109 protein-coding genes (1 of these 109 only partly in view) are annotated in these 113,529 nt (G+C 62.3%); 73 read left to right on the forward strand and 36 right to left on the reverse strand.

Annotated features, from left to right (window positions below; translation table 11 throughout):
- The coding region (locus HKX24_RS08575; RefSeq protein WP_276153916.1) for a transposase at window positions 1–209 on the forward strand (209 nt) is incomplete at its 5' end.
- A gap of 116 nt (window positions 210–325) precedes the next feature.
- Entirely contained in the window at window positions 326–520 is a 195-nt protein-coding gene (locus HKX24_RS08580) for a hypothetical protein (protein WP_271692151.1), read from the forward strand.
- Window positions 521–822: 302 nt separating this feature from the next.
- Here the strand turns inward: HKX24_RS08580 and HKX24_RS08585 are convergent, their stop codons facing one another.
- Window positions 823–2,865, reverse strand: coding sequence for a TonB-dependent receptor (locus tag HKX24_RS08585; RefSeq protein WP_271692150.1), 2,043 nt, complete (start codon window positions 2,863–2,865; stop codon window positions 823–825).
- A gap of 201 nt (window positions 2,866–3,066) precedes the next feature.
- Between HKX24_RS08585 and HKX24_RS08590 the strand changes: the two genes are divergently transcribed.
- The 6 genes from HKX24_RS08590 to HKX24_RS08615 are packed head-to-tail and all read left to right on the forward strand — an operon-like array spanning window position 3,067 to window position 7,952.
- Window positions 3,067–4,119: a ChuX/HutX family heme-like substrate-binding protein gene (locus HKX24_RS08590; RefSeq protein WP_271692149.1), complete on the forward strand. Its 1,053-nt coding sequence runs from the start codon at window positions 3,067–3,069 to the stop codon at window positions 4,117–4,119.
- Window positions 4,116–5,003, forward strand: coding sequence for an ABC transporter substrate-binding protein (locus HKX24_RS08595; protein ID WP_271692148.1), 888 nt, complete (start codon window positions 4,116–4,118; stop codon window positions 5,001–5,003). Before HKX24_RS08590 ends, HKX24_RS08595 begins: the two co-directional genes overlap by 4 nt.
- Before the next feature lie 4 nt (window positions 5,004–5,007).
- Window positions 5,008–6,075 carry an iron ABC transporter permease gene (locus HKX24_RS08600; RefSeq protein WP_271692147.1) on the forward strand — a complete coding sequence of 356 codons (1,068 nt, stop codon included), beginning with the start codon at window positions 5,008–5,010 and terminating at the stop codon, window positions 6,073–6,075.
- Window positions 6,072–6,854 carry a heme ABC transporter ATP-binding protein gene (locus HKX24_RS08605; RefSeq protein WP_271692146.1) on the forward strand — a complete coding sequence of 261 codons (783 nt, stop codon included), beginning with the start codon at window positions 6,072–6,074 and terminating at the stop codon, window positions 6,852–6,854. The genes HKX24_RS08600 and HKX24_RS08605 overlap by 4 nt, the downstream gene beginning before the upstream one ends.
- A gap of 11 nt (window positions 6,855–6,865) precedes the next feature.
- Window positions 6,866–7,615: a ChaN family lipoprotein gene (locus HKX24_RS08610; protein WP_276153917.1), complete on the forward strand. Its 750-nt coding sequence runs from the start codon at window positions 6,866–6,868 to the stop codon at window positions 7,613–7,615.
- Between the two features lie 10 nt (window positions 7,616–7,625).
- Entirely contained in the window at window positions 7,626–7,952 is a 327-nt protein-coding gene (locus HKX24_RS08615; RefSeq protein WP_271692144.1) for an antibiotic biosynthesis monooxygenase, read from the forward strand.
- Window positions 7,953–8,161: 209 nt separating this feature from the next.
- On the opposite strand, the gene HKX24_RS08620 is transcribed toward HKX24_RS08615, so the two are convergent.
- From HKX24_RS08620 to HKX24_RS08640, 5 genes are all read right to left on the reverse strand, one after another.
- Window positions 8,162–8,668 (reverse strand): MFS transporter, encoded by a 507-nt coding sequence (locus HKX24_RS08620; protein WP_271693848.1) that lies wholly within the window; start codon window positions 8,666–8,668, stop codon window positions 8,162–8,164.
- 2 nt (window positions 8,669–8,670) lie between these two features.
- The gene (locus tag HKX24_RS08625) at window positions 8,671–9,051 is read right to left on the reverse strand and encodes an MFS transporter (protein ID WP_271692143.1); all 381 of its coding nucleotides are present in this window, start codon (window positions 9,049–9,051) and stop codon (window positions 8,671–8,673) included.
- A 14-nt stretch (window positions 9,052–9,065) separates the two neighbouring features.
- Window positions 9,066–9,371, reverse strand: a complete 306-nt coding sequence (locus HKX24_RS08630; RefSeq protein WP_276153918.1) for a hypothetical protein — start codon at window positions 9,369–9,371, stop codon at window positions 9,066–9,068.
- Between the two features lie 770 nt (window positions 9,372–10,141).
- Window positions 10,142–11,113 (reverse strand): hypothetical protein, encoded by a 972-nt coding sequence (locus HKX24_RS08635; protein ID WP_271692140.1) that lies wholly within the window; start codon window positions 11,111–11,113, stop codon window positions 10,142–10,144.
- Window positions 11,114–11,869: 756 nt separating this feature from the next.
- Window positions 11,870–12,121, reverse strand: coding sequence for a metal-sensitive transcriptional regulator (locus HKX24_RS08640; protein WP_271693847.1), 252 nt, complete (start codon window positions 12,119–12,121; stop codon window positions 11,870–11,872).
- Between the two features lie 221 nt (window positions 12,122–12,342).
- Here HKX24_RS08640 and HKX24_RS08645 point away from each other — a divergent pair, with 221 nt between their 5' ends.
- Together HKX24_RS08645 and HKX24_RS08650 are read left to right on the forward strand one after the other, a co-directional pair.
- Window positions 12,343–13,245 (forward strand): DUF305 domain-containing protein, encoded by a 903-nt coding sequence (locus HKX24_RS08645; protein WP_276153919.1) that lies wholly within the window; start codon window positions 12,343–12,345, stop codon window positions 13,243–13,245.
- Between the two features lie 580 nt (window positions 13,246–13,825).
- A complete protein-coding gene (locus HKX24_RS08650; RefSeq protein ID WP_271692138.1) occupies window positions 13,826–14,239 on the forward strand; it encodes a hypothetical protein in 414 nt (137 codons plus the stop codon).
- A gap of 21 nt (window positions 14,240–14,260) precedes the next feature.
- Here HKX24_RS08650 and HKX24_RS08655 read toward each other — a convergent pair whose 3' ends face one another.
- The gene (locus HKX24_RS08655; protein WP_276153920.1) at window positions 14,261–14,485 is read right to left on the reverse strand and encodes a hypothetical protein; all 225 of its coding nucleotides are present in this window, start codon (window positions 14,483–14,485) and stop codon (window positions 14,261–14,263) included.
- 269 nt (window positions 14,486–14,754) lie between these two features.
- Between HKX24_RS08655 and HKX24_RS08660 the strand changes: the two genes are divergently transcribed.
- A complete protein-coding gene (locus HKX24_RS08660) occupies window positions 14,755–15,609 on the forward strand; it encodes an SDR family oxidoreductase (RefSeq protein WP_271692136.1) in 855 nt (284 codons plus the stop codon).
- A gap of 98 nt (window positions 15,610–15,707) precedes the next feature.
- On the opposite strand, the gene HKX24_RS08665 is transcribed toward HKX24_RS08660, so the two are convergent.
- The 3 genes from HKX24_RS08665 to HKX24_RS08675 are packed head-to-tail and all read right to left on the reverse strand — an operon-like array spanning window position 15,708 to window position 17,307.
- On the reverse strand, window positions 15,708–16,316 hold the full coding sequence (locus HKX24_RS08665) for a hypothetical protein (protein WP_276153921.1): 609 nt from the start codon (window positions 16,314–16,316) through the stop codon (window positions 15,708–15,710).
- Window positions 16,316–16,723: a cation transporter gene (locus HKX24_RS08670; protein ID WP_276153922.1), complete on the reverse strand. Its 408-nt coding sequence runs from the start codon at window positions 16,721–16,723 to the stop codon at window positions 16,316–16,318. Before HKX24_RS08670 ends, HKX24_RS08665 begins: the two co-directional genes overlap by 1 nt.
- Window positions 16,720–17,307, reverse strand: coding sequence for a transporter substrate-binding domain-containing protein (locus HKX24_RS08675; RefSeq protein WP_271692133.1), 588 nt, complete (start codon window positions 17,305–17,307; stop codon window positions 16,720–16,722). The genes HKX24_RS08670 and HKX24_RS08675 overlap by 4 nt, the downstream gene beginning before the upstream one ends.
- A 374-nt stretch (window positions 17,308–17,681) precedes the next feature.
- Here HKX24_RS08675 and HKX24_RS08680 point away from each other — a divergent pair, with 374 nt between their 5' ends.
- The 10 genes from HKX24_RS08680 (at window position 17,682) to HKX24_RS08725 (ending at window position 26,558) form a co-directional block, all read left to right on the forward strand.
- On the forward strand, window positions 17,682–18,377 hold the full coding sequence (locus HKX24_RS08680; protein ID WP_271692132.1) for an SRPBCC family protein: 696 nt from the start codon (window positions 17,682–17,684) through the stop codon (window positions 18,375–18,377).
- A gap of 10 nt (window positions 18,378–18,387) precedes the next feature.
- A complete protein-coding gene (locus HKX24_RS08685) occupies window positions 18,388–19,575 on the forward strand; it encodes a zinc-dependent alcohol dehydrogenase (protein ID WP_271692131.1) in 1,188 nt (395 codons plus the stop codon).
- 17 nt (window positions 19,576–19,592) lie between these two features.
- Window positions 19,593–19,739 (forward strand): hypothetical protein, encoded by a 147-nt coding sequence (locus HKX24_RS08690; protein WP_156505615.1) that lies wholly within the window; start codon window positions 19,593–19,595, stop codon window positions 19,737–19,739.
- A gap of 200 nt (window positions 19,740–19,939) precedes the next feature.
- A complete protein-coding gene (locus tag HKX24_RS08695) occupies window positions 19,940–20,584 on the forward strand; it encodes a hypothetical protein (RefSeq protein WP_271692130.1) in 645 nt (214 codons plus the stop codon).
- A gap of 17 nt (window positions 20,585–20,601) precedes the next feature.
- A complete protein-coding gene (locus HKX24_RS08700; protein WP_271692129.1) occupies window positions 20,602–21,570 on the forward strand; it encodes a Gfo/Idh/MocA family oxidoreductase in 969 nt (322 codons plus the stop codon).
- Between the two features lie 88 nt (window positions 21,571–21,658).
- Window positions 21,659–23,263, forward strand: coding sequence for a flavin monoamine oxidase family protein (locus HKX24_RS08705; protein ID WP_271692128.1), 1,605 nt, complete (start codon window positions 21,659–21,661; stop codon window positions 23,261–23,263).
- A 3-nt stretch (window positions 23,264–23,266) separates the two neighbouring features.
- Window positions 23,267–23,701: a cytochrome c gene (locus tag HKX24_RS08710; protein ID WP_271692127.1), complete on the forward strand. Its 435-nt coding sequence runs from the start codon at window positions 23,267–23,269 to the stop codon at window positions 23,699–23,701.
- Between the two features lie 3 nt (window positions 23,702–23,704).
- Window positions 23,705–24,400 carry a c-type cytochrome gene (locus tag HKX24_RS08715; protein ID WP_271692125.1) on the forward strand — a complete coding sequence of 232 codons (696 nt, stop codon included), beginning with the start codon at window positions 23,705–23,707 and terminating at the stop codon, window positions 24,398–24,400.
- A gap of 84 nt (window positions 24,401–24,484) precedes the next feature.
- Window positions 24,485–25,906, forward strand: a complete 1,422-nt coding sequence (locus HKX24_RS08720; protein ID WP_276153923.1) for a potassium transporter TrkG — start codon at window positions 24,485–24,487, stop codon at window positions 25,904–25,906.
- Window positions 25,907–25,916: 10 nt separating this feature from the next.
- Window positions 25,917–26,558, forward strand: coding sequence for a TrkA family potassium uptake protein (locus HKX24_RS08725; protein ID WP_271692123.1), 642 nt, complete (start codon window positions 25,917–25,919; stop codon window positions 26,556–26,558).
- Between the two features lie 5 nt (window positions 26,559–26,563).
- On the opposite strand, the gene HKX24_RS08730 is transcribed toward HKX24_RS08725, so the two are convergent.
- Genes HKX24_RS08730 through HKX24_RS08765 form a run of 8 tightly spaced genes read right to left on the reverse strand, consistent with a single transcriptional unit; the run spans window position 26,564 to window position 34,843 of the window.
- Window positions 26,564–27,280, reverse strand: coding sequence for a cytochrome c oxidase assembly protein (locus HKX24_RS08730; protein ID WP_271692122.1), 717 nt, complete (start codon window positions 27,278–27,280; stop codon window positions 26,564–26,566).
- Between the two features lie 18 nt (window positions 27,281–27,298).
- Window positions 27,299–27,628, reverse strand: a complete 330-nt coding sequence (locus HKX24_RS08735) for a hypothetical protein (protein ID WP_271692121.1) — start codon at window positions 27,626–27,628, stop codon at window positions 27,299–27,301.
- Window positions 27,625–30,162, reverse strand: a complete 2,538-nt coding sequence (gene ctaD / locus HKX24_RS08740; protein WP_271692120.1) for a cytochrome c oxidase subunit I — start codon at window positions 30,160–30,162, stop codon at window positions 27,625–27,627. The genes HKX24_RS08735 and ctaD overlap by 4 nt, the downstream gene beginning before the upstream one ends.
- On the reverse strand, window positions 30,159–31,100 hold the full coding sequence (coxB, locus tag HKX24_RS08745) for a cytochrome c oxidase subunit II (protein ID WP_271692119.1): 942 nt from the start codon (window positions 31,098–31,100) through the stop codon (window positions 30,159–30,161). The genes ctaD and coxB overlap by 4 nt, the downstream gene beginning before the upstream one ends.
- On the reverse strand, window positions 31,097–31,597 hold the full coding sequence (locus HKX24_RS08750; protein WP_271692118.1) for a c-type cytochrome: 501 nt from the start codon (window positions 31,595–31,597) through the stop codon (window positions 31,097–31,099). The genes coxB and HKX24_RS08750 overlap by 4 nt, the downstream gene beginning before the upstream one ends.
- Window positions 31,598–31,605: 8 nt before the next feature.
- Window positions 31,606–32,424 carry a c-type cytochrome gene (locus HKX24_RS08755; RefSeq protein WP_271692117.1) on the reverse strand — a complete coding sequence of 273 codons (819 nt, stop codon included), beginning with the start codon at window positions 32,422–32,424 and terminating at the stop codon, window positions 31,606–31,608.
- A gap of 23 nt (window positions 32,425–32,447) precedes the next feature.
- Window positions 32,448–34,232 carry a GMC family oxidoreductase gene (locus tag HKX24_RS08760; RefSeq protein WP_276153924.1) on the reverse strand — a complete coding sequence of 595 codons (1,785 nt, stop codon included), beginning with the start codon at window positions 34,230–34,232 and terminating at the stop codon, window positions 32,448–32,450.
- Window positions 34,232–34,843 carry a gluconate 2-dehydrogenase subunit 3 family protein gene (locus HKX24_RS08765; protein ID WP_271692115.1) on the reverse strand — a complete coding sequence of 204 codons (612 nt, stop codon included), beginning with the start codon at window positions 34,841–34,843 and terminating at the stop codon, window positions 34,232–34,234. Before HKX24_RS08765 ends, HKX24_RS08760 begins: the two co-directional genes overlap by 1 nt.
- Before the next feature lie 207 nt (window positions 34,844–35,050).
- On the opposite strand from HKX24_RS08765, the gene HKX24_RS08770 reads away from it, so the two are divergent.
- From HKX24_RS08770 to HKX24_RS08810, 9 genes are all read left to right on the forward strand, one after another.
- Entirely contained in the window at window positions 35,051–36,067 is a 1,017-nt protein-coding gene (locus HKX24_RS08770) for a sodium:calcium antiporter (RefSeq protein ID WP_271692114.1), read from the forward strand.
- Window positions 36,068–36,159: 92 nt separating this feature from the next.
- The gene (locus HKX24_RS08775; protein WP_271692112.1) at window positions 36,160–36,927 is read left to right on the forward strand and encodes a PRC-barrel domain-containing protein; all 768 of its coding nucleotides are present in this window, start codon (window positions 36,160–36,162) and stop codon (window positions 36,925–36,927) included.
- Between the two features lie 60 nt (window positions 36,928–36,987).
- A complete protein-coding gene (locus HKX24_RS08780; RefSeq protein ID WP_271689221.1) occupies window positions 36,988–38,589 on the forward strand; it encodes a sodium:solute symporter in 1,602 nt (533 codons plus the stop codon).
- 3 nt (window positions 38,590–38,592) lie between these two features.
- A complete protein-coding gene (locus tag HKX24_RS08785) occupies window positions 38,593–39,720 on the forward strand; it encodes a mechanosensitive ion channel family protein (RefSeq protein WP_271692110.1) in 1,128 nt (375 codons plus the stop codon).
- A gap of 48 nt (window positions 39,721–39,768) precedes the next feature.
- On the forward strand, window positions 39,769–41,379 hold the full coding sequence (locus tag HKX24_RS08790; protein WP_271689223.1) for a BCCT family transporter: 1,611 nt from the start codon (window positions 39,769–39,771) through the stop codon (window positions 41,377–41,379).
- 395 nt (window positions 41,380–41,774) lie between these two features.
- The gene (locus HKX24_RS08795; RefSeq protein WP_271692109.1) at window positions 41,775–43,346 is read left to right on the forward strand and encodes an ABC transporter substrate-binding protein; all 1,572 of its coding nucleotides are present in this window, start codon (window positions 41,775–41,777) and stop codon (window positions 43,344–43,346) included.
- A gap of 82 nt (window positions 43,347–43,428) precedes the next feature.
- The gene (locus HKX24_RS08800) at window positions 43,429–44,385 is read left to right on the forward strand and encodes an ABC transporter permease (protein WP_067268104.1); all 957 of its coding nucleotides are present in this window, start codon (window positions 43,429–43,431) and stop codon (window positions 44,383–44,385) included.
- A gap of 2 nt (window positions 44,386–44,387) precedes the next feature.
- Complete coding sequence (locus HKX24_RS08805; protein WP_082852164.1) at window positions 44,388–45,206, forward strand: ABC transporter permease; 819 nt, start codon at window positions 44,388–44,390, stop codon at window positions 45,204–45,206.
- Between the two features lie 19 nt (window positions 45,207–45,225).
- Window positions 45,226–46,842, forward strand: coding sequence for an ABC transporter ATP-binding protein (locus tag HKX24_RS08810; protein WP_271692108.1), 1,617 nt, complete (start codon window positions 45,226–45,228; stop codon window positions 46,840–46,842).
- Between the two features lie 10 nt (window positions 46,843–46,852).
- Here the strand turns inward: HKX24_RS08810 and HKX24_RS08815 are convergent, their stop codons facing one another.
- From HKX24_RS08815 to HKX24_RS08835, 5 genes are read right to left on the reverse strand one after another with little or no spacing between them, the layout of a single operon-like run.
- A complete protein-coding gene (locus HKX24_RS08815; protein WP_276153925.1) occupies window positions 46,853–48,184 on the reverse strand; it encodes an aspartate aminotransferase family protein in 1,332 nt (443 codons plus the stop codon).
- Between the two features lie 3 nt (window positions 48,185–48,187).
- On the reverse strand, window positions 48,188–49,300 hold the full coding sequence (locus HKX24_RS08820) for a phosphotransferase (protein WP_271692106.1): 1,113 nt from the start codon (window positions 49,298–49,300) through the stop codon (window positions 48,188–48,190).
- Entirely contained in the window at window positions 49,297–50,586 is a 1,290-nt protein-coding gene (locus tag HKX24_RS08825) for an ArgE/DapE family deacylase (RefSeq protein ID WP_271692105.1), read from the reverse strand. The genes HKX24_RS08820 and HKX24_RS08825 overlap by 4 nt, the downstream gene beginning before the upstream one ends.
- A gap of 20 nt (window positions 50,587–50,606) precedes the next feature.
- Window positions 50,607–52,169, reverse strand: a complete 1,563-nt coding sequence (locus HKX24_RS08830) for an acetolactate synthase large subunit (protein ID WP_271692103.1) — start codon at window positions 52,167–52,169, stop codon at window positions 50,607–50,609.
- A complete protein-coding gene (locus HKX24_RS08835; protein ID WP_271692102.1) occupies window positions 52,166–53,194 on the reverse strand; it encodes a histone deacetylase family protein in 1,029 nt (342 codons plus the stop codon). Before HKX24_RS08835 ends, HKX24_RS08830 begins: the two co-directional genes overlap by 4 nt.
- On the opposite strand from HKX24_RS08835, the gene HKX24_RS08840 reads away from it, so the two are divergent.
- From HKX24_RS08840 to HKX24_RS08915, 16 genes are all read left to right on the forward strand, one after another.
- A complete protein-coding gene (locus HKX24_RS08840) occupies window positions 53,159–53,977 on the forward strand; it encodes a GntR family transcriptional regulator (RefSeq protein WP_271692101.1) in 819 nt (272 codons plus the stop codon). The genes HKX24_RS08835 and HKX24_RS08840 overlap by 36 nt on opposite strands.
- 99 nt (window positions 53,978–54,076) lie before the next feature.
- Window positions 54,077–55,651: an ABC transporter substrate-binding protein gene (locus HKX24_RS08845; RefSeq protein WP_271692100.1), complete on the forward strand. Its 1,575-nt coding sequence runs from the start codon at window positions 54,077–54,079 to the stop codon at window positions 55,649–55,651.
- A gap of 75 nt (window positions 55,652–55,726) precedes the next feature.
- A complete protein-coding gene (locus tag HKX24_RS08850) occupies window positions 55,727–56,698 on the forward strand; it encodes an ABC transporter permease (RefSeq protein WP_271689234.1) in 972 nt (323 codons plus the stop codon).
- Window positions 56,695–57,534 carry an ABC transporter permease gene (locus tag HKX24_RS08855; RefSeq protein WP_271689235.1) on the forward strand — a complete coding sequence of 280 codons (840 nt, stop codon included), beginning with the start codon at window positions 56,695–56,697 and terminating at the stop codon, window positions 57,532–57,534. The genes HKX24_RS08850 and HKX24_RS08855 overlap by 4 nt, the downstream gene beginning before the upstream one ends.
- The gene (locus tag HKX24_RS08860; RefSeq protein ID WP_271692099.1) at window positions 57,531–59,153 is read left to right on the forward strand and encodes an ABC transporter ATP-binding protein; all 1,623 of its coding nucleotides are present in this window, start codon (window positions 57,531–57,533) and stop codon (window positions 59,151–59,153) included. Before HKX24_RS08855 ends, HKX24_RS08860 begins: the two co-directional genes overlap by 4 nt.
- Before the next feature lie 39 nt (window positions 59,154–59,192).
- Window positions 59,193–59,939 (forward strand): SDR family oxidoreductase, encoded by a 747-nt coding sequence (locus HKX24_RS08865; RefSeq protein ID WP_271692098.1) that lies wholly within the window; start codon window positions 59,193–59,195, stop codon window positions 59,937–59,939.
- Between the two features lie 150 nt (window positions 59,940–60,089).
- Window positions 60,090–60,560, forward strand: a complete 471-nt coding sequence (locus HKX24_RS08870) for a (2Fe-2S)-binding protein (protein ID WP_271692097.1) — start codon at window positions 60,090–60,092, stop codon at window positions 60,558–60,560.
- Window positions 60,561–60,564: 4 nt separating this feature from the next.
- Window positions 60,565–62,865 carry a molybdopterin cofactor-binding domain-containing protein gene (locus tag HKX24_RS08875; RefSeq protein WP_271692096.1) on the forward strand — a complete coding sequence of 767 codons (2,301 nt, stop codon included), beginning with the start codon at window positions 60,565–60,567 and terminating at the stop codon, window positions 62,863–62,865.
- Window positions 62,866–63,109: 244 nt separating this feature from the next.
- On the forward strand, window positions 63,110–63,445 hold the full coding sequence (locus HKX24_RS08880) for an Hpt domain-containing protein (protein ID WP_276153926.1): 336 nt from the start codon (window positions 63,110–63,112) through the stop codon (window positions 63,443–63,445).
- Window positions 63,446–63,457: 12 nt separating this feature from the next.
- Complete coding sequence (locus tag HKX24_RS08885; protein ID WP_276153927.1) at window positions 63,458–65,401, forward strand: cellulose biosynthesis cyclic di-GMP-binding regulatory protein BcsB; 1,944 nt, start codon at window positions 63,458–63,460, stop codon at window positions 65,399–65,401.
- Window positions 65,402–65,407: 6 nt separating this feature from the next.
- On the forward strand, window positions 65,408–67,300 hold the full coding sequence (locus HKX24_RS08890) for a glycosyltransferase family 2 protein (RefSeq protein ID WP_271692092.1): 1,893 nt from the start codon (window positions 65,408–65,410) through the stop codon (window positions 67,298–67,300).
- Window positions 67,297–68,712: a hypothetical protein gene (locus tag HKX24_RS08895; RefSeq protein ID WP_271692090.1), complete on the forward strand. Its 1,416-nt coding sequence runs from the start codon at window positions 67,297–67,299 to the stop codon at window positions 68,710–68,712. Before HKX24_RS08890 ends, HKX24_RS08895 begins: the two co-directional genes overlap by 4 nt.
- A gap of 4 nt (window positions 68,713–68,716) precedes the next feature.
- Window positions 68,717–69,682, forward strand: coding sequence for a response regulator (locus HKX24_RS08900; protein ID WP_271692089.1), 966 nt, complete (start codon window positions 68,717–68,719; stop codon window positions 69,680–69,682).
- Entirely contained in the window at window positions 69,669–71,672 is a 2,004-nt protein-coding gene (locus HKX24_RS08905; protein ID WP_271692088.1) for an ATP-binding protein, read from the forward strand. Before HKX24_RS08900 ends, HKX24_RS08905 begins: the two co-directional genes overlap by 14 nt.
- Window positions 71,669–72,028 carry a response regulator gene (locus HKX24_RS08910; protein ID WP_271692087.1) on the forward strand — a complete coding sequence of 120 codons (360 nt, stop codon included), beginning with the start codon at window positions 71,669–71,671 and terminating at the stop codon, window positions 72,026–72,028. Before HKX24_RS08905 ends, HKX24_RS08910 begins: the two co-directional genes overlap by 4 nt.
- A 65-nt stretch (window positions 72,029–72,093) precedes the next feature.
- The gene (locus HKX24_RS08915) at window positions 72,094–72,789 is read left to right on the forward strand and encodes a hypothetical protein (protein ID WP_271692086.1); all 696 of its coding nucleotides are present in this window, start codon (window positions 72,094–72,096) and stop codon (window positions 72,787–72,789) included.
- A 16-nt stretch (window positions 72,790–72,805) separates the two neighbouring features.
- On the opposite strand, the gene HKX24_RS08920 is transcribed toward HKX24_RS08915, so the two are convergent.
- Window positions 72,806–73,711, reverse strand: a complete 906-nt coding sequence (locus HKX24_RS08920; protein ID WP_271692085.1) for a LysR family transcriptional regulator — start codon at window positions 73,709–73,711, stop codon at window positions 72,806–72,808.
- 156 nt (window positions 73,712–73,867) lie between these two features.
- Here HKX24_RS08920 and HKX24_RS08925 point away from each other — a divergent pair, with 156 nt between their 5' ends.
- The 11 genes from HKX24_RS08925 (at window position 73,868) to HKX24_RS08975 (ending at window position 88,306) form a co-directional block, all read left to right on the forward strand.
- Window positions 73,868–74,854 (forward strand): zinc-dependent alcohol dehydrogenase family protein, encoded by a 987-nt coding sequence (locus tag HKX24_RS08925; RefSeq protein ID WP_271692084.1) that lies wholly within the window; start codon window positions 73,868–73,870, stop codon window positions 74,852–74,854.
- Between the two features lie 288 nt (window positions 74,855–75,142).
- Entirely contained in the window at window positions 75,143–76,123 is a 981-nt protein-coding gene (locus HKX24_RS08930) for a TAXI family TRAP transporter solute-binding subunit (protein ID WP_271692083.1), read from the forward strand.
- Between the two features lie 111 nt (window positions 76,124–76,234).
- A complete protein-coding gene (locus HKX24_RS08935) occupies window positions 76,235–78,478 on the forward strand; it encodes a TRAP transporter permease (protein ID WP_067268059.1) in 2,244 nt (747 codons plus the stop codon).
- Between the two features lie 120 nt (window positions 78,479–78,598).
- Window positions 78,599–79,510, forward strand: coding sequence for an AEC family transporter (locus HKX24_RS08940; RefSeq protein WP_271692082.1), 912 nt, complete (start codon window positions 78,599–78,601; stop codon window positions 79,508–79,510).
- Window positions 79,511–79,630: 120 nt separating this feature from the next.
- Entirely contained in the window at window positions 79,631–80,221 is a 591-nt protein-coding gene (locus HKX24_RS08945) for a TetR/AcrR family transcriptional regulator (protein WP_271692081.1), read from the forward strand.
- A gap of 2 nt (window positions 80,222–80,223) precedes the next feature.
- Complete coding sequence (locus HKX24_RS08950) at window positions 80,224–81,303, forward strand: efflux RND transporter periplasmic adaptor subunit (protein WP_271692080.1); 1,080 nt, start codon at window positions 80,224–80,226, stop codon at window positions 81,301–81,303.
- A gap of 4 nt (window positions 81,304–81,307) precedes the next feature.
- Window positions 81,308–84,358: an efflux RND transporter permease subunit gene (locus HKX24_RS08955; protein WP_271692079.1), complete on the forward strand. Its 3,051-nt coding sequence runs from the start codon at window positions 81,308–81,310 to the stop codon at window positions 84,356–84,358.
- Window positions 84,359–84,544: 186 nt separating this feature from the next.
- Window positions 84,545–85,459, forward strand: a complete 915-nt coding sequence (locus HKX24_RS08960; protein ID WP_271692077.1) for an ABC transporter substrate-binding protein — start codon at window positions 84,545–84,547, stop codon at window positions 85,457–85,459.
- A 98-nt stretch (window positions 85,460–85,557) separates the two neighbouring features.
- Window positions 85,558–86,643, forward strand: coding sequence for an ABC transporter permease (locus tag HKX24_RS08965; protein WP_276154005.1), 1,086 nt, complete (start codon window positions 85,558–85,560; stop codon window positions 86,641–86,643).
- The gene (locus HKX24_RS08970) at window positions 86,640–87,575 is read left to right on the forward strand and encodes an ABC transporter ATP-binding protein (RefSeq protein ID WP_271692076.1); all 936 of its coding nucleotides are present in this window, start codon (window positions 86,640–86,642) and stop codon (window positions 87,573–87,575) included. Before HKX24_RS08965 ends, HKX24_RS08970 begins: the two co-directional genes overlap by 4 nt.
- Window positions 87,572–88,306, forward strand: coding sequence for an ABC transporter permease (locus HKX24_RS08975; RefSeq protein WP_271692074.1), 735 nt, complete (start codon window positions 87,572–87,574; stop codon window positions 88,304–88,306). Before HKX24_RS08970 ends, HKX24_RS08975 begins: the two co-directional genes overlap by 4 nt.
- A 3-nt stretch (window positions 88,307–88,309) precedes the next feature.
- Here the strand turns inward: HKX24_RS08975 and HKX24_RS08980 are convergent, their stop codons facing one another.
- The 3 genes from HKX24_RS08980 to HKX24_RS08990 all read right to left on the reverse strand — a co-directional run bounded on the left by HKX24_RS08980 (window position 88,310) and on the right by HKX24_RS08990 (window position 91,729).
- Entirely contained in the window at window positions 88,310–89,005 is a 696-nt protein-coding gene (locus tag HKX24_RS08980) for a haloacid dehalogenase type II (protein WP_271692073.1), read from the reverse strand.
- A 70-nt stretch (window positions 89,006–89,075) separates the two neighbouring features.
- A complete protein-coding gene (locus HKX24_RS08985; RefSeq protein ID WP_271692072.1) occupies window positions 89,076–90,380 on the reverse strand; it encodes an FAD-binding oxidoreductase in 1,305 nt (434 codons plus the stop codon).
- Entirely contained in the window at window positions 90,380–91,729 is a 1,350-nt protein-coding gene (locus HKX24_RS08990) for a glutamine synthetase family protein (RefSeq protein WP_067262431.1), read from the reverse strand. The genes HKX24_RS08985 and HKX24_RS08990 overlap by 1 nt, the downstream gene beginning before the upstream one ends.
- Before the next feature lie 124 nt (window positions 91,730–91,853).
- Between HKX24_RS08990 and HKX24_RS08995 the strand changes: the two genes are divergently transcribed.
- The 3 genes from HKX24_RS08995 (at window position 91,854) to HKX24_RS09005 (ending at window position 94,765) form a co-directional block, all read left to right on the forward strand.
- On the forward strand, window positions 91,854–92,570 hold the full coding sequence (locus tag HKX24_RS08995) for a GntR family transcriptional regulator (protein ID WP_271692070.1): 717 nt from the start codon (window positions 91,854–91,856) through the stop codon (window positions 92,568–92,570).
- A 104-nt stretch (window positions 92,571–92,674) separates the two neighbouring features.
- Window positions 92,675–93,757, forward strand: coding sequence for an alpha/beta fold hydrolase (locus HKX24_RS09000; RefSeq protein ID WP_271692069.1), 1,083 nt, complete (start codon window positions 92,675–92,677; stop codon window positions 93,755–93,757).
- Between the two features lie 90 nt (window positions 93,758–93,847).
- Window positions 93,848–94,765 carry an MYG1 family protein gene (locus HKX24_RS09005; protein ID WP_271692068.1) on the forward strand — a complete coding sequence of 306 codons (918 nt, stop codon included), beginning with the start codon at window positions 93,848–93,850 and terminating at the stop codon, window positions 94,763–94,765.
- Window positions 94,766–94,795: 30 nt separating this feature from the next.
- Here the strand turns inward: HKX24_RS09005 and HKX24_RS09010 are convergent, their stop codons facing one another.
- The 4 genes from HKX24_RS09010 to motA form a co-directional block, all read right to left on the reverse strand.
- The gene (locus HKX24_RS09010; RefSeq protein WP_067262423.1) at window positions 94,796–95,134 is read right to left on the reverse strand and encodes a peptidoglycan-binding domain-containing protein; all 339 of its coding nucleotides are present in this window, start codon (window positions 95,132–95,134) and stop codon (window positions 94,796–94,798) included.
- A gap of 184 nt (window positions 95,135–95,318) precedes the next feature.
- A complete protein-coding gene (locus tag HKX24_RS09015; protein ID WP_276153928.1) occupies window positions 95,319–95,744 on the reverse strand; it encodes a hypothetical protein in 426 nt (141 codons plus the stop codon).
- A complete protein-coding gene (locus tag HKX24_RS09020; protein WP_271692067.1) occupies window positions 95,741–95,998 on the reverse strand; it encodes a hypothetical protein in 258 nt (85 codons plus the stop codon). The genes HKX24_RS09015 and HKX24_RS09020 overlap by 4 nt, the downstream gene beginning before the upstream one ends.
- A complete protein-coding gene (motA, locus tag HKX24_RS09025) occupies window positions 95,995–96,861 on the reverse strand; it encodes a flagellar motor stator protein MotA (protein ID WP_271692066.1) in 867 nt (288 codons plus the stop codon). The genes HKX24_RS09020 and motA overlap by 4 nt, the downstream gene beginning before the upstream one ends.
- A gap of 93 nt (window positions 96,862–96,954) precedes the next feature.
- On the opposite strand from motA, the gene HKX24_RS09030 reads away from it, so the two are divergent.
- The 6 genes from HKX24_RS09030 to HKX24_RS09055 all read left to right on the forward strand — a co-directional run bounded on the left by HKX24_RS09030 (window position 96,955) and on the right by HKX24_RS09055 (window position 102,665).
- Window positions 96,955–98,055, forward strand: a complete 1,101-nt coding sequence (locus tag HKX24_RS09030; protein ID WP_271692065.1) for a hypothetical protein — start codon at window positions 96,955–96,957, stop codon at window positions 98,053–98,055.
- 186 nt (window positions 98,056–98,241) lie between these two features.
- Window positions 98,242–98,712 (forward strand): MucR family transcriptional regulator, encoded by a 471-nt coding sequence (locus tag HKX24_RS09035; RefSeq protein ID WP_271692064.1) that lies wholly within the window; start codon window positions 98,242–98,244, stop codon window positions 98,710–98,712.
- Window positions 98,713–98,755: 43 nt separating this feature from the next.
- Entirely contained in the window at window positions 98,756–99,685 is a 930-nt protein-coding gene (locus tag HKX24_RS09040) for a flagellar motor protein MotB (RefSeq protein ID WP_271692063.1), read from the forward strand.
- 276 nt (window positions 99,686–99,961) lie between these two features.
- Entirely contained in the window at window positions 99,962–100,591 is a 630-nt protein-coding gene (locus tag HKX24_RS09045; RefSeq protein WP_209217519.1) for a hypothetical protein, read from the forward strand.
- 53 nt (window positions 100,592–100,644) lie between these two features.
- The gene (locus HKX24_RS09050) at window positions 100,645–101,985 is read left to right on the forward strand and encodes a flagellar hook-length control protein FliK (RefSeq protein ID WP_271692062.1); all 1,341 of its coding nucleotides are present in this window, start codon (window positions 100,645–100,647) and stop codon (window positions 101,983–101,985) included.
- Window positions 101,986–101,996: 11 nt separating this feature from the next.
- Window positions 101,997–102,665 (forward strand): flagellar hook capping FlgD N-terminal domain-containing protein, encoded by a 669-nt coding sequence (locus HKX24_RS09055; RefSeq protein ID WP_271692060.1) that lies wholly within the window; start codon window positions 101,997–101,999, stop codon window positions 102,663–102,665.
- Window positions 102,666–102,684: 19 nt separating this feature from the next.
- On the opposite strand, the gene HKX24_RS09060 is transcribed toward HKX24_RS09055, so the two are convergent.
- The 5 genes from HKX24_RS09060 to flgF all read right to left on the reverse strand — a co-directional run bounded on the left by HKX24_RS09060 (window position 102,685) and on the right by flgF (window position 106,331).
- A complete protein-coding gene (locus HKX24_RS09060) occupies window positions 102,685–103,263 on the reverse strand; it encodes a hypothetical protein (RefSeq protein WP_276153929.1) in 579 nt (192 codons plus the stop codon).
- Window positions 103,264–103,343: 80 nt separating this feature from the next.
- Window positions 103,344–104,114, reverse strand: coding sequence for a flagellar basal body L-ring protein FlgH (locus HKX24_RS09065; RefSeq protein ID WP_120350413.1), 771 nt, complete (start codon window positions 104,112–104,114; stop codon window positions 103,344–103,346).
- On the reverse strand, window positions 104,111–104,770 hold the full coding sequence (flgA, locus tag HKX24_RS09070; RefSeq protein WP_271692058.1) for a flagellar basal body P-ring formation chaperone FlgA: 660 nt from the start codon (window positions 104,768–104,770) through the stop codon (window positions 104,111–104,113). The genes HKX24_RS09065 and flgA overlap by 4 nt, the downstream gene beginning before the upstream one ends.
- Window positions 104,770–105,555: a flagellar basal-body rod protein FlgG gene (gene flgG, locus HKX24_RS09075; RefSeq protein ID WP_067938908.1), complete on the reverse strand. Its 786-nt coding sequence runs from the start codon at window positions 105,553–105,555 to the stop codon at window positions 104,770–104,772. The genes flgA and flgG overlap by 1 nt, the downstream gene beginning before the upstream one ends.
- Before the next feature lie 32 nt (window positions 105,556–105,587).
- Window positions 105,588–106,331, reverse strand: coding sequence for a flagellar basal-body rod protein FlgF (flgF, locus tag HKX24_RS09080; protein WP_271692056.1), 744 nt, complete (start codon window positions 106,329–106,331; stop codon window positions 105,588–105,590).
- A 98-nt stretch (window positions 106,332–106,429) separates the two neighbouring features.
- On the opposite strand from flgF, the gene HKX24_RS09085 reads away from it, so the two are divergent.
- The 7 genes from HKX24_RS09085 to HKX24_RS09115 form a co-directional block, all read left to right on the forward strand.
- Window positions 106,430–108,190, forward strand: a complete 1,761-nt coding sequence (locus tag HKX24_RS09085) for a hypothetical protein (protein ID WP_271692054.1) — start codon at window positions 106,430–106,432, stop codon at window positions 108,188–108,190.
- A 98-nt stretch (window positions 108,191–108,288) separates the two neighbouring features.
- A complete protein-coding gene (locus tag HKX24_RS09090; RefSeq protein WP_271692052.1) occupies window positions 108,289–109,557 on the forward strand; it encodes a flagellar hook protein FlgE in 1,269 nt (422 codons plus the stop codon).
- Between the two features lie 12 nt (window positions 109,558–109,569).
- Complete coding sequence (gene flgK / locus HKX24_RS09095) at window positions 109,570–110,985, forward strand: flagellar hook-associated protein FlgK (RefSeq protein ID WP_271692050.1); 1,416 nt, start codon at window positions 109,570–109,572, stop codon at window positions 110,983–110,985.
- Window positions 110,986–110,992: 7 nt separating this feature from the next.
- Entirely contained in the window at window positions 110,993–112,054 is a 1,062-nt protein-coding gene (locus tag HKX24_RS09100) for a flagellin (RefSeq protein ID WP_271692048.1), read from the forward strand.
- 13 nt (window positions 112,055–112,067) lie between these two features.
- The gene (locus HKX24_RS09105; RefSeq protein ID WP_168612836.1) at window positions 112,068–113,168 is read left to right on the forward strand and encodes a flagellar basal body P-ring protein FlgI; all 1,101 of its coding nucleotides are present in this window, start codon (window positions 112,068–112,070) and stop codon (window positions 113,166–113,168) included.
- Between the two features lie 9 nt (window positions 113,169–113,177).
- Window positions 113,178–113,480 (forward strand): rod-binding protein, encoded by a 303-nt coding sequence (locus HKX24_RS09110; protein ID WP_067262376.1) that lies wholly within the window; start codon window positions 113,178–113,180, stop codon window positions 113,478–113,480.
- Window positions 113,477–113,529, forward strand: partial view of a hypothetical protein gene (locus tag HKX24_RS09115; RefSeq protein ID WP_209217508.1) — the 5' end (the start) only. It continues 325 nt past the right edge of the window; the window shows 53 of its 378 coding nt (coding positions 1–53); it begins with the start codon at window positions 113,477–113,479; its stop codon lies off the right edge, out of view. Before HKX24_RS09110 ends, HKX24_RS09115 begins: the two co-directional genes overlap by 4 nt.

Raw genomic sequence — 113,529 nt, forward strand, 5'->3', positions numbered from 1 at the left:
ATATCCAACCCGGCAAGCCGCAGCAGAACGCTTATGTCGAGCGCTACAACCGGACAGTCCGCCACGAGTGGCTGGACTTATACATTTTCGAAAGCATTGAAGAGGTCCAGAAGATTGCCACCGAGTGGCTCTGGTCCTACAACAACGAACGCCCCAACATGGGCAACGGCGGGATGACCCCCGCCCAGAAATTGAGAATGGCTGCGTAAGTTCTACGATCGAGCCCCCATAAAAATGGGGGGATTACCCCCCTAACGAGATGCGCACCGCCAGGCCGCATACCTTTAACTATACAGATCCACGTTGTGTGAACTGCAGTGCTTTCATGACCAGCGAAGAAAAATATATGATGGATATGCTATGTCATTTGCGCAAAAATGCCGGTGCGAAGGCCCATCTGAGCGCCATGCTTTTGTGTGAAGGCAATGATCCGACCGCGCTTCTTGCTGCCGGGAGCAATCTTGTGGCCGTCATAAATGAACACTGTCTAGCGGACGTGCTTAAAGCCCAGCTACATTAACCCGAAATCAACCGGTTCATTGACAAAAACGGCGGTCCCAAGGGCATACTGACCATATTCCGACCTTGCGTTCGCAAAGGCGATCCCTTGAGCAACGGTCGAAACCGATAAGTGCGAACGTTGCGATAGAAGCGCCAGCATCGCGTGGACGAAGTCCGTGGGCGCAATTGACTTGTCTAAGTTGCACAGAAAGTACTGACACAACCCGTGGTCTGTCGGAAACTGAATGACCCGTCGTTTTACAATCTGCACGGTTCTTTTTGGGGTCCACTGCCGCCGTCGGCGACAGTGAACCTGATCATTTAAAAAGTTTTTGAAAGCGACACTTTGAACGTGCGACCCGGCGCCTTCCGGCTGGGCGACGACAGATGCCCAACGTAGTCTTCGTCAAGAACATTCTCTATTCCGAACCGGGCTTCGGTGCCAGCCAGCCAACCCTGCGCTTGGGGTTTCCATGTGGCGCGCAGGTTGTGGACCGTGCTGTCGGATAGGCTGCTGCCCGTCGAGTCGCGTCGATCCGAGCTATGAACAATTTCCCAACTCACATCGACGAAGTCGTTCAATTTCTTGCCCAGGGTCAATTGGGCCCGGTTCGCCGGTGAGTTGCGCCATGTGTTCGAGGTGCCATCCGGGTTATATTCGGTGCCCTCTCCCAGATGACCCGCAAAATCCAGATAGAACCCGTTATTCATACCATAGGAGGCTTCCACCTCGAAGCCGCGCGATTTGACGTGATCTAGGTCAGTTGAGGTCGAACCGGCCACAGTATAGCTGGTGATGTCCGACAGTTCCGTATGGTAAAAGTTGCCTCGAATAGTAAAGCTGTCGCCTCCGTCAAAGATGCCATTGCCAGTAAATTCTGCGCCCAGCTCGACGGTATGCGACTTCTCGGACATGCCGATGCGACGCTGTGCCGTTGCGCTGGTGCCAAGATCGTCAATGATCGGCAGGCCTTCGGTATAGGCCGCACTGCCGAAGACCGACAGGCCGTTGGCAAAGTCATATGCCAACGCCAAGCCCCCCATTACGGCGGCTTTGTCATAGCTGTTGGGCGCAGGTGATAGATTGACCGCACTGTCGATTTTCGAATGCTCGTAACGCAGCGCCGGAGTGACGGTAAATTGGCCCATGGTCATTTCATCCACGACAAAAAGCGCGACCCGATCATTGGTTCCACCGGGGGCGCCGGCGCCACTGTTATCCGCCCGAACGCGCCTTTGTGCTTCGACCCCGGCAAGCATGTCGTGCGACACCGACCCGGTATTGAACAGGGCTCGGTTTGTCACGGTTAGCTTGGTCGTTTCATAGCGCTGATCGGCGTTCACGGTTCCTACAAGGAAGGGAAAGCTTGGCGTTCCTTCAAGCGGTGATGAGCCGGGAATGTAGTCATATTCGATCTTCTGGTCCGCATGGGACAGGTTGGCGCGCAGATCAATCAGGTCGGACGCCGGGTCAAAGCGGTATTCGATTACTGTCTGCTCGGTCTCTGTCAGCCGGTCTACGTTGCCGAACATGCCGCCAGTCGTGTCGAACTGATCATAGGGTACATCTTTGTCATCTGCGACAGTGCTGGAATGGCTGAAAGTGACCGATTGATCGTCATTCTCGCCGAATGTGAACTTACCCTTGGCCAGATAGGAGGGGGTGCGGAATGCGCTATTGCCAATGGTACTCCCGTCACCGGCGGTCAGATCATTTTGATCGCGCAGAGAGTAGTTAAGCAGAAATTCTGCCCCTTCAGCAGGCATCCATGCGAGGTTTGTGGAGGTGACCCAGCTGTCCCCGTTGGTCCCGAACTCGAAAGTTTGGGAGCCGCCGAAGCCGGGCATGCCGCCCAGAAAATCGCTGGCGTCCTTGGTTTCCAGCTTCACGACCCCGCCAATGATACCAGACCCGTAGGCGAAACTGCCGATCGTGCCGCGCAGAACCTCGACCTCGCGATAGAGAAAGGGGTCGGTGAACAATTGTGTGCCAATCCGGTAGAGCTCTTCCGAACCGACCGAGGCGCCGTCAATCTGCACGGCAATCTTCTGATCGGTTCCGTAGGTCGTATTTGCGCCGAAACCGCGAATGTTGATCCCCGACCCTTGTGGCGTCGTACCGTTAACGAGCGTGACGCTCGGTACTGAATCGATGAGTTGGGCCACCGTACTGGCTTGCCGGTCTTTGATCTCCTCTTCCCCCACTACCGTACGTGACAAGGCGGTTCCAAAAGTGAGGTCCCGCTTACCCGGCGTTAAAACCAGCGTGCCGAGGAAGCCGGGATCGGAGTCTTGCGCTGCCAATGGAGCGGCAAGAGATAAGCAGACAAGCGCAGTTGTTCCGCGCAGAAGTGTTCTTGGCATTTGTGCCATCCTTTAACGGTGTCAGACCACGGCTGGCAAAGGCTGGCGGGGCGTATGTTGGGGAATTTTTGCCGCGATGTATCGCGGCGCCTTGCTCAATTAATATTAACCGACTAAATTAGTCAAGATTAATGATCTAGCTACGCACCGTATCCTTCCGGACGCAGCCAACCCATCACTTGAGAGCATCCGAGGATACTAATGACCCATCAAGACGCGATTAGTCCGGCCAGGATTCGACGTTTCCAGTCTGACAACCCAAAGCTGCGCGCCCGCGACGCGGCAGAGGCTCTGGGAATTCCAGAAGCGCGCCTCGTGGCCGCCGCCGCGGGGCAGGGCGCTACGCGCATTGCGGCACATCCCGATCGCCTAATTCCCGCCGCGGAAAAACTAGGTGAGGTTATGGCATTGACCCGGGTGGCGGCCTGCGTCCACGAAAAGATCGGGGAGTACGGCGACTATCACCCCGGTGCTCATGCCGCGATGACGCTGACCGAAAATATTGATCTGCGCATCTTCCCCTCTCATTGGTGTCATGCCTTCGCCGTCGAGATCGAGACCGACGAGGGGCCGCGCCGGTCCTTCCAAATCTTTGACGCAGCGGGCGACGCGGTTCACAAGATCCATCTGCGTCCGGGCTCGCGGCACTGTGCCTGGGCCGAACTGGTCGCCGAACTGGCCTTGGAGGATCAATCGGCCCGTCAGCATTTGCTGCCCCGCGCACCCGTGGAGGGGCCGAAATCACGGCCCGACAAGCGTGACGTTCTCTGCGCGGAATGGGCCAAGCTGACGGATACCCACCAGTTTCTGACCCTGTGTTCGAAGCTCAAAATGAACCGGCTTGGCGCCTATCGGATCGCCGGTGCGCCTTGGGTGCGTCGCTTGGACCCGAAGGCCGCTGACACGATGTTGAGGGCCGTGCGCGAGGCGGGTATCGAGGTAATGATCTTTGTCGGCAACCGCGGCTGCATCCAGATTCACACAGGGCCGATTCACGAATTGCGCCCCATGGGGCCTTGGCAGAACGTGATGGACCCGGGTTTCAACCTGCACCTCAGGCTCGACAAGGTCGCCGAGGTCTGGGCCGTCGAAAAGCCGACGCGGCGCGGGGCTGCGATTTCGGTCGAGGCTTTCGACGCCGAGGGCGGGATCATCTTTCAGGTCTTCGGGGTCGGCAAGGAGGGACGCGACTCGCGCCCTGTTTGGGCTAACATCGTTTCCGGTTTGCCGTCCTGCGCGGAGGTGCCCGCATGATCCGTCGTATATTCAAGGGGGCAGGCGGGTTGGTTGCCATCGGTGCCGCTGCCTTTGCGCTTTCCGCCAGCGCAGAGCAAAATGCGGCTTCAGGAAACGTCGATGCCGACGTGCTGTCGATCGGTGGCTCAGTGACTGAGATCGTCGTTGCACTCGGAGAGCAGCACCGGTTGAAGGCACGCGACACGACCTCTACCTATCCGCCCGCAGTTGCCCAATTGCCGGACGTAGGCTACATGCGCGCGTTGTCGCCCGAAGGCGTCCTCTCGGTCGATCCGGCGCTGATCCTATCGGAAGAGGGCGCTGGCCCGCCCGAGGCGCTTGACGTGATCCGCGCCGCCGATGTCGCCTTCGTCGAGGTGCCAGATGCGCTGAGCCCCGATGGGATTCTGCAAAAAATCGAGGTGATCGGCGCAGCGCTTGATGTGCCGGACAAGGCGGCCAGACTTTCGGCCGAGGTCAGCGCCGCGCTATCAACCGCGATGGCCGATGCCGCGCGCCCGGAGGGCGAAAAGAAGCGCGTCCTTTTCGTACTGTCGACGCAGGGGGGCCGGATCAACGCTTCTGGCACCGGCACGGCCGCCGATGCACTCATCCGGATGGCTGGTGGGGTGAACGCGATAGGTGATTTCGAGGGCTACAAACAGGTTTCCGACGAGGCGGTGGGACAGGCTGCGCCCGATGTAATTCTGATGATGGACGGCGGCGGCGACCATGGCGTGGCAGATGATGAGTTGTTCAACATGCCCGCAATCCGGATAACCCCGGCGGCACAAAGCCGGTCGGTCGTGCGGATGAACGGCTTGCTTATGCTGGGGTTCGGCCCGCGTACAGCCGAGGCTGTCAACAGCTTGAACGCAGCGCTGTACGGCGGCGGGAACTGAAGCCGTGGTATCGACATCGGAAACCTTTACTGTTCCGGCAGACCGGCTGCACCGCGCCCGCAAACTGCAACTCGCGCTCGTGCTGGCTCTCGCGTTGGTTAGCGTTCTAAGTCTTCAGGTGGGGCCAACCGACGTCAGCCTTACGGCCGTGCTGGGCCATCTCGTCCGTAACGAGGGGCTCTCGCAGTTGGAGGCGGTGGTTCTGTTCGACATCCGCCTTCCGCGCTTGGCGATGGGGCTTATGGTCGGGGCTGCGTTGGCAGTCTCGGGAGCGGCGATGCAGGGGCTGTTCCGCAATCCGCTGGCCGATCCGGGGATCGTCGGCGTAGGCGCCGGCGCCGGGCTGGGCGCGATCCTTGCGATCGTTCTTGGCGCGTTGCTGCCGGGCTGGGTCATTGACCAGACCGGCAACCAGCTTGTGCCTTTCGCCGCCTTTCTGGGCGGTTGGGGCTCAACGCTGCTGCTGTACCGGGTGGCAACGCAGCATGGTCAAACTTCGGTGGCGACCATGCTCTTGGCAGGCATCGCCCTTGGCGCGCTGGCCGGTGCATTGTCGGGTATTCTTGTCTACATGGCAGATGACCAGCAATTGCGCGACCTGTCCTTCTGGGGATTGGGCTCGCTTGCCGGGGCCAGCTGGGCCAAGGTGCTCTCTGCTGGGCCACTCATCTTGCTGTCACTCGGTGCGGCGCTGACGTTGGGGCGGGGTCTCAACGGCTTGGCATTAGGAGAGGCAACGGCGGCCCACATCGGCATTGATGTGCAGCGGTTGAAATCAATCGCAATTCTGGCCGTCGCTGGTGCCACCGGCGCGGCGGTGGCTGTCTCAGGGGGGATTGGCTTTATCGGCATTGTGGTGCCGCATCTGCTGCGTCTGGCCTCGGGGCCCGATCACCGAACCTTGCTGGTCAACGCGGCGCTCTTGGGGGCAATCCTGCTCATCTGTGCCGATGTCATCGCCCGGGTGGTTATCGCGCCAGCCGAATTGCCTATTGGCATCGTGACCGCGGTGCTGGGGGCGCCTGCTTTTCTGTGGATACTGCTGAAGCGACGGGGGTTGGTAACGCAATGAGCCTGATTGCCGAAAACATAGAGGTCTCCTACGGTTCGCGGATTGCCCTGCGAGGTGTAAGTCTCGACGCACAGCCCGGAGAGATCACCGCGATCGTGGGCCCAAACGGTTCGGGCAAGTCCACCCTGCTAGGCGCGATCACGTCCACACTGCCCTATTCGGGCAACGTGCGCCTGAACGGACGCGATATTGCCACGCTGAAACCATGGGAACTGGCCGCGCAACGCGCTGTCCTACCACAAGCCTCAACGTTGGCCTTTACCTTCACCGTGCTCGAAGTCGTTCGGCTGGGGCTGCAATCGGGGATCGCAGGCGCGCGCGATGACGTTCCGATGCGTGCCTTGGCGCGCGTGGGTCTGTCGCATTACGCAGACCGCAGTTTTCATGAACTGTCTGGCGGTGAAGCGCAGCGGGTCATGCTGGCGCGGGTTCTTGCGCAGGTTTGGCTACCCGTTGCCGAAGGGCAGCCACGTTGGCTCCTGCTGGATGAGCCGGTGTCGAGCCTCGACATCGCGCATCAATTGCAGGTGATGGAAATTGCCCAAGATTTCGCACGCGCCGGGGGCGGCGTGATCGCTGTCATGCACGATCTGAACCTCACTGCGCTTTTTGCCGATCAGGTGGTGATGCTGTCGAACGGTTCTCGCCTCGCCTGCGGCGCACCGGGCGCGGTTCTCACGGATCAGACCCTGTCAGCCGCCTACGGGTGCAGCCTGAGAGTCTCCACCCCACCGGCAACCGGCTTACCCTATATTTTGCCCCACGCGGCATCGGCTTGAAAGGCCCCCTTATGCGACTAGTCGTTCTGCTTTTTGCTCTCGTTTTGCCAAGCATGTCCCGTGCCACGCCCGATATCGTGATATTGGGGGAGGTTCACGACAATGCGCAGGCTCATTTAGGGCAGGCTGAGGCACTCAGAGACTTGCGACCGAGCGCCGTGGTCTTCGAGATGTTGACCGAAGCCCAGGCCGCCCGCGCTGACGCTGACCGCAGCCAGATTTCCAGTGCCTGGGAGGAAAGTGGCTGGCGCGACTTTCCAATCTATGCGCCGATTTTCGAGGCGCTCGGCAAGGCGCGTATCATCGGTGCCGCAGTGCCCCGCGCGACGTTGCGCGCGGTTTATACCAACGGCGCAGAGGCGCATTTCGGCCCAGAGGCGACCCGATATGGTCTGCACGAGGCGTTGCCTGAGCCGGAAAAGAAGCACCGCATGAAGCTGCAGTTTGAAGCGCATTGCGAGGCCATGCCGTTCGAGATGATGGAGGGTATGGTCACAGCGCAGCGCTTTCGCGATGCGGCTTTCGCGCGCGCGGCGCTTTCCGCGCTCGAAACCTACGGCCCTCCCGTTGCCGTGATCGCAGGCAACGGCCACGCTCGTATCGATTGGGGCGTTCCTGCAATGATCGCGCGAGCCGCGCCCGGGGTCACGACCCATGCTATCGGTTTCGTTGAGGGTGATACCGACGTTCCTTTCGACGAGATCCGTATCGTTCCGACCGTAGATCGCGACGATCCCTGTCAGTCACTTAGAACTGAATAAGGAGTCCCATTTGTATTTAGCTATGAACCGTTTCACTGTGCTTTTGAAGAATGCCGCCGAATTCGAGGACCTTTGGCTTTCCCGTGAGAGCAATCTGCAAGAAATAGACGGTTTCCTGTCGTTCCACATGCTAAAGGGACCTGAGGTTGACGACTCTATTCTATACGCCTCACATACCATGTGGGAAGGTTTGGAGCATTTTCGGGCATGGACCACCAGCGCGCAATTCCGGAACGCGCACGCCCGCGCCGGGCAGGGGCCCAAGCTGTTTGAAGGTCCACCCCAGTTTGAGGGTTTTACCGCGCTTCAAAAGATCGAAGCGTTGCAACCGCTGTAATGCTGACAGGTTGCAACAATGGTGCAGAACTCGGCTGGATGAATTGGCGTGTCTATTTAGTCACCAGCAGAATTCTTGAGGGTTAAGGGTAAGGCGATAGGTATTTTTGCAGCACGTATGGGGCTGGCGGGGCATTACTGGCTGATTTGGGGATAATGTCGCATTGCCGCAAGGCAGCTTCGAGCCCGAAGCGGACCCATACCAACGGGTCAGAGCCGGGTACGCCGCGGTTTTCGCATAGCGATAAATATCATCGCGACAGCTGAAATGCCCGCCCCGACAAGAAATGGTGTTGCCGATCCCGTGCTGTGCCAGAGCCACCCGGCAAGCGTATTCCCCAGAAGCACGACCAGGCCGGTCACAAGATTGAACGTTCCAAATGCGCTGCCCTTCAGTTGGTCCGGCGTCGCGGCAGCGATTATGGCGCCCAGCAATCCTTGCGAGAACCCCATGTGCAGACCCCAGAAGACGGTGCCGAGAACATAGACCCAGGGGGTCATGGCAAGAGCAAGCGTCAGATGCGCCGCGACCAGGAATCCAAGGCTCCAGATCAGCAGACCCGAAGTCCCCAGCCTGTCCGAGAGCCTGCCGACTGGAAATGCCGTCAGGCTGTAGGCCGCATGCATGACAACGAGGGACAGTGGAACCCAGGCCGGCAAGAAACCGGCCTCGAGGGCCTTCAGCAGCACGAAAGCCTCGCTGAACCGCGCCAGCATGATCACAGAGGCCAGTCCGATTGCACCCCAGACTGCACGATTGAGCCGGAGGCATCGGCAATCCGGAAGTCACCGCGCTTCATTGGATGGGTTTGTGCTGGCTCCTTCACAAGGAAGACCAGCACAATCATGCAGAGCGCCGCGGGGAGAACGGCAATCCAGAAAACTGACTGAATGTCGCCTGCGAATGCGATCATGCCCGCGACCGCGACGAGCGACCCCAGGAAGCCGCCGAGGGCATCGAGCGACTTCCGCAACCCGAAGCTCGCGCCGCGGATCTCCGGCGGGCTGGCGGCGGCAACTAATGCGTCGCGCGGCGTGCCCCGAATGCCCTTGCCGACCCGATCCATGGCCTTCGCCAGAACGATCTGGTCCAGGCTCATCGCCCAGGGAAAGATCAGGCGGGACAGCGCTCCAGTCCATAGCCCAGAACCGCCAACGGCTTCGCACGTCTGCTGACATCGGCCAGCACGCCGGAGAGGAACTTGGACAGTGTGGCGACCGCCACAGACAAGCCCTCTATGAAGCCGATCGCCAGAGCCGACGCGCCCAGACCACCGGCAAGATAGAGCGGGAGCAGCGCATTGATCATCTCCGAGGAGACGTCCATCAGCAGGCTCACGAAACCCAGCATCCAGACAGTGACGGGCACAGGTAGGCGTTTCGGGACAGCGTTGTTCCGTTCGGACGCAGAGAAAGTCATGGTAGCTCCAGGAAAGGTGCATGTCCTCAAAGCACGCGCGCGCCTAACAAATCAATGGCAGCTTCGTCCCTCTCAGCGGACCTTGCTGCACCACGCAGCGAAGGGCGAAAAAATTCGCATAGCTTGCCTCCGCAAAATGAAAGCCGCCGAGATAGATTCTACGCTACTATCAATAGTGTTAAACTCTCACTGCTGAAACTGTGGATCGCTAGTTCATCGGATCGAAAACCGCTTTTACGTTTAACGATTTTACGATAAACTTCTAAAATTAAGTGAAATGCGGCTTTATGACATCGCTGGGAACCGGCTCTACCTCAGCATTTTAGTGAACGTTTGTTCAATCAAGTTAAGAAAGGGTGGCAGTCAAGGCCGATAAGTTGGAGGCTCGATTTGCTAAAATATCTTTCTGCCATTGCTTTTTTCATATTGTCCGGGGCACTGGTTGTTGTCGTATCGAGCTCGATATCGCCTAGAGTGCCGGAAACCTTTCAATGGGTTCGGATGCTGTTCACCTTCGGATTGTTTGGGTTGATTGGTTTTGTCTCGGCTAGAATAATAAGGGGAAACTAAGGTTTTCCATCTCGTATGCTCAGTTCCAGCGAGCTTCAGTTTCCTTTTGGTTAACAGGCTCAGCTCTCGCCGGTAAGTCCGCATTGCAGTCATCAGCTCCGTCAAAATGCTGCGCTTCAATGCCAATGTCCGCTTCGGAGAACGCCGCAACGCCGCGCTTGGTCATACGGTCAACGGCCGGTTTGACGGTCAGCCTCAGCTTATACGGGGCCTCCATTCAGGAACGATATGATTGCGTCAGAAACATCCTTGTGGATCGCCCGGCGTGCGTCCAAAGAACCACCACAGATCGATGCATCACCTTCTTCCTCCATCAGGATCTTCGGTCCGGCGACCGTGCAAGCGGCGAAGCCATCGAATGCCGACGCTTGGGGCATGACAAGGGACGGAGCCGGCTGACCATCAGCCAATGTGCGCGCGAGCTCGCCAAGGGAAATCGATAGCGCCCGAACATCCGCCGGCGTTGAGCCCAAGTCTTCCGAGTATTCCGGGTTTATCGCTATGACCGAAGTCACACGGGGGTCCCGCGCCATCCCGGCAAGGCCGTCCGGATTGGTGGCCGACATGTCGACACCTTGGGCAGCAAACCACCCGCAATCCGGTCCGGGCTGCTCTCTTTCCGGCGCGCAAGAGTGAAGGTAGCCGGTGACATCCAGCTCCGCTCCGCCGACGGACAGGGCAGCGGTCGCGCCAAGTGCAAATCCTGCGACTGACACCGTGGTTTCATCAATTCGCGGCCCCCAGGTTGAATCGGCCAGCACCAAGTCAATCGCGCGGCTGATATTCTGTGGTCTTTGCCAGATTTCGTTCACAGCAGCTTCGGCGTTGTCCGGGCGCTGCGCATTGACTTCGGCCACAACAAAGCCTGCCCGTGCAATGGAGGAACTGAGCCAAGCACCCGAGTCGGTCGCGGACCGCAGGCCGCCATGTGATAGGATGACCAGCGGAAGCGAGCTTTGCGTGAACTCCGCATTTGGCGCTGCTGCAACCCCTTCGAAAACAGGATTTCCGCCGACAGTGCCTGATGATTTTTCCTCAGACGGATACCAGATCGACACGGACAGAGGGAGCCCGTTTTCGGATGTGTCCCGGAGATGGGCCAGCCCCGGAACGGTTTGGGCAAGAGAAGGCCCTGCGGCCAGGATCAGAGCCAACGACAGACTAAATTTCATTCCGGAACTCCCCGTGCGGGCCAAAAGACTATGCTACTTTATCATGGGCCTACTGAAAAAGGGCAATGACCGCTCTGGGCGGGGAGCTGACCTTTAGGTGCCCGATCTTTCTGCCAAATGCCACCGATGTCCGGTTTGGCGAGGCTGCGTCGCAACGCGGCCTGTCGGACGAATGACGGCATAGGGCCGGAAGCGTCGGTCTTCGTCGCGCCCGACGACCATGATAATTAACTGATGGCATCGCTAATCACCTATGGCTTCAGCGCTGAGCAAGGCGGTTGTAGATGCGGAAAGTTTTAGTGGCAAAAAATGACCCGCCGTGGTGGCAGGCCAGCTGGCGCCAACGATTTCCGACATCAACTAAATCAGTGCTTTAGGTATAGGTCGGTGGCAGATCGCGCCTGGCCGTTTCGGAAGCGCTCGGTTTTATAAACTGTCGAAAAATGAGTTTGCGGAATGCCGATCCCAAAGGGTCGGCATTTTGCGTTGTAATTCAGGGGGCTGAACGCACAGCCTGCCATCCGTTCCGAATTTCACGGGCAGCACATCGTCGTCTTTCGGCGCCAGAGGACCGCGGTTTCAATCGCCGTGGCCCCTTCCTGCAAACGCCAAACAACGCTAAAAGCTGAGGGGGTGATCCCAGATGGATTTCAGCCACAACACCACTTGACCGTCGCGGACCTTGGCCCGGAGCGCAAAGGCAAGTTGAAAATTCCGTTGATGTCGCCGCCTGCAAAGCCCTAAACCGCTGCCCCTTCAATCCCGCGCCTTCTCCAGCGACGCAACCAACTCACGGAACTTCTGCCGCTGCTCCTCACGGTCGCCGGAGAGGATCGCCTCTTCCATACAGTGGTTGGCGTGATCTTCGATCACCAAGCGCTCCACGGCGCGCAGGGCCGAGCGGACGGCGGCGGTTTGCACCAGTACGTCGACGCAATAGCGCCCCTCGTCGACCATCCGCGTGACGCCGCGCAATTGCCCTTCCAGCCGCGCCAGCCGCTCGAGGATCGCTGCCTTGTTCTGCTTCCACGTCTGATGCCTCCACCCATCGGAACTAAGACGACCGTCGCCGGTTCACATTCCACATGGGGGTATCTGGGGCCGCCTCACTCGCATTCTGCCGGCGCGTTCCAAAAGCCCCCATTGGCTCTGGCGATCATAGCCTCCCCGGCCCTTGATTGCCACGGAGCCAAACCGCTTCGCGCATAGAGTTGATAAAGGAGACACCCATGTCCTATTGGCGTTTCGCCGCAATGATCGCGACCTCCACCATCGTGATGTTTGGCCTGATGTACCTCAACACCTACGCGTTCGAACATGTCTTCTTCAGTGAAACGCGGACCTATATGGCGCTGTTGATGGGGGCCGTGATGGCGGTCATCATGCTTAGTTTCATGTTGTCGATGTATTCGAGCAAAGCCATCAACATCGCCATCTATATCGGCTCCATCGTGGTCTTCGCGCTCACCCTATGGCTGGTCCGCAGCCAAGTTACCGTCGGCGATACCAGCTATATGCGCGCTATGATTCCGCACCATTCGATCGCAATCATGACCTCTGAGCGGGCTGAGCTTTCCGACCCACGCGTGCGCAAACTGGCCGATGACATCATTGCGGCACAGCGCAAGGAAATCGCCGAGATGCGCAGTCTGATCGCCGATATCGAAGAGAAAGGCGATGCGGTCGACCCCGAGCTTGGCAAAGCAGAAGGTGCGGCGGAGGTCGGCACGGTGGAAGAGGCTCTGTTATCGGCGGACGTGGCCGCGGTCGACCCGGCGGCGTTGACCGCAGAGGATGTAGACAGCTTGCTGGGGGCTGAGGCCGCCTGTCAGTTCAGCCGCACCAACGAAGGCGATCCGAGCCTCGTGATGGCGGGCACCACCGGGGGCATTAAATTGTCGGGCACCTTGATTGAAATGCAATCCAATGAGAGCATTGACCAAGCCGCCCTTGCCGATGGTGCGGGCTTCACCACCGATGGCGTCGACGTGACCGTTTCCCCCCTCGCCGGGGCGGAATGGACCGATACGGACGGCGACCTGAGCCGCTCGGAAGCCGAGTTAAAATTTCACCTCGACCGGGGACTGACCGTTGGCTACCGCGGATTCTTGGACTGCAAGAGCGAGATGTAACGGGTCGGAAGGGGCAGGTCGGATGGGTGCCCTCCCTTCGGCCACGACTTGCGCAATCTCGCTCCCTCCCAATAGGGTGAGCCCAAACGCGGAGTGCCCAGAGTGACAGCCAGCCTCATAATCGGGATCATCGGCTTCCTGCTGCTGTCACTTTCGCAGCGCGGGGCCGCTTCTGGCGCAGGGTCAAACTTGCGGCTTTGCGCCGCTCTTTGCTGGTTGCCGTTGTGTTTCGGGCCCTTCGTGGCAATTTCGCATATCGTTTTCGAGGCTACGCCGGAATGGCTCTATTGGGTCGGATGGCTGGTGATCGCGCTTCTTGGCGTATCGGTCTGGCGGGCGTCCTCGGGCGCGGTGGAAAGCGCAGGACTACTGACGCGGGTTTCTCTTGCTCTCGGCCTATGCCGTCGCCCCGCAGCCAGGTAATTGGCGGGTCGGGGGAATGATCGCAATTCTGACCGCTGCGGTGCTTTTGTTTTTGGCGAGCGTCTGACCTTGTACCTCGCCTGCGAACTTGGAAAAGACCTTGCACACGGGCAAAGTATGTTAACCTTGCGCTATTGGAACCGGTGGGACGCCGCGAGTGGACGATATCGCCGAGGTGCTGAAAATCGGCCAGCAGGGGGATGACCATCTGCTGGGCAACCGGGGCGACGATCAGCTTTCCGGCAGGGAGGGGCAAGACCAGCTAAACGGCGGCATCGGGCATGACACGGTCGTCGGCGGGGCGGGGTCAGACACCGTCACGGGATGGACCGGCGATGACGTTTTCGGCTTTTCCGAGGGCGAAGTGGCCACGGGCGATATCATCACCGACTTCGCCCCCGGCGTCGACGTGATCCAGCTCTCACTGTCTGGCATCAGGGGGCTCGATGATCTTGAAATCACGGCGCGAGAGGGCGGTGTTGCGGTCGGCCTCGGCGCGCATGGGGTGATCTTTCTGCAAGGCGACCTGACGGAAAGCGCGGTGGCTCAGAATCGGAACTTCGTATTCTAACCGGCCACGCGCAGCCCGCTATCAATAGGTCGCGGGCGGATCGCTGGCGGGGAAGGATTCGTCGACCGCCTCATCCACGATATTCCATTTGCGGGGTGGGTCGATCATCTCGCGCGGGCCCGCGACGCGGACGTGGTCTCGCGCGTGGTCATATGCCACCGCCCTTTGGGCGCGGGACTGGCGGTTCATCAGATAGGCGAGGCTCGCGGCACCGGCGCCGAAGATCAGCAATGCGCTCATTCGCATGGGGTATACTCCTTCTCAAGGTTACCTGAAAAACCATGGGGCTGATGCTTGGTTCCTTGGCCCGCCTTTGATTGGCGGGGGCTTGCCACCGCTGGAAGGGGCGACGCGGAAAGGCGACCGGCCCCTGAGCGCAACACCCGTGATGCGCGAAATTTCTCTCATCCCGCTGCCGCGCTGAAACCAGACCGGCAAAGCGATCATTGCCCCTTTGTAACCCTAGTTTTTTGAACGCCCCGCCCGCGTGGGGCCACAACAGATAGGAATGCACCATGACAGATCAGAATTTTGATGCCCTCGACAGCCCGCAGAGCCAGCCCGGGCGGGAGCATAAGATGGACCCCGCGCCCGATTATACCCCGCGCTACCCCGGTTCCGACCGGCTCAAGGATAAGGTGGCGCTGATCACCGGGGGCGACAGCGGGATCGGCCGCGCCACGGCGCTGCTCTATGCGCGTGAGGGGGCGGATGTCGCCATCGTCTACCGCAACGAAAGCCGCGACGCGGAAGAGACCAAGCGTTTGGTCGAGGCCGAGGGCCGTCGGGCGCTGTTGCTGGAGGGCGATGTCGGTGAGAAAGCCTTTTGCAAAGATGCCGTAAGCCGCACGATGGAGAGCTTTGGCAAGATTGACATTCTCGTCAATGATGCGGGCGAACAGCACGCGCAGGAAAGCCTCGAAGACATTGAAGAAGCGCAGATCGAACGCACGTTCCGCACCAATATCATCGGCATGATCCTGATGACGCAGGCAACGCTGCCGCATCTGAAAAAGGGCGCGCGGATCATCTGTGTCACCTCGATCACCGCCTATAAGGGTCAGGACCTACTGCTTGACTATGCGTCGACTAAAGGGGCGATCCTGTCCTTCCTGCGGGCCATGGCGAGCAAGCTGGCGCCCAAGGGTATTTTGGTCAACGGCGTGGCCCCGGGGCCGATCTGGACGCCGCTGATCCCGGCCTCCTTCCCGGCGGATAAGGTCGAGGAATTCGGCGAAAACACCCCCCTTGGCCGCCCCGGTCAGCCGAATGAGGTGGCCCCGTCGCTGCTGTTCCTCGCCTGCGAGGATTCGTCTTATATGAGCGGGCAGGTGTTGCACCCGAACGGCGGCACGTTGGTCGGCGGATAAGCCAGATGAATGTTGCCCCGCGTGCGATGGCGCGGGGCAAAGTCGATGCGGGGGCGTGGCTGTAGGTCAGTTTTAAATTGGACGCGATGCGCCCCCGGTCACCCCACCGGACGCCGCCGGGCGCCGGACCGCAGCGGCAGAGTGCCGTCATCCGCCCCTTCAATCGTGACCGACTCCGCAATCTCGGTCCGTGGCATGATCGAGATGTCGTGAATGCGCCAATGCAGGTCGAGCAGTTCGGCCTCCGCCGCCTCGACCCTCTCGGGCGTGCCGCCGTTTTCATGCGCTACGACATAGATCGTGCCGGTCAGAAAGCGCCCTTCTTCGCGCAGGCGCAGGCGGCTTTCGCGGACCCATGGCAGCGCGTTGAAAGTATTCTGCACCTCTTCGATCAGCGGGTCGAACTCTTTATCCTCTATCGTGCGCGGCATCTCATCGCTGAGGTCCCGGATCGCCGCGCCGGTGTGTTTGAAACCGTCGTGCAGCACGTCCAAGGCGATCACGATGGCCGCGACCGCATCGGCCCACCACCAGCCCATCCCGATCCCAAGGATGCCCACGATCCCGGCAAGCCCTGTCATCCAATCCGCCTTGTTCATCATGGCATCGGCATAGAGCGTTTTGTCATGGAGGATCTTGGCGGGCTTCATTTTCAAGTGGCCGAAAATGACCGGCATCACGACGCTATAGGCCAGCGCCGCGATCATCACCCAGCCAACCAAATGGTGGTGCCGAAAAGCTCGACACTGCCGATGGTGGGGTGCTCCTGCTTGAACAGTGCGATGGAAGAGTCGACGATAAGAAAAATTCCGACCCCGCCGAGCGACACGGCGCTGATCAGATAAGCGATTGATGTGACGCGGATATAGCCCAGTGGGAAACGGCGGTTGGGCTTCCATCCTTCGATCCACGAGCCAACCAGAAAGGCAATGGGCGGCACGAAGCTGAGCAGGTCTTCGATCCAAGCGGTTTTCATCGCTTGGCTGCTGCCCACTGCAAAATAGATCGCTGCCACGATCGACCCCAAGACCGCGATCCAAATGACCTCAAGCCAACGCGCGCGGTGCAGCGCCTTTTTCTGCGCTTCGGGCATGGTGCGGATGGAGCGGGTCATGGGGCGGATGCGCGCAAACGCGCCCCGATGGTTCCGGCCTCATCTCGAAGAAAGCCTTCGATCTCCATCAGCCAAGCGTTCTCGCCCTGCTGCACGGCAACGACATGCTGCGCCCGCTGTAGCGTGGTTTCGGTGGCGGTAAGGTCTTTCTCATCAAGTTGCCAATGGGGGACGGCGGCGAGGTTGAGACCTTCCGCCCATTGATCCACCGGAATGCCGCCTTCCTTTTCAACCAGCGCGGCAAGGGGCAGGTGGGGCGGTACGAAAACGCGTTGGCCTTCGATGTCATGGGGCAGGGCGTCTGGCCCCCGGCTGCCGATGACGAAGGACTCCTCGAAATAGGCGTAACTCGGCGCGGCACCTTTTACCGGGGTCACGTCCTTGCGGGTGAAACCCCCGATGGCAAGGTCGATGTCGCCCTTTTCCAACCCCTCCAACGCTGCGAAGGCGCCGAGGTGCTTCCACTCGATGGCCACCCCCAAGGCTTCGGCAAAGGCGCGGGTCAGATCGGCTTCGACCCCCTGTGGCGGCTGGCCGTCTGCCAGCACGACCCATGGTGGGTTTTCCGATACCGCAACGGCCATTTTCTGGTCTGAGAGAACGGTTTTGAGGGTGTCTTCCACATCCCGAGGGAACCGCAGGTCGTCGCAAGCGGCGAGCAGGCTTAGGGCAGCGAGGGGGATCAAAACTTTCAAAACAATTGAATTGTCCACGCCTTTGGCACCATGCGGCGTAGTTTCGCGGGGCGTCATTACATTATTCCTTTGGGCCGGATCGCAGGGGATCAACGGGCGGTTTCCCGAAAAGTTCCTGTTAGGGGCAGCGCGACCGCTGCACACGATGGGTTGATTTCCGCCGGAGCCGCGCTTTGGAGCCACTTCTTCGGAACACCTGCCGCGATCCTCGCGTTCCAGTTGAAACACTCGGTCTGCCATACTTAGCAACAGGAGGTTTCTTGATGACATCTTATCCTTACGATCAGCGCAGCGCCGCCGAAGGCGCGCGGGACGCGCTGACAGAGCGGCAAAGCTCGCTGTTCTGGGGGCTCGGCGTCGGCGCGCTTGCTGGGGCCTCTGCCTATGCGCTCTACGCCGCGCGGCGGGATCGTGACGGGCTGAGCCATCGGCCAGCAGATTCCGCGCCCGGACGCAGCGCAAAACAGGCGCGTTTCGGCGATTATGCCGTCGTCGGACGCACGGTGACGATCGATCGCCCGCGTGACGAACTCTACCGCCACTGGCGCGACTTCACAAAGCTCTCAGAGTTCATGGAGAACGTGAAGGCGGTCGAGCCGATCGACGCCGCGAAGGGTCAGTTCCGTTGGATGATCGCAGGCCCGGCGGGGACAGACCTGCGGGTCGAGACCGAGGTGGTCAGTGACAAACCGGGAAAAGAGATCGCGTGGCGCGCCCTCGACGGTTCGCAGATCGATACCGAGGGCAAAGTCTCGTTCCGCGACGCGCCGGGCGACCGGGGCACCGAGGTGGAGGCGATCATCGCCTATAACCCGCCCGCCGGGGAGTTGGGGCGCTGGATCGCCAAGCTGTTTCAGACCGAACCCGCGCTTCAGGGGCGGCGGGATTTGAAGCGGTTCAAAATGCTGATGGAGACCGGCGAGATCGCCACCTCCGCCAATCGCAAATCGGACAAGTGAGGAGAGAGACATGCGCGCATTGAGATGGCAAGGCAAGCACGACGTGCGGGTCGATACGGTCCCGGACCCGGAAATCGTCAACCCCCGCGACGCCATTATCGAGGTCACCTCGACCGCGATCTGTGGCTCTGACCTGCACCTTTATGATGGCGTGATCCCCGGCGTCATGGCGGGCGATATTCTGGGCCATGAGTTCATGGGCCGGGTGGTCGAGACCGGACCCAAGAGCACCCTCAAGAAAGACCAGCGGGTGGTGGTGCCTTTCACCATTTCCTGTGGCTCCTGCTTTCACTGCAAAAAGACCCAGTATTCGGCCTGCGACAACTCCAACCCGGCGGACAAACAGGATTTGACCGAAAAGCAATTCGGCCACGCGGTCGGCGGGTTGTTTGGCTATTCTCATCTGACCGGCGGCTATCCCGGCGGACAGGCAGAATATGTGCGGGTGCCCTTCTCTGACGTGGGCCCGATAGTCATTCCCGAAGGGTTCGACGATGACGATGTGCTATTCCTGTCGGATATTCTCCCGACCGGCTGGATGGCCGCCGAAAACGCCGACATCGAAGAGGGCGACACCGTCGCCGTTTGGGGCTGCGGCCCGGTGGGGCTTTTCGCCGTGCAAAGCGCGCTCAAGATGGGTGCCGCACAGGTCATCGCGATCGACCACTACCCGAACCGGCTGAACCTCGCGCGGCAGATGGGGGCCAAGGTCATCGACTACACCCAGACCCATGTGCTGGAGGCGCTGATGGAGATGTCGGGCGGTCACGGCCCCGATGCGGTGATTGATGCGGTCGGCATGGAAAGCCACGGTTTCGCGCCCGATACGATGATGGACAACGTCAAACAGGTGGTCGGCGTCGGTGCTGACGGAGGCCATGTGCTGCGTGAAGCGATCATGGCTTGCCGCAAGGGCGGTCGCGTCTCGGTCCCCGGTGTCTATGGCGGCTTCCTCGACAAGTTCCCCTTGGGCGCGATGATGGAGAAAGGTCTGCAAATCCGCACCGGCCAGACCCATGTGCAGCGCTACACCAAGGAGCTGTTGCACCGCATCGCCGAGGGCGAGATCGACACCCGCTTTATGATCAGCCACCGCCTGCCGCTGGAGCAGGCCGCCAAGGGCTATCACAACTTCCGCTTCGATCAGAACGACTGGACCAAAGTGGTCCTCAAACCCGGCATGCAGGCCGCTGCATAGCAAAAAAGGAGAGTGACATGCCGAACGAGCCAGATCACGCCAAAGAGAAACGCCCGCCCCATCGTGAGCGCCACAATGCGCAGGACGACCACGAGGGCGCGGCGCACCGCCCCGAGGAGTTCGACCCAAAGAACCCGCAAAAGGTGGTGAAGCAAGAGAAGTGAACGGCAAAGCAGCGCGAGAAAATCGCGCTGCTTTTATCGCCCGGGCATTTTCCGGGCGCCATCTCACGCACGCAGAAGGGGCAGATTAGACCCCGCGAATATTAACCGATTTCATAGAAAGGCAGAAAAGGATGCCACAGTTTCACAAAACCCTATCGCTCATATGCCTTCTGGGCCCCGCTGGGGCCTTGGCGCAAACGGTGGATCAGACATCCACCACAGCCCCGGAGATGGAGCGGAACACCTCCGCCTCGGATTGGAGCCTAGAGGTGGGCGTCACGCCGAAATTCTTTTACCGTCTCAACGATGGCCCCGGTGCCGCCGAAAGCGCGGAGATCGAGGCTTTTGCGGAGGTCGCCTATGGCCCGGCCTATTTCCACGCCCTCGTTCTATCGCTGGACGACCCAAGGGATGACGCGCAATTCGAACTGACGCTGGGCCACCGTGGCGATCTCACGGAGAAACTGGCCTATGACGCCTATTACACCCGCTTTCTGCGCGATGAGACGGGCGATGTGCGCGGCGAGTTGCATGGCAAATTCGACTATAGCGTGAGCGAAGAGTGGCGAGCCACCGTCGATCTGGGGGGCGAGCCGGAGCGGGGCGATTGGGTCTATAAGCTCGAAGGCGGCTATACGTTCAACGACCGCGTTGATGCCTATGCCTTTGTCGAGCGGGACGATATTCTGGATTATACGGGCTATGAGGTCGGGGTGAACTACGATCTCGACGAGGGCAACGCGCCGCTCGATGCGTCATTGCTCAGCTATGTGAACCACACCGAGGGCGGCGACACAGTCTTCGCGGTTCAGATCACGCTGTCGCGTTTTCTACTGGGCGATTGATGCGGGGGGAAACAGCTATGGCAACTGAAAAGAATTTGGTTCTGCTCGGCGGGGCGCATGTGCATCTGTCCGACCATCTGGCGCATATCGCACAGCGCGGCTGGCGCGTCTCTCAGGTTTTCGACCGGGATGAGGCGCGCCAAGTGGCGCTTTGTAGCCAGCTCAAGGCCAGCCGGGTCGCGCTGACTGACCTTGCCCGATTGGATGTGCGCGGCGCGATTGTGTGCAGCGAAACGGTGTTTCATGAGGAGGAAATCACCGCCGCCCTGAACGCCGGTCTGCCGGTTTTTGTCGAAAAGCCGATGGCGGGCAGCGCCGAAGCGGCGCGCCGCTGCGCTGACTTGGCCTGCGAAAAGGGCTTGGTCTTGGCGACGGGGTATTTCCTACGCAGATCCGCGGCGCTTAACCACCTGCACGAGAGTATCGCGCGGGGCGCATTGGGCCAGGTGCTAGAGGCCCGCGGACGCTTTTCCCATGACGGCGGCTATGCCGATTGGCTCGACCTCGATTGCTGGATGACCGACCCGGCGCGTGCCTGCTATGGCGGGTTCGTGGATGAGGCGGTGCATGTCATCGACCTTTTTCAATGGCTTGTCGGCCCCATCGTCTCGGGCCATGCGGTCACCGGCAACGCGCTTGGCTGGCCGGTGGATGACCACGGCGCGGCCCTGATCGAATTCGCGGCCCCGCCCGGCACCGGCGTGGTTGAGGCAGGCTGGACGGATAGCGAAATGCGCCTTGAGTTGGACATCGTGGGCGAGGCCGGTTGGGCGCGTCTGCGGGCGGGTGTGCTGGACCTCGGCCTCAGAGGGCAGCAGAAACCGGTCGAAAGCATAGAGCTTCCCCCACTTGATGCAGGCGAGGGGGTAGAGCCGTTTTTGGACACTTTGGAAGGCAAGGATGCGACCGGCCTTGTGCCGCCGCAGGACGCCGCGCAGGTCAATGTCTTGCTCGATGCAATGAAACTCAATCGCGGCGGATCGTGATTTTTCCGACCTTCTTGGAACAATGACCTACGGCAGGCGTTCTTTCGTTAATTGGTCAAAAAATTTACCTGAAATAGGAGCGGTCTTTATGTCCCACCCCTCCAACGTCCGGCCCCCATCACGGCGCGATCTTTTGAAAATGATCGGTCTGGCCGCTGGTTCCTCCACTATGCTGCACGCCATGTCCTCCCTCGGGCATGCCCGGCAAAGCCCTTACAAAGGCCCCATCGAACTTTCCGGCGCGCCTCAGGGGCGCAAGGTTGTTGTGCTGGGGGCGGGTCTTGCGGGCATGTGCGCCGCGCTGGAGCTGCGCAACGCGGGCTACGAAGTCAGCATCCTAGAGTATCAAAAGCGCGCCGGGGGCCGCTGTTGGACCCTCAAAGGCGGCGATGAATTCGAAGAATTGGGCGGCTATAAGCAAAAGGTCGAATTCTCCAAAGGGCAATATATCAACATCGGCCCTTGGCGCATTCCGCATCACCATCTGGCGCTCTTAGACTATTGTCACCGGTTGAACGTGCCGCTTGAAGTATTCGTTCAGGAAAACCAAAACGCCTATCTCCATTCGCAAACGGCATTCGACGGCAAACCAATTCGCTATGGCCATGCTTGGGCGGATTACGTGGGCCAGATCACGGAATTGCTGGCCAAATCGGTCGATAAAGGGCGGCTTGATAGCGCGCTGACCAAAGAGGACACTGAGATCCTTTTGGAATCCCTGAAATCCTTTGGCATCCTCAACAATGATTACAGCTATGAGGCCAGTCTCGATACCGCTGAATACCGCGGCTATCCCGAGAATGGCGCGCCGGGCGGGGGGCTTTACAACGCCGCGCCCGAACCTTCTGAGCCGATTGCCTTGGAGGACCTGCTGAAATCCCGCTTTTGGGAAAAGATGCGCAACCACACGACCTACCGCCACCATGCGCCGATGTTCCAGCCCGTGGGCGGCATGGAGGAGATCGCCCATGCCTTTGCCCGGGAGGTGGAGGATACGATCACCTATAACGCCAAGGTTGACCGGATCCGGCAGACCGAAAGCGGGGTCGAGGTCGAGTATTCCGGCGCCGATGGCGAAGGCAGCGGCGGGGTTGAAACGGCGGATTACTGTATCTGCACCATCCCCTTTACCGTGCTCAGCCAGCTTGATGTCGATGTCTCTGCCGACATGCGCCGCGTCATGCGGGCGCTGCATTACCATGAGGCGGTGAAAGCCGGGCTTGAGATGAAACGCCGCTTTTGGGAACGGGATGAGCAGATTTACGGCGGCATCACCCTAACCGACCTGCCCATTGCCGAGATCAGCTATCCCTCGGCTGAGATGCATTCCGATGGTCCGGGCGTGCTACTGGGCTGCTATGCCTATGGGCCACATGCCTATGCCTTCAATTCGATGTCGCCCGAAGAGCGGCTTGAAACCGTGCTGGAGCAGGGCGCGCGGATCCACCCGCAGTACCGGGATGAATTCAGCAGCGGTGTGGTGCTGAGCTGGCACCGGGTGCCGTGGATGCTGGGCTGTTATTCCGATTGGGATGACCGGGGTCGCGATTATGAGATCGCCGCGACCATGGACAACCGTTTCGTCTGCGCGGGGGAGCATATCAGCTATCTGCCGGGCTGGCAGGAAGGCTCTCTGCTCTCCGCTCTGGATGCGGTGCGACAGGTCCATGACCGCGCGGTGAAGGAGGGTTGAACCATGCGTTATCTGATCTTTCCCTTGCTCATGACGCTCGCCACGCCGGGCCTTGCGCAGGAGGACAATTCTCAGGTCGATGTCGGCCGGCGTGATCTGGGCTCCACCACCGAGAAATTCACCGATAGCGAGGGGGCCGATCTTTACCGCCGCGCCTGTTCGGGCTGTCACGGGCCAGAGGGCGAGGGGGCATATGGGGCCGGGAAATACCCCGCTTTGGCCGCCAACCCGCGGCTGGGGCACAAGCGCTATCCGGTCAACCTGATCCTTGAAGGCAATGGCGCCATGCCGGCCTTTGCCGATTGGCTGGACGATGAACAGGTCGCCGCCGTCGTGTCCTACATCCAAACCAACTTGGGCAATGACTACGAAGGCGATGTCACCGCCGAAGACGTCAAGCGTATGCGGGCCGAGTTCGCCGATCTGGAGGAGGGGTAGACCATGCGACTTTCAATTCTTGTTCCCTTTGCCACCTTCATCGCCTGTGCCGCTGCGGCGCAGTCTCCGCCACCGCTCTTTGACGACGCCGATGATGGCGGCGTGGAACGTGCCCCGGATACCGCTTTGGGCCGCACCGTCGCCTCGGGTGGCGCGCAGCAGGGCGGTGTCGGCATGAAATGCATGGCCTGCCACGGTCTGGATGACGCAGGCGCAGGCTTGGGCGAGATGCCCGGTCTGGCCGGGTTGCCCGCCGATTATATCGAAGCGCAGCTTCAGGCTTTCATGGCGGGTGAACGGTTTTCGCCGATCATGGTGCCCATCGCCACCCAGTTGACCGAAGAAGAGCGTTTGGCCGTGGCGGATTACTACGCCTCCGTCGCGCCGAAACTGTCCAAGTTCGATCACGGTGCCCCGACCGATGTGGTGCAACAGGGCGGCGCGCTTGCGGCCTCTGGCAGTGACAGCGTGCCAGCCTGCAACCAATGCCACGGTGGCAGCGACACAAGCGGCGCGGCGATTCCGCGTTTGGCAGGGCAATCGGCGCAGTATATCGCCGATCAACTGGTGGCTTGGCAGAACGGCGACCGGGCGAATGGGCCGCTTAACGTCATGGAAGACATCGCCAAATCGCTTAGCGATGAGGAAATCCGCGCGGTTGCCCTATACTACCAGCAGACGCCGCCTGATGCGGAATAAAGCTACACCACCACGGATACAGATGGCCCCAAGCTGATGGCAATTCGCCCGGCCTCTTTCTTCCGGTCGGGATCCTCGACCGTGATGACCGTCGCGCGGCCGCGTGTAATTGCGCTGACCCTCGGCAAACACGCGCCGATCTTTGGCGCGTTGTGCCTGCCACCCGGCGCTTGGGCATTGGCCGAGGGGGATTTGCTGCTGGCGCTGGTCCTGCTCGCGCCTGTTGTCCTCTCGGGCGTGGTGCATGTCGCGGTGCGGTCGCGCCCGCTGCCCGATGATCTGCGCGGGATGGAAGCGATGATGACCGTGGCTTTGGTCTTTCTCATCGCCGCGCTGTTGACCACACCCGCTTTCGTCACCCTTGGCATGCCCCCCATAGATGCGTTTTTCGAGGCGGTGAGCGGCATCACCACCACCGGCCTTACGGTCGCGCAGGAGGCGGAAAGCTGGCCTTTCGCGGGCCATGTCTTGCGCGGCTGGATGCAGTGGTGCGGCGGCTTGGTGATCGCCACGGCGGTGCTGGCCCTGCTGCTACCGCGGGGGCGCCCGGCGCGGCGTTTGGGGCGGGTCGATATCCAACAGGGGGATCGCATTTCCTCGACCCGAGAGCAGGCGCGGCAGCTTCTGACCGTCTATAGCGCGCTGACCTTGGTCATGGTGCTGCTGACCATGCTGGTGATCCCCGATTGGCGTGAGGCATTGGTGCTGACCCTCGCCGCGATTTCGACCGCAGGGTTTTCCCCCCGGGCCGACAGTCTGGCCAGCTATTCGCCGCTCGGGCAGGGCATGGTTATCTTGTCCTGCGTGTTGGGCGCGATATCGCTGCTGGTCTTTGTCTTTGTCGGCCAGGGGCGGCACCGTGAGGCTTGGAAGCTCGGCTCGGTCCAGCGGGTGCTGGTGGCGATTGCACTGGCCTTGGTCATTTACCTTGCTGCGGTGCTGACCACCTCCCAAGATCGCGAACTTACGCTCTACGCCCATGCGCTGAACCTGATCTCGGGGCTAACGACGGCGGGGTTTTCCACGGGGCCGGTCTATGATGCCGGTCCCGCGTTGCTGATCCTGTTGCTGGCGATGCTTTGGGGCGGAGATGCCGGATCGACGGCGGGGGGGCTTAAGCTCAGCCGTCTGCATGTCTGTATCGGCGCAGTGGTCCATGCGGTGCAGCATGTGCGGCTCACTGAACATGCCATCGCCCCCCTGCGCCACAGTGGCCGGCCCGTCTCGACCGAAGCGGTTGTGTCGCTTTTGGCGCTGGTGCTCATCTATTTCAGCTTTGCGGGGCTCTTGTGGTTTCACTTCGTGGCCCATGGCTACCCCCCGTTGCCCGCTTTGTTCGACACGATTTCAGCGCTTTCGACCGTGGGCCTCTCGACCGGGGCGGTGGGGGCGGACATGCCCGGCGATCTGAAACTTTCGGTCGCCTTCGCCATGTGGCTGGGCCGGTTGGAATTCATCGCGGTGCTGGCGCTTTTGCTGCCACGCAGTTGGACCCGCCCAAGTTAGGAGATTACCCATGCGTATCGTCATCATCGGCGCGTCGAGCTTTGGCCTCGCCATCGCGGAGGAGTTGATCGAAACCGACCGCGAGGTCGTGTTGATCGACAAGTCGCGTGAGTTGTTAGAACAAGCGGCAGAGCGGATCGACTGCGGCATGATAGAGGGTGACGGCAGCAACCCAGACGTGCTGCGGGAAGCCTTTCGCGACGAAGACGATGTGTGCATCGCCGTGACCAACGCCTCCGAGATCAACATTCTGGCGGCGCTCATTGGCCGCTCTATCGGCTATGGCCGGGTGATCCCGCAGATCACCTCGAATGCGCTGCTGCGGGTCTGTTGCGAATTGGGTTTGGACGATGTGATCAACCCCCATGCCAAGGTCGCCGAAGACATCGTGGATATGCTGACCGGCGATGACGAGGCAATGAAAGAGCCTCTGCTACAGGATGATCTGCTGCTGACCCGCGTCACCGTGCCCGAGCGTTTGGCCGGGGAGCGGTTGGACCTGCCGGGGCAAGGCCGCCTTGTCGCGCTGATCCGTGACGGGGAAGAGCAGTTGCCGGGGCGGGATGTGACCCTGCAAGAGGGCGACGTTTTGATCGTGGTGCTGCCGCGCGACAGGCAGGAAGACCTGACCAAAGCCTTCGCGGCAGGTTGAGCCGCTCAGCCCGCGCTTTGGGCCAGCGTATCTTGCCGCAGAAGTTGCCGCACCTGAAGCGCCACCAGCACCATGAACAGGCCGCCACCTGCGACCCACATGAGCGCGCCCGCGAGTTGCTGGTCAGCCAAGGCGGAAAGCCCATAGGGCAGGGCGGTCAGCTCGTGCCAGCCATGCCACACCGTGGGGGCGAGGGTGAGGGTCACCGCGAAGGCGGTCAACTGTGCCGCGGTAAAGACCGCAGGCACCGCCGCCTGCGCCCCGGCCCCGCGGAACCCCATGAAGAGCGCAATCGCGCAGCCTGTCAGCGACAGATGCATCGCCCAATAGACAAGGTCAGACTGCAAGGTCGCCGCATAGGGCGTCGGGCTGTGCCACCCCCAAAACAGCAGGGCGAAGACCAAGGCGAGGGGCCAGAGCGGCAGCCGTACCTTCGGCAGCGCCGCCGCGATCATCGGTGCGGCAATCAGCGTGAGCAGAATATGCTGTCCCACCCGGGCCGAGAACAGCGCCATCGAGGCCGCGCAGAGCGGGGAGATGAACAAGAACGCCACCAGCGCCGCACCGCTCAGCGCTTGGCCCCGCCGCTCGGCCCGCGTCCAGAGCAGGGCCGCGAAAGCCAGCAGCCCGACCAGCAGAAAGGGGTCGAGGGTCCAACGGGTCAAAAGCTCTCCGGGGAGGGGCGGTGTGCCGCAGAATGGGGTATAGGCGTCCTGTTGCATGAGGGGTCTCCTCTTTCTCTATCCGTGGCAGCCGGGCAGGATCAGCACCGGGGTTAGATTGGCCAGCGTGGCGATGAGCGAGATCAGCCCGGTCCACCATCCCGCGCGCAGAAGGGCGGTCTCATCCCGGTTCAGGTCCGACCGCCGACCGCTATGTGCGCCCCGCCACATCCAAAAGATTTGCACCATTGCCATGGCAAGCGTCAGCACGACGGCGATCATCAGCAGGTGGTCCTGCCCCAGCAGTGCGCGCGGCGCGCAGGCGGCTGAGATCAGCGCGTAGATCAGCGTGAAATGCAGCGCCCAGAGCAGGGCTGGTTTGGCGATGCCTTCGGTCAGACCTCTCATATTGTGCCTCCTGCCAGCAGATAGGCCGCCGCCGTGACCCCGCCCATGATGGCCACCACCTTGGCGAATGTGGCGATGAGCAGGTTGGGCAGCATTTGCCCCGGCTGAACCGCGCCCACGGCTTTGCGCAGCGCATTGATGAGCGACCAGTAGAGCACCACGGCAAGGTATCCCGCTACGAAGGCGAAGAGCGCCCAGCCCACGGCGGCATAGGCCGACCCATAGGGATCGACCTCTTGGATCGACAGGAACAACAGCGCGCCCAAGGCGATGGCCCCCACGGCCAGTCCCAGATCGACGGCGATGACCAATTTGACCTTGGCCCCATAGGCCGCCCGGCGGCTGGCCCAGCTGAACAGCAGCAGGCCCAAAGCGGCGAGGGCTGCCAGACCCGCCATGAGCGGATCAGCGGCGGGTGTCGTCTCGGCCCAATGGGGCTGGGTGTTCCACAGGTAAAGCCCGGCAAAGAGCAGTGAGGCAAAGAGCGCGGCGGAGATTAGCATCGTGCCCACCACCGCCAAATGCAGGTGACTGCGCGGGTCGACGATATTGACCGGCAGGCGCAGTTTGCCCAAGCCGCTGTCGCGCAGCACGCCGCTGTCCGACGGCTCCCAAATCCACGCGGTGATCCCCGCCAGCGCGATGGCGAAACCGACCGCCACCAGCCAATAGGCCGAAGCCAGCGTCGCGCCAAAGCCAAGCGCCAGACCGAAGGCCGTGATCAGCGGCACCCATGTCGGATGGGGCAGGCGCACGATCTGCATCGGCGCGCCGGTCACGGGGTCATTGCCCATAGTCTCGCGCCGGTGGTCGGTGGTGGGGCGCAGCGCGCCTTCGACCTTATGCGCCGGGCGGTCCAGCAACTCGGGCTGGTCCCAGAGCGGCTCACGCGAGCGGACGGTGGGAATGGCGTGGAAGTTGAACCCCGGCGGGATTGGCGGAGAGAGCCATTCGAGCGTGCCCGCGCCCCAAGGATTGCGCCGCGCCCGCAGCCCGTGACGCTGGTGCCAAAAGAAGTCGAAGACAAAGAGCACCACGCCCGCGGCCAGAATGTAGGAGCCGATCGACGACAGCATGTTGAGCCGGTCCCAGCCCAGCCCCTCGGGGTAGCTGGCGATCCGACGCGGCATGCCGCGCATGCCCGTGAGATGCATCATGAAGAAGGTTACGTTGAACCCGATGAACATCAGCCAAAAGACCCAGCGGCCCAGCGTGTCCGACATCATCCGCCCGGTGAAATGCGGCATCCAGTAGTAGAGCGCGCCGAACATCGGGAAGACGAAGCCGCCGATCAGCACATAGTGCAGATGCGCCACCACGAAGTAGCTGTCATGGGCCTGAAGGTTGAAGGGTACCGCGGCCACCATCACGCCGGTGAGGCCCCCCAGCACGAAGATGAACAGGAACCCGAGGATGAAGAGCATTGGCACCTCCATCCGCGGCTTTCCCTGTGCCAGCGTGGCGAGGAAGCAGAAAATCTGTACCCCCGTCGGGATCGCCACCATCGTAGAGGCGGCGGAGAACAGCGTCAGCGACATCACCGGCAGGCCCGTGGCGAACATATGGTGCGCCCAGAGGCCGAAGCTGAGAAAACCCATCGTCACCACCGCCGCCACGGCAAACCCGTAGCCGAAGAGCGGCTTGCCCACGAAAGTCGGTAGCATCGTCGCCACCATGCCCGCGGCGGGCAGGAAGATGATGTAGACCTCCGGGTGGCCGAAGAGCCAGAACAGGTGCTGCCAGAGCAGCGGGTCGCCGCCAAGCGCGATGTCGAAGAAGGGCAGACCCAAAAGGCGCTCGGCCTCCAGAAGGATCGAGCCGATGATCAGCGGCGGAAAGCCCACGGCGATCATGAAGGCGGTGATCAGCAGATACCACATCAGGATCGGCATCTTGGTCAGGCTCATCCCCGGCGCGCGGGTGCAGAGGATCGCGGCGATGATCTCCACCGCCGCGGTCACGCTGGCGATCTCGGCGAAAGTGATGCCGATGAGCCAGAAATCCGCCGAGAGGTCCTGCGTATAGGCGCTGGTCGAGAGCGGCACATACATGAACCAGCCCCCCGCGGGCGCGGCGTCGAAGACGAAGGACGACAGCACGATGATGCCGCCGAAGAGGTAGCAGTAATAGCCAAAGGCCCCGAGCCGCGGAAACACAAGGTCGCGCGCGCCAACCATGAGCGGGATGAGATGCACCGCGAACCCCTCGAGCATGGGGATCGCGAAGAGGAACATCATGATCGTGCCATGCATCGTGAAGACCTGATTGTAGGTCTCGGAATCGAGGAAGGTATTGTCCGGCACGATAAGCTGGGTGCGCACCAGAAGGGCGAGGAAACCAGCGATCAGAAAAAAGACGAAGCCAGTGACGAGGAAACGCTTGCCCACAACCCGGTGGCTGACCGAGGACAGATAGCGGATGCCCGGCGGGGCGTCCCAGATCCGCTCGAACCCCTTGTCCGGCGCGCCCTTGGCACTGCCGGAATAGGTCTGATCCTCGGGCAGATCCACGACATATGCTTTACGGTCCGTCATTTAAGGCTCGCCAGATAGGCCGAGAGCGCGCGCAGGTCGGGCCCCGGCAGATGATTGTAAGAAGGCATCTTGGCCCCCGGTTTCATCGCGGTCGGATCCGCGATCCAACCCGCTAGCGTGCCTTGGTTCATGCGGTACATCCCCGCCCCAAGACTGCCGCGCGCGCCCACGCGGGTCAGGTCGGGCCCAAGCGTTCCGGTCTCAGCCACGCCGCGGATGGTATGGCAGGCGGGGCATCCCGCCTCGACAAAGACATCGCGCCCGCGGGTCAACTCCGCGGTGGCCGCGTCTCGCGCCTCGCCACTGCTGCGCTGCATCCAAGCGTCGAAGTCTTCGGGCTCCATCACGACGACCTCAAAGGCCATCTTGGGGTGCGACAACCCGCAGAACTCAGCACATTGCCCGCGAAAACGCCCCGTTTCGGTCGCCATGACCGGCAGGCTGTTCACCCGGCCCGGGATCATGTCCATCTTGCCGGTAAGCTTGGGCACCCAGAAGGAATGGATCACGTCGCTCGATTTCAGCCGAAAGGTTACCGGGCGGCCTTTGGGGATGATGATCTCATTGGCGCCGCGCATGGCCCAGCCTTCGGGGTCATAGACCACGTCCCACCAGAACTGTTTGCCGGTCACTTCGATGACCAGCGCCTCGGGGTCTTCCAAGGTGATGCGTTGCAGGATGACGGTGGAAAAGCCCATCAGGATCAGAACCGAGACGAGCGGCAGGGCAATGCCCCCCGCCCAGATCCACCATTTGCGCGGCGCGAGCTTACCGGCGAGGACGCCCCAGACGAAGAGCAGCAGCAGCACGAAGACCACGCCGAAAGCGACCGTCATGCCGATGGTCAGCCCGTTGATCGCCGTGGCGCCAACCCCTTCAGGCGCCAGGGCGGATTGCACGCCGTATTCGCCAAGCGTGGACTGTGCGGTCTCGCTCATTCGCGCACCTCCGATCCCAAAAGATAGGCAGCGATGTCGCGCGCTTCGTCACGTTTCAGGCCAAGGTTCGGCATGGCGGTCTCAGGGCTATGGGCGGGCGGGTTCATCAACCAACGGGTCAGATCGCCGGGGCGGTTCGGCAAGACGCCCGCCACATAGGATTGTCGGGCGAAATCATGCAGATCAGGGCCAACGGTACCTTGGGCATCGCGCAGCCCCGGCACACGGTGGCAAGCGCCGCAGCCATGAAGCCGGATCAGGGCAACCCCGCGCTGCGGGTCGGCATCCAGAAACCGGCGCGAGGCGGCTTCGTAATCCGGGGTCTTTTCCACCAGACCTTGGCGTATGTTGATCCGGGCCCAGTCCGAAACCTGCCGAGAGGCCTCTCGCATCGGATCGGCCACTGCGGCGGCAAGGCTGCTTTGCGGCGGCAGTGCGGACCAGACCATCGCGAGGGTGGTCAGCAACAGAACCGATATGACGGTGAAGACGCGCATGCCTCAGCTCACTGCGTCGGCGCCGTGGAAGGCTCCAACAGCGGTGACGTCTCGGGCGGCAGCGGCTGCGTCGGGCGGACACGGTTGTAATAGGCGCTGACGGCGTCGATGTCTTTCTGGGTCATCTTCTTGGCGATGGCGGACATGACGTTGTCCACATCGTTGTCGCGCTTGCCCTCTTTCCACATCTGCAATTGATGCGCCATGTAGCTGGCATATTGCCCGGCAAGGTAGGGCACCGAGGGCGGGTTGCCGAGGCCGCTTGGCCCGTGACAATTCACACAAGCGGGCACGCCGCGCTCAGCCGAGCCGACCGCGCCAAGCTGGCCGCCCCATTGCAATGTCATGCCGTCCACATCGCCCAAGGGCCGGGTGTAAGGAGCCGAGATCGTGGCGTAGTAGGCCGCGACTGCCTCCATCTCTTCTTCGGTCAGCTTCTTGGCGATGCCCGACATGACGCGGTTCTGCCGGTCGCCCGAGGCATAGTCCTTGAGCTGTTTGTAAGTGTACCACCCAGCCTGACCGGCCAGCCGTGGAAAGGCGCCCGAGCCGTCGCCTGCGCCATCGCCGCCGTGGCAGGTGATGCAGGCCATGCCGCTGTCGCCCGCCTCGGATCCGCCCATGGCGACCAGCCGCCCCAGCTCCAGCACATCGTCGTCGACCTCGGTGTTCACCGTCGCATTGAAGCGCAGAACGTCGTCTTGCAAACGTTGCTCCATCGCCGAAATGCCGGGGGCGGCCTCGTAATTCTGGGCGCGGATGAAACCGGCGGAAATGCCGAGAACGGCGATCGCGCTACAGGTCGTCAGAACGGTACGGAATGTCATGGGGCGGTCCTTTTCGATCTGTCTTAGGCATCCATCAAGGGGCCGGGGTTCGGCAGGTAGTCGCGTTTCATGTGTTCGAGTGTCCAATAGGCGAGGCCCATCAGCGGCCCTGTGGGGTTGTAGCCAAGGTTCTGCGGAAACAGGCAGGCGCCGAAGACGAAGACGTTGTGATGGTCCCACATCTGGCCATAGCGGTTGACCACGCTGGTCTCGGGGTCGGTGCCGATCACCGCGCCGCCGACGTTATGGGTGGTCTGATAGGGGACAATGTCATAGTGGCTGTCGATCGCCGCGTTGTTGCTGCCGCTGACGGAAGTCACATTGTCCATCTCGCGGGCGACCTCCATCGCGCGTTGCATCACATAGTCTGACATCTTGCGGTCATTCTCGGGGAAATCGAAGGTCATGCGCAGCAGCGGGCGGCCGTAGGCATCGGTCCATGTCGGATCGAGGTCGAGGTAATTCTCGGGCGTCGACACCGAGGAGCCATGCACCACCAAATCAGCGTGATGATTGTAGTTCTCGCGCACCGCGCGTTTCCACTCCGCACCCCATTTCGGCGTGGCCTCGGGCACCGGCTGATAGCCGATGGGGCGGCCGTGGTATTGCTTGCAGGCGATATAGCCGCCGCCGACGAAGCCCAGATCGCTATGGTCGAAATTGTCGCCGTTGTAATCGTCGATCACCACGCCGAGCGCGCCCGCGCCCATATAGGGGTCGGTTTTCACGCTGTCGTCGAAGAAGGCATCGACCCCGGCCACGGTTTGATAGCTGTAGTTGCGCCCAACGACGCCGGTGCGGGTTTCGGGGTCATAGGGTTTGCCAAGGCCGGAGACGAGCATCAGATGCACGTTCCACAGCGCATAGGCGTTCATGCAGATCGTATCGGCGGGCTGGAAAACCTCTTCGCCGTTCTCATCGAGGTAGATCGCGCCGGTCGCTGTCTTGCCGTCTTCGCTCTTCTCGATGCGCAACACCTGTGCGTTCAGGCGGATCTCGAAATTCTCGTGGTCCTTGATCCGGTCATAGACGCAGATGATCGGGTCGGCCTTGGCATAGTAGCCGCAGCCGAAACGCTCGCAAAAGCCGCAATAGGTGCAAGGGTGCAACTGCGCGCCATAGGGGTTCACATAGGCTTTGGTCACATTGGCCGAGGGCATGGGGAAGGGGTTCAACCCCATCCGCTCGGCGGCTTCGCCAAAGAGCGTGTTGGAGATCGGCTGGCGCATTGGCGGGTTGGGGTAATCCGCGCTGCGCGGCCCCTCAAAAACGTTCCCCCCGGCAAGCGCCTCGCCGTTTAGATTGCCAGCCTGCCCGGCGGCTCCGCAAATCCGTTCGAAGAAGTCGAGATGGGGTTCAAGCTCGTCATAGGTGACGCCCCAATCCTGAATGCTAAGCTCGGGGCCGATGAAATCCTTGCCGTAGCGGTCCTCGTAGTGGCTGCGCATTTCAAGGTCAGAGGGCAGGGGCCGCCACAGCTGGCCGTTCCAATGAATGCCCGCGCCGCCAAGCCCCGATCCGGGCAGGAAGGACCCCAGCCGCCGCATTGGCAGCGCCTGTTGGTCACGATTATTGCGAAAGGTCAGCGTCTCTTTCTTGACGTCGACCATATGTTCGTAGCGGTGGGCGTATTTGAGTTCGTCATGTTCCTCGGGCGCGCCGAAAGATGTGGCGGTATGGCGTTGTTTGCCGCGTTCCAGCACGACGCAGCGCTGCCCGGCATGGGCCAATTCGTAGGCGGCAGTCAGACCGGTCCAGCCGCCGCCAATGATCAAGACATCGGTTTTGGGAAGCGTTCTGGGTGCCATCAGTCAGACCCTCCGCCAATCGCGCGGGGCGGGTAGGGGGAGCCGCCACGATCATGGGCAATGCCGCGTGGCGGCGGCGTGACCGAGCGTTCGTGGGCGTCGACCCGCTCGGTGTAATAGGCATGAGCGCCCGGAAACCCGACCATGCGCCAGCCGGCGTAATCATGATTGCCCAGATAGATCGGATCGGCGAAATAGCCTTGTCGCGTCAGCTTCCACAGTTCCGCAATCAGCGTGCCGATAAAGTCATCCCGCTTCGATAGCTCTTCGACATGATCGGCGCGGGCTGCGGCGTCCATCGTGGCGAAGTCACCCAGCTGGCGCGCCTGTTCTATCCCCTGACGGAGGAGTTGTGCCGGTGTGAATTCAAGCTGATAGCCCTGCTCGGCCACGGCGCCCTCAGGGAAAGGCGGCTCAAGATAAAGACCTTTGCCCGCGCCATAAGCGGTGGCCATCTGGAAATCGATAAAGTCGACGACGCCCGCTTGCGAGGCTGAGGGGAACTCATCCTGCGGGATGAACACGTCGACCACGGCAGCCATCCACTGTGCTTCGTCATTCTTAAAAAACGCCCAAGGCCGGTCATCGCGGGCGGCAAAGGCGTGTTGCACCGGTAATCCGACAGTCGCGGCACCTGTACCAAGTGCGATTTGGGCTAAAATAGCTCGCCGTGAAAAGAGCTTTGCCATAAATTGCGGCTCCGCTTGAAATTTTGGTCTGCATCACATCAACGGTAAACTTCCCGTGGGGTTCCGGAACTTTGTGAACTTTTTCACTAATTGGCGCGAACGGATCGCCCCCTCGCGCGTTGACCGGGCATGTTTGCAAGCCTTTCCACCCCGATCCTCTTCGCTCTTGGCGGTCTCGCCGGGCTTGTCATTCTCGTGACCGGCTACCGTATGACGGGGCTCAGCGACCAGATCGCGGACCGGACCGGCTGGGGGGAGGCGCTGGTTGGCGCGGCCCTGCTCGGCGCGGCCACTTCCATGTCTGGCACCGTCGTCTCACTGACCTCAGCGCTGGACGGGCGGGCATCTTTGGCCTTTTCGAACGGCATCGGGGGCATCGCGGCGCAGACGGCCTTTCTGGCCTTGGCGGACATGATCTATCGGCGGGCCAACCTCGAACATGCGGCGGCTGATCTGGCCAATGTCTTTCAGGCGGGGCTGCTGCTGCTTCTGCTGACGGTGCCGCTGATGGCCTTCACCGCGCCAGAGGTGGCGTTCTGGGGCATCCATCCCGCCAGTGTCGCGCTGTTCGCGCTCTACGCCTATGGCATGCGCGCCACCGCCCGGCTGCGGGAAGAGCCGATGTGGCACCCAGTGTCCACCTCGGACACCCGCGCGGATGAGCCTGAGGACGATGAAGAGGCCGAGAAACCCGTGGGCGCATTGGTCGTGCCCTTTCTGATCTTGCTGGTGCTCATGGGTCTTTCCGGCTTCGCCGTGGCGCGGATCGCGGCGGAAATCTCGGACCGGTTTGACCTGTCGGATACCGTGGTGGGGGCCACGATGACGGCGGTGCTTACGTCTCTGCCTGAGCTTGTCACCACCTTGGTCGCGGTGCGGCGCGGGGCGCTGCAATTGGCCGTGGGCGGGATCATCGGCGGCAATACGTTCGACACGCTGTTCCTCACCCTGTCGGACATCGGCTATCGCGACGGATCGCTCTATCACGCGATCACTGCGGATGACCTGTTTTGGCTCACCGTGGCGATGATGATGACGGCGGTTCTGATCCTTGGCCTGATCTTCCGGCAGCGCAAAGGGATTGGTTGGGAGAGTATCGGCCTTCTGGTGATCTACGCAGGCGCGCTTGCGGTGCAGGTTCTCTAAATTCACGTAACAAGGGAACTATCTCATCAAAATCCCGTTATCCCCATGATGCTACCGGCCTTGCCCGACCGAATTTTCAGCAGGAGATAATCATGAGAAACGCGCCGCTTCTAGCAATTACGCTGATTGGCAGCCTTGCCGCCACGGCACTGCGATCCGAGACTGAGACACCGCAATTCATTCCCCAAGACACGATGATCGCCTTGTCGAGCCTGAATGGCCACAAGCTGTTCTTGCCCGCAAAGGATGAGCCGCTGGCCGAGATCGACCTCGAAGAATTGAAAGAGCCATTGGAAGGCTGGACCATGGCCGGGCAGGTGTCCGAAGTCGTCATCAGCCGCGATGGGACACTACGCGGCATCATCGTCGATGCAGGCGGGTTTCTCGGCAAGGGGGCCACGCGGGTGCTGTCCCTTGATGATCTGCGTTTCCTGCCGGATGCGGATGAAGAGAACGAGTTCTTCCTGCTCTATACCGGGCAGAAAGAAGACCTGAAATCCGCCCCGGAATACAACGAAGACGACGTGCGCCTGCGCGCCGCCGATATGCGCGAGGGCGGCGAAAAGATCGAGATCGTTAAATTGAGCGATCTGGATTCCGAAGAATTCCTCGGGCTCGCGGCCTTTGGCCAGAACGACAATTGGATTGGTGAGATTTCGCAGGTCACCTTTAGCGAAGATGGCCAGATCAAAATGGTGATCCTCGACATCGGCGGCTTCCTCGGATTGGGCGAAACGCAGGTCGCCGTGCCGCTGGATATGATCGAGTTGCGCCGTTTGGGCGGGGACGATCTGCGGGCCTATGTCTCGGCGACCGAGAAGGAATTGCAGGAAATGGAACCTTGGGAAGAGGACAACTGAGCCAGAGGCCGCGCGGGCCAACCTCGGAATTGAGCGCAAAGAATATTTTAGGAGAGCAAGATGGAGAGCGCGAAATTTGATCTACACCTGATCGACTATGCGATTGTGGTGGCCTATTTTATCGGTGTCGTTGCCCATGGTATTTACGTTTCGCGCAAACAATCAGGCGGGTCTGAGGATTACTTCCTCGCCGGTCGGTCGCTGCCTTGGTATCTGATTGGTTTCTCGCTTTTCGCCTCCAACATGTCCGGCTCCAGTTTTGTGGGGCTGATGGGCGGGGCCTATGCGAATGGCGTCGTCATTTTCAACTATGAATGGACCGCCGCGCTGGTCTTGATCCTATTCGCGATCTTCATTCTGCCGTCCTACCTGCGGGCGAAAATCTCGACCGTGCCGGGATTTCTGGAAGAGCGCTATGACGTCCGTTCGCGCCGGGCGTTTTCGCTTTTCACCATCCTCGCCATCATGTTCATCGATACGGCGGGCGCCCTCTATGCGGGTGGGTTGGTGATCTCGAATGTCACCGGCTACCTCAACCTTTGGGCCGCCGTCGCCGTGCTGGCTTTGGTCGCGGGCATCTACACCATTCTGGGCGGTCTTTCGGCGGTTGTCGTGACCGATACGGTGCAGGCGATCTTGCTGATCATCGGGGCCGCCGCCCTGTTCTGGATCGGCCTTGATGAGATCGGCGGCTGGGAGGAGCTGTTTACCGGCACGCCCGAGGATATGACCCATATGATCTTGCCCGCGGACGATGATTTCTTGCCGTGGACGGGGCTTTTGGGCGTTATCTTGCTCGGCTTTTACTATTGGACGATCAACCAGTTCGTCGTGCAGCGGACGCTGGGCGCGAAGGACCTGAAAGAAGGGCAGATCGGGGCGATCTTCGCCGGTTTCCTGAAACTGCCGAACATCTTTTTGATGGTGCTGCCGGGGGTGATCGCGCTCAAGCTCTACCCCGATCTTGAAACGCCTGACCTTGCTTTCCCCACGCTGGCGTTTGAGCTGATGCCGATTGGCGTGCGCGGCCTGATTATGGCGGCACTGATCGCGGCGATCATGTCTTCGCTCGACTCTGCCTTGAACTCTGCTTCGACCTTGGTGGTAAAGGACTTTGCCGAGCCGATGTTCAACGTGAGCGAAGAGCGTCAGGTCTGGATGGGCAAACTGGTCACCGCGGGTGTCATGGTCTTCGGCGCGATCTATGCCCCGATGATTGCCGGGTTTGAAAGCCTGTTCAGCTATTTCCAATCCTCGCTGTCCTATATCGTGCCGACCATCGTGGTGGTCTATATCCTCGGCCTGATGTTCAAACGGTTGAACGGCAACGGCGCGTTTTGGACGATCATGTTTGGCCTCATCATCGGCATTCCGCTTTTCGTGTTGAAAGAGGTGACGAATTACTGGGCCTATATGGGGCTGCCGGAAATCCACTATACGGTGATGTCCTCGATCATGATGACCATCGGGATCATCCTGCATTTCGGTATTTCCTACGCCACCTCGCCGAAGGAAAAAGAGAATATCGAAGACCTTGTCTGGCAGGGGGAAGAAGCCAAGGAGATCTTTACTCAATGGGAGAAACCGCTGTGGCAGGATCGCACCCTCTGGGCCGGGCTGCTTGTCGTGGCCACGCTGGCGATGGTGGTTTGGTGGGCCTAAGCGATGGAGACGCTGGACCGCATAGCGACGGGTATTTCAACGCAGCTTGAGGCCGCGCCCGATTTCGTCAGCCCCCTTCTTGCCGTGCTTCTGGCCTGTGCGGCGGGGCTGGCGGTGCATTGGATCGGATACCGTATCCTCGACCGCGTAATCTCGGAAAAGAACATCACCGGGCGGTCCTTGCTGCGCCGGGCGCGCAGGCCGCTGCGCCTTGCCGCCGTGGTCGCAGCACTCGCTTGGGTTCTGCCCAATGTGCGGCTTTACGGCTGGCAGGACGGGGCGGCGCATCTGTTTCTGGTATTGCTGATCATCCTCGTCGGCTGGACGCTGATCCTTCTGACCAATCATTTCGCGGAACGCGCCGTGCGGCGGCATCGGTTGGATGTCGAAGACAATCTTTCGGCCCGCAAGTTCGTGACCCAAGCGCGCGTGCTGCGCCGGACCGTGACCATCATCTTGGGGATTTTCACCGCCGCTGGGGTGCTGTTGACCTTTGAAAGCGTGCAGAAATACGGGGCGGGTCTGTTCGCCTCGGCCGGGGCGGCGGGTCTGGTCGTCGGGTTGGCGGCGCGCCCCGTACTGACCAACCTTATCGCGGGGCTACAGATCGCAATCACCCAGCCGATCAGGCTTGAAGATGTGGTGATCGTCGAAGACGAATGGGGCTGGGTGGAAGAGATCTTCGCGACCTATGTCGTCGTGCGTCTGTGGGATTGGCGGCGCATGGTGGTGCCGCTGTCCTATTTTATCGAAAAGCCCTTTCAGAATTGGACCCGTGAAAGCGCGTCGATCATCGGCACGGTGTTTTGGTATCTCGATTACACGGTGCCGATTGGCCAAATGCGCGCGAAGCTTGAGGAACTGGCCAAAGCCTCCCCCCTATGGGACGGGCAGGTGGTCAACCTGCAGGTTTCCGAGACCGAGAAAGACAGTATCGCCGTGCGTGGCCTTGTTAGCGCCCGGACTTCACCACAGGCATGGGATCTGCGCTGTGAAATCCGCGAGAAGATGATCGATTGGCTGCAAAAAGAGCATCCTCAAGCCCTGCCGCGTCTGCGCGGGAATATGGAGATCCGCAGCCGTGATGAGCCGGACATGTCATCGAAAGGCGAGGCCCCGGTGATGCCCTAGAGGGGTCGCAGGGCCGACCAAGGAAACGAACAATAAAGGAAAAAATACGTGGAAAATCTCGCACGGCGTCTTGGTCTGAAAACGGACCCGGTCATCTTTTTCATTTCAGCCGGGCTCGCCGCGCTTTTCGTTCTACTCTTGATCGCGGTGCCCGAACCCATCGGAGACATCTTTGCCGTGGGTCGGGCATGGGTCGTGACCAATCTTGGCTGGTTCTTCATTCTTGGCGTGAATGTCTGGCTGGGTTTTCTGATTTGGGCCGCCGCTTCGCGCCACGGCCATATTCGATTGGGGCCGAAAGGGTCTGAGCCGGAGTATTCGAACCTATCGTGGTTCACCATGCTTTTCGCCGGGGGCATTGGCACCGTGCTCATGTTCTGGGGCGTGGCCGAACCGATCAGCCATTTCCAGAAACCGCCCCTGCCGGGGGTAGAGCCCTATTCGGAACAGGCGGCGAAAGATGCGATTTCAATCGCGATCTATCACCTTGGGCTGCACACTTGGGCGATTTTCACGCTGCCCGGTCTGGCCTTCGCCTATTTCATCAACCGCTATGATCTGCCGGTGCGCGTCAGCTCGGTTTTTTATCCCCTGCTGCGTGAGGGTATTCACGGGCCGGTGGGCAAAGCCATTGATATCGTGGCCATCTTGGGCACGATCTTCGGCGTGGCGGTGTCTCTCGGTCTCGGCTCTTCGCAGATCGCGGCGGGGCTGTCCGAGCTTTTTGGCTGGGATGCTTCGACCTTTCTGAAGATCATGATCCTCGCCGTGCTGACCATGGTCGCTGTCGGCTCAATCGTGGCGGGGCTCGACAGCGGGGTGAAGCTTTTGTCGAATATCAACATCGGCATGGCGGTTCTGCTGATGATCTTCGTGCTGGTGACCGGATCGACCCTGTTTCTCTTGCGTGGCATTGTCGAAACTGCGGGCCTTTACCTGCAAAACCTACCACGGCTGGCTTTTTGGAACGATATGCTGGCCAATCGAAACCCGTCGAACGGGGATTGGGGCTGGCAAGGGGATTGGACGGTCTTTTACTGGGCTTGGACCGTCACTTGGTCGCCCTTCATCGGGCTGTTCGTGGCGCGGATTTCACGGGGCAGGACCATTCGGGAATTTGTCTTTGGTGTCCTGCTTGCGCCCACGGCCTTCACGCTGATCTGGTTCTCGATCTTCGGCTGGCAGGCCATCGGCTTTGACGGCATCGGCACGGCGGCGCGGGAAGCGATGGGCGATCAGGCGGGCGAGATCAGCCGGGCGGTGGCAGAGAGCATACCCCTCGCGCTTTTCGTCTTCCTTGAGCATTTCCCATTCACGCTCTTCGTTCAAGGCGTGGCGATCATCATCGTGGCGATCTTCTTTGCCACCTCGTCGGACTCCGCTTCACTGGTCGTCGATATGCTTTGCACCGGCCATGCCAAACCCGGCCCCGTGCGCCAGCGGGTCTTTTGGGGTCTTGCCGAAGGGCTGGTCGCGGCGATGCTGATCCTGCTGACCGGCGACACCGGGCTGACCGCCTTGCAGCAGGTGATCACCGTGGTGGGGCTGCCGATCTTTGTGCTGGTCTGCATGATGATACCGTCCTTGGTGCGTGGCTTTAAGCTTGAGGATATCGACAATGTTTCCGTGAACGGGCGGCCAAAGCTAAGGGATTTCTAAGGCGGCTTGTAGCCCCGACCGACCGCCGGTTTGCAGCGGTCGCAGGAGGGGGCGGCGGGGGAGGTCTTTCACCCGCCACCCCTTAACATCTTGATCTTCCCGTAAAACATCACTAGCCGTAACGTAACTTCGCGACAGGCGACCGGGGTATCTATACCCCGGCGTCGGAACCGGCTATGCCTATGGCCAAGATCGTTGCGGCGGGCGAAATGCCGCGACGGATCGCAGCGCAGAGGGGCGCGCGCCATCCTTTGGCCGCGTGTTTCGACAGCGCCTGCAGCTGGGCAGAGCGCCCATGCCAGTGCGAGGGCGGCGGCCAATGACGCGGCACCGCAGCAAGACGCCGAGCGCTTTGTCAGAGCGTTCGAGCAAGAAAACAAACAAAGGGGGATACAATGACCAATTTCACAAACCGTCAAAACGGCCCGAGCCGTCGCAGCTTTCTAGCCGGGACCGCCGCCGCCGTGGGGGCAGGGCTGATCCTGCCACGCGGAGCGCGGGCACAGGCGCAACCCAAGAAGGGCGGCACCCTGCGGGTGGGCTTTACCCAAGGCTCCACTTCCGACAGCCTTGATCCGGCGACCTTCAACAACGACTTCATGTTCGCCAGCGGCTACGCGGTCTTCAACACCCTGACCGAGATCGCCCCCGATGGCACCGCACAGCCCGACCTTGCGGAAAGCTTTGAAGCCAGCAGCGATGCCGCCACTTGGACCTTCCGCCTGCGCGACAACGCGCAATTCTCGGACGGCAAAACGGCGACAGCGAATGACGTGATCGCCTCGATCCGTCACCACATGGGGCCGGAGTCCAAATCCGGTATCAAACCGCTGCTTGAGCAGATCACCGACATCCGCGCCGATGGCGACAAGGTTGTGGTGTTTGAACTGGCCGCCGGGAACGCGGATTTCCCGTTCATCTTCAATGATTACCACCTCGGCATTCGTCAAGACACCGGCGATGGCACGATTGACCCCAACAGCCGCATCGGCACCGGCGGCTATGTGATCGATGTCTTTGAGCCGGGCGTGCGGGTCGAACTCTCGCGCCGCGATGACTACTGGAAAGAAGGCCGCGCGCATTTCGACAAGGTCGTGATCCTGAAAGTCGGCGATCCGGCGGCCCGGATGAACGCGCTGATGACCGGTGAGGTCGACCTGATCGACCGGCCCGACCTCAAAACCATCAACCTTCTGGGCCGCGCGCCCAATGTGAAGATCCACACCCAGGACGGCACGCTGCATTACATCATGCCGATGCAGACCAACACGGCGCCCTTCGATGATCTGAACGTGCGCATGGCGCTGAAATACGGCATCAACCGCGAAGACATGATCGAAAAGGTGCTGCGCGGCTATGGCACCGTGGGCAATGACCAACCAATCTCGCGCTCCATGCCCTATTACAACGACGATCTGGAACAGATCACCTATGATCCGGAGCGGGCGATGTACCATCTGAAACAGGCGGGGCTGGAAAGCCTCGACGTGACGCTCTCGACTTCGGATGCGGCGTTCAACGGGGCCGTGGATGCCTCCGTGCTCTTCGCCGAAAGCGCGCGGCCTGCGGGGCTGAACATCGACGTGAAGCGCGAGCCGGATGACGGCTATTGGTCGAACGTCTGGTTGCAAAAGCCCTTCTGCTGCTCCTATTGGGGTGGTCGCCCGACGCCTGACCTCATGTTCTCGACCGGCTATGCCGCCGATGCGGAGTGGAACGAGACCAAATGGGACAACGAGCGCTTCAATGAGCTGCTGTTGCAGGCCCGGCCCGAGCTGGACCAGACCCGCCGCGCCGAGATGTACGGCGAGATGCAGAAGATCGTGAAAGAGCAGGGCGGCGCGCTGATCCCGGCCTTTGGTCAATATGTCTCGGCCATGAGCGAGAGCGTTCAGATGCCCGAGGAAGTGTCCGAGATGTGGGATCTCGACAGCCAGCGCTTCATTGAACGCTGGTGGATGTCCTAAGCCACAGCTTCACGCGGGCGGCCCCCAAGGGCCGTCCGTTTCCCGCACCAATGGCCCGCCCCGGGCCGGAGAAAACCTTAAAATGTCCCGGCTTCAGAAGCTTGTTATCGGCCGAGTGTCCCTCGGCATTCTGACCCTCTTTGTCGTATCCGCCCTCATGTTCGTTGGCATCGAACTCTTGCCAGGTGATCTGGCGCAGCAGATCCTTGGCCAATCGGCGACTGAATCGACCCTCGCGGCCTTTCGCGCCGAGCTTGGCCTCGATCAGCCTGCGCATCTTCGGTATTTCGATTGGCTCGGCGGTGTGCTGCGCGGTGATTTCGGCACCTCTCTGGCCTCGGGGCGCGAGGTGTCTGAGCTGTTGGGTCCGCGGCTTGCCAATACCATGTTTCTGGCCGTCTATGCCGCCGTCATCGCCGCCCCGCTGGCGGTGATCCTTGGGCTTCTGGCGGCGCTGTGGCGCAACACGCTGTTTGACCGCGGCGTCAACCTGACCGCGCTTTCCGCCATCTCCATGCCCGAGTTTTTCGTGGGCTATGTCCTGATCCTGTTTTTGTCGATCAAAGCGGGCGTCTTCCCCACGCTGGCACGGATCGACAGCGCCACGGGGCTTTGGGACGCGCTCTATCGCAGCTTTCTGCCCGCGCTGACGCTTATTCTGGTGGTCGTGGCGCATATGATGCGGATGACGCGGGCGGCCATCATCAACGTGCTGGCCTCGCCCTATATTGAGATGGCCCGCCTCAAGGGCGTGCCGCGCTGGCGCATCATTCTGCAACACGCGCTGCCCAACGCGCTGGCGCCGATCGTCAATGTCGTGGCGCTGAACCTTGCCTATCTGGTGGTCGGCGTGGTGGTGGTTGAGGTCGTCTTTTCCTACCCCGGTCTTGGCCAGTTACTGGTCGATGCCGTCTCCAGCCGGGATTTCCCGGTGGTGCAGGCCGTGGGGCTGTTCTTTGCCGCTGTCTATATCACGCTGAACGTTCTGGCCGACATCATCTCGATCATGTCGAACCCGCGTCTGCGGCACGGGAGATAACGATGAAATCTTTGCTGAAATCCGCGCCTCCTTCGGCGATCTTTGGGATGGTGGTGCTGGTCCTCGTGGCCATCACCGGACTTTTCGCCCCGTGGATCGCGCCCTATGGCGAGACGGAGGTGGTGGGCGACGCCTATCTGCCGTGGAGTGGTGCGCATCCGCTTGGCACCGACAATCTTGGCCGCGATATGCTGTCACGCATGATCTTTGGCGCGCGCAATACGGTCGGGCTGGCGCTGCTGACCACGGCCATTTCCTTTTCGGTCGGGGCCACGTTGGGGATGCTGGCCGCGCTCAAAGGGGGTTGGCTGGATGAAGTCCTGTCGCGGCTCGTCGATGTGCTGATGGCCGTGCCGCCGCTGATCTTGGCGCTGATGCTTTTGGCCATTGTCGGCCCCTCGATCCCCAATATGGTCGGTGTTATCGCGGTGATCTATGTGGCCCCTGTCTACCGTCTGTCGCGCGCGGCGGCGATGAATGTTGTCGGTCTTGATTTCGTCGAGGCGGCCAAGCTGCGCGGAGAGCGCACGCCGTGGCTGCTGCGGCGCGAGATTCTGCCCAACATCTGGTCCACCCTGATCGCTGAATTCGGCGTGCGCTTTTGCTTTGTGTTTCTCTTTATCGCGGCGCTGTCCTTTCTTGGCATCGGGATTCAGCCGCCCACGGCGGATTGGGGATCGATGGTGAAAGAGAACGCCACCCTGATCAGCTTTGGCGATATCACGCCGCTGATCCCGGCGGCTGCCATCGCTTTGTTGACCGTTGCGATCAACCTGATCGTCGATTGGATGCTGCACCGCGCCAGCGGTCTGAAAAGTTAACCAAGCAGGGGCCAAGCATATGGGAAATCTTTTGAACATTCGCGGTCTCCGGCTTGAGGCAGGCAGCCGCGCGCGGCCCAATGTGATCATCAAGGGGCTCGATCTGGAGCTTGACCGGGGTGAGGTGTTGGGCCTTGTCGGCGAAAGCGGGGCGGGCAAAAGCTCCGCCGGCTTGGCGGCGATGGGCTATGTCCGCGACGGGGTGCGCTTTGCCGGGGGCAGCGTCGAATTCGACGGGACCGAGTTGATCGGCATGGGGCGCGGGCAATTGCGCCGGTTGCACGGCAAGCGCATCGCCTATGTCGCCCAGTCCGCGGCGGCAAGCTTTAACCCCGCCAAGACGCTGATCGACCAATATACCGAAGCGCCCCGTCTGCACGGTGTCGCGGGCCGCACGGCGGCAGAGCAGGACGCTGTCGCGCTCTACCGTCAGATGCAATTGCCCAACCCCGAAGAGATCGGCTTTCGCTACCCGCACCAAGTGTCGGGCGGCCAGTTGCAGCGGGCGATGACGGCGATGGCCATGGCCTGCCGCCCCGACCTGATCATCTTTGACGAGCCGACGACCGCCCTAGACGTCACCACCCAGATCGAAGTGCTGGGGGCGATCCGCGATATCGTCGAGCAATATGACACGGCGGCGATCTATATCACCCATGATCTGGCGGTGGTGAGCCAGATGGCCGACCGCATCTGCGTGATGAAGGATGGCGCGGCGGTGGAGACCGCGTCGACCAAGACCATGCTCGACGCCCCGCAAGAGGACTATACCCGCTCGCTCTGGGCCGTGCGGTCGTTTCGCCGCCCCTATGCAGAGGCGGGGGAGGCTCCGGCGCTGATCCGCTGCGAGGGGGTTTCGGCGGCCTATGGGCCGATGACGGTTCTGGATAATCTCAACTTCACCTTTCCGCGCGGCCAGACCACTGCGGTGGTGGGGGAAAGCGGGTCGGGTAAATCAACCCTCGCCCGGGTCATCGCGGGGCTGTTGCCCCCCGTCGCCGGGCAGTTTTTCTGGAACGACGCGCCGCTTGAGCCGCAACTGGCCAAACGCGGGGCCGAGACGCTGCGCAATATCCAGATGATTTATCAATCGGCGGACACCTCGCTGAACCCGCGCCACAGTATCCGCGAGATTTTGGCCCGACCGGTGCGCAAGTTCACGGGCCGCAGGGGGCAAGAGCTTCAGGCGCGGGTGGCGGAACTGATGGATCTGGTCGACCTCGACCGCGCTTTCCTTGACCGCAAACCCAGCGAACTCTCGGGCGGGCAGAAGCAACGCGTGGGCATCGCGCGGGCGCTGGCAGCCGAACCGGAGTTCATTATCTGTGACGAGGTTACCAGCGCGCTGGACCAATTGGTGGCCGAAGGGATCCTGCGGCTTTTGGTGCGGTTGCAGACCGAGCTGGACCTGACCTTCATGTTCATCACCCATGACTTGGCCACGGTTGAGGCGATTGCCCATAAGGTGATCGTTCTCAAGAATGGCCAGATCGTGGAGCAGGGCGGGCGTGACGAGATCTTCGGCGATCCAAAGCAGGCCTATACTAAGCGGCTGCTGACATCGGTGCCGCAGATGGACCCGGAATGGCTGACCAAGGCCCGCGCGCGGGAGCGGTCCCTGCGCGAGGCGCAGTAGGGCCGCAGGGTTAAACTCCCTCGGCCCGCGCAGCGGCGAAGGCGGCTTCTGTTGCGTGGAGGAACAGCGTGGCCTCGGCCTGCTGTAAGACAAGCGGCGGGCGGATTTTCAGCATATTGGCCCCCGGCCCGGTGGCGCTGATCAAGACGCCATTCTGACGCAGATGGTTGACCACGAATTTGGCGCAGGCGGCATCGGGGGCGTTGGTCTCGCGCGCGGTGACGCATTCGACCGCCAAAAACAGCCCCGCGCCGCGCACATGGCCGATCTCGGGGTAGCGGGTCGCGATGTCCTGCAAACCGCTCTTGAGGAAACCGCCGACGGCTGTGGCATTGTCCTGCAATCCCTCATCCGCGATCACGTCGAGAACCGCCATGCCTGCGGCGGCGGCCACGGGGTTGCCGCCAAAGGTGTTGAAATACCGCGCCTTTTCGCCAAATTCTTGCACCAGCTCTGGCTGCATCGCGGTGCCGGAAAGGGGGAAGCCATTGCCCATCGGCTTGCCCATCGTGACCATGTCAGGCACCAGACCGTGGCGCTGGAACCCCCAGAAGGCATCACCGGTGCGGGCAAAGCCGGGTTGCACTTCGTCGGCGATGAAAAGCCCCCCGTCGGCGCGGATCAGGTCGACCGCCGGTTGCAGGAACCCCGCCGGATCGGGATGCAGCCCGTCACTGGAAAAGATCGTATCGACGATGAAGGCCGCAGGCTCGATCCCATCGGCGCGCATCTCGGCAATCGCTTGGGCCAGATCGGCGGCGAGTTTGGCACCCTGTTGCGCCTCGGGGATGCGCAGCGTGTCGGGCGCGTCGATCAGCCGGATGCGCGGGCTGCGCGGGGTGAAGTCGCCCAGAGAGGGGGAGAGTTCGGCCACCGCTTCGGTCAACCCGTGATAGGCAAGGCGGGTGACGATGGCGCCCTCGCGCCGAGTATAGCTGCGGGCGATGCGCAGGGCGATGTCATTCGCCTCGGACCCGGTGCAGGTGAACATGACATGACCAAGCGCCTCGGGCATGGTGGCGAGCAGCCGTTCGGCGTAAATGACAACGTTTTCATGCAGATAGCGGGTGTGAGTGTTCAGCACGCCCAACTGCTGGGTGATCGCCTCGACCACGCGGGGGTGGCAATGGCCGACCGATGCGACGTTATTGTAAGCATCGAGATATCTGCGCCCGTCCTTATCATAAAGCCAGACACCCTCGCTGCGCGTGATATGCAGCGGCTGGTCGTAGAACAGCCGATAGGCGGGGCCGAGCGCCTTGGCGCGGCGGTCGATCAGGGGGCGGTCTGCGGGGCTGAGGGCCTCGGCTTGGGCGCTGTCATAGGCGTTAATCATGGTCATCGGTCACTCCGTTCCCGCAGCATGGTGCAGGGCTTTGATCGCGGCGGCGTCGCCCACTTGGTCGAGCGCGACCAGCCCGCGTTGCGATGCGGCGGCGTTGCGCAGGATATAGGGGGCATTCTCGGGATAGCGCCGCGCGCGGGAGGCGCCGATTGCCAAGGTGGTGGCATGGCGCAAGCGGATCAGACTGGGCAGAAGCGCGACCTCTTCGGCCTCCAGCGGCAGCCGTGCGGCGAAGCCCGCGACCATCTCGCAGATGGCGCCGAGCGGGTCTGTGCCTTGGCCGAGTTGATAGGAGCAGGCCACCGCCAAATCACAGGCCAGCGGCGTATGCACCATATCCCCGAAGTCGATCAGCCCGACGGGGTGCTGCGCCTGTAGCGCGTCGACCAGAATGTTATGGGGATTGAAGTCATTATGCACGATCTGCGCCCGCAGATGCGGCAGTTGCGGGGCGGTTTCCGCGTCAAACTGGTCAAGTCTATGCTGCAACTGCTGGCGTAGCGCGGCGTCCCGCACATCCGCCAGAAGGGGGCGCAGGTGGCTCGCTTGTTTGATGTCCCACTGCAAAAAATGCCCGCCCGCGGGGTGAAAGAAGCCGCGCAGCCCAAGGGTGACCCGCGCGTGAAAATCGCCCAAGGCGCGGTAGAGGCCCGGTTGCGGGGTCGCATTGCTGAGCACGGTGCCGCCGAGGAAGGATATCAGACGAACGACATGGGGCTGCCCATCGGCGGCGGTGGCGACCTCGGCAGCTTTGCCGTTCAGGCTGGCGCAGATGCGTTGCACGGGCAGTTCGGGATCGGCGGCAGCCAGATGCATCAGTGCCGCGGTCTGCATGTCGGTCACCGCACGGTCTTCGGCGGCGTTGGTGATCTTTAGCAGTGCCTTTTCGCCCGTGGTCAGGGTGATCAGGAAGTTCGCGTCTTTCTCAGCGGCAAGCGGTTCGATCTGACCGGAGATACCATAGCAGCGCAGCGCGACCTCTGCCGCGCGGGCCGCGTCAAAGGCAGGCGGGTCTTGCGCCAGCAGGTCGGTCTGGGCCCCGGCCTCTTCGACCAGCACGCCGCTGAGGAAGGGGGGCAGGCCGCCATGGGGCGTGATCCCGGCCTCGGTCATGGGGTGGTGCCTTCGGTCCCGCACCATTCGGCGATGAAGAGCGCCATGGCTTGGGTGATCTTCTTGACCGAACTGAGGCTGACGGATTCATTGATCCCGTGAATGTTGCGCGATTTCGGCCCGTAGCAGAGCGCGGGGATCTTGTTGTAAAGCGCATAGACCCGCGTATCGAGGTAGCCCGCCGTCATGAAGGATTGCAGCGGCGCGCCGATGGCCTCTTCATGGGCGCGTTCCAACACGGCTTCGGCCTCGCTGCCCGGCTCCAGCACATAGCCTTCGGCGTGGAAACCGTTGAAGACCACCTTGGGCGGGTTGTTCGACAGGAAGTTGTCGCTTTGGGCGAAGGCTTTGACCCGCTCGGTGATCTCGCGCGCGGCGTCCTCGGCGCTGCGGCCCGGATAGATGGAAACGCGGCAATCGATGTTGCACCATGACGGCACCGATGAGGCCCAATCGCCGCCTTCGATCTTGCCAATGTTGAGGTTGATCGGATGCGCTTCGTCTTCGAAATGCGGATGCTGGCCCTTCTCGGCGTTCCAATCCTCCTCCATCTCGCGCAGGGCGGTGATGACGCGGGTGGCGGCATCAATGGCATTGGCCCCTTCGCCCATTTCGCGCACATGGACCGGCACGCCGCGCAACTGCACCTGAAACCAGATGACGCCGGTGTTGGCGCGGACCAGCATTTCCTCTTCGGGTTCGGGGATGAAAACCGCATCGGCGGTGTAGCCTTGCAGGAAAGTCTGCAAAGCGCCGTTGCCGGTGGATTCCTCCTCGACCACGGATTGCACATAGACGGTCGCCGCCGGTTGCAGCCCGATGCGGCGCAGCGCGTCGAGCGCAAAGATATTTGCAGCCGCCCCCGCCTTCATATCGCCCGCACCCCGGCCATACATCCAATCGCCGTCGATCTTGGCCGAATAGGGCGGATCGTCCCACATGTCGTGCAAACCCTCGGGCACCACATCGAGATGCGATTGCAGGATCAGCGAGCGGCCCCGCTCATCGCGCGGGCGGTGGATGCCCACGACGATGGGCGCGTCGGAATGATCGTCCGAGTATTTTGATCCGCCGGGATGCGCCTCAATCGCGGCGCGGTCCATCTTGAAACGGTCCATCGCGTAGCCACGGCTTTGCAGGCTGCGAAACAGCAGGTCTTGGATCGCATGTTCATGGCCGCGCAGGGAGGGCAATTGCACGAGCTTTTGGGTAAAGCTCACCTGTTCGGCAAATCCGTCTTCGACAGCCTGAAGGATGCGAGACTTGAGGTCTGGATCAAGGGGCATGGCGTGTCCTTTCGGGGGGGTTACAGCATCGCTTCGATGAGGAAGGGACCGGGCTCTTTCGCGGCCTCTTCGATGGTGCGCATCAACTCGGCAATGTCTTCGACCCGTTTGCCGGGCACGCCCATGCCCTTGGCCATGGCCACGAAATCCAATTGCGGGCGGTCGAGGTTCAGCATGCTCAGCGCGTCGGGGCCGGGTTGGGCGCCGACGTTGTGCAATTCGCCCTTGAGGATCTCATAGGACTGGTTGGCCAGAATGATGGTGGTGACGTTGGAATTCTCGCGCGCTTGGGTCCAGAGCGCCTGAATGGTGTACATGGCCGAGCCATCGGCTTGCAGCGTGATCACCGGGCGGTCGGGGCAGGCGATGGCGGCCCCGGCGGAGAGGGGGATGCCAATGCCGATCGACCCGCCGGTCAGCGCGAGCCAAGTGTTCGGCGCGGCACTTTCGCCCGCCGGGAAAGTTGCCCCGCCCGAAGAGACGGCCTCATCCACCACGATTGCGTCTTCGGGCAGCGCATTGGCCAAGGCTGCGCCGAGGTTTTGCAGGCTGATGCCTCCCGCCTGTGGTGCCGCGGGCCGTGCGTGGTCGCGCGGGGTGGCGGGTTTCGCACCGATGCGGTCCGCCAGGGCGGCCAATGCGGTGGCGCCATCCGCATCGACGGGGGCGAGCGTCACGTTATGGCAATCGACCGGCAACAGCAGGCTCGGCTTTTCGGGGTAGGCGAAAAAGGCGACCGGCGGCGGCGTTTCGATCAGGATGGCGCGGCGGTAAGGGGCAAGGCATTCGAGCGCCGCGTTGATCGGATAGGGGATTTTGTTGACGGCAAACCGCCCCTGTCCGCGCTCCAACCGGCGGTTCGAAGTTGGGGCGAGGATATCGGCCCCGGTCTTTTCCGCGATGCCGTGCAGCAAGGCCATCGCCTCTTGGTTTTCCAGCACACCGCTGCCGACCAGAAGCACGGTCTTCTCACCGCTTTCCAAGGCTTTGACCGCGGCATCAAGCGCGGCTTCGTCCAGCGGGGCAGGGGCCGCGGGGGCCACGACCTCGGCCATCTGGCCGCCCGCGTCCCAGCCGATGTCGGCGGGTGCGATCAGCGTGGCGACCTTGCCCGGCTTGCCCTGGGCGACCGCGAGGGCGGTCATCGCATCGGCGGCAAAGCTGCCCGCATCACGGCCCGAACGCACCCAATCGCTGAAGGGCGCGCAGGCGCCTTCGACATCCGCCGACAGAGGCGCGTCGTATTTCTGATGCCGCAGCGCGTGATCGCCCACGAGGTTGACCATCGGCACCCGCGCCTTGCGGGCGTTGTGCAGGTTGGCGGCGGCATTGGCGAAACCGGGCGCAAGGTGCAGCAGGGTCACCGCTGGTTTGCCCGCCATGCGCGCATAGCCATCGGCGGCGCCGGTCACCACCCCCTCGAACAGGCCCAGAACGCAGCGCATCAGTTTGGTGCGGTCCAGCGCGTCGACGAATTGCATCTCGGAGGTGCCGGGGTTGGCGAAACAGACCTCCACCCCGCCCGCATGCAGGCTGCGCACAACGCTTTCCGCGCCGTTCATTTCTTTGGGTGTCTTGCTCATGCTGTGGCCTCGCGGAATGTCGTGAGAAATGATTTTGCGTTATCGGCAAGGGAGGGGCCAAGGTAGCCGCCCTCTTGGATCAATGCGGTGGGAAGGTTCAGCGCCGCCAAGCGCTGCGCCATTTCGGCAAAGCCGTCGGGGTAGACCTTCACGGCAGCCAGCGGATCGTCGGCGGCCATGTCGAAGCCCAGCGAGACGACCAGCGCCTCGGCTCCAAATTCCCGGATCGCGGCGATACCTTTGTCGAGCAGGGCCAGCACCTCATCTTGGCTCGCGCCCTGCTCCAGCAGCAGGTTCAGCGATTTGCCCGCCCCGTCGCCTTCGCCCGTCTCATCCGCATGGCCGAGGTAGAAGGTGGGATATGTTGCCGGGTCAGGGTGCAGCGAGCAAAAGAAGATGTCGCCGCGTTCATAGAGGATGTCGAGCGAGCCGTTGCCGGTGTGCACGTCGATGTCGATCAGCGCGACCTTTTTGAAGGTCTGGGTCAGGTGCTCTGCCGCGATACAGGCGTTGTTGAAAAAGCAAAACCCGTTCGAGCAATCGCGCATCGCATGGTGGCCGGGCGGACGGCAGAGCGCATAGGCCGCGCGGGCACCTGCCGCGACTGTTTGGGCCGTCTCAATGGCGGTTTGGGCAGACCAATAGGCCGCGTCCCATGACCCTTCGGTCAGCGGGGTCGAGGTGTCGGTCATCCACCAGCCCAATTGCCCGTGAATGTCTTTGGGTTCTTTGCCGCGCCGCACGCCGGGGTGCATGGTGGGAATGGCCAGCGCATCCGGCCCCGCGCTTTCGACGAAACGGGCATGGGCATCGGGCAGGAAATCGACGTAATCGGGGTTGTGCACCGCCTTGATCGGCGCCAGGCCGTGGTCTTGGGGTTTGCTGATCTCGAACCCTTCGCCGATTAACATATCGCGTAGAATTTCAGCACGTTGTGGCTGTTCTTGATGCGGCATGGCCGCGCCACGCCGAAAGTAATGTGTCGGCGCATGGCCAAGCTGGCGTTCGTCGAAAAAGACTTTCATCACATTCCCTGTGGTCTGATGTCGTTCCGGCGGAGCATTGCAGTTTTAATTTGCAGGCTCAATAGAAATGATGCATCATGCATCAAAACTGGCGGCAAGTCGGCCAGTAAGGATGAGGGCGCGATGGCCGAGATCAATCAAGTTTCATTGGGCGATGCGATTTATGATCGGGTCTGTCAGGACTTGGTGGAAGGCAGGCTTCGCCCGAATGAAAAGGTCACCATTCGCGGCTTGGCAGAGCGGTTGGGTACCAGTTCGACCCCGGTGCGCGACGCGGTGCAGCGGCTCTTGCGGGATGAGGCTTTGGTCCAGCGCAGCGTGCGCGATGTGCGCGTGCCGGTGCTGACAGAGGCGCAGTATCTTGAAATTGCGAGCATCCGGCGCGAGCTGGAGGGCTTTGCCGCAGGTCGCGCCGCTGAGATGGTCGGCCCCAAGGAAATCCGCCGCTTGAAAAAGATCGTGGAGCGGAACGAGGCCGCAGCGGTGGCCGGGCGCTGGCCGCAGGCGGTGAAGTATAATCAAGAGTTCCATTTCGCGCTGGTCGAGGCGGCGGAGATGCCGATCCTGCTGGCCATCCTCAGCGGGCTATGGCTCCGCATGGGGCCGCTAATCGCCGGGTACTATGCGCAAGAGCAGATGGGGCTGGTTCGACATCATCAGGCAATTATTGCAGCCTGTGAGAATCGCGATCCCGCAGCCGCAGCTGCGGAAATGCGCGCAGACATCGATGACGCAAAGGAGGGGATCATAAGATACATCCAATCATTCACCACAGGTGAATGAGCCACCAAGACGCCGCCCATCTCGCGGCGACCACCCAAGCGACTGCAAAAAGCCGACGTCAGATCGGACGCTGCCCTTGGGCGAGTTTCAGCAAAACCAATGGGGATTTACATGCTAAAAACCACTAAATTAACCGCAGCCGTTCTGGCGCTGGCGATGGCCGGGCCTTTGGCCGCGCAGGATGGTGAGCCGAAGTCCGGCGGCACGCTTAACGTCGTGATCCAGCCCGAGCCGCCCAGCCTGATGATCGGCCTTGTGCAGAACGGCCCGACACAGATGGTCGGCGGCGATATATACGAAAGCCTGCTGCGCTATGATTTCGACCTCCAGCCCGAAGGGCAGTTGGCTGAATCATGGGAGATTTCCGAAGACGGCAAGACCTATACCTTTAAGCTGCGCGAGGGCGTGGTGTTCCATGACGGTGAGCCCTTCACCTCGGAGGATGTCGAATTCTCCATGGATAAGTTCCTGCGCGAGAGCCACTCGCGGATGCGCACCTATATGGAACATGTCGAGAGCATCGAGACGCCTGATGACCACACGGTGGTCTTCAACCTCAAACAGCCCTTCGGCCCCTTCATCGGTATTTTCGAGCCGGGCACCGCGCCGATGATCCCAAAGCACATCTATGAAGGCACGGATTTCGCCAATAACGAGGCGAACAATACGCCCATCGGCACCGGCCCCTTCAAGTTCGACAAATGGGAAAAAGGCAGCTTCATCCATCTGGTGAAGAACGAAGACTACTATATGGAGGGGAAACCCTACGTTGACGAAGTCTATTACCATGTGATCCCTGACGCGGCCTCCCGCGCGGTGGCCTATGAGACCGGCAAGGTCGACGTGCTGCCCGGCGGCTCGGTCGAGAATTTCGACGTGGCGCGCATTCAGGCGATGGAGAATACCTGCATCACCGACAAGGGCTGGGAATATTTCGGCCCGCTGTCTTGGATGTGGGTGAACAACGACAACAAGCCGCTCGACGATGTGAAGGTGCGCAAGGCGATTATGCATGGCGTCGACCGCCAGTTCGCCAAGGACGCGCTGTGGAACGGTCTGGGCAAGGTTTCGACCGGGCCGCTGTCGTCCTCCACGCGTTTCTATGACGGCGATACGCCGGATATCTCCTATGATCCGGAAAAGGCCAAAGCCCTGCTGGAAGAGAGCAGCTATGACGGCGAGACCATCCGCATTCTGGGCCTGCCTTACGGTGAGACTTGGCAGCGCTGGGCCGAGGCGGTCAAACAGAACCTGAGCGAGATCGGCATGAAGTCCGAGATCGTGCCCTCGGATGTGGCGGGCTGGAACCAGAAGGTTGCCGACCGCGACTTCGACCTCGCCTTTACCTACCTCTACCAATACGGCGATCCCGCGCTTGGCGTTTCGCGGACCTATATGGGCGACAATGCCGCCCCCGGTTCGCCTTGGAACAATGTAGCGAACTATCAAAACCCTGAGACGGACAAGCTCTTTGCCGAAGCGGCCCTGATGGCCAGCCCGGAAGAGCGCAAGGCCGCCTATAAGGAGATCCAAGACGCGATCGTCGAGGATGTGCCGAACATCTGGCTCTTGGAACTGGGCTTCCCCACCATCTACCGCTGCGACGTGAAGAACCCGGTCAACACCGCCTTTGGCGTGAACGACGGTTTCCGCGACGTGTGGCTTGATAAGTAACAAGAGCGACAACGCTCAAGGTCCGAGCCGCCGCGGCGGCTCGGGCATCTATCAGAACAACACGGGGCGGATAGCGTGATACGTTTCATATTGGGCAGGTTGGTCAAGGCAGTGTTTATCCTGCTGGCGATCCTTGTCTTCAATTTCCTGCTGATCCATGCGGCACCGGGTGACCCTGCGGCGGTCATGGCGGGCGAAGCCGGGGCGGCGGACGAGAAATTTCTTGCAGACCTGCGGGCGCGTTTTGGCTTGGACCAGCCGCTTTACATGCAGTTGTGGATTTACATCAAAGGCGCGGTGCAGCTCGACCTTGGCTATTCCTTCCGCCAGCAGATGCCGGTGGCCGAGATGATCGGCGACCGCCTGCCGGCGACGCTCTTGCTGACCGGGGTGGCCTTTGTGCTGTCGTTGGTGCTGGGCGTGACCGCCGGCGTCGCAGCCTCTGCCCGGCAGGGGCGGTGGGGTGACACGATCATCTCGACCTTCGCGTTGCTGTTCTATGCAACCCCGCTCTTTTGGGTGGCGCTGATGGCGACGCTGGTGTTCTCGGTCTGGCTCGAATGGCTGCCGGGTTTTGGCTATTCCACCATCGGCGCGGGCTATACCGGCCTCGCTCATGTGTTGGATGTGGCGAAACATCTGATCTTGCCCGCGTCGACGCTGGGGCTGTTCTTCACGGCGATCTACATGCGCATGACGCGGGCCTCGATGCTCGAAGTCTCGCGGCTGGATTTCGTGAAAACCGCGCGCGCCAAGGGGCTGAACCGCGGCGTAATCCAGCGGCGGCACATCCTGCGCAACGCGCTCTTGCCGGTGATCACGCTGGCCGGGCTTCAGGCCGGGCAAATCTTTGGCGGGGCTATCCTGACCGAGACCGTCTTTGCATGGCCCGGCATCGGGCGGCTGATGTTCGAGGCGATCAACCAGCGGGATTACAACGTGATCCTCGGGGTCTTCTACATCTCGGCGGCCATGGTGCTGCTGTTCAACCTGATCACGGATGTCATCTATGTCATTGTTGATCCGCGGATAAGGCTGACGACATGATGAGTTTTTGGAAACGTTTCAGCTATAACCGTGGCGCGGTGATCGGCTTGGTTATCCTGACCTTCGTCATAGCCGCCGCCATCCTTGCGCCCATCCTCTTTCCGCAGAGCCCGTGGAAAATGGTGCAACGCCCCTTCCTACCGCCTTTCACCCAAGACGGGCTGCTTCTGGGCACCGATGCGCTTGGCCGTGATGTCATGGCGGGGCTTGCCCATGGCGCTTATGTGAGCCTGCTGGTCGGGCTGGTCTCGACCATTGTGGCGCTGGCCATCGGCGTGCCGGTGGGGGCCGCGGCGGGGTATTTCGCAGGCCGGATCGACGACGCGCTCATGCGCTTTACCGAGTTCTTTCAGACCATCCCGAGCTTTGCGCTCGCCATCGTGCTCTTGGCGATCTTCCAGCCCAGCCTGACCTTTGTGATCATCGCGATTTCCATCGTGTCATGGCCCCCGGTCGCGCGTCTGGTGCGGGGCGAGGTGCTGTCGCTCAGAACCCGTGAGTTCGTTGAGGCGGCGAGCCTGTCGGGCCTCGGCAATCTTCAGATCATCACCCGCCACATCCTGCCCAACGCACTGCCGCCAATCATCGTGCTGGCCTCGCTCATGGTGGCGCAGGCGATCCTGCTGGAAAGCTCGCTGTCCTTTCTGGGGCTGGGCGATCCGAACATCATGTCCTGGGGCTATATGATCGGGGCCGCGCGCACCGTGATCCGCACCGCTTGGTGGCTGTCCTTCCTGCCGGGCATGGCGATCCTGCTGACCGTGCTGGCGTTGAACCTGATCGGCGAAGGTCTGAACGACGCGCTGAACCCGCGATTGACGAGGAAATCCGAATGACCCTGCTTAGCATCCGTGACCTGTCTATCGCTCTGCCCATGGGGGCGGATCGGCTCTATGCCGCGAAGGACATCAACTTTGACCTCGCCCCGGGGGAGATCCTCTGCATTGTGGGCGAAAGCGGGTCGGGCAAATCCATGTCGGCCAATGCGGTGATGGGGCTTTTGCCGCAGGGGGTTCTGCCCGACAAGGGCAGCATCACCTTTGACGGGCAATCGATCCTTGGGCTGTCTGAGAAAGAGATGTTGAAACTGCGCGGCAGCCGCATTTCGATGATCTTTCAGGAACCTCTGAGCGCGCTGAACCCGCTGATGCGGATCGGTGCGCAAATCGCCGAGGTGTTCGAGGCCCATGGCGCGCTCACAGGGGCCGAACGCCGCGCGCGGGCGCTCAAGCTGCTGGAGGAGGTCGGCATTCCCGACCCCGAAGCGGCGATCCGGGCCTATCCCTTCCAGCTTTCGGGCGGGCAGCGGCAGCGGGTGATGATCGCGATGGCCTTGGCGTTGGAGCCTGACATCCTGATCGCGGATGAGCCGACCACCGCGCTTGATGTGACCACGCAGGCGCAGATCCTCAAGCTGATCGAAGACCTGCGGCGCAAGCGTGGCATGGCGGTGATCTTCATCACCCATGACTTTGGCGTGGTGGCCGATATCGCCGACCGGGTGATCGTCATGAAAAAAGGGGAGATCGTCGAGGCTGGCCCGGCCCAAGAGGTGCTGCTGAAGCCCCAACACCCCTATACCCGCGACCTCATCGACGCGATCCCCCGGCTGACCAAGACCGAAGCCGCGGCAGAAGTCGAACGCAGCCCACTTTTGAAAGTCGAGGGTCTGCAAAAGACCTTCTCCACCGGCTCTGGTACGCTTTTTGGTAAGCGTCGGGTGGTGAAGGCCGTGCAGGACGTGAGTTTTGAGCTTTTTGCAGGCGAAACCATCGGCATCGTGGGGGAGTCCGGTTCGGGCAAATCCACCGTCGGGCGCTCTCTGGTGCGGCTGCTTGACCCTGACGGGGGGCGCGTGTTGATGGACGGTGTCGACATCGCCGAGATGTCGGGGCCAGAACTGCGGGCGCAGCGGCGCAAGTTGCAGATGATCTTTCAAGACCCGTTCTCGTCACTCAACCCCCGCGCGCGAGTGTCGCGCATCCTTACCGAAGGGCTGGTTGCCTATGGCACCCCGGATAAGGAGGCCAAGGCCAAGGCGCGCGAGTTGCTGGAACTGGTCGGGCTGGACGACAGCGCGATGAAACGTTTCCCGCATGAGTTCTCGGGCGGGCAACGGCAGCGGATCGGCATCGCCCGCGCATTGGCGCTGGACCCGTCGATCATCATCGCGGATGAGGCCGTCTCGGCCCTCGACGTCTCCATTCAGGCGCAGGTGCTCGACTTGCTGGCCGAGTTGAAAACCCGGCTCCATCTGTCGATGCTTTTCATCACCCACGACCTGCGCGTCGCGGCGCGGATCTGCGATCGGATCATCGTGATGCAAAAGGGCCAGATCGTTGAGGCGGGGCCGGTCAGCAAAGTGCTGCACGACCCCGATACCGCCTATACGCGCAGCCTGCTCGACGCTATTCCGGGGCAGGACTATGAACGCGCGCTGGCGGCGGCCGATTAGGGCGCTACCTCAGCCGCTGCGCCCAAGATGGATCAGACGATGAAACCTGTGGATCACGACCAAAAGACGCTGCTGCTGACCGGTGCCAGCCGGGGCATCGGCCATGCCACGGCCAAGGCTTTCGCCGACAAGGGTTGGCGGGTGATCGGCTGTTCGCGGCAGGCGTTTTCACCCGAATGCCCTTGGCCGGGCGGGGCGCAGGACCATGTGCAGGTCGATCTCAGCGATCCGAACCAGACGATCGAGGCGGTCGCGCAGGTCAAAAGGCTTTTGGGCGGTAACCCTTTGCATGCTCTGGTCAACAACGCGGGCGTCTCACCCAAGGGCGAGGATGGCGCGCGGCTCAGCACGCTCGACACCGATCTGCGGACATGGGGCGAGGTGTTTCATGTGAATTTCTTCGCCTCCGTGGTGCTGGCGCGCGGGCTTCAGGATGAGCTTTCTGCCGGGCGTGGGTCGGTGGTGAATGTCACCTCCATCGCCGGGTCGCGGGTGCATCCCTTTGCCGGGGCGGCCTATGCCACCTCCAAAGCGGCGCTGGCGGCGCTGACACGCGAGATGGCCCATGATTTCGGCCCCCTTGGCGTGCGGGTCAACGCAATCGCCCCGGGCGAGGTTGAGACGGCGATCCTCAGCGAGGGCACCGACAAGATCGTACGCGACATCCCCATGCGCCGCCTCGGCCAGCCTGATGAGGTCGCGCGGGCGATCTATTTCCTGTGCAGCGCGGAAAGCTCCTATGTCTCGGGGACCGAGATCGAGGTGAACGGCGGGCAGCACGTCTGACCGCGCGGCGCGCGACCATTCTGACAATCGCGTGATCAGCGCAGTCTTGCGCTGTCATCCCCGGCCATTAGACCTATGTACAGCCGCTCAATCAGGGCAGCTATACGCGCGCTCCCCTCAGGCAAAGCATACCCCAAGGGACACCACTTCATGATAAAATTCGAATTGAACGGGCGGTCGATTTCTATCGATGCTGACCCGGACATGCCCCTACTGTGGGCAATCCGTGATGAGATCGGCCTCACCGGCACCAAATTCGGCTGCGGCATCGGCGCGTGCGGCGCTTGCACCGTGCATATCGACGGCACCGCGACACGGTCCTGCATCACCTATCTGGGCGACGTCGAGGGGCTGTCGGTCACCACGATTGAAGGGCTGGACGAAGAGGGCAAGCACCCGGTTCAAGAAGCATGGCGCAACCTGCGCGTGCCGCAATGCGGTTATTGCCAGTCGGGCCAAATCATGCAGGCGGCGTCTTTGTTGCAAGGCACGCCCAACCCCAGCGACGAAGACATCGACGCGGTGATGACCGGCAACCTTTGCCGTTGCATGACCTATCCCCGTATCCGCCAAGCCGTGCGCGACGCCGCCACCGCAATGGGAGGCTCCGACAATGGCTAATCTGATGTCCCGCCTGAAAGGCTCCGACGCGCAACCGCAGATGACCCGCCGCGGGTTTCTGGTGTCGATGACCGCCGCGGGCGTTGCCTTTGGCTTCCCGCAAGCGTCGAATGCCGCGATGAACCCTGCCGTGCCCGATGGCACGCCGATCGCGCCCAATGGCCAGCCCTTTGAGCCGTCGATGTGGTACTGGATCGACGCCGAAGGTCAGGTCAACGTCAACATCATCCGCGCCGAGATGGGCCAGCACGTCGGCACCGCCATCGCCCGCATTTTGGCTGATGAGTTGGAGGTCGCGTGGGAAAATGTGCACATCACCCATGTCGACACGGCTGAGAAATGGGGCCTGATGGTCACCGGCGGCAGCTGGTCGATCTGGCAAAGCTGGCCGGTCTACCGTCAGGCGGGTGCCGCCGGGCGCACCGCCCTGATCGAAGCGGCGGCGGCCAAATGGGGCGTCGATCCCGCCGGTCTGACCGCGCGCGACGGGGCCGTGAGCGATGGCACGCAGAGCATCAGCTATGGCGATCTGGTGGCCGAAGGCCTTGACCGCAGCTTTACCGAAGACGAATTGGCGGCCCTGCCGCTGAAACCCCATGCCGATCTGCGGCTTGTGGGGGAGGACGTGCATCCGCTTGATCTGGATACGAAAACCACGGGGCAGGCGATCTATGGTCTGGATGCCAAGGTCGACGGCATGGTCTACGGCGTGCCGATGCTGCCGCCGACGCGCTATGGCTCCAAGGTGAATTCTGTCGATGACAGCGCCGCGAAAGAGGTCAAAGGCTACCTTGAGACCGTGGTGCTGGATGATCCCTCGGGCACCGTGCCGGGCTGGGTCGTGGTGCTGGGCAAGACGCTCCATGCCGCACGGATGGCCACCTATGAGATCAGCGTCGATTGGACGGCGGGCGAAACGGCGGATGTCTCAGAAGACGATATCTACGCCCGCTCTCGCGCGTTGATCGACAGCGATGCCGGGTCGATCCTGCATACCGAGCAGCCCGAGACTCGCGCCGCTTTCGATGCCGCCGCCGAGACGCTGGAGGCCGAATACACCACGCAATCCGTGCTGCACTTCCAGATGGAGCCGGTCAACGCGACCGTCTTCCAAAACGCCGATGGCGTTTGGGAGACCCATGCAGGCAACCAGTGGCAATCGCTGATTTTGCCGACACTAGCGGCCGCGCTGGAGGTGCCCGCCGACAAGATCGTGATGCGCAGCTATATGCTGGGCGGTGGCTTTGGCCGTCGTCTGAACGGCGATTACATCGTGCCCGCCGCGCTGGCCTCCAAGGCCGTGGGCAAGCCGGTGAAACTGGTCTTCTCCCGCGAGGAAGACGCCCAGTTTGACAGCATCCGCTCGCCTTCGGTGCAAAAGCTGCGCATGGCTTTCGATGAGGGCAAGGCCATCACCGGGATGGAGCATCACGCCGCCGCCGGTTGGCCGACGCAGGTGATGGCACCGGGTTTCATGCCCAAAGGTGTCAACGAAGAGCCTTACGATCCCTTCGCCATCGACGGTGCGGATCACTGGTACAGCGTCGGCGCGCACCGTGTGCGGGCGATCTCGAACGATCTGGCAAACGCGACCTTCCGCCCCGGTTGGTTGCGCTCGGTCGGGCCGGGCTGGACCAACTTTGCTGTCGAAAGCTTCATGGACGAGGCAGCGCATAAGATCGGTGCCGACCCGTTGCAGTTCCGTTTGGACCACCTGAAGGCCGAAGGCATCAACGCAGGTTCCGCCCCCAATGCGGTGGGCGGGGCGTCGCGGCAAGCGGCTGTTTTGCAGCGGGTGGCCGAGATGTCAGGCTATGGCCAGACGGAGTTGCCCGAGGGCACGGCAATCGGGATCGCCACCACCTTTGGCCAATCGCGCACCATGCCGACTTGGACCGCCGCCGCCGTCAAACTGGCGGTGGATGCCGAAACCGGTGACGTCGCGGTCGAGAAGATGTGGCTGGCCTTTGATTGCGGCACCGTGGTCGATCCCGACGGCGCGCGCGCGCAATGCGAGGGCGCGGCGCTTTGGGGTCTGTCCATGGCTCTGCATGAGGGCACGCGGATCGAAGACGGCAATGTCATCGACCTGAACCTTGGGTCTTACACGCCGCTGCGGATGGTCGATGTGCCTCAGATCGAGGTCGCTTTCGTCGAGAGCACGGAAGTGCCCGTGGGTCTCGGAGAGCCGGGCACCACGGTCATCGCCCCGGCGATTGCCAATGCGATCTTCAACGCCACCGGGGCGCGGGTGCGTCATCTGCCAATCACCGGCGATGCGATTCTTGCGGCGCTGGATAGCTGATAGGAGAAGGCGGGCGCGGCATGTCGCGCCCGCCTTCCATTTGGTCTGAGGGCGCCGGCTGGTGAGGTGGGCTGCGCATTCGCCGGGCAGCGCGGCGGTTGCCTAAATTCAACGGCTCAAATTTTGGGCATTCACGCTTAAAAACTTAGAAAATCGCCCATTGCGCCATAATTCTGACAGGTTTCGAACAATAATCTAAACGAGCTATCTGGGCTCCTTTACGGGCGGGTACGAAGGACGATCTGTGGCACCTACCGAGACATATGAACAACGCGTCGCCGCGACGCGAAAGCGTTTCATCGAAGGCATGCCAGAGCGGTTGCAGGCCGTCTCTGACGCGCTCCGGGAGACGGACGGGGCTGACCCGCGCGAGACCAAGGCGCGCAAGGTCCACCGCATGCTGCACGATCTGGCTGGCAATGCCGCGATGTTGGAATATGCTGAGATTGAAGACTGCCTGCGCAAAGGGCTGCGCGTTGCCGAAGATGCCGATGAATCCTCTTCGCCGTTGTCGACTGACGATATTCGTATAATTAAGATGGCTCTGTCTGATGCCCGCAGCGTCGCTGAAAAAATTTAAGAAAGCCTCTCCATGAAGTATCCCGCAATCGGTTTGTTGGCGGCTCTGCTGCCGTTTCAAGTTCACGGCCAAACAACCACGGGTGAGGGCGCGGTGAGCGTCCCTGCTGAGCAGGTTCAGGAGGGGCTGATCGCGCGGACCTTCGATCTGGCGGAGCTTGGCTTTCAAAACGGTCTGTCCTTCCGGCAGCTTTCGGGCAATGCGACGATCTATATCCCGCTGCCCAACCCGGATGCGCTGAGTTCGGGCAGTTTGCAGCTTGAGCTTGAACATGCCTCCACCACCGAGGTGGACCGCTATTTGCAAGTCGCGGTCGCGGGCCGTCCGGTGACCTCGCAGGCGTTGCCCGATGGGGCAGGGCGGCTGAGCGTTCCGGTCCCGCTTAGCCCCGAGGACGTGTCGGGCGGGTTTATCGCCGTGGGCCTGTCCTATTCCGGGGCTTTCAGCGATCGGGTCTGCGTGGACGAACGCGCTTCGGGCGATTTTCTTGAGATCACGGCGTCCTCTTCCGTGACCTTGCAATTGGACCCGTCTGAGATCGACACATCGGCGGCATTCGCCGGGCTGCGCCCTGCGGATACGCGTCTGGCCATCGGGGGCAACGACTCCCTCGCCGCCTTGGCCGCTGCGACCCGCGCCGCTGCGCTGTTCGACGCCGAAGCCGGGCGGCTGACCTTTGGCGGCGACGGGGCCAGCACATCCGGCGCATGGTCCGAGGGGGTCATCCAACTGGACGTATCCACCTCCGGCGTGGCGAGCGAAATGACCGTGGACAATCAAGCGGGCCTGCCCGTCTTGAACCTGCGCGGCAGCGATCCGCAGGTGGGGCTGTGGCAACTGGTCTCGGAATGGTCGCCCCTGTCGAACCAAGGCGCGACCGTGGTCGATGTGGCCGGGGGACCGGCCCGCTTTGACGACCGTTTGCCGCTGTCGGCGCTGGAGGGCGACCTCACCCCGCGTCCCGTGGTTTCGACCGAAGACTTCTTTGTGCCGTTCCAATCCTCCGACCTTCCGGCGGGCAAGGGCGTGTCTGGCGTGAACCTGCATGTCGCCGCAGCGCTTGACCCCGAAGGGCGGGGGGCGACGGCTTCGGTCTTTCTGAATGACACGCTGTTGGGCAACCGCCCCCTTGGCAGCGGCAAGCCCGAGCAGCTGACCTTTTCGGTTCCGAACGGCCTGCTGGGCCGGGATAACCTGCTGCGCGTGTCGATCCAGCGCCAGCCCTCGGGCGGCGAATGTCGTTTCAAACCGCAGGGCTATCCGGCGCAAATCCTGCCCGGCAGCGCCCTGCTGCTTTCGGATTCCACAGCGCAGGATCGGGACTTCTTTACCCTGAGACAAGAATTCGCCGATGGCGTTCAAGTCGTGCTCGACCCCGCGCTTTCGCTTGATTTCGCGCAGACCCTGCCGTGGCTGGCAGGTGTCGCGGGCAGTGTGATCCCGGACCGCGCCCCTATTCTGCCGCGCGCCTCTGTCGAGGCGCTTGAGGGGGATGAGCCTTTCTTTGTGATCTCTGACCAGAACCCCGGCGATGCAGAGCCGCTGATCACCTTCAATCAGGGCCGGATCGAGGTGCGCGACCGTCAAGACAACCTGATCTATTCGGGCGAAGACCTGTCGCGGCTTGGCGTTGTGCAGATCGTCACCCGGGGCGACACCCGTGGCCTGTGGCTGCGTCCGGGCAATGGCCCTGCACCAGAGCTGACGCCCGAACGCCCCATGATGTTGGACCGCGGCGATCTGGCGCTGATCGGGCAGGAGGGGGTGATCCTTGCCACCGCCACCGACCGCAGCCCGCTCGTTGATGTCGTCTACCCCGACCGCACCAGCCTTGCACAGATGTTGGCCAAGTACCGACCCTGGATCGTGGGGGCCATCTGGGTGCTGGTGACGCTGCTTGTGCTGATCGTGTTCCAGCGCGTCTACCGCGCCCGTCGCGGCAAAGACGAGACGTAAGCCACCGTGCCGTTGGATGCCGAAAGCGAAGCCATTGGTTCGCTGCTGCTTGACCGTGGCGCGCTGACGGCGGAACAGCTCGACGCGGCAGAGGAGCTGGCCGAGGAGTGGAATGTCTCTCTGGTCAAGGTTCTTCTGTCGCGGCGCTGGCTGACCACGCAGACCCTCTACCGCGAGATCGCCTTTTACCACGGGCTCGCGCTGGTCGATCTGATCGAGGACCGCGCCGATGACGATCTGATCCGCCAGTATGATCCGGTGGTGATGAACCAATTCATGACGGTGCCGATTGCCCGGGCAGAGGATGGCACGCTGACGGTGGCCACCTCGCGCCCCGGCCCGCGCACGCTGCTGCATATCCGCGAGGTTTACGGCTCTGGCGTGACCATCGTCGTGGCCTCGCATTTCGATGTGTCATGGCAGTTGCAGCGCGCCTTCCGCGAGAAACATTCGCATGAGGCTGTCTTTGCGCTGGCCGAGCTTGACCCCGACATGTCGGCGCAGAACGTCGTGACCCCGCCACAGATCTTGGTGATTTACCTCATGATCTCGGCGCTTCTGCTGGGGCTGGCCTTTGCCCCCGTGGTCACGCTGATCGTGCTGAACGTCCTGCTGACGGTGTTCTACACCGGCAACTTCCTGTTCAAAGCGCTGCTGGTCTGGCTCGGCGGTGCTGCACAAGAGACTTCATCGCGGGCCATCGCGGCCGAGGCATCGCTGCTGCGCGACGAAGACCTGCCGATCTATACCGTGCTGGTGCCGATGTTCCGCGAGCCCGAGGTGCTGCCGATCCTTGCCCAAGCGCTGCGCAACCTCGACTATCCGTTGGCCAAGCTCGACATCAAGATCGTGCTGGAAGAGGGCGACCACGAGACCATCGACGCGGCGCGCAAGCTCGACCTTGAAGGCGTGTTCGAGATCATCCGCGTCCCGGCCTCCCACCCGCAGACCAAACCCAAGGCCTGCAACTTTGCGCTGCGCTATGCGCAGGGTGATTTCCTCGTGATCTTCGACGCCGAGGATAAGCCCGAACCGGATCAGTTGAAAAAGGTCATCGCTGCCTTCAACCAATCCGCGCCCAATACCGCCTGCATCCAATGCCGTTTGAACTATTACAACGCGCGGGAGAACTGGCTGACGCGGATGTTCACGCTGGACTATTCGCTGTGGTTCGACCTGATGCTGCCGGGGTTGGAGCGTTTGGGCGTGCCGATCCCGCTGGGCGGCACCTCGAACCACTTCCGCATGGACGTGCTGCGCGAGTTGAACGCGTGGGATCCCTTCAACGTGACCGAGGACGCCGATCTGGGCATTCGTCTGACGCAGAAGGGCTACCGCGTGGGCGTCATCGATTCCACGACCTTTGAAGAGGCCAATGTCTCGATCCCGAACTGGGTGCGCCAGCGCTCGCGCTGGATCAAGGGCTATATGCAGACCTTCCTCGTCCACAGCCGCAGACCCATTCACCTGTGGCAATCGGTCGGGGCGGCGGGCGTCTTTGGCTTTGTCTTCTTCATCGGGGGCACGGTGCTCTCGGGCCTGTTGAACCCGGTCTTCTGGTCGATCTTTGCCATCTGGCTGATCTTCGGGACCGAGGTGATCACCCCCTATTTCCCGCTGCCGGTGCTCTATCTGTCGTTGGTGAACCTCTTGGCGGGCAATGGCTTGCTGATCTATCTCACGATGGTGGCACCCTTCCGGCGCAGGTGGACCGATCTGGCCCCTTGGGGGATCACCGTGGTAGGCTATTGGGTGCTGATGACCGTGGCCTCTTACAAGGCGCTGTCGCAGTTGATCTTTAACCCGTTCTATTGGGAAAAGACCCAGCACGGCCTGTCCAAACACACCGCCAATGAGGTGGCCGAAGCCAGTGCCGAAGCGACGGAGGCCGCGCAATGATCCGCGCCGCCTCATGGTCTTTCGGCTTTGTCGCGCTGGCGCTGCTGCTTTTGCTCACCCTCGGCTGGACTGAGGCGCATGGCTTCCTGTCGATGGACGTGACCGACCTCTGGGCCAAATCAATCGTACAGATCGAGGGGCCGGCGCAGTTCAAGGCAAGCGATGCTTTCTACCCGCCCGTGCCCTATGCGCTGTCGCTTTTGGGGCAGGCGGTCTTGCCCGATACGCAGGTGCCGGTGCCCTTCGTGCTTTCCGCGCTGGTGGGGGCGGGGCTGCTGGTCCTGTGGTTTCTCAACCTGCGCGACACGGGCGGGTTTTCGGGCGTGACCTCGGCGCTGGTGGTGTTGTTTTTGGCGCTGAACCCCTTTTTCCTGCGCGCCTTGGCCGATGGGCCTGAGACGATGTTTTGCATCTTGGGCACATGGCTCTTCGCGCGCGGGATCGTCAATCTGCGGCTGACGGGCAATGCGCCGGATATGATGAAAGTGGCCGTCGGGCTTTTGGTGGTGGCCCTGTCTGACAGCTATGGCCTTATGCTTTGTCTGGGCGCGATGCCCTTTATGATCGTCGCGGCACGGCCCAGCATGATCGCGGTGTCGTCGACGGGCTATCTGGTGGCAATGTTCTATCCCGTGGCTGCCGCCGTGGGGGCGCTGATGTTCGTCAGCATGATCTTCGACAGCCGCCTGATCCCGCTTTTGTCGGAAAGTGCCACGCCGCTGACCTTGGGGGAGCATCTGGTCATTCTGGCCGGGCTGGGCCCGGCGGCCCTTATCGCGATCCTGCGCAATATCATGGTCCCGCGTCTGTTCATGCCGCTCTTGGCAGCGGTCGGGGCGGTGCTGGGCGGCTATACGCTTAACGTCTTTTTCCATGTCGAAGGCGACCCGGCCATGGCGCTGGCGCCCATGCTGGGGGTCTTGGTCGCCGCGATCCGCTTTTGGCCGAACCTGTCCTTGCGTGAGCCGATTGCCATCGCGCTGTTGGCGCTGTCGCTGCTGACCTCGGCGGTTGTGATGCGCCATGTCGCCCATGACGAAACCCGCGCTTGGACCAACGCGATGCTCGGCGCGGAAAACGCAGCGTCCCGCCCCGCGCGAGAGGTCGTTTCATTCTTGCGCGACAAGTCTGATATTATGGTAGATGTTGAGAGAAACCCCGAGATCGTCGTCGGTCTGGGGAATATCGACCGGCTGGTGATCGCCGGAGAGCCTGCCTACGACTGGGCGCTTGAGGGGGGCGTGCCGCGCACAAGGTACATCGTGGTCCCGCAACAGGCGGAAGGGCAGGCCACAGCAGACAGAATTCTGCGCAGGTTCCCGCAGCTGAAGCAATCGCAGATGCCGGGGTATGAGGAGGTTTTTCAAAACAGCCGATGGCGTGTTTTTGAAAGAGTTAACGAGTGGAATTAAAATCATGAGCCCACGAATTATCGCAGTCGACGACTCGGATATCGCGCAGGATTTCATCAGCGCGACGCTTTCTGAGCTTGGCTTTGACGATGTCGTCAGTTTCATCGATCCGCGCAGTGCACTCGACGCGATCGAAAGCGATGAGGCCACGGCGGACCTGATCCTGATGGACATAATGATGCCCGATATCGATGGTATCGAGCTTTGCGCCCGTATCCGTGCCTTGGACAGATGGAGCGATGTGCCGATCATTATGCTGACCAGCCGAACAGATATGGGGTCTCTCTCCGAAGCCTTCATGGCGGGGGCCAACGACTATGTCACAAAACCCTTCAACCGGATTGAGCTTCAGGCCCGTATGCGCAGTTGCCTGCGGCTGAAATCCGAGTTGGACCGCCGCCGTTCGGGCGAAAACCGCAGCGCGCGCCGCCGTGCCGCGCCGAGCGTGTCAGAGGCCACGGTGCCCAGCCTTTTGGGCAGTAAATCCGGGTTTCAGGGGCATCTCATGTCGCTGTCGCCCGCGATGCAAAAAGACCTTGGCCTGATCGTCTTCCGCATCGATGGCGACCGTGACCAATCCGATGCGGCGCGCGCGCAGCGGCAAGAGCTTCAGCGCCGCGTGGCCGGGCTTTTCGGCAAGGTCGAAATCCCCGCGCAAGACGGGTTCGCCCATTGGGAGGATGATCTTTTCGTCTATGGCGCGCTCCACGCGGATCGCGCCCAGCTTGAAGCGCGGGCGCATCAGTTTATCTCAGCCGTGGCTGAGGCCTCGGCCACCGTGAAAGAAGGCTGGACCTCGCGGCCCTTGAGCGTCAGCGCTTGTGTCGTGCCGCCCTCGGATGCGGCTGTCGCCACCTCGCTTGCGCGGGGCATTCAAGGCGTCGAAAGTGCTGGAATAACAAGCGCGCCGGGCAGCATCTGCCTTGCCGCCAATGACATAGGACACCAAGCCGAGAATGGTCAGCACTGAGCCCACTAATAAAGCTGATGCGGAACCGTCTTCGCGCGCGCAGACCCTGTTCTGGGCGCTGATTTCGGCTGCCGTTCTGATCTATTTCGTGGGGCTCGCGGTCCTGACCTGGTCGGACTACAAACGCGCCACGACCCGGGCAGAGGTGGAGCTTGAGCATTTCGCGGAGCTTTACGAGCAGGCGGTCGATGCCTCACTCTCGGTTGCGAATGTGCGGATGTGGGGGCTGATCGATGAGCTGTCGACCGCGCGTCTGAGCAACCCCGCGCAGTTCGAGGCGCAATACGGTGATCTGATGAATGCCGCCGTGCAGGAGACCGAGCAGGTCGATGCGCTTGTGCTGATCGGCGCCGATGGGGTTGTGCTTTGGGCCACGGTGAAGCCGCTTATGGGCCAGTACCTTGGGGACCGGGCCTATTTTCAGGCGGCGATTGGCCTTGATGTGGATGAATATACGGTCGGGGTGCCCATCGTGTCGCGGGCAACAGGGCGGCGGCTGACCCCGATTGCATGGCCCTTGATCGGCATGGATGGCCGGTCGCGCGGGGTCTTGGCGTCTTCGCTGGGCGAGGATTACTACTCGCAATTGCTGGCAATAGATGGGTTGCAACAGGACATGTATGTCGAGGTGGTAACCTCCAACGGAGAGCGGGCCTTTGTTTCGGGGCGGCCTCCACGCGACCCCGATACGCCCGTGTTTCGCGCCCGCAAAGAAATCCCGGCGCTGGACCTCTATATCGACGTGACGCGCAGCAAGCCGGCGGTGCTGCAAAATTACTGGCAGCGCACCTTGGTTTTCGTGGGGCTTGCCACGATCCTGTTCCTGACGGTGATCAACGCGGCGATCCGCGCACGGCGGCAGTCGACCCAATTGGCGCAGGCCCTGCGCACTTCCGAACGGCACCGCGAACGGATCCGCGTGGCGCAGAGCGAATTTGACGCGATCTTTGAGAATGTCGGCGACGGGCTGATCGTCTATAACGACAATAACAAGCTGCACCGCTCCAACCGCAAGGCGCGTGAGTTGATGGGCGTGTCCTCAGATATCGAAGCCGTGCAAAAGCTGCGCGGCATGGTCCCGCCCTTTTCGCAGATGGACGAAGACGTTGCCGTTCACCGCATTCAGATCACCACCGCCGAGAACGAGAGCGTTGCGGTGCAATGCCGGGTGATGAAGCTGCATCTGCATGGGGATTACATCTCCTATAACGTGCTTCAGGACATCTCTGCCGAAGAACGTCTCGTGGCAGCGCGCACGGCCTTTGTCACCTCGGTCAATCATGAACTGCGCACGCCGCTCACGTCCCTCGCCGGGTCGCTCGAAATCCTGCATGACCGCTTTGGCGACAGCATGCCAAAGAATGCGGGCAAGCTGTTGTCGATGGCCACCCGCAATGCCGACCGGCTGTTGGTACTGGTCAACGATATCTTGACCCTTCAGGCGATCGACCAGCGCCAACTCAGCATCCAGACTGAGCGGGTCGCGGTGTCGGAAGTGCTGTCGGAAGCCATCGCGGCCAACACCGGCTATGGGGTGAACCGCGACGTGCAACTTGACATTCACACAGGCCCCGACGCGGCGCAGGAAGCCTATGTGCGGGTCGATACCGTGCGCATGCAGCAAATCTTCTCCAACCTCATTTCCAACGCGGTGAAATATACCCCGCGCGGCGGCACGGTAAAAATCGGTGCCGAGGTGGACGACCAATGGGTCACGTTCTATGTCTGCGATGCGGGGCCGGGCATCCCAAGAGCCGCCCATGATCGTATGTTCAAAAGGTTCGCTGACCCTGTGCACTCTCGCGAAAACCAAGCGAATGGGACGGGGCTGGGGCTGGCCATCACGCGGGAGTTGGTGTTGCGACAAGATGGCGATGTGAGCTTTGAGACACGCTCGGAAGAAGACGGTGATGAGAACCCCGGCACCACGTTCTATGTGCGTTTCGCCCGGGATACAGGCGCCGCGCCCAAGCAGGGGGCATCGGCATGAGAGTGTTGTTCGTCGATGACGAGGATGACATCCGCGAGTTGATCGAGTTTGCGATCATGACCGAAGATGACATCGAACCGACCTTCGCGGCGACCGGGCTCGACGCGATTGCCACGATGGAGACGCAGTCTTTTGACGTGATCATGCTGGATGTGATGATGCCGCCCCCCGATGGTATGGAGGTGCTGCGCTGTGCGCGGGCCAATGCGGATTTGGACGACACGAAGATCGTCATGTGCACCGCCAAAACCTCGCCCGAGTCGGAGAAGAAGTTTCGCGACCTCGGGGCAGATCACATTCTGCACAAACCGTTCAAACCGCTGAAGCTCGCGGATTTCATTCGGTCGATCGTATAATACCTCATCGCTCAGCCTCTCGCGGCTCTGAACACGCGGAACTTACCATGCGCAAAACAGCGAAAATGCCTTCTGACCTCGCGCGGCGATTCTTGCCCCGCCTTGTTGTCCTCTCGGCCATCGGTACCATCGCCCTCCCGGCAAGTGAGGTGGCATCGGCGGCGTGGCCGCGGGGCGAAGACAAAAGCTTTGTCACCCTGTCCTATGAGACCACCGCAGATGGCCCCGACTTTGGCGATTTCGGTGCGTTTTACTACGAATACGGGGTGACCGAGAAACTGACCTTCGGCCTCGACATCGGCAAGAGCCAGAGGGGGGGGCAGGTCAGCGCCATCGCCTTTCTGCGCTATCCGCTTGAGCTCTCGGGCGGGGACAATGTTTTCGCCGCCGAAGTCGGTCTTGGCTGGGCCGAACGGGATGGCAGCGCGGTGGCGGCCCTGCGGCCTGGCCTGTCTTGGGGGCGTCCGGTATCGGGGGCTTGGGGCAGCGGCTGGCTGGGGGTGGAAAGCACCTTTGCCATTTACGAGGACGGCGAAACACTGGGCAAGATCGACAGCACCTTCGGCATCAACCACGAGAGTGGCAACCTGTCGATTTTCAAGCTGGAGTTCGCGGCCCCGTCAGACGGGGATGAGACATTGGCCTTTGCGCCGTCGCATGTGATCAAGGTCTCGGAAAACAGCTTTCTGGAACTGGGTCTGTCGCATGAATTCACCGACGCTGTGACCAAGGTCAAAGTCGGGGTCTGGCACAGCTTCTGACGCGCTTCGGGTCTGCTCAATCCCGCCAATCGGGGCGGTTGCCGAGGTGGGCAATCAGAAAGTCGATGAAATATCGCGTCTTGGGTGTCAGCACGTTTGAGCGCGGATAGACCAGCCAAAGCACCGACCGGTCGTTCATCCGCCAGCCCGGCAACAGCCGCAGCAATCGGCCCGAGGCAAGCTCGTCCGACACGCTCCAAAGCGAGTTGATCGAGATGCCAGCCCCCGCGAGGGTCGCTTCGCGCTGCGCATCGCCATCGTCCATGATCACGCGGCAGGTCATCTCATGCGGGTTGAGCGTGGCGGCTTCGCCCTCCGGCCCGATCAGCGCGCGGGGCTCAAGATCACCCCAAGCGATCAGGTGATGATCCCGCAGCGCGGCGGGGGTCTGGGGCAAACCGTGGGCCGCCACATAAGACGGCGCGGCGCAAAGAACGCGGGTGTCATCGGCCAGTTTGCGCCCCCGCAGGCTGCTGTCGGTCAAGGGTGCGCTGCGCAGGGCGAGGTCGAAACTGCCTTCGATCGCGTCGAACCGGGTATCGGAGAGGCGCAGATCGAGGGTCAGTTCCGGGTAGGTCTCGTGGAATTCCGGCAGCAGCGGCATGATGTGACGCTGCGCAAAGCTGCTGGGGGCGGCGAAGCGCAGGATGCCCTTGGGCCCCGCCTTGGTCCCGCCCAGAATGGCCCGCGCGGCATCGGCTTGGGCCAATATCTCGCGCGCATAGGGCAGAAAGTCCGACCCATCGAGCGATAGCGAGACCTTCCGCGTCGTGCGCCGCAAAAGCTCAACCCCGAGTTCTTGTTCCAGCTTGGCCAAACGCGCGCTGGCGACGGCCGGGGCCATCCCCAAAGCGCGCCCGGCGGCTGAGATGTTCAGCCGTTCGGCAGCCATGACGAAAAGGCGAAGGTTGTCGATATCCATGGGCCGCGGTCCTTGCTGCGGATCATCCGCCGGGTCAGCATATAGTGCTTGGTATTATATTCAATAACAAGAAACTGAACTCAAGTTTCATCCGATTATCTGGCGCGCCATGTTGGCCTATCTCTGTCTCAACGCAATGTAACGGGAGATAGACCGATGAAATCCATGACCCTCACCAGCTATGGCGCAGAGGCGCCTTTTGTCGAAGCCGATTTGCCACGCCCCTTGGCCACCCCCGGCCATGTGGTGCTGCGCGTCAAGGCGACCAGCGTGAACACCATCGACACGATGATCAAGAACGCGGGCAAGGACCTGCCTCTGTCGCCTGACCTGCCTGCCGTTCTGGGCATGGATTTCGCCGGGGTGATCGAAGAGATTGGCGAAGGTGTCACCGGTTTCGCCGTGGGTGACGAGGTCTATGGCTGCGCCGGTGGCTTGGCCGATCTGCAAGGGACGCTGGCCGAATTCATGCGCGCCGACACGCGGCTCATCGCCCATAAACCCAAATCCCTATCGATGCGCGAGGCCGCGGCCCTTCCGTTGGTCGGCATCACCGCTTGGGAAGGGTTGCACCGCGCAGGCGTCGCAGCCGGGCAGAAGGTGCTGGTCCAAGGCGGCGCGGGCGGGGTCGGCCATCTCGCGGTGCAACTGGCAAAGCACATGGGGGCCGAGGTCTCCTCGACCGGCACCGGGGATGACCAGATGGCGGTGATCGAGGGCTATGGCGCGCGGGCCATCGACTTCAAAGCCGAGAAAATCGAAAACTATGTCGCCGCCCATACCGCAGGCCGCGGTTTCGATGCTGTTTTCGACACCGTGGGCGGGGACAATCTGCCGAACTCTTTCGCCGCCGCTGCGCTGAACGGCCATGTGGTCACGACCGTGGCCCTGTCGGCGATCGACCTGACCCCGGCGCATTTCAGCGGGCTGTCCTTGCATGTGGTCTTCATGCTTTTGCCGATGCTGCATGACGTGAACCGCGCGGTGCATGGGGAAATCCTTAGCAATCTCGCCACGCTGGTCGACGAGGGGGCGGTGAAGCCGCTGCTCGACGAAAAGACCTTTGATCTGAGCGCGGTTGGCGATGCCTATGCGCGGCTGCAAAGCGGACAGGCGATCGGCAAGGTTGTGGTCGACGTCTAAGTCAGGCCGAACACTGATTGATATCACGCTCCGCTGCGCCTCCCGCGCGGCGGGGCTTTTAGCGGCCTGCCCCTTCCCTCGATCACTGCCGCTGGCGCGCAACTGCCAAAGAATGCGCCATTGACCCAACGGTAGGCTGCCTCTTTCTCTCTCATCCCTGGTTTCACGGCAAATTCGGACTTGCCTCTGCCTGTCAGTGTACAGTTAATTGGCCGGACAAGCTGAATACAGCGGCGGCGCGCGGCACCCTGTGCCGACGCCCGTTAAGAGCAACCAAGGGAGAGAGACATGAAATTCACCGCAATCCTCGCCGCAAGCACCATTCTGGCAGGCGCTGCCGTCGCTCAGGACACGGATAAATCCGACTGGCCGAGCAGCTTCACCGTGGGCACGGCCAGCCAAGGCGGCACCTACTTCGCCTATGGCTCGGGCTGGGCAAACCTTGTGGCCAAAGAACTGGGCCTGACCGGCGGTGGCGAAGTCACCGGCGGCCCGATGCAGAACATGGCGCTGGTCCACACCGGCGAGGCGGCCTTCGGCATGACCACAATGGGCCCGGCGGCGGAATCGCTGGCTGGCACCAACCCCATCGCCCCCGGTTTGGAAATGACCCAAGCCTGCGCGATGTTCCCGATGTATCAGACACCCTTCTCCGTGACCGCGCTGTCGTCCTCGGGCATCTCCTCGGTCGCTGATATTCCGGCGGGTGCCAAGATCGGCTTTGGCCCGGCGGGTTCCACCTCAGACACCTATTTCCCGCGCATGATGGACACGCTCGGCGTCGAGTATGAGCGCCGCAACGGCGGTTGGACCGATCTGGGCGGCCAGTTGCAGGACGGTCTGCTGGACGTGATCGCCTTTGCTGCCGGTGTGCCGGTGCCTGCGGTCAGCCAGCTTGAGGTGCAGACGGATGTGAACATCATCGAGTTCACCGAGGAAGAGCAGGCCAAACTGCTCGAAGAGTTCCCGGTGTCCGAGTTCACCATCGACGCCAGCACCTACACCACGCTGGAAGAGGGCGCGCGCTCGGTCTCCATGTGGAACTTCGCGATTGCCAACTGCGATCTGCCGGAATCCTTCGTCAAAGCGGCTGTGGATGTCGTCATGTCCGACAATGAGCGGATGAAAGGCATTCACAAGGCGGCGGCTTCGACCCTGCCTGAGAACTGGGAGAAGAACACCGTTCTGAAATGGCATCCCGGTGCGGCAGCTTGGTTCAAAGAGAACGCGGATGCCGATATTTCCGACGATATGATCTACGGCAACTAAGCGAACGCCTAGACAAACTTGCATGCCGTCCCTAATCGGGGCGGCATCTTGCCATCATCCCGCCTGATTGTCGGGACAGATCCCGCGCAGATATCGGGAAAGGAAGCCTCCATGACAGACCAGCATAGCGCCGCCGACCCGCAGGGCCCGATTGTCGCCGAAGGGGTCGATGACGAACCGGTAGAAAGCAATCGCCGCATATTCACCGGGCGCACCTATCTGGTCGTTGCGGCCATGTCGGCGATCTATGCCTTCTTTCACATGGCGGCACTCAACGGCATGTCGATCGGAGAGCTGACCGGCATCCGCATCCCGCTTTTGCCGACCTTCCCGATGGAGACGTGGAATTTCCGCATCGTGCACATCGCGGGTGCGCTGATCCTTGGCTTTACCCTCTATTCCGCCCGCGCCTTTGTGGATGAGGGCAAGGGGCAGGGCCGTCATCCGCTGGATTTCGTGGCATGGGCTGCGATGATCCCGGCGCTTTATTCGATTTGGACCGCGTGGAGCATCGCCAGCCAGATCGCTGGCGGCACCCAGTGGAACGGCATGAGCCCCGAGTTCAAGACCCTCGAAATCTATCATTATGGCCTGCCGCTGGTGGCGGCGACGGCCATCGGCATCGTCGTGGGGTGGCTGCGCGGACGCGAGCGGGGGCAGGTTTCGCCTGCGGACCTGTTGCTGTCCATCTGCGGTGTGGCCGTGGCGATTTACCTGATCACCATGTACGGCACCTTGATGCGCAACTCGACGGGCACGCCCTTTGCGCCCATCGGCATCTCCATCGCCGCAGTTGCAGGCACCGCGCTGATCATGGAGCTGACGCGCCGCGTGGCGGGGCTTGCGCTCATCGTGATCTCGGGTGTCTTTCTGGTCTATGTCTTCGTCGGGGACATGCTGCCGGGCTTCCTGAACGCGCCCAACATCCAGTGGACCCGCTTCTTTAGCCAAGTCTACACCGATGCGGGTATTCTGGGGCCGACCACGGCGGTGTCGTCGACCTATATCATCCTCTTCATAATCTTCGCAGCCTTCCTTCAGGCATCGAAGGTGGGGGACTATTTCGTCAACTTCGCCTTTGCCGCCGCGGGCCGCTCCCGCGGGGGCCCGGCCAAGGTCGCGATCTTTGCCTCGGGTCTTATGGGGATGATCAATGGCACCTCGGCGGGCAATGTGGTGGCGACAGGCTCGCTGACCATTCCGCTGATGAAAAAGGTGGGCTACCCGGCCCGGACCGCAGGCGCGGTCGAAGCCGCCGCCTCGACCGGGGGGCAAATCATGCCGCCGATCATGGGGGCGGGCGCCTTCATCATGGCCGAGATCACGGGCATCCCCTACACCGATATTGCCGTGGCGGCGATCATCCCGGCGGTGCTCTATTTCGTGTCGATCTACTTCATGGTGGATTTCGAAGCAGCCAAGCTGGGCATGCGCGGGATGCGTTCCGAGGAACTGCCCAAGCTCAAGGACATGCTGCGCCGGGTGTTTCTGTTCATTCCGATCATCATCCTGATCTATGCGCTGTTCATGGGCTATTCGATCATCCGCGCGGGCACGCTGGCGACGGCGGCGGCGGCAGTGGTGTCGTGGTTCACGCCCTTCCGCATGGGGCCGCGCAGCATTGTCAAAGCCTTTGACCTGGCCGGGATCATGTCGATCCAGATCATTGCGGTCTGCGCCTGTGCGGGCATCATCGTGGGTGTCATCAGCCTGACCGGTGTCGGCGCGCGTTTCTCTTCCGTGCTGTTGGGGCTGGCGGAGGCGAGCCAATTCCTCGCCCTGTTCTTTGCCATGTGTATCGCCATTCTGCTCGGCATGGGCATGCCCACCACGGCGGCCTATGCGGTGGCGGCTTCGGTCGTGGCGCCCGGTCTGGTGCAACTGGGCATTCCGCTGCTGACGGCGCATTTCTTTGTCTTCTACTTCGCCGTCGTCTCGGCCATCACGCCCCCCGTGGCGCTGGCGAGCTATGCCGCGGCGGGGATTTCGGGCGCCAACCCGATGGAGACTTCGGTGGCCTCCTTCAAGATCGGCATCTCGGCCTTCATCGTGCCCTTCATGTTCTTCTACAACGGCGCGATCCTAATGGACGGCACGTGGTTCGAGGTGATCCGCGCGGGCGTCACGGCGATCTTCGGGGTCTATCTGCTGTCTTCGGGTATGCAGGGCTGGTTCGCGGGCAGCGGTGCGGCTTGGTTCATCCGGCTGGGCCTGATCCTCGCGGCGCTTTGCATGATCGCGGGTGGTCTGATGACCGACCTCATCGGCATCGCAGTGGCGGCGGTGATCTTTGCCGTACAGTGGAAGTTCCGCCCCGCACCCGACGCCCAAATCGCGGTACACGGCAGCGATTGATCCGTGATTGATCCATGTCCCGGCCCTTTGGGGCCGGGGCCGCCCGTTTGAGGCATCGCTCCCTGTTGCATCTGGGCCAAGCCGCGCCTAGGGTCCGCGCGATCCTTCCGGGCGGTTAATATGTTCACTATCTTTCTGGCCATCGCGCCGGTCTTCGCGCTGATCCTCATGGGCTATGGCCTGCGCCGGGGCGGCATCCCTTCGACCAAGTTCTGGAACCTGAATGACCGGCTGGTCTATTGGGTGCTGATGCCTGCGCTGTTCTTTGCCAAGATCTCGGCAGCGGACCTCAGCGGTGGCTTGGGCGACTATGCCCTGCTGCTCTACGCTGGGTTCTTTGCAGCGATCTTTTGTGGCTGGCTGTTCGGTCGGGCCTATGCCGCGCCGCAGGGCAGTTCGCTGATGCAGGGCAGTGCGCGGTTCAACACATTCATCGGCCTCGCGATTGCCGAAGCCGTTTTTGGCACGGCGGGGCTACAGATCGCCGTTCTCGGTTCGGCCCTGCTGGTGCCGGTGGTGAATGTGACTGTGGTGACGCTGATGACCCGGCAATTGGGCGGGGGCGGGAAATCCATCCTCAAAGGCTTGGTGAAGAACCCACTGATCCTCGGCATTCTTGCAGGCGTGCTGTTCAACTTCGCGGGGCTGCACGAAGTGCCGGTCTTGCACGAAAGCGCGCGCATCTTGGGGGATGCGGCGCTGCCGATCATGCTGCTTTGCGTCGGCGCCAACCTGCGGCTGCGCGGGCTGTCCGGCTCCGTCTCGGTCATCGGGCTGTCGATCATCGGCAAACATCTGGTGAACCCGCTGGCGGTTCTGCTGGCTGCGCTGATGCTGAACCCCGCGCCGCTGACGCTGCAAATCGCGCTGATCTTTGCAGCTCTGCCGACCGGCGTGGCCAGCTATACACTGGCGCGTGAGATGCGCGGCGATGCGCCTTTGATGGCGGCGATCATCACCACGCAGACGCTGCTCAGCTTTTTCACCCTGCCGCTTACGCTGTACCTCGGCAGCCTGATTTCCGCGCCCTAAACCCCGTTCCATGTGCAAAACGCGATTGTGATCTGCGCAGGCCGCATGGCGGCTGATTTACAGGTTGACATATTTGGTTCGAATGTCCAATTGCGCCTTGACCAATGTCAAGGAGCCTGCATGACCGAACTCGAAAAGACCGTGCTTGACGCTGCGCTGCATGTCTTTTCCCGCTATGGGGTCAAGCGCACCAGCATGGGTGATCTGTGCGAAGAGGCGGGTGTCTCGCGCCAGACCCTCTACAATCGGTTTCGCAACAAGGACGACATTCTGCGCGGGCTGATCGGGCGCTACACCGAATTGGCGCTGGAAGAGATTGCCGAAGAGATGCCCAATGCGCCCGATCTGGCGGCGCAGCTTGATCTGATCTTTGATCGGATGGTGGTGCGCGGCTATGACACGATGCAGGCGATGCCCAATGCGCAGGATTTCATCGCCGGGGCCAATGCCGTCAGCCAAGAGGCGCTGCAATGTTCCGCCGGGCGCTTTCGCGACGTGATCGCTAAGGTGCTGATGCCCTATGAGGCGTCGATCACCCGCAATGGCCTGAGTGTCGAGGCGCTGGCCGATTTCATCCAACGTTCCGCCAAGGCCGCTGGCATGCATGCGCTGGACCGTGACCATTTTCTCGCGCAGCTGCGCACCCTCAAACAACTTAGTCTGACCGCCGCCCTTGGGCCCGTGCCGGATGCTATTCATAAGGAAGACTGACTATGGCCAAGTGGCTTGTTGAGACGACGCGCGGGACCGGCGCGGGGCGGGTGTTGGGATTTGCGCTGGCCTTGGCCGCCGGTGTCGCCGCGCCAATGGTGGCTGCCGCCGAAATGCCGGTGGTAAAGCTGCAAACGGTTAAGGTCAGCGACGCCGAGGTTGAGCGCGTGTTCTTTGGCAAGGTGGTTGCACGTGAAACCGTGGACCTTGCCTTTCAAGTCGGCGGTCAGATCGAGGAATTCCCCGTCGAAGAGGGGGCCACGGTCAGTGAAGACACGGTCGTCGCTCGGATGGATCTGGAGCCATTTCAACTGGCGCTAGAGCAGGCGCAGGCCAATGACGCGCAGGCGCGCCGGACGATGGAGCGTTATCAAAAGCTCGCCGGGTCTTCGGTGGCCGAGGTCAATCTGCAAGACGCGGAAACCGCCGTGACGGTCAACGATATCGCGGTGCGCAATGCCGAACGTGATCTTGAGAACGCGACCCTCCATGCGCCCTTCGATGCGATTGTCGCCTCGCGGCTGGTGCCCAATTACTCGACCGTCAGCGCGGGCACCCCGGTGGTGCGTCTGCATGACATGTCCGAGTTGCGGGTCGAGATCGACGTGCCCGAAACCCTGTTCCTGCGCGCAGGCCGCGACCCCAGCGTGCGCTTCATGGCCAAGTTTCCGGCCAACGCCAATACCTACCCGATGCAAATACGCGAATACAACGCCGAGACGGCGGATGTCGGCCAGACCTATAGCATCACCCTTGGGGCGGAATTGCCCGAAGATTTCGTGCCGCTGCCCGGCGCCTCGGTCGAGGTGCGCGCCACGCTGAACATCGGCGGTTCGAGCATCATCGTGCCCGACACCGCCATCGTGGTCGGCAATGACCGCGGCACCTATGTCATGGTCTTTGACCCCACCGGCGCACGCGAAGGCACGGTGACCCGCACCGCGGTCGAGATCACCCCAACCGCGCGCGGCGATGTCAAAGTCGAAGCGGGGCTGTCGGATGGTCAAGAGATCGTCGTGAGCGGCGCAAACCAGCTTGAAGACGGTGCCGTCGTGCGCCGCTTCGTCGGTTTCGGAGACTGAGCACATGGATATCGCACGTCTGTCGATCAACCGCCCGATCTATACTTGGATCATCATGCTAACCTGTCTTTTGGGCGGCATCTGGGGGTTTGCCACCCTTGGCCGTCTGGAAGACCCGGCCTTTACCATCAAAACGGCGGTGGTGGTGACCCAATACCCCGGTGCCTCTGCCGAAGAGGTCGCGCTTGAGGTCACCGAACCGCTTGAATCGCAAATCCAGAAGATGTCCGAGATCAAGGACATCGAATCCATGAACCAGCCCGGTCTGTCGTGGATCACGGTCAATATGCAGGACACCTTCGATGGGTCGGAACTGCCGGAAATTTGGACCAAACTGCGCAACCGCGTGAATGAGGCAGCATTGCCGAGCGGGGCGACACAGCCCTATGTGAACGACGGTTTCGGCGATGTTTACGGGCTTTACTACGCCGTCACCGCAGATGGCTATTCCGATGCCGAGGTCAATGAACTCTCCAGCTATCTGCGGCGGGAATTGCTGCTGGTGGATGGCGTGTCGGATGTGGCGCTCTCGGGCTTGCCCAACGAGGTCATCTATGTCGAACCGCAGCTTGCGCTGAGCACCACGCTCGGCATTCCGCCCTCGGCCATTGTCGGCGCGGTATCGAGCGCGAATGAAATTGTTGACGGCGGCGCCATTCAAGACGCGGACGGGCGCACCCTGATCCAGCGGCCCGAAGGCTCTGACAGCGTGTCCGAGATCGCCGCCTTGTCGGTGGGGGTTGGCGGTCAGGTGATCAACCTTGCCGATGTGACCAACATCTACCGCACCCGCGAGGCCAACCCCGATCTGGTGATCCGTCACAACGGGCAGGAGGCCTTTACCCTCGGGGTGGCCGGGATCGCGACCGAGAATATCGTCGATATCGGCAAGCGGGTGGACGACAAGCTTGCGCAGCTGCGCGAAACGCTGCCCTTGGGCATCTCGATCGAGTCCATCTACCGCCAGCACGCGGTGGTCGAAGAGGCGTCGAACGCCTTTTTGCTGAACCTCGCCATGTCCGTCGCCATCGTTGTGGCTGTGCTGGCCGTCTTCATGGGCTGGCGCGCGGCGGTGGTCGTGGGTTCCACCCTGTTGCTGACGGTGGTGGGCACGCTCTTTTTCATGGCGCTCGGCGCGATTGAGATGGAGCGTATCTCACTCGGGGCGTTGATCATCGCGATGGGGATGCTGGTCGATAACGCCATCGTTGTGGCCGAGGGGATGCAGATCTCCATGCAGCAGGGCAAGAGCTCGCGCGAAGCGGCGACCGAGGCGGCGAGCAAGACGCAGATCCCGCTTTTGGGGGCGACCGTTATCGGCATCATGGCTTTCGCCGGGATCGGGCTGAGCCCCGATGCCACGGGTGAATTCCTCTTCTCGCTCTTTGCCGTGATCGCGATTTCGCTGCTGCTCTCTTGGGTGCTGGCCATCACCGCCACGCCGCTTTTGGGGCACTACTTTTTCAAACGCGGCGTCGAAGGCGGGGCTGGCGGCTATGATGGGGCGATCTTCAAGGGCTATGCCGCCGTGCTGCGTGCCTCGCTCAAGCTCCGCTGGCTGGTGATCGTGGCGCTGATTGCCGGGACGGCGGTGTGCTATGCCCTCTTTGGTCAGATCAAGCAGCAGTTCTTCCCCGACAGCAACACGCCGCTTTACTTCGTGCATTACAAACTGCCGCAAGGGTCGTCGATCCATCAGACCTCCAACGATCTGGCCGTGCTCGAAGACTGGCTGGTGGCGCGGGACAATGTCGAAGACGTGACCTCCTACGCGGGGCAGGGGGCTGCGCGTTTCATGCTGACCTATCAGGCCGAAGACCCTAACCCCAGCTATGGGCATCTGATCGTCCGGGTGTCTTCGCTTGAGGTGATCCAAGACGAGATGAACGCGCTTGAGGCTTTCGCTGCCGATGCGGTGCCGCAAGGGGAGTTCCGGGCCAAGCGCTTGGCCTTTGGCCCCGGCGGCGGTGCCCCGATCGAGGTGCGCTTCTCGGGCCGCGATCCCAATGTGCTGCGCGATCTCGCGGATGAGGCGATGGACCGGATGCAGGCGGCGTCGGACAATATCATCACCCCGCGTCAGGACTGGCGCGAGCGTGAATTGGTGCTGCGTCCGATCTATGCCGAAGAACGCGCGCAGGACGCTGGCATCTCGCGGACCGAAATCACCGAGACCCTCAAATTCGCCACCGAAGGCACCAGCGGCGGCACCTTCCGCGAGCGGGATCGTCAGATCCCCATCGTGATCCGCGCCCCGCAGGATGCCGATCTGGCGCTGACGGATCATGTGATCTATGCCCAGAACACCAATGCGCTGGTCCCGATGGAGCAGGTGATCGACGGTTTCCGGTTCGAGCCGCAGGACACGCTGCTCTACCGTCGCGATCGGGCCGATGTGATCACCGTGGGTGCCGATATCCCGCGCGGCGTCACGGCGGCGCAGGTGCAGGCCGAGGTGCAGGAAACCATCGAGGCGATGGAAATCCCCGAAGGCTATGCCATGGAATGGGGGGGCGAGTTGGAAAGCGCGGGCGAGGCGCAGGCCGCCTTGGGCAAGCAATTGCCGCTCAGCCTCATCATCATGGTTCTGATCTCGGTCCTGCTGTTCAACGCGCTGAAACAGCCGATCATCATCTGGCTCTTGGTGCCGATGGCGGTGAACGGTGTCAGTCTGGCGCTTTTGGGGACGGGGCTGCCCTTCACCTTCACCGCGCTTCTGGGGCTCTTGTCGCTCTCGGGGATGTTGATCAAGAACGGCATCGTGCTGGTGGAAGAAATCGACCTCACCCGCGCCGCCGATCCGACGCTGGACCTGAAAGAGGCTATCGTCACCGCCTCGACCTCGCGTTTGCGCCCGGTCTTCCTTGCCGCCGCGACGACCATTCTGGGGATGTTGCCGCTGTTGTCGGATGCCTTCTTCCAGTCGATGGCGGCGACGATCATGGGCGGGCTGGCCTTTGCCTCGGTCCTGACGCTGATCGCGGCACCGGTGCTCTACTTCCTCTTCTTCAAGCGCAGCGCCGCGCGTGAGGCAGAGCCCGCCCGCGCCGCCTGATCGGTGTGTGCCGGCAAGGCAATGGGCGCGTCCGGTCACTCCGGGCGCGCCCTTTGTCGTATCCGGGCGGTAAAAATTTCGCGCCGCCCTGCAATCCCGCCTTGGTTTCGCGAAATTGCCAGCTACCTTACCGTTTTCAAACGGCATGTCGCCGTGTCAGGCCATTGTTTCAAGGAGTTCTCGCCCATGGGTCCCCGCATTCTTTCCACTGCCGCCGCCGCTGGCCTTGCCGCCACTCTGGCCTCTGCCGCCTCGGCAGAGATCACCGTTTCGTCGAAAATCGACACCGAAGGCGGCCTGTTGGGTAACGTCATCGCGCTGGCGCTCGAAGATGCGGGTCTGCCGGTTGAACGCCGTCTGCAACTGGGCGGTACGCAGGTTGTGCGCGAAGCGATCCTGTCGGACCAGATCGACATTTACCCCGAATACACCGGCAACGCGGCCTTCTTCTTTAACGAAGCGGAAAGCGATGTCTGGAAAGACGCGGCCAAGGCCCATGCCCGTGCCAAGGAATTGGACGGCGGTGAGAATAACGTCACATGGCTCGACTCCGCACCGGCCAACAACACTTGGGCCATCGCCGTGACCGGCCCGGTGGCCGAGGAAAATGACCTCACCACCATGTCAGATTTCGGCGCATGGGTGGCCGAGGGCGGTGAGGTGAAGCTCGCGGCCTCGACCGAATTCGTGTCCTCTCCGGCTGTCTTGCCCGCGATGCAAGAGACCTATGGCTTCGAGCTGAGCCAAGATCAGACCGTGATCCTGTCGGGCGGTGACACGGCGGCGACCATTCAGGCGGCGGCGCGTGGCACATCGGGCGTGAACGCGGCGATGGTTTACGGCACCGATGGCGGCGTGGGGGCCACGGGGCTGGTGGTGATGGAAGACGACAAGGGCGTGCAGCCGGTCTATGAACCCGCCCCCATCGTCCGCGCCGAAGTGTTGGAGGAATACCCCCAGATCGCCGAAGTGCTGAACCCGATCTTCTCCGGGCTCGACATGGCGACGCTGCAAAAGCTGAACGGTCGGATTCAAGTCGGCGGGGAGCCGGCGGAAGCCGTGGCACGCTCCTATCTGACCGAGACCGGGGTGCTGGACTGATCTCCGCCGCCCGCACAATAACTGGCCCCGGCGCAGGGATTTCTGCGCCGGGGCTTTTGTTCGCTGTGCTGGGCGCGGCAGCGCTTTGCGTGCCTTTCATGACCCTTGCCGCCAACCGGATCGTGGCGGGCGAAGGGGTGATGGCATGGGGCGTGGTCAGCCTGCCGGTGGTGCTGCCGGGGCTTGCGGCGATCGGGGCGGGGCTGCTGATGGGGCTGCCTGCGGGCCGTAATGGTCTGCGTATTGCCGGGGCGGCTTTGGGCTTGGGCGGGCTGTTGTGGCTGCTGACCCAAGGCGCCTCCGGCCTGCTGGCCGAAGCGGGTGATTATGCCCGTGTCTCGCCCTCAGTAGGCTTCTGGTGTCTGCTGGTTGTCTTCATGTTGCTCATGGCAGATGCGCTCGCCGCGATGGCACCGGGGCCGCTGATGCGCGGGGCCGTGCTGGCGGGCGTGCTTGCGGTGCTTGGCGCGATCCTGTGGTCGGGGGCGCTGTCGGAGCTTTCGGTGATGCAGGAATACGCCAGCCGGGTCGATGCCTTTGGCCGGGAGTTCCTGCGCCATCTCGGGCTGGCCTTCGGCTCTCTCGCCGCGGCGGCGGTGATTGGATTCCCGCTTGGCGTGCTCTGTCACCGTCTTGCCGGGCTGCGCGGGGCTACCTTGCCGGTGCTGAGCTTTTTGCAAACCATTCCCTCGCTGGCCATGTTCGGGCTGATGATCCCGATCCTCGGCTGGGTGGGGGCCAATCTGCCCGGCGCGCGGGCGCTTGGCATCGCGGGCATCGGCTTTGCGCCCGCCTTTCTGGCGCTGGTGCTCTATTCGCTGCTGCCCGTGGTCGGCAATACCGTGGCGGGGCTGGCCTCTGCCCCGCCGGCGGCGCTTGAGGCCGCGCGCGGCATGGGGATGACGCCGCTGCAACGGCTGCTGCGGGTGGAACTGCCGCTGGGCCTGCCGATCATCCTCACCGGGCTGCGCATCGTCTTGGTGCAGAACATCGGGCTGGCCGTCATCGCCGGGCTGATCGGCGGCGGCGGCTTCGGGACCTTCGTTTTTCAAGGGCTGAACCAAACCGCGACAGACCTGATCCTGCTGGGCGCGTTGCCGACCGTGGTGCTGGCGCTCACGGCCGCCATCGTGATGGACATATTGGTCGAACTGACCCGCAAGATCCCAAAGGACAGCGCATGATCGAGATCGACCGCATTACCAAGACCTATGGCGACATCCGCGCGGTGGATTCCGTGTCGATGACGGTTGAGACGGGCACGATCACGGTGATCGTCGGCACCTCCGGTTCAGGCAAAACCACGCTGTTGCGGATGATCAACCGGTTGGAGGAGCCGACCTCGGGCGAGGTGCGCATCAACGGCGACTCCACGCTGTCGGTCAAGCCGCATATCCTGCGGCGGCGCATCGGCTATGCCATTCAGGGCCACGGGCTGTTCCCGCATCACAAGGTGGGGCGCAACATCGGCGCGGTGCCGCAATTGCTGGGCTGGCCGCGCGAGAAGATCGCGGCGCGGGTGGATGAGCTGCTTGCGCTTTTCTCGATGGACCCCGCGCAATTCCGCGACCGTTATCCGGCGGAGCTTTCGGGCGGGCAGCAGCAGCGGGTCGGCGTGGCGCGGGCCTTGGCCTCAAGGCCCGATCTGTTGCTGATGGACGAACCCTTTGGCGCGCTCGATCCGATCATTCGCACCCGCGCGCAGGAAGACCTGCGGCACATCCAGCAGCGGCTGGGGTCGACCATCATGCTGGTGACCCACGACATGGAAGAGGCGATCCGGCTGGGCGACCGGGTGGCGGTCATGGACGGGGGGCATCTAGTGCAGCACGGCACGCCTGCCGAGATCATCGCCGCGCCCGCAACGGATTTCGTGGCGGATATGGTCGGCGATGTGGAGCGGCCCCTGCGGCTTCTTTCACTGATCCCCGTGGCCGAATTGGTGGAGGAGGGTGCCGCCGAAGGCGAAGCGCTGCCCGCCGATGCCAGCCTGCGCGACGCGCTCTCGGCCTGCCTGTGGACGGGGCGCGAGGCGGTGCCGGTGGCGAAAGACGGGGTGCCGATGGGCCGGGTGACCCTTGATGCAATCCGCGCCCGGGCCGGGCAGCACGCATGAGGATCGGCTGGTTCCTGCGGCCGCTTCTGGTGACGGTGCTGCTGGCTTTGGTCCTACGGCCTGAGTGGTTCACGCCGCTGCTGGCGCCCTTGGCTCCGGAGAATGGTCCGGTGATCTACACCCGCGCCTCGCTCTTGTCGCTGTCGCTAAGCCATCTGGCGCTGGTGGCCATGGCCTCGGCTGCGGCGACGGTGGTGGCGGTGACGCTGGCGGTCCTCGTGACCCGCCCGGCGGGCGCGGCCTTTCGCCCGCTGTCGCGCACCATCACCAATATGGGCCAGACCTTTCCCCCCGTGGCGGTGCTGGCGCTGGCCGTTCCGGCTTTGGGCTTCGGGGCGGGGCCGACGCTGGTGGCGCTGTTTCTCTATGGCCTGCTGCCGATCTTCGAGAATGCGGTCACCGGCCTCACCAACCTGCCGCCCGCCACGATGGAGGCCGCGCGCGGCATTGGGCTGAGCCGTTGGCAGCGGCTCTGGCGGGTGGAACTGCCGCTGGCCCTGCCGGTGACGCTGACGGGCATTCGGCTGTCGGTGGTCATCGCGCTTGGGACGGCGACCATCGGCTCGACCGTGGCAGCACGGACCTTGGGGGAGGTGATTATCGCGGGGCTTTTGACCAATAACACCGCCTTTGTGGTGCAGGGCGGGCTGGCGGTCGGCCTGTTTGCGGTGCTGATCTATGACGCCATGGTCCAGCTTGAAACGCGGCTGGCGCGGCGCATGGGCGGCTGAGGATCAGCGCCCGTTCGCGGCGATGATCTGCTCGGCCAAATCCGCCAGATCGTCCGAGAGGTAGTGCGGCTGCGGCACTTCTTGCACCTTGATCAGGGTGTTGTTGGGCCGGGTGAGGAAGGCCCCCTGACAGCCCGCCGCCTGCGCGCCGATAATGTCCCACAGGTGGCAGGCCACCATGCAGAGATCATCGGTTTCCAGATCAAGCGCCTCGGCCACCATCTGGTAAGTCGCAGGATGGGGTTTGAATTTCGCGACCGCGTCGATGCTGAAGCTCCGCTCGAAGAAATCGGCGATCCCGGCTTTCTCCAACGGGGTCGGGGCCGGGGACGGGGGCGAATTGGTCAGCGTGACCAGCCGAAACCCCGCCTCTTGCAGCCTGCGCAGGGCAGGGGCGACATCCGGGTGGGCGGGCATGGAGCCGATGCGGGATTTCAACTCGGCCAGGTCCTCATCCGTGACCGCCACGCCTTTGTTCGCGCCGACCATTCGCAAGACGCCACCCGCCAGTGCGCCGAAGGGCGCGTAGCGGCCCGAGAGGGTCATGGTCTGGGAATAGAGGATCAGCTCGGCAAACCATTCGCGCATCACCGAGGCGTCGCCGAAGAGGCGCGTGAAGAGCGGCTCCAACGTGGTGATGTCGAGCAGGGTCTCATTCACGTCGAAGACGATCACGGAGGCGGGCTTTTGATCGGGCATGGGGTCCTTCCACTCATGACGTGCGCCGTGCCCGCCACTGTGAAGAAACCCCCAGCCCTGTCAAAAGGTTTCAGACACCCAAACGGTCGCGCAGCCCGTACCACCACGACCCCACGACCGAATAGGGCACGCGGAACATGCGCCCGCCGGGGAAGGGGAACCATGGCACATTGGCGAAAACGTCAAAGCGGGTGAGGTCGCCGTCGATCGCCTCGGAAAGGATACGCCCGAAGGTATGCGAACCGGTCACGCCGTGGCCGCTGTAGCCATGGGCGAAATAGGTGTTGTCACCGATCCGGCCCATCTGCGGCACGCGGCTGAAGGAGAGGGCGAAATTCCCGCTCCAAGCATAGTCGATCTTCACGTCTTTCAGCTGGGGGAAGACCTTGTCCATGTTGCGCTTGAGCTTGGCTTTGATGTCGCGCGGGTCCGCGCCGCCATAGACAGTGCCGCCGCCAAAGAGCATGCGTTTGTCGCCCGACAGGCGGTAGTAGTCGAGAATATAGCGAATGTCTTCGACGCAGGCATCGGTGGGCAGCAGCGCATGGGCTTGCGCCTCGCTCAGCGGTTCGGTGGCCATCACTTGGGTCGAGACGGGCATCACACGCGGGGCCAGCGTCGGCACCACGTGGCCGAGGTAGGCATTGCCGCAAAGCACCAGTGTCTTGCAGGTCATCGTCCCCTTGGCCGTGCGGACCACGGGGCGGGCGGCCTCGTGATCGACATCCGTGACTGGGGACATTTCATAGATCGTGCCGCCGTTCTTCTCAAAGGCCGCCGCTTCGCCGAGGGCGAGGTTCAGGGGGTGCATATGGCCGCCCGAATGGTCGATCAGCCCGCCTTCGTAGAGGTCGGAATTGACGTGGGCGCGCAGTTGTTCCTTGTCCAGCATCTCTTGATTGTCGATGCCGTAGCTTTGCCAGAGCTTCTGCCGCTCCTCCAACTCGCGCATATGCGCCGTGGTGAGGCCGGTGAAGATGTTCTTGTCCTTGAGGTCGCATTGAATGTCATAGGTGCGGACCCGCTCGCGGATGATCTCGCCACCCTCTTGCACCAGGCCGGCGACGAAGGTCGCGGTGTCCTGACCGTAGCGGCGCTTGATCGTTTGCAGGCTCGCGTTCAGCCCGTTGACGATCTGCCCGCCATTGCGCCCCGAGGCCCCCCAGCCCACGCGCGCGCCTTCGATGATGGCGACCTTATAGCCCTTTTCGGCCAGATGCAGACCGGTCGACAGCCCGCTGTAGCCCGCGCCGACGATGCAGACGTCGATCTCGTGATCGCCCTGCAATTCGGGGCGCGCGGGGGCGGGGTTGGCCGAGGCGGCGTAGTAGCTTGACGTATGGCTGCCGTCTCCGGCGTAGGGATGGCGCGACATCAGACGATCTCCAGATAGGTGTCATATTCGAAATGGGTCACTTGCCGCGCAAATTTGCGCAACTCCTGCGTCTTGCATTCGACCATCATGGTCTGCAACCGGGCAGAGAACAGGCCGGGCACATCCGGCCCCTTGCGGAAGGCGTCGATGGCCGTGGCCCAGTCGAGCGGCAGGTTGTCGAGCTTCATTGTATAGGCGTCGCCGGTGATCGGGGCGACAGGCTGCATGTCCTGCTCGATCCCCAACAGCGCGCCGCCCAGGATGCTGGTCAGCACCAGATAGGGGTTGGCGTCGGCCCCGGCGACGCGATGCTCGATGCGGCGGGCCTTGGGGTCGCCGCCCGGGATGCGGATTGCGGCGGTGCGGTTCTCATAGCCCCAAGCGACATTGGTCGGCGCATGGGCGCCCGGCAGCAGGCGACGGTAGGAGTTTTCATGCGGCGCGAAGGTCAGCGTGTTTTGCTGCATCGTGGCCAGCAGACCGGCAACGGCGTTAAGCATCAGGGCCGTGCCTTCCTCCCCGCCGTTGTCGAAGACATTGACGCCGTTTTCATCCACCAAGGAAAAGTGAACGTGAAAGCCGCTGCCCGCCAGATCGCCATAGGGTTTGGCCATGAAGGTGGCGGCGAAGCCGTGTTTGCGGGCGATGCCGCGGACCAAACGTTTGAACAGCACCGCGTCATCTGCGGCGCGCAGCGGATCGTCCACATGGCGCATGTTGATCTCGAACTGCCCCGCCCCGTTTTCCGAAATGGCGGCATCAGCCGGGATGCCCTGCAATTCGCAGGCGTCATAGACCTCGTTCAGGAACTCATCGAAATGCTGCAACTCGTCCAGCGACAGCGCACCGTCGGAATCCAGCCGTTTGCCCGTGACCGGAGAGCAGGGGGCCTGCGGGTGATCCTCGGTCGGGTCGAAGAGGTAGAACTCCAGTTCCGTGGCGACCACGGGGGTCAACCCGCGCGCCTTGAACCGCGCGGCCACCTCGGCCAGCGCGCGGCGCGGATCGCCGGGGAAGGGCTTGCCGTTTTCCTGACGCATCCAAAGCATGGCCAGCGCCGTGGGGCGCGTGGTCCATGTGATCGGCATCAGGGGCCGCCCGGTGAAATCGCAAAGCCCGTCGGAATCCCCGGTCTCGAACACCAGCTCGCTGTTTTCAACATCCTCGCCCCAGATATCCATGCCGACGATGGACAGCGGCAGGCGGAGCCCACCTTCGACGACTTTGGACACCTGATCGGCGGGCACCCGTTTGCCGCGCATGGTGCCGTTGAGGTCACAAACGCAGGCAAAGATCGATTCGATCTCGGGATGTTGCGCCAGCCACGCTTCGGCTTTGCTCTCGGACATGGGGTTCCTTTCGATATCGAACCTAAAAATGTGATACCATTTGTTGTAATGTCATATCACTATCCGCTTGTCTGTCAATTGCCCCCGCGCGTATGGTCAGCGGCGAAAGACCAAAGGCGGCCAAATGATCGACACCGATACCGATGCGCTCAACATTCCCGAGATCCCCGAAATTCCGGGCGGGACGACGCAAGAATATGTTTACGAGCGGCTGCGCAATGCGATCATGCTGGGCGCGATCACTCCGGGCACCTCGCTGACCATGCGCGGCATTGCGGAGCGGCTCGGCCTCAGCCCGACTCCGGTGCGCGAGGCGGTGCGGCGGCTGAGTTCGGAACATGCCATCCAGATCAAGGACAACCGCCGCTTGACCGTGCCGCTGATGACCCCCGAGCGGTTTGAGGAGCTGGTCGCCCTGCGCATCGCGGTTGAGACCCACGCCGCCCTGCGCGCCTTGCCCTATATCTCGGACATCGTGATCGACCGGCTGACCGAGATCGACGGCAGTATGGACCGTTTCGTGGCCGCGCGGAACGCGGATCAACTGACGCTGCTGAACCAAGCCTTCCACCGGATGCTTTACTCCGTGAACCCCGCGCAGGCGTCCCTGCCGATGATCGAAAGCATCTGGCTGCAACTCGGCCCTTTCCAGCGGCAGGTCATCACCGAGGTGGCGGAATACTATCAGATCGACCGCCACAAAGAGGTGCTGGCCGCCCTCACTGCCCGCGATGGCGCGGCGCTGAGCGCGGCGATTGCCAATGACATCGTCGACGGCGTGCTCGACACGGGCCGCAAGCTGTTGGCGGCAGAGGCGGGCAGAGAGAGGGGGCTGCCGTAAGTCTAAAGCGGGGCTGTTTCGTCGCAGTCGCAGGGGCCTTTCGTCTATGACTTTATGGGCCAATTGGGCTAGAACTGCGCCGAACGAAGGGCCGGGGGGGCGTTATGCAGGGACATGGGATTGGGGGCCGGGGGCTACAGACGCTCTGCGCGGTTGCGGTGGTCTTGCTGTCGGCCTGCGCACCGCGCCCGGGCGGGGAGACTTTGACGGTGGTGCCCGAGGCCGAAGCTGCGCAGAGTTTGGCGATCACCGTGGCCTCGACCCGCAGGCGCGATCCGCAGACCGGCACCTATACCGACGCCCGCGCGCGGGCGCTGAATTACGAGTGGTTCACCATCGCCATCCCGCCAGACCATGAGGCCAGCAAGATCGAATGGCCCAACGAGAAGCCAGACCCGAGCCGCAGCTTTGCGGTGACGGCGCGCGATCCGCTGCCGGGGCTCGATATCCACCGCTCTGGCCGGGGGCGGCAGGACGTGCTGGTCTTTGTCCATGGCTACAACCAGACCTTCCCGGAATCGCTCTTCCGGTTGGCGCAGGTGACGGCGGATGGGCATTTGCCCGAACAGCCGATCCTGTTTGCTTGGCCCTCTGCCGGGACGGTGGTGGGCTATGTCGCGGATAAGGACGCGGCGCTCTATTCGCGCGATGAACTGGCCGCCATGCTCGGCACCCTTGCCGCCGACCCCGACGTGGGCGAGATCACGCTTTTCGGCCACAGCATGGGCGGCTGGCTGGTGGTGGAGGCGCTGCGGCAGTTGCGCCTGTCGGGGCAGGATGAGGTGATCGCGCGGCTGAGCGATGTGGTCCTCGCGGCCCCCGACATCGACGTGGATGTCTTTCGCAAACAGGTCGAGGTGATCGGGCCGCTCGATCCGCCCATGGCCATCCTTGTGGCGCCGGACGACCGGGCGCTGCGCATTTCGGCGGGGCTTGCCGGGGCGCGGCCTCGGATCGGGCGCACAAGTGCCAGCTCCCCGGCGGTGCAGGCGCTGGCCAAACGCTATGGCGTCTTGCTGGTCGATATCTCGGCCATTGGCGCGGTAGACGGCACCCATCACAACCGCTTTGCCTCTCTCGTGCAGTTGATGCCCGAGCGGCGCGATGGGTTGGCGCAGGCCCGGGCGCAGGTGGGGGCCTTCATCCTCGACCCCGTCTCGGCCACGCTGGTCGCGCTGTCGCGCTAGGGCGGGCGGCTTGCACTTGGCCTGCGCCGCGCAGTATGGGGGCGCAAGCCACCATTGACCGATTTCCCCAGCCGCAGCGGAGCCACCCACATGACCATCACCCATCTCGTCACCCATTCGGGCGGCTTTCACGCGGATGAGCTTTTGTCCTCCGTCATCCTGACGCGGCTTTACCCGGAGGCGGTGCTGATGCGCAGCCGGGATGCCGCGTGGATCACCCCCGGCGCGGGGCGGATCATCTATGACGTGGGCCGCGACTATGACGCCGAAGCGCTGACCTTTGACCACCACCAGCGCCCGGGACCGCTGCGCGAGGATGGCCAGCCCTACAGCTCTTTCGGGCTGATCTGGCAGCACTATGGCCGAGACTATCTGCGCAGCTTCGACGTGCCCGAGGCGGATGTGGAGGATATCCACCACAGTTTCGATCAAGGCTTCGTGCTGCCGGTCGACCTGATCGACAATGGCGCGCTTGAACCCTCGGTCGCGGGGCCGCTGGCGGGCATGACCCTGCCGGTGCTCTTGGAGACGCTGAAACCCGTTTTCGACGAACGGGGTGAGGATGCCGACGACCGGGCCTTCATGGCCGCCCTGCCTGTCGCGCGGGCCTTTGTGGAGGCCGCGATCAAGGGCAAGGCCGCCAAACGCCGGGCCGAGGCGATGGTGATGCAGGCGATTGAGGCGGCAGGCAGCGGGCGCGTCTTGGAACTGCCCACGGGCATGCCCTTCCGCTCGGCGGTGGAAAAGGCCGGGGCGGATCACCTGCTCTTCGTCGTGCATCCGCGCGGAGAGGATTGGGCCCTGACCACGATCCGCAAAAGCGGTGATAGTTTCGAGGCCCGCGCCGATCTGCCCGAGGCTTGGGCCGGGCTAACGGATGCCGAATTGGAGGCCGCAAGCGGCGTGCCGGGGGCGAAATTCTGTCACAACGCGCGGTTCATCGCCGTGGCGGCAAGCCGCGACGCGGCGCTGCGCATGGCCGAACTGGCGGTCGCGGAGGCGGGGTAAGGCCGAGGCCCGAAAGGGCCCCGGGCGCAGTCACATATAGGCGTCGGAGGTCAGGAAGAACATCGTTTCGCTGACCTGAACCTCATGGGCAAACGTCCATGTCGGCGCGTGGCGTTGGTAGCGGTCGGAGGCCATGAGCGCGCGAAAGGCGGCTTCGGTCCCCGGCCCCCATGCGCCGTCGATGGCCCCCTTGTAATAGCCCTCGTGTTTCAGGCTGTCCTGCACCATCCGGCGCGCGCCAAGGTCGCGGCTTTGGAACAGGGCGCGCACCTCGGCAAGGGTCACCTCCGCCGATTGCGCGCAGAGCGGGCTGACGCTCAAAGACGCGGCACCGATTGCGGCGGCGGTGAAAAATCCTCTTCGCTTCATCGTAAATCCTCTCAAACTATACCGAAGCCGGAATAAAAACGCGTTGGCCTCGGCGCCCCCCCTCCCCAGGGCGACATTTTCAATGGGGCATTGATGGAATCGAATTGCGGTTTTTTCTTGTCCGGTATTCCCTATTTAGGGGAATTTTTGTAAATAGTTCCCGTAAATGGATATGGCCGTGTAATTATCGTTGATCGTCCAGCCAGATCGACAGAAACCCTTCGGCTTGGGCGGCGATCTCGGCTTCTTGCAGGGCTTGCCTGCGGGCCTCGGCGCGGCGGTTGCGGATCAGATCGATGCGCTTGGCCTCGGCGAAAAGCCCGTTCAGCCTGTCGTGGATGCCCGCGCTGTCGGCGCGCAGGCGCTCGGCCTCGGCCTCCTTGCGGTGGATGGTTTCCGAGACGTTGCGGATAAAGGCCGAGACCACCCGCGTCGATTCCACCGCATCGGGATCGCCCCGGTCGTTGAGCTGCTCCATCAGGCTGTGGCGTTCGTTCTCGATCTGGGTCAGCGCGCGGTTCACCTCGGCCATCTCCAGCGCGACATTCTCCATCTCAAAGCGTTTCAGCCGCGACAAAACAGCCAGCCCGTCGCCGCGCTTTGGCTTCACTGCTCTGCGCCCTGTGACAGAACGATGAGCCGCTCGCGCATCCGTTCCAGCACCTCGGCGTCGAGCAGCGGAAGCCCCTCCATCGGGGGGACATGGCCGATGACACCGTGACGGCGCATGGAATTGGGCAGCCGGGCCTCTGCTTTGGCGGTCTTGTCGACCTCTTCTGCATCCTTTTCCTTGGCCGGTCCCGCCGCCAGCCCCGGCCCGGCAAGGAGCGCGATCAGCGCGATCAGGGGCAGGGGGCGCATCATACCGCAGGCAGTTCGCGCTGCGAGGCCTCCACGGCGGAGAAGTTCGGCTGTTTCGTCGTGGGAATGTTGCCGCGGCCCAGTTCGATGCAGATGCTTGGCGGGTGGCCCGCCACGATGGCGACGATGACGTCACGGATCACGGTATAGATCGCTCCGTCTTCTTCCTCGATCTGCTCCAACCGGCCTGCGATGGGCTGCACCATGCAATAGGCAAGGAAAACCCCAAGGAAAGTGCCGACCAAGGCACCGCCGATCATCGCGCCAAGGATCTCTGGCGGCTTGTCGATCGACGACATGGTTTTGATCACCCCCAGAACCGCCGCGACGATGCCGATGGCGGGCAGGCCGTCAGCCATGCTCTGGATCGCGCGGGCCGAGACGAGCGCCTCGTGGTGGTGTTTTTTGATCTTGCGGTTCAACACGTCTTCCATCTGGAAGCGGTCGTCGAATTGCATCGACATCATGCGAAAGCTATCGGCGATGAGGTCGGTCAGGAAGTGGTCTTTCATCAGCTTGGGGTAGCGCTGAAAGATCGGGCTGGCCTCGGGGTTTTCGATATGTTCGTCCATCGCGACGATGCCCTTGGTCTTATAAAGACGCGCCAGTTCGAACATCAGCGCCAGCAGATCGTTGTAATCCGCCGCCTTCCAGCGCGGCCCCTTGATCACCCGCATCACCCCGGCCAGCGATGACTTCACCACCGAGAAGGAGTTGGCGATCACGAAGGCCCCCAGAGAGGCACCGCCGATCATCATGCCCTCGTAGGGGAGGGCGTGCAGGACGATGTCCATATTGCCCCCCGACAGCATGAAACCGCCAAAGACCAGACCGAAGACCATTACAAGACCAAGCAAGAGTGTCATTGCTGCACACGCCTCCAAAAAGAAACTATTCTTACTTTATCCTTGAGTGAATGGGTCTATACAAGTATTATCTAGGAAAGAACTTGGGTTTCAATGATGAATAGTGGTTTTTCGGTCAAAGAAGAGTTGAAGGGTGATGTCGACGCTCTGCAAGAGCCCGATGCCTTCGCCTATTTCGTCGATCCCTCCGAGCTTTCGGTGCTCGTGCCGGGCTGGCCCGAAGAGATGCGGCTGCTGCTGTGCATGGATGCCGCCGGTCTTTGCGAGTTCGTGGTCTTTCACAATGACGAAGAACATGCAGTTTTCGATCGGGTAGCGGATATCCTCGACCGTCCCGTGGGCAGCTTTGCCGTCAGCCCCGAGGTTGAGGGCCACCCCTGCCGTAGGCTGTTGTTTTCTGAGGAAAATGCGCTGTTGAAGGCCATTCAAGACAGCAAAACGCTTGAGGAAACGGCGGCGGATTATCTGATCAACTATAATTTCGCCCGCGAAGAGGGGCTGGATTTCGACGAGTTGATGCGCCAGCGGCCCGAATTGGACCAGTTCCAACGCGTCAGCACCAACAAGATCTTTCCCATCGGCAACCGCAAGCGCCGCAAGCTGCGCTCGGGTCCGCCCGAAGGCTATATGCCCTCTGCCGAGGTGCAGCCGGGGGAGTGTTTCTATGTCCGGCTTGAGATGTGGCTCGCCGGGGGGCGCATGCGAATCGCCTCCAACCCGGAGCAGCCGCTGCCCATGGTGCCGACCTTGGTGCGCGATATCGCGTTTCGGGATGATTTCGCATCGGTTTATATCCCCCGTGACACCCTCGCGGCGGAGTGGCGGCCCAAGGATGATATGGTGATCGACATCCCGGCTGAGCTCTTCCCCGCAGGCTTCAGCGACAGCTGCGCGCGCCGTGAAGTGAAGGTGGCCGTCATGCCGCGCGGCATCTTTGTCGAGTTCGGCGCGCCGATCGAGGTGCCCCCGGCGCCCGAGCCTGAGTTGCTCGACCCCGCCGCATTGGCACCGCAGCCGCCCGCGCCCCGCAAGAGCCTGTGGAAGTCCCTGCATGTGCCGCTGATCGCGGTGGCAGGGCTGGGGGTGACCGGTCTGTTCAGCACAATCATCGCCCAGACCACCGGAAATGACGTGGCCCCCGATCCGGCCCCGAAAAGCGCGATCTTCAAAACCGTCGCGCAGATGGAGCCGTGATGCATTCCGCACGATATGGCGAAAAAGTGCTTGCCAATACTTGCGCGGGTTCCAAATACAATTCGAATCGTGATAAGAATAAACGGCGAAGAATTATTTATCTTTGCTGCGTCCCTTGCGAAGCGCTCTTTGAATGCTTCGCGAACCTTGCAGAAGGCAAGATTAACTTAACAAGGAAGTTGCTTCATGCCTAATGTACCCCCCAAGCAGAATCTGAGCGATACCGCGATTGCGACCATCGTTTCGGGGTTCGCCAGCCGCAGCGACGTGACCATTGACGATATCCTGACCTTGGTCGAGCGTCTGCGCGCGACCCCCGCTGAGGCCCCCGCCACCCCATTGGCCAATATCCCAGCCGCCGCCGTGGCCCCCGTCGCGCCCAAGGCGCAGGGCATGACCGCCGCACCGGGCGAGCAGCCGATGACCGAAGACACGATCTTTTGCCTATGTTGCGGCAAGGGGTTCAAGATGCTGAAACGTCACCTCGGGGCCGAACATGGGCTGACCGAAGCGGAATACCGCGTGATGTTCAACCTGCCTGCCGACACGCCGCTGGTCGCGCCGAGCTATTCCAAGCGCAAGGCCGAATACGCCAAACGCGCAGGTCTGGGCAAATACAGCCGCGACAAATCGGACAACAACGCAGAGCTTTCCTGATCTGGCCCCCGTGCCCGGTCTTGCGTAATCGGGAGGCCGCGTGATGGCTGACAAGAAGAACGCGATGATCATCATCAAGCGCTACGACGCGGAGGGCGGCCACGCCCACCACGGCGGCGGTTGGAAGGTGGCCTATGCGGACTTCATGACCGCGATGATGGCGTTTTTCCTGCTGCTGTGGATCCTCGCCGCCTCGGATGAGGAAAAGCTGCGCGGGCTGGCAAATTACTTTACCCCCACGGTGTCGGACGGCGGATCCTCTTCGGATGCGGCGGCGGACCTGCGCCCGTTGATGGCCGCAGGGGTGATGACCGGCGCGGTCGACAACACCGGCAATGTGCAAAAGCCGACCTTTGGCCGTGACAATCCGATGATGGTCTTCGACAGCCGTCTGCGTGATAAACCCGCCGCCGTGGTCGTGGAATATGCCGAAGCGCCCGAAACCGCAGCGCCCGCCGATCCCGCCACTCTCGCCGCGATCGAGGAATCAGAGCGCCGCCAGTCCGAGATCGACCGCATGGCGGAGGACATCGCCGAGCGGATCACCTCTGACAGCACCCTGAATGATCTGGCGCGCAATGTCCGGCTGGAGAAATCGAACGGGGCGCTGACGGTTCAGGTGCTGGATCAGGATGAGCGGTCTCTCTTTGCGCGGGGCAGTGCCGAGGTGACCCCGAAGACCCGCGAGTTGCTGCTGGCCATCGGCGATGTGATTGCCGAACAGAACCAGCCGGTCGAGATTGTGGGCCATACCGATGCCGCCGCTTTTGGCGCGAACAATGGCTACACGAATTGGGAGCTTTCGGCAGACCGCGCCAATGCCACGCGCCGCACGCTGATGGCCGCGGGCATCGCAGGCGCGCGCTTTATGCGGGTGTCGGGTGTGGCCGACACGCAACCGATCAACACGGTCGATCCCCTGGCGCCGGAAAACCGGCGCATCTCGATTCGCTTGGTCTATCAAGCCAAGTAGACCTTGTTTTCAAGGCTCTATCGGCCCGGTTGTGCGAGATTTCCATCCTTGGCAAAAGTGCGACATCCCTGCCGCTGATTCCCAAAAAAATGGCACGGTCTTGTAAAATTGTTGACGGTCAAGGTCTTGCGATCTAGACCTTATGTAATAATCGAGCACCGGGCACCTAAAAAACTCTTAAAAATCGCCCGGATAAACCATGGACAGAACGTCCTGAACGAGGCGGAAATGCAGGTAAACTCACTTATAGGTGGCATCTGGAAGGGTGCCTGCCACATGGATTCATCGGCCGATGGCCGTCATTTCAACATGCTGATCCGGGCGCTGATTCCGGTTCAAGCTTCGGTCTTCGAGATGCAGGATTGGGCCGGTCACCCGGTGGCAATGCCAGATTGCATCGAACCGATCCCGGGCATTTGCCTTGGCGATATCCTTGCCGAAGAACTCGACGCCGATGTGCCTTATGGCTCGCTCGTCGTTATTCGCAAAAGCGACAATTTCACCAATATTTCCCAAGCCGCCGGTGCGCTGGTGGGCGAAGTGCTGATCGGGATCATCGGGCGCGGCCTGTTCCCGATGATGGACGAAGACAGCGTTCTGCACGCTTTGGGGCAGGCCTACCATCACGCCGCCGAGGCGGATGAGCTGCTCAAGCTGGGGCTTGAGCCTGCGGCCTTCCGCATGGGGCTCAGCGCGGTTCTGGGGCAGTACTGGGGCCGTCCGGTCGACAGTCATTCGGTCTTTGCAGCCCCCGCAGAGGGCGCGCAGATCTCGCTTCGTGCGCTGACCGGGACAGAGACGCCCGTGACCCTTAACCAGTGGACCCTGCGACTCAAAGCCCTCGTCGAGGCCCGCAGCGCACGCCGCGCCTTTGAAGATCAGCGCGGGAACGTGCGGATCTCCTGATCCTACAAGAGCCTTCGGAATCCCGCCGTGGATCCCAAGTTGGAGGACGTCAGATGATCGCTCAACTTCAGGCAGCAACTGCGGTGCCGAATGCCGCAGGTCTCGGGCAGCCCTCGGGGAAGGGGGCTGCCGAAGGCTTTGCCGCCTTGATGCAGGGGTTGGCCGGGCAGGGAGGCGCGTCGGAGGCGCAGGGCCAAGACCTGCAAGCCGCGCCAGAGGTGGAAGCCGCACCCGATACGCTGCCCGAGGACATCGACCTTGAGACGGCAGAGGGGCTGATGGCCCTGATGGATCACACCCTGGCGGGGTTGGAGGAGACCAGCCAGCAAATCACCCCGAAAGCCGCCCTCGTCGCATTTGCCGAAGCCTTGGGCGAAGCGCCGCCTGAAAACCTCGGCGCGCTGGAGGCGGTGGCGAATTTGGATGACCCCAGCCTTGAGGCCGCGTTGGAGGAGAGGATCGCCGGTGCCCTGCGCCTGCCCACCCCGGCGAGCCAATTGAGCATCGCCTCGGCCGCGCTGCCGGTTGTGGGACGTATGGCCATGGGGCAGGCCCAGCTGGGGGCGCGCGTGATTGCCTCCGAAGGGGCCGCGCCAGTGTTGCAGGCCGAAGGCCCTGCCGAACAGAGCGGGTTTAAAACGGTCTTGCCGAGTGAGGGACCGGCCCCGAGAGCCGCCACCGTGGGGGCGACAGAACCGCCCCTCGCCGCGAAGGCCGAGGGCAGCACGACCGCCCCCAAGGTGGACTTGAGCATTGAAGCCGCAGACCCGCGCCTCACAGCCGCCGCCGAGCGTTTCAGCGCCGCTGTCGATGCCGCCAAGGTAGCCCAGCCCGGCACAAATGCCCCGGCAGCAGAGGCCGTCCTGCGCGAGGTCGCCGCTTTGACCGCGCCGCAGGCACCGCAGAGTGAGGGGCTACGCCTCAGCCCGCCGCAGCCCACGCCGGCCCCCGCGCCGAACCCAGCCGCCGCGCCGGAAGAACAGCTTCGCCAACACGTCAGCCAACAGATCCGCAGCCTTGATACGGCGGACAACAAGCTGCGTTTCTCGCTCTCCCCCTACGGCATGGGCGAGATCGAGATTGAGGTTGTGCGCAGTGAGGCGGGGCGCATGCAGATCGCTATGACCACCGAAAGCGCCTCGGTCCTGAACATGCTGCGGCAAGACCGTGAGCAACTGCTGGACGCGCTGCAATCGCGCGGCATCAGCGCCGAGAATGCGGATCTCGATTTCCAGACTTTCGGCGACAGGGGCCGCAATGGCGGGCAGCAACAGGGCCCGGCGTTCACCCAGACCACAGCACAGGCCGATGATGCGCAGGGCGGTGACGCTGCGCCCTTGGCCCAGACCCCCAGCCCGCGCCTCGGCGCCGGGCAGCTAGATATCCTCACCTGAAAGGCGAGACCATGATCGACGCGACCACAGCAAGCACCCTGAGCACCGCCAACACCTCGGCGGCGGCGACCTCATCCGCTGAGCTTCAGGAAAGCTACAACAGCTTTCTCACCCTGCTGACGGCGCAGATTTCGAACCAAGACCCGCTGAACCCGGTGGATTCGACGCAGTTCGTCTCGCAATTGGCACAGTTGACCCAAGTCGAGCAAAGCATCGCGACCAACGCGAGCCTTGAGCGGATCAGCACGATGCTTTCCACCGTGGGCGCGATGTCGGACCTGCAATTGATCGGGCGGGACGTGCTGGTGCCCTCGACCCAAGTGCGCATGACCGAAGATGAATTCCCGCTGAGCTACCAGCTCAACGCCGGGGCGGAGGAGGTGACCGTTCGGATCTTCTCCGAAGACGGCACCCTGATCCGCGAGATGCCCGGCCTCTCCACCGCCGAAGGAGAGGTGATCGACGTGGAGTGGAACCGCCTCGATTCCGTGGGGCTGCCGGTGCCGCCCGATACCTTCCGGGTTGAGATCACGGCGACAGATGCCGAGGGCAACGATGTAGGCGTCACCCCGCTGACCCGGTCCGAGGTGACGCGGGTGAACTTCACCGCCTACGGGCCGGAGCTGGAACTGGATAACGGGGAATCCGTGCTGTCGAACGTGGTGCGTTCGGTTCTGTAAACCTGCGCTGTGGCGCGTGTCAGAGCCGCGCCACATCTTGTTTGTAGAGCGATACGAACATCACATCATCGACGCCCTTATGCTCTTTGCTGATCAGATCCCGCAGCAGCCGCGACAGGGCTTCGCTGTCGATCGCCACGCCGCGCAGCACGGCGCTTTCGGCGGCTAGGTTCATCGCCTGCAAGAGCGAATCGCGCATCCGCGTCGCGTCTTCGACCCGGCGGTAGCGTTCGGCCAATTCCAGTGACCCCATCTTGAGCGCGAAATCCGCGACCACATAAGAGACGCTGTTGGTCTTCTCCACCGGGATCGTCATCTGCCCAAGGCGCACCACCGTGCGGTCCTTGGCCAGTTCATAACTGTCCATCGGCGCGTGCTCATCGCCCTTGGCGGGTTTTTCGCCCTCGGCACCATGGGCGTCTTTCTCGGGCGTATGGGCGGCGTCCTTTACGGCCTCCTCCGCGCCATGTGGGGTCTTCTCATCACTCTTTGTCCCCGCCGCTTCGGCTGGGGCAGGGGCGAGGGCCAGACCGGCGCCATAGCCTGCACCCATGCAAAGCAAGGGGAGTGCTATAAATGCGATTGCTGCCTTTTTCATGTTCGACCTTTCCTGAGCTTTCGTCAGGTTTAACGGTCGATTGCGACGGCAATGGTCTCACTTTGTGACCAAGTCAGGAATTAATAGGGCAGGATCACATCCATCGCGTCTTCGCCGTAGCTGCGCTCTTGCGCGCGCGACAGCGTGCCTCTGCCGCCATAGGCGATGCGGGCCTCGGCGATCTTGTCGTAAGAAATGGTGTTGTCATCGCGGATGTCGGCAGGGCGCACGATCCCGGCCATGCGCAGCTCGCGCAGCTCTTGATTCACCATGATTTCTTGGCGTCCCGCGACGACGAGCGTGCCGTTTGGCAGTTTGTCGATCACCAAAGCGGCGACTTTCAGTTCGATCTGTTCGTTGCGGGAAATAGCGCCAGAGCCGCTCGCTTCGGAGGCTGAGCCGATCTCGACCACATCACCGCTCGGCAGGTCTGCCGCGCTGATTCCAGGCAGAATTGCGGCAATTTTCGCGCCATAGCCAAAGAATGTCGGGAAACCGATGGAGCTTGCACCCTCACGTTCCCGGTCGGTCGAGTTGCGCAGTTGCGCGCGGTCGTCGATGGAGATCACGACGGTGACGATATCACCAATATCATCGGCGCGCTGGTCGGCAAACAACGCTTCGCTGCGGGCAGAAAAGAGCGAGGCCTTGGCGCTGCCACGGCGCGGCGGCTCCATCGCGACGGCGGGCATCGGCACCTGTACGCGGGCGACCTCGGGGATGGTTTGGCCGTCCACCACGATCGGCGAGGGCTGCGGATCGCGGTCGAAGTGATCTGCGGTATCGCAGGCGGTCAGGGCAAGGGCCGCGCCGAGCATCAAGACAGAGGGGCGCGCGAAAGCGGTGGTCATCGAATGATCTCCACGGTCCCTTCGCCGGTGGCGATGCCGGTGACCGTTTTGTTGCTGACAAGGTTCACGATACGGATTTCCTGCCCCTCATGTGCGTCATCAAGCGCGCGCCCGGGTGAGGAGAGGGCCAGAAGCCCGTCGCTGAAATAGATCTCCACCCGCTCGCCCCGGTTGATGACCAGCGGCTGGATGATGGACTGCGTCTGAATGGGCCGCCCCGGCGTCAGCACGCGGCGCACCTGTTTGCCAACGACCTCTTCCATATCCGTCATCACATAGGCACCGATCCTGCCCACGGGCAGGCGCATCACGGTCAGGTCGTCTTCCATGATGATGTCATCGGGCAGCAGGCGGGTGATGGGCACAGGGACCGGCATGGTAACAAGGGCATAGCCCGCGATGCGCTGCACCTCGCCCGTCTCAAGCACCGCATTGGCCAGAAACTTGCCGCTGCGCGGGTCCATCCAGAACTCGGCCAGCGTCAGCACCTCTTCGGCGGGGGCGTCCTTGACCGTGATCTCGAAGGCACCCTCTTGCGGCAGGCTGTCGGCGTAGTCCAGCCGCGCGCGTTCCTCGACCAATACGCCGATGGGCGCCGAGAGGGCGGGGCCGGTCAGCGCCATCAGGCCAAGGAAGAGGGCGGCGAGCCGTCGCATTAGCGGATTTGGTTCGCAGCCGAGAGCATCTGGTCTGCGGTCTCGATTGATTTGGAGTTCATCTCATAGGCGCGCTGTGCCGAGATCAGATCGGTGATCTGCTGGATGACATTCACGTTGGACGCCTCAAGATAGCCCTGACGGATCATCCCCGCGCCCGGATCGCCGGGGTTCACCACCTGCGCTTCGCCCGAGGCTTCGGTCGCCAGTAGGAAGTTGTTGCCCACCGGGCGCATCCCCGGCTCGTTAACAAACGTGGTCAGGCTGAACTGCCCCAGTTCCACCGGGACGGGATCATTCTCAACATAGGCCATGACGACGCCCTGTTCGTTGATCTCGACCGCCGTGGTGTTCTCGGGCACGACCATGCCGGGCTCGACGCGGTAGCCCTGCATCGTCACGATCTCACCCTCGGGGGAGAGTTGGAACGATCCGTCGCGCGTATAGGCGGTGCCGCCATCGGGCAGCGTGACCGAGAAATAGCCCCGCCCGTCAATGGCGACGTTAAGCTGGTTTTCCGTGGCCACCATGCCGCCTTGGGTGTTCAGCCGCACGGTGCCGGCGGTCTGCACGCCCATGCCGATGTCGATGCCCACGGGGCGGGTCGATCCGGCCTCAGAGGTGACGGCGCCTTCGCGCTGCATCGATTGGTAGATTAGATCTTGAAAGGCGGCGCGACTGGCCTTGAACCCGGTGGTATTCGCGTTGGCGATGTTGTTCGAGATCACATCGACATTGGTCTGCTGCGCCATCATGCCGGTCGCGGCGATGCTGAGTGCCTTCATTTTCTCGTTCCTTCCGTTTTACGGATGCCGGGTCAGACCGCCTGTCCGATCCGTTTAAGCGAGTCGCGGCGCAAGTCGTCCGCATTGCCCATCATGGTATTGGTGCGCTCATAGGCGCGCTGCACGTCGATCAGCCGCGTCATCTCGCGCACCGGGTTGACGTTGCTCAGCTCCAGCGTGCCTTGGCGCACCTGCACGGCTTCGGCCACGGCGGGATTGGCAGCGCCCTCGGGGGCGACCAACATGCCGCCGCCAAGTCGCTTGTAGCTTTGGATTTCGGGGATATTAAAAACGCCGATCCGGCCCAGCGGGCCGGTCTCACTGCCCGAAATGGTGCCGTCTTCGGATATGTTGATATCGCCCATGCCCGCAGGGGGCAGTTGGATCGGCGCACCGCCCGCGTCGAGCACTTTGGCCCCCGACAGGAGCTTCAGATTGCCCTCAGGGTCGATCGCAAAGCTGCCATCGCGGCCAAAGGCCTGCTGCCCGTCGACGGTTTGATAGCTGAACCACCCCTCACCATGCAGCGCCACGTCCAGCGGGTTGCCGGTCTGCGACAGCGCGCCGGGGCGGGTGTCGATGTAGGAGCCGGTATCGCTGACAAAAGCCGCCTGATCGTCGCCAAGCGCGGTGTTGTCCTGCAACAGCGCCTCGAACACCACATGTTCGCCCTTGTAGCCCGCGGTGCTGGCGTTGGCGATATTGTTGGCGGTGATGTCGAGCTGGCGCTGGAGGGAAGTCGCCAGCGACATGCTGATATGGCTGGTTTCCGTCATAACGGGCCTCAGTTTGGGCAAGGATGGCGTGACATTATGAAGATCAGTGTGAAATAAAGAATGGATCTTTACAAGAATAAAGTGCATCTATTCATATAATGAAGCATCTGCACAACATTGTTCTTGGCCTGTCTTTGCTCTTGGCCTCACCCGCGACGGCGGAGGAGGGTGCTGTCTTTGCGCCTCTATCCTTGGCCGAGCAGGGGGAGCAGGACTTTCTCGCCACGCGCGAAGCATTGATGACGCAGCTGGCAGAGGTCTCCGCGCCGGAGGATCCTGCGCGGGCCGAGGTGTTGCTGGGGCTGGCGGAATTGCACCTTGCTTGGATGATGCGCCCCGAGGCGGCGGGCTTTCTGGAAGCGCTCGACGCCGAAACCCTCTCCGGCCATGCCGCGCGGCGGCACCGGACCCTGAGCCTCGCGCTCGCCCTGCTCGATGGGGGCGCGGGAAGCGATCTGGGACAGGCGGTGTCATGGTCCGTCGGCTGGGGGCAGGGGCAAGCTCTGCGCGCGGCGGCCTTTGCCCGGCTTGGCGCGGTGGCTGAGGCGGCGCGCTTGATGCCGCGCACCTTGGAAAGCCTCGCCGACCTGTCACCCGCCATCCAAGCCGCCATTTTGCCCGATCTGCTTGAAGCGGCGCTGGAGGCCGAGAATTGGGACGTGGCGCAGGCTTTGGCCGCGCAATTCCCCGACCATGCCGAGCTGCGCGATGGCCCCGCCTATCGCTACCTTCTGGCCCGCGCCTCAGAGGTGTCGGGCGATCTTTTGATGGCTTTAGAAGGCTATGTCCAAGCCGCACAGGGCCGCGATGCCTATGCGCAACGGGCGCGGCTCGCGCTGGTCCGGATGGGGCGCGAGACCGAGACCCTGCCGGGGCAAGACGCGCTGTCTTTGCTGAAAACCGCGCGCTGGATGTGGAGCGGGGATGCCCTCGGGCGCGAAGGCGCGCAGCTTTTGGCGGAGGTCGCCGCAGAGCAGGGCGACACCGATACCGCCTTGTGGGCGCTGCATAACTTGCTGCGCACCGCCCCTGAAGAGGAGGCCGGGGCGCTACGCGCACAGGCGCGGGCGATCTACGGTGCCTTCTATGCCGCTGGGGCGGCGGGGGAGATCGACCTTGGGCCATTTCTTGAAGGGCACACCCGTATCAGCGCCCGCTGGCGTTTCGATCCGGGCTTTGTCGGCCATGCCATGGCCGCGCCGCAACGCCTGCTGGATACCGGGATGACCGCCCTTGCCGCGCGGGAGTATCGCGCGCTGCGCGAAATGGCCCAGACTTTGGAGCGGGGCGGGGCGACTGCCCCCGATGCCAGCCTTATGGCCCGCTTGCGGCGCGGCGAAGCGCGCGCGCTTTTGGCAGGTGGGCAGGCGGATGCGGCAGTGGACCTGCTCAGCGGCTATGCCGACGATCAGGGCGCCGAGGCCGAAGCGCTTTTGGTCGAGGCCTTGGCGCAGGCGGGCCGGTCGGATGAACTCGCCGCCCTGCGCCTGCGCGCCCAGGACATGGACCTGCGCCGCAGCCGCGCGGTGGCCCTCTACGAGACCGGCAAATGGGGCGCTGCGCGGCACGCCTATCTTGAGATGTGGGAGGCGCACCCCCAGCAGTTTGCCTTTGCCGATGCCACCCGCCTGACCCTCGCCGCCTATCAGGCGGGCGACAGTGCCACGGTCGCAAGAGCCGCCACGGCCTTTCCCGCGCTGGCCGACCTGCCCGGCTGGGCCGAGATCGCCACCGGGCTGGGCGCGCGCCCTGCCGAAGAGGGGCCGCTGGGGTCAGACGTGATGCGGCTGAGCATTGAGAGCGCGGACCGTATCCTAGATGCCGTGACCAAGGTCACGGACGTCAAGGAAAGTCAGTGACATAAATATCAAAAACAAATTTTATTCTTGCTTTAGTCATGAAGAATCGGCTTTCTCATGTATAAGTCAAGAATAACAAGAACGAGCAGGATCAAGTCATGAGCATTACAAGCGCCCTTCAAATCGGGGTCAGCGGGTTGCAGGCCAACTCCTCCCGCGTCCAGAATATCTCTAGCAATATCGCCAACGCCAATACCGTAGGCTACCGGCGGACCTTCTCGGAATTCGTGACACAGAACACCGGGTCGACGCAGGCGGGGGTGCTGACGGATGTGCGCGCCGATATCTCGGCCAATGGCAATATCATGGGCACGGGGCGCTCGACCGATCTTGCGGTGCAGGGTGACGGCTTCTTCGTTGTCTCGCGCAACCCCAACGATCCTGTCGAATCCAACTACTACCTGACCCGCGCCGGTTCCTTCACCCCGGATCAGGACGGCAACCTGCGCAACTCGGCGGGCTATTTCCTCTCGGGCTTTCCGACGGATGCCAGCGGCGCCACGGGCAGTGTCAGCAGCACCAGCTACAATGACCTCAGCACCGTCAATGTGGCGAGCTATCAGGTCCAAGGCACGCCTAGCACCCGCGTTGGCGTTTCGGGCAATGTCCCCGCGCAGGAGACCGGCGCTGGCACCACCGGCACGGCCTTTGAATCCACCCTGCGCTATGTGAACCAATTGGGCGGCAGCGATGCGCTGAACCTGTCTTGGACACCGGGGGCCACGGCCAACGAATGGACTGTCAGCATCAGCGATGAAGCGGGCAGCAGCTACGGCGAAGCGACGGTGAATTTCACCGACAGCGGCGTCAATGCAGGCAGCCCGGCGAGCTACACGCCCGGCACCCTGCCGATTGATCCCGCGACCGGCGTGGTGACCCTGCAAATCAACAACGGCGGCACCCCCCAACCGCTTGAGATCGACTTCGGCGCGCCCGGCACCTTTGAGGGGATGACCCAGTTCTCGGGCGACTACACGCCTCCGGCCTTTTCGGATGACGGCACTGAGACCGGCAGCCTTGAGCGGGCCGAGATGAGCGACAGCGGTATCCTCTACGGCGTCTTCGACAACGGCCAGCGCCGCGCGCTGTTCCAAGTGCCGCTTGCCAATGTCGCCAACCCCGACCAGATGCGCTCGGTCGACGGCAACGCCTATGTGGCGACCCGCGATTCCGGCGCGGTGAGCATCGGCAACCCGATGTTGAACGGTCTCGGCAGCATCAACAGCGGGGCGCTCGAAGGCTCCAATGTGGATATCGCGGAAGAGCTGACCGACCTGATCCAGACACAGCGGGCCTATTCCTCAAGCGCCAAGATCATCACCACCAGCGATGAGATGCTGAGTGAAACGCTAAGCATCAAACGCTAACCCGGTGCATGAATGAGCATCTCATCTGCCTTTAGCATTGCCCGCAGCGGGCTGAGCACGACAGAGGGTCGAGCCAACCTCGTTGCGGGCAATATCGCCAATGCGCAAACCGAAGGCTACGTCCGGCGCGAGGCCGCGCAGGTCACGACCAACGGTCAAAGTGGCACGGTAGAGTTGCGCATTGCGCGGCAGGTGGATGAACGCCTTGCAGGCATGTCGCGGAATGCTTCGGCTGAATTGGGCCGCGCTTCTGCCACCAGTGAGATACTCGGCAGCTATCTGATCACTCTGGGCGAGCCGGGCGATGAAGTCTCCCCCGCCGCTCGTCTAGCGGAGTTTCAGGCAGGGCTCGACCTTCTGGCCAACAACCCCTCCGACCCCGCCGCGCAGAACGACCTTTTGTCGCGCAGCGAGACCTTGGTGCACAGCATCAACGAGGCCGCCATCGGGCTTGAGGCCAGCCGCGCACAGGCCGGTGACAGTCTTGTGGCGAGCGTGGCCGAGGTGAACGCGGCGCTCTCGGATATCGCTGCGTTGAACGAACGTCTGGCCCTTGCCGGAACCGACCCCACCGGCACCAGCGGGCTGATGGATGAGATGAACCGTCGCCTTGATGCTTTGGGCAGTCAGATGGATTTCCAAAGCCGTTGGGAAGCGGATGGAACGCTGACACTGCACACCACGGGCGGCACGGAATTGGCCCATGGCGAAACCGCCGTGCGGCTGAACGCCAACCCCGAGACGGGGCGGCTGATGGCAGGGGACATCGACATCACGCCAAACAGCCCCACCGCGCGCGGGTCCGACAGTGGCCGCCTTGCGGGGCTGAGCGGGTTGATCGCCAATGACCTGCCGCAGATGAAGCTGCAATTGGATGAACTCGCCCGCGGGCTGGTGCAGAGTTTCGAGGCCGCAGATGCCTCCGTCGGGGCCGGGCAGCCGGGGCTTTTCACCGATGCGGGCGGCGCTTTCGATCCGGGGCAGTTGGATGGGCTGGCCGGGCGGCTTGCACTCAATGACAGCGTCCAGCCCGACAAGGGCGGCGCGCTTTGGCGGCTGCGCGACGGTGCCGGTGCCACATTCCCCGGCGAGCCGGGCGACACCACGCAGTTGAACGCCTTTGTCGACGTGCTTGAAACGGGCATGGCCTTTGACGCGGCCACGGGCCTCAGCACCAATGCGCGTCTGGGGGATTACGCCGCCGATCTGGTCAGCCAACAAAACGTGCTGCGGGTCGGGGCGGATGGGCAGGCCGAGACGGCGCGCGTGCGGCTCATCACCTTCGAGGACAACCGCAGCAGCATCGAGGGCGTGAACGTCGATACCGAATTGCAAAAGCTTCTGGAAATCGAACAGGCCTATGGCGCGAATTCGCAGGTGCTTACCAGCCTGAGCGATATGCTCGATACCCTTCTGGCCAGCGTGTGAGGATAGGATGACCGAGATTTCCCGCACCGTCTCCACCGCCTTGCAAAGCCTGCGCCAGCGCGAACAGACCAGCCGCCTCGCCGCCGAGATCTCGGACGTGTCGAAAGAGGTGACGACCGGGCTGAAGGCCAACCCCTATGACGATCTGGGCCACCGCTCTGCCGATGCTATTGCCATCAGGATGCAGATCACCCGCAACGATGGTTTCCTGACCTCCAATGCGCTTTTGGACCGCCGTTTTCTCGCTGTGGAAACATCGCTCGGGGCCATGCGCGACGTGGGGCAGGATGTGCTTGAGCAAGCCTTCACCACCGACAGCGCGGGCGGGCTTTCGACGACCTACCTGTCGCAGGCGGCACGCACGGCGCTTGACCGGGTGTTGGAGCGTGCGGCGGTCAGCGACAGTTCCGGTTTCCTGATGTCGGGCACCCGCAGCGACACCAACCCGCTGCAAGCTTGGGATGAGATCAACCCGCGCACCGGCGAATCCCCGGCCATCGCGGTGGATCACATGATCGGCGGCCCTCTGACCGATGTGGCGGATGTGCAGCGCGCCATCGATGACCTTAAGGCGGGCTTTGGCGACAGTTCGGTGTTCTTCAACCACAATTTCGAGAACACCTTTTACAACGGCGCGCCGTCGGGCAATCCGCCGCTGACCTCGCGTACGTCTGAGACGCAAACTCTCACCCAAACCGCCCAAGCCAATGACCCGGCAATCCGCGATCTGGTCCGAGGGCTGGCGATGCTGAGCGCGGTGAACCCCAGCGACATCCCCGACGAGACCGCCCGCGATGCTTGGCTGAGCGAGGCGCGCAGCGCCATCGGCGCGGGGCTCGAAGGGCTGACCGATCTGGAAACCCAGACCGGCCTGAAACGCGCACAACTTGCCGATACGATCGCGGCCCAAGAAAGCCGGGCGCTGTTTCTGGATGGGGAGGTGATGAACCTCGAAGGGGTCGACCAATATGACGCGGCCACCCGTCTGACCCAATTGCAGAACCAACTCGACTCCAGCTTTGCCATCACCGCGCGGCTCTCGCGCCTGTCCTTCCTGAACTACCTCTAACCGGAACCGCCCCATGAACGCCTTGTTTAAACTCTTGCTGATCGGCCTCACCTTCGCGCTCGCCGCGCCGGCGGCAGCACAGGTGCGGATCAAGGATATCGTCACCGTCGAAGGCGTGCGGTCGAACCAATTGGTCGGCTACGGGCTGGTCGTGGGGCTGAACGGCACGGGCGACAGCCTGCGCAACGCGCCTTTCACCGAACGCGCTATCGAAGGCATGCTAGAGCGGCTCGGCATCGGCAACCTGACCGAAGACCAGATGCGCACGGCCAATACCGCCGCAGTCATGGTCACCGCCTCCCTGCCGCCCTTCGCGCGGGCCGGTAGCACCATCGACGTGGTGGTCTCTTCGCTGGGTGATGCGTCATCGCTGCGCGGCGGCACGCTGATCGTCACTCCGCTGACCGCGGCCGATGGTGAGATTTACGCTGTGGCCCAAGGCCCGATTGCCGTCGCCGGTTTCGCCGCACAGGGGCTGAACGCCTCCATCGTCGAAGGCGTGCCGACAGGCGCGCGGATCGACAATGGCGCCATCGTCGAACGTGAGGTCGATTTCGACTTTAGCGAGATGAACAGCATCAAACTGGCCCTGCGCAACGCCGATTTCGTCACCGCACAGCGGGTCGAAGCCGCGATCAACCAAGCCATGGGCCCGGTCGCCAAGGCCATCGATTCGCGCACCATCACCGTGTCGGCCTATGGCAAAGGATCGCTGATGGAGACGATGGCCCTGATCGAACCGCTGCAAGTCCAGCCCGATCAGGTCGCCAAAGTGGTGATCGACGCGCGTTCTGGCACCATCGTCATCGGCGCCAATGTCCGCATCGACCGCGTCGCGGTCAGCCAAGGCGGGCTGACCGTCACCGTCCGCGATGATTTCAACGTCAGCCAGCCCGAATCGCTGTCCATCGGTGGGACCACTGTGGTGGTGCCGAACTCTTCGGTCGGCGTCGAAGAGAAGGACGCGAAATTCGCCGTCATCGACGGGTCGGTCAGCCTGCAACGGCTCGTCGACGGGTTGAACGCGATCGGCGTCGGCGCGACCGAGACGATTTCAATCCTTCAAGCCATCAAGGCGGCGGGCGCTCTGCATGCCGACCTTGAGATCATCTAGGGGCAGGCCATGGAATTCGCATCTTTCCCGATCCCCGCGCCGACCCCGGCGGCCAAACCGGCAGCACCGCAGGCCGATGCCGTCACCGCCGAAAAGGCGCAGGAGTTCGAGGCCATGTTCCTTGGCCAGATGGTCGATGAAATGCTCTCGACCGTGGACATCGGCAGTTTCGGCGGGGGACACGCTGAAGAAACTTGGCGCAGCTTTTTGTCCAACGCGATCGGCGAAAGCATTGCCGAGCAGAACAGCACCGGAATCGCCCGCACGATTGAAACCGCGATGCAGCGCTATCAAACGGGGGCCAACCGATGAGCGATCCGCGCAAAGCACTCGCCGCCGTGGATGCCTTGGGCAATCTGCT

The sequence above is a fragment of the Sulfitobacter sp. M85 genome (assembly GCF_029285915.1).
Lineage (GTDB): Bacteria > Pseudomonadota > Alphaproteobacteria > Rhodobacterales > Rhodobacteraceae > Sulfitobacter > Sulfitobacter faviae.

Excerpts from the sequence above, each read along its gene's own strand:
- HKX24_RS08580 (WP_271692151.1), top strand. The coding sequence starts at position 326 with ATGACCAGCGAAGAAAAATATATGATGGATATGCTATGTCATTTGCGC.
- HKX24_RS08585 (WP_271692150.1), bottom strand. The coding sequence starts at position 2,865 with ATGCCAAGAACACTTCTGCGCGGAACAACTGCGCTTGTCTGCTTATCT.
- HKX24_RS08590 (WP_271692149.1), top strand. The coding sequence starts at position 3,067 with ATGACCCATCAAGACGCGATTAGTCCGGCCAGGATTCGACGTTTCCAG.
- HKX24_RS08595 (WP_271692148.1), top strand. The coding sequence starts at position 4,116 with ATGATCCGTCGTATATTCAAGGGGGCAGGCGGGTTGGTTGCCATCGGT.
- HKX24_RS08605 (WP_271692146.1), top strand. The coding sequence starts at position 6,072 with ATGAGCCTGATTGCCGAAAACATAGAGGTCTCCTACGGTTCGCGGATT.
- HKX24_RS08610 (WP_276153917.1), top strand. The coding sequence starts at position 6,866 with ATGCGACTAGTCGTTCTGCTTTTTGCTCTCGTTTTGCCAAGCATGTCC.
- HKX24_RS08620 (WP_271693848.1), bottom strand. The coding sequence starts at position 8,668 with ATGCTGGCGCGGTTCAGCGAGGCTTTCGTGCTGCTGAAGGCCCTCGAG.
- HKX24_RS08625 (WP_271692143.1), bottom strand. The coding sequence starts at position 9,051 with ATGAGCCTGGACCAGATCGTTCTGGCGAAGGCCATGGATCGGGTCGGC.
- HKX24_RS08630 (WP_276153918.1), bottom strand. The coding sequence starts at position 9,371 with ATGACTTTCTCTGCGTCCGAACGGAACAACGCTGTCCCGAAACGCCTA.
- HKX24_RS08635 (WP_271692140.1), bottom strand. The coding sequence starts at position 11,113 with ATGAAATTTAGTCTGTCGTTGGCTCTGATCCTGGCCGCAGGGCCTTCT.
- HKX24_RS08645 (WP_276153919.1), top strand. The coding sequence starts at position 12,343 with ATGTCCTATTGGCGTTTCGCCGCAATGATCGCGACCTCCACCATCGTG.
- HKX24_RS08655 (WP_276153920.1), bottom strand. The coding sequence starts at position 14,485 with ATGCGAATGAGCGCATTGCTGATCTTCGGCGCCGGTGCCGCGAGCCTC.
- HKX24_RS08660 (WP_271692136.1), top strand. The coding sequence starts at position 14,755 with ATGACAGATCAGAATTTTGATGCCCTCGACAGCCCGCAGAGCCAGCCC.
- HKX24_RS08665 (WP_276153921.1), bottom strand. The coding sequence starts at position 16,316 with ATGATCGCGGCGCTGGCCTATAGCGTCGTGATGCCGGTCATTTTCGGC.
- HKX24_RS08670 (WP_276153922.1), bottom strand. The coding sequence starts at position 16,723 with ATGACCCGCTCCATCCGCACCATGCCCGAAGCGCAGAAAAAGGCGCTG.
- HKX24_RS08675 (WP_271692133.1), bottom strand. The coding sequence starts at position 17,307 with ATGGCCGTTGCGGTATCGGAAAACCCACCATGGGTCGTGCTGGCAGAC.
- HKX24_RS08680 (WP_271692132.1), top strand. The coding sequence starts at position 17,682 with ATGACATCTTATCCTTACGATCAGCGCAGCGCCGCCGAAGGCGCGCGG.
- HKX24_RS08685 (WP_271692131.1), top strand. The coding sequence starts at position 18,388 with ATGCGCGCATTGAGATGGCAAGGCAAGCACGACGTGCGGGTCGATACG.
- HKX24_RS08690 (WP_156505615.1), top strand. The coding sequence starts at position 19,593 with ATGCCGAACGAGCCAGATCACGCCAAAGAGAAACGCCCGCCCCATCGT.
- HKX24_RS08700 (WP_271692129.1), top strand. The coding sequence starts at position 20,602 with ATGGCAACTGAAAAGAATTTGGTTCTGCTCGGCGGGGCGCATGTGCAT.
- HKX24_RS08705 (WP_271692128.1), top strand. The coding sequence starts at position 21,659 with ATGTCCCACCCCTCCAACGTCCGGCCCCCATCACGGCGCGATCTTTTG.
- HKX24_RS08710 (WP_271692127.1), top strand. The coding sequence starts at position 23,267 with ATGCGTTATCTGATCTTTCCCTTGCTCATGACGCTCGCCACGCCGGGC.
- HKX24_RS08715 (WP_271692125.1), top strand. The coding sequence starts at position 23,705 with ATGCGACTTTCAATTCTTGTTCCCTTTGCCACCTTCATCGCCTGTGCC.
- HKX24_RS08720 (WP_276153923.1), top strand. The coding sequence starts at position 24,485 with ATGACCGTCGCGCGGCCGCGTGTAATTGCGCTGACCCTCGGCAAACAC.
- HKX24_RS08725 (WP_271692123.1), top strand. The coding sequence starts at position 25,917 with ATGCGTATCGTCATCATCGGCGCGTCGAGCTTTGGCCTCGCCATCGCG.
- HKX24_RS08730 (WP_271692122.1), bottom strand. The coding sequence starts at position 27,280 with ATGCAACAGGACGCCTATACCCCATTCTGCGGCACACCGCCCCTCCCC.
- HKX24_RS08735 (WP_271692121.1), bottom strand. The coding sequence starts at position 27,628 with ATGAGAGGTCTGACCGAAGGCATCGCCAAACCAGCCCTGCTCTGGGCG.
- ctaD (WP_271692120.1), bottom strand. The coding sequence starts at position 30,162 with ATGACGGACCGTAAAGCATATGTCGTGGATCTGCCCGAGGATCAGACC.
- coxB (WP_271692119.1), bottom strand. The coding sequence starts at position 31,100 with ATGAGCGAGACCGCACAGTCCACGCTTGGCGAATACGGCGTGCAATCC.
- HKX24_RS08750 (WP_271692118.1), bottom strand. The coding sequence starts at position 31,597 with ATGCGCGTCTTCACCGTCATATCGGTTCTGTTGCTGACCACCCTCGCG.
- HKX24_RS08755 (WP_271692117.1), bottom strand. The coding sequence starts at position 32,424 with ATGACATTCCGTACCGTTCTGACGACCTGTAGCGCGATCGCCGTTCTC.
- HKX24_RS08760 (WP_276153924.1), bottom strand. The coding sequence starts at position 34,232 with ATGGCACCCAGAACGCTTCCCAAAACCGATGTCTTGATCATTGGCGGC.
- HKX24_RS08770 (WP_271692114.1), top strand. The coding sequence starts at position 35,051 with ATGTTTGCAAGCCTTTCCACCCCGATCCTCTTCGCTCTTGGCGGTCTC.
- HKX24_RS08775 (WP_271692112.1), top strand. The coding sequence starts at position 36,160 with ATGAGAAACGCGCCGCTTCTAGCAATTACGCTGATTGGCAGCCTTGCC.
- HKX24_RS08780 (WP_271689221.1), top strand. The coding sequence starts at position 36,988 with ATGGAGAGCGCGAAATTTGATCTACACCTGATCGACTATGCGATTGTG.
- HKX24_RS08785 (WP_271692110.1), top strand. The coding sequence starts at position 38,593 with ATGGAGACGCTGGACCGCATAGCGACGGGTATTTCAACGCAGCTTGAG.
- HKX24_RS08795 (WP_271692109.1), top strand. The coding sequence starts at position 41,775 with ATGACCAATTTCACAAACCGTCAAAACGGCCCGAGCCGTCGCAGCTTT.
- HKX24_RS08800 (WP_067268104.1), top strand. The coding sequence starts at position 43,429 with ATGTCCCGGCTTCAGAAGCTTGTTATCGGCCGAGTGTCCCTCGGCATT.
- HKX24_RS08805 (WP_082852164.1), top strand. The coding sequence starts at position 44,388 with ATGAAATCTTTGCTGAAATCCGCGCCTCCTTCGGCGATCTTTGGGATG.
- HKX24_RS08810 (WP_271692108.1), top strand. The coding sequence starts at position 45,226 with ATGGGAAATCTTTTGAACATTCGCGGTCTCCGGCTTGAGGCAGGCAGC.
- HKX24_RS08815 (WP_276153925.1), bottom strand. The coding sequence starts at position 48,184 with ATGACCATGATTAACGCCTATGACAGCGCCCAAGCCGAGGCCCTCAGC.
- HKX24_RS08820 (WP_271692106.1), bottom strand. The coding sequence starts at position 49,300 with ATGACCGAGGCCGGGATCACGCCCCATGGCGGCCTGCCCCCCTTCCTC.
- HKX24_RS08825 (WP_271692105.1), bottom strand. The coding sequence starts at position 50,586 with ATGCCCCTTGATCCAGACCTCAAGTCTCGCATCCTTCAGGCTGTCGAA.
- HKX24_RS08830 (WP_271692103.1), bottom strand. The coding sequence starts at position 52,169 with ATGAGCAAGACACCCAAAGAAATGAACGGCGCGGAAAGCGTTGTGCGC.
- HKX24_RS08840 (WP_271692101.1), top strand. The coding sequence starts at position 53,159 with ATGGCCAAGCTGGCGTTCGTCGAAAAAGACTTTCATCACATTCCCTGT.
- HKX24_RS08835 (WP_271692102.1), bottom strand. The coding sequence starts at position 53,194 with ATGAAAGTCTTTTTCGACGAACGCCAGCTTGGCCATGCGCCGACACAT.
- HKX24_RS08845 (WP_271692100.1), top strand. The coding sequence starts at position 54,077 with ATGGGGATTTACATGCTAAAAACCACTAAATTAACCGCAGCCGTTCTG.
- HKX24_RS08855 (WP_271689235.1), top strand. The coding sequence starts at position 56,695 with ATGATGAGTTTTTGGAAACGTTTCAGCTATAACCGTGGCGCGGTGATC.
- HKX24_RS08860 (WP_271692099.1), top strand. The coding sequence starts at position 57,531 with ATGACCCTGCTTAGCATCCGTGACCTGTCTATCGCTCTGCCCATGGGG.
- HKX24_RS08865 (WP_271692098.1), top strand. The coding sequence starts at position 59,193 with ATGAAACCTGTGGATCACGACCAAAAGACGCTGCTGCTGACCGGTGCC.
- HKX24_RS08870 (WP_271692097.1), top strand. The coding sequence starts at position 60,090 with ATGATAAAATTCGAATTGAACGGGCGGTCGATTTCTATCGATGCTGAC.
- HKX24_RS08875 (WP_271692096.1), top strand. The coding sequence starts at position 60,565 with ATGTCCCGCCTGAAAGGCTCCGACGCGCAACCGCAGATGACCCGCCGC.
- HKX24_RS08885 (WP_276153927.1), top strand. The coding sequence starts at position 63,458 with ATGAAGTATCCCGCAATCGGTTTGTTGGCGGCTCTGCTGCCGTTTCAA.
- HKX24_RS08895 (WP_271692090.1), top strand. The coding sequence starts at position 67,297 with ATGATCCGCGCCGCCTCATGGTCTTTCGGCTTTGTCGCGCTGGCGCTG.
- HKX24_RS08900 (WP_271692089.1), top strand. The coding sequence starts at position 68,717 with ATGAGCCCACGAATTATCGCAGTCGACGACTCGGATATCGCGCAGGAT.
- HKX24_RS08905 (WP_271692088.1), top strand. The coding sequence starts at position 69,669 with ATGGTCAGCACTGAGCCCACTAATAAAGCTGATGCGGAACCGTCTTCG.
- HKX24_RS08910 (WP_271692087.1), top strand. The coding sequence starts at position 71,669 with ATGAGAGTGTTGTTCGTCGATGACGAGGATGACATCCGCGAGTTGATC.
- HKX24_RS08915 (WP_271692086.1), top strand. The coding sequence starts at position 72,094 with ATGCCTTCTGACCTCGCGCGGCGATTCTTGCCCCGCCTTGTTGTCCTC.
- HKX24_RS08920 (WP_271692085.1), bottom strand. The coding sequence starts at position 73,711 with ATGGATATCGACAACCTTCGCCTTTTCGTCATGGCTGCCGAACGGCTG.
- HKX24_RS08925 (WP_271692084.1), top strand. The coding sequence starts at position 73,868 with ATGAAATCCATGACCCTCACCAGCTATGGCGCAGAGGCGCCTTTTGTC.
- HKX24_RS08930 (WP_271692083.1), top strand. The coding sequence starts at position 75,143 with ATGAAATTCACCGCAATCCTCGCCGCAAGCACCATTCTGGCAGGCGCT.
- HKX24_RS08935 (WP_067268059.1), top strand. The coding sequence starts at position 76,235 with ATGACAGACCAGCATAGCGCCGCCGACCCGCAGGGCCCGATTGTCGCC.
- HKX24_RS08940 (WP_271692082.1), top strand. The coding sequence starts at position 78,599 with ATGTTCACTATCTTTCTGGCCATCGCGCCGGTCTTCGCGCTGATCCTC.
- HKX24_RS08945 (WP_271692081.1), top strand. The coding sequence starts at position 79,631 with ATGACCGAACTCGAAAAGACCGTGCTTGACGCTGCGCTGCATGTCTTT.
- HKX24_RS08950 (WP_271692080.1), top strand. The coding sequence starts at position 80,224 with ATGGCCAAGTGGCTTGTTGAGACGACGCGCGGGACCGGCGCGGGGCGG.
- HKX24_RS08955 (WP_271692079.1), top strand. The coding sequence starts at position 81,308 with ATGGATATCGCACGTCTGTCGATCAACCGCCCGATCTATACTTGGATC.
- HKX24_RS08960 (WP_271692077.1), top strand. The coding sequence starts at position 84,545 with ATGGGTCCCCGCATTCTTTCCACTGCCGCCGCCGCTGGCCTTGCCGCC.
- HKX24_RS08965 (WP_276154005.1), top strand. The coding sequence starts at position 85,558 with ATGACCCTTGCCGCCAACCGGATCGTGGCGGGCGAAGGGGTGATGGCA.
- HKX24_RS08970 (WP_271692076.1), top strand. The coding sequence starts at position 86,640 with ATGATCGAGATCGACCGCATTACCAAGACCTATGGCGACATCCGCGCG.
- HKX24_RS08975 (WP_271692074.1), top strand. The coding sequence starts at position 87,572 with ATGAGGATCGGCTGGTTCCTGCGGCCGCTTCTGGTGACGGTGCTGCTG.
- HKX24_RS08980 (WP_271692073.1), bottom strand. The coding sequence starts at position 89,005 with ATGCCCGATCAAAAGCCCGCCTCCGTGATCGTCTTCGACGTGAATGAG.
- HKX24_RS08985 (WP_271692072.1), bottom strand. The coding sequence starts at position 90,380 with ATGTCGCGCCATCCCTACGCCGGAGACGGCAGCCATACGTCAAGCTAC.
- HKX24_RS08990 (WP_067262431.1), bottom strand. The coding sequence starts at position 91,729 with ATGTCCGAGAGCAAAGCCGAAGCGTGGCTGGCGCAACATCCCGAGATC.
- HKX24_RS08995 (WP_271692070.1), top strand. The coding sequence starts at position 91,854 with ATGATCGACACCGATACCGATGCGCTCAACATTCCCGAGATCCCCGAA.
- HKX24_RS09000 (WP_271692069.1), top strand. The coding sequence starts at position 92,675 with ATGCAGGGACATGGGATTGGGGGCCGGGGGCTACAGACGCTCTGCGCG.
- HKX24_RS09005 (WP_271692068.1), top strand. The coding sequence starts at position 93,848 with ATGACCATCACCCATCTCGTCACCCATTCGGGCGGCTTTCACGCGGAT.
- HKX24_RS09010 (WP_067262423.1), bottom strand. The coding sequence starts at position 95,134 with ATGAAGCGAAGAGGATTTTTCACCGCCGCCGCAATCGGTGCCGCGTCT.
- HKX24_RS09020 (WP_271692067.1), bottom strand. The coding sequence starts at position 95,998 with ATGATGCGCCCCCTGCCCCTGATCGCGCTGATCGCGCTCCTTGCCGGG.
- motA (WP_271692066.1), bottom strand. The coding sequence starts at position 96,861 with ATGACACTCTTGCTTGGTCTTGTAATGGTCTTCGGTCTGGTCTTTGGC.
- HKX24_RS09030 (WP_271692065.1), top strand. The coding sequence starts at position 96,955 with ATGATGAATAGTGGTTTTTCGGTCAAAGAAGAGTTGAAGGGTGATGTC.
- HKX24_RS09035 (WP_271692064.1), top strand. The coding sequence starts at position 98,242 with ATGCCTAATGTACCCCCCAAGCAGAATCTGAGCGATACCGCGATTGCG.
- HKX24_RS09040 (WP_271692063.1), top strand. The coding sequence starts at position 98,756 with ATGGCTGACAAGAAGAACGCGATGATCATCATCAAGCGCTACGACGCG.
- HKX24_RS09045 (WP_209217519.1), top strand. The coding sequence starts at position 99,962 with ATGGATTCATCGGCCGATGGCCGTCATTTCAACATGCTGATCCGGGCG.
- HKX24_RS09050 (WP_271692062.1), top strand. The coding sequence starts at position 100,645 with ATGATCGCTCAACTTCAGGCAGCAACTGCGGTGCCGAATGCCGCAGGT.
- HKX24_RS09055 (WP_271692060.1), top strand. The coding sequence starts at position 101,997 with ATGATCGACGCGACCACAGCAAGCACCCTGAGCACCGCCAACACCTCG.
- HKX24_RS09060 (WP_276153929.1), bottom strand. The coding sequence starts at position 103,263 with ATGAAAAAGGCAGCAATCGCATTTATAGCACTCCCCTTGCTTTGCATG.
- HKX24_RS09065 (WP_120350413.1), bottom strand. The coding sequence starts at position 104,114 with ATGACCACCGCTTTCGCGCGCCCCTCTGTCTTGATGCTCGGCGCGGCC.
- flgA (WP_271692058.1), bottom strand. The coding sequence starts at position 104,770 with ATGCGACGGCTCGCCGCCCTCTTCCTTGGCCTGATGGCGCTGACCGGC.
- flgG (WP_067938908.1), bottom strand. The coding sequence starts at position 105,555 with ATGAAGGCACTCAGCATCGCCGCGACCGGCATGATGGCGCAGCAGACC.
- flgF (WP_271692056.1), bottom strand. The coding sequence starts at position 106,331 with ATGACGGAAACCAGCCATATCAGCATGTCGCTGGCGACTTCCCTCCAG.
- HKX24_RS09085 (WP_271692054.1), top strand. The coding sequence starts at position 106,430 with ATGAAGCATCTGCACAACATTGTTCTTGGCCTGTCTTTGCTCTTGGCC.
- HKX24_RS09090 (WP_271692052.1), top strand. The coding sequence starts at position 108,289 with ATGAGCATTACAAGCGCCCTTCAAATCGGGGTCAGCGGGTTGCAGGCC.
- flgK (WP_271692050.1), top strand. The coding sequence starts at position 109,570 with ATGAGCATCTCATCTGCCTTTAGCATTGCCCGCAGCGGGCTGAGCACG.
- HKX24_RS09100 (WP_271692048.1), top strand. The coding sequence starts at position 110,993 with ATGACCGAGATTTCCCGCACCGTCTCCACCGCCTTGCAAAGCCTGCGC.
- HKX24_RS09105 (WP_168612836.1), top strand. The coding sequence starts at position 112,068 with ATGAACGCCTTGTTTAAACTCTTGCTGATCGGCCTCACCTTCGCGCTC.
- HKX24_RS09110 (WP_067262376.1), top strand. The coding sequence starts at position 113,178 with ATGGAATTCGCATCTTTCCCGATCCCCGCGCCGACCCCGGCGGCCAAA.